We start from the raw sequence: 110942 nt of genomic DNA, 5'->3' as shown, positions 1-110942 counted from the left end.
GAGGTGCGGCTCGGGGACGGTACCCGGGTCCCGTACGACGCTCTGCTGCTGGCGACCGGGGCCGAGCCGCACCGGCTTCAGATCCCGGGGGCGCGCGGCCTGGCCGGGGTGCACCATCTGCGCCGGCTGGCGCACGCCGACCATCTGCGCGCGGTGCTGGCGGACCGGACCCGTGGGCGGGATCCGCTGGTCATCGCGGGCGCGGGCTGGATCGGGCTTGAGGTGGCCGCCGCCGCCCGCGAGCTGGGTACGCCGGTGGTGGTCGTGGAGCCGTCGCCGACCCCGCTGCACGGGGTGCTGGGCCCGGAGCTGGGGGAGGTGTTCACGGCGTTGCACCAGGAGCACGGGGTGGAGTTCCGGTTCGGCTGCCGGCTCGCCTCGATCTCCGGCCGGGACGGGCAGGTCGCCGGGGTGGTGACGGACGACGGTGCGGAGATTCCGGCGCGCGCCGTGCTGGCGGCGATCGGGGTGCGGCCCCGTACGGCGCTGGCGGAGGCGGCCGGGCTCAAGCTGGCCGAGGACACGGGCGGGGTGGCGGTGGACGCGGCGCTGCGGACCAGCGATCCGCACATCTACGCGGCCGGTGACATCGCGGCCTTCCGGTTGGCCGAGGGCGGGCGGCGGCGGGTGGAGCACTGGGCGAACGCCCTGCACTCCGGCCCGGCGGCGGCGCGGTCGATGCTGGGGCGGGAGGTGGCGTACGACCGGGTGCCGTACTTCTTCTCCGATCAGTACGACATGGGGCTTGAGTACTCGGGCTGGGCACCGCCCGGTTCGTATGACCGGGTGGTGTACCGGGGCGAGGTGGGCAAGCGGGCGTTCATCGCGTTCTGGCTGAGTGGGGAGGGCCGGGTGCTGGCGGGGCTGAACATGAATGTGTGGGATGTGACCGAGCCGATCCAGGAGCTGATCCGTTCGGGACGGCCGGTGGATGCGGACGCGCTCGCCGATCCGGCCACGGAGCTGGCCTCGCTCTGATCCCGGTCGCCGGGTCGCAGGGCCGCCGGGTCGCCGGGCGCGGGAGCCGTTGGCCCGCGCCCGGCGCCCGATCCGGCATAAGGTGTCATATGGGTGCAAAAGCATCTGGAGGCGCCGAGACCGGAGCGAGGTGGCGGCAGGTGGTGCGGGACGGGACGCTTGATGAGCAGACCCTGGCCTCGCTGGTGGCGGCGGCCGGGGCCGCCCCGTCCATGTTCAACGCGCAGCCCTGGCGGTTCCGCTTCCGGCGCGACACCGCCACCTTCCAGCTGAGCGCCGCCCTGGACCGTACCCTCCCGCACAGCGACCCGCACGGCCGCGCGCTGCATCTGGGCTGCGGCGCCGCGCTGTTCAATCTGCGGGTGGCCGCCGCCCACGCCGGCTGGGAGCCGGTGGTGACCCTGCTGCCCGACCCGTACGATCCGCGGCTGCTGGCCACGGTCCGGCTGGCCCCCACCGGCACCCCCGACCCCGACCCGGTGCTCGCCCGGCTGCACCCCACCATCGCGCGGCGGCGCAGCAGCCGGCAGCCGTTCCGCGACGAGCTGGTGCCGGAGCCGGTACGGGCCAGGCTGCGCCGCGCCGCCGAGCTGGAGGGCGGGCAGTTGCACTTCCCCTCCGTCTGGCATGTCCGGGCGATCCTGGAGCTGGTCCGGGACGCGGAGGGCCGCGACCGGTCCACTCCGGCCCGTACGGAGGAACAGGAGCGCTGGACCCGCACCCCCGAGCAGGCGCGGACCGCGACCGACGGGGTGGTGAACCAGGTGCTCGGCCCGTACAGCGGCTACAACGGCATTCCGGTGCGGGACTTCGCCGGCCGGCACAGCGCGTTCGGGGAGGGCGACCCCACCCCGTACGAGGAGGAGCCGCAGCTCGCGCTGCTCGGCACCGCCGAGGACCGGCCGGCCGACTGGCTGCGGGCCGGTCAGGCCATGGAGCGGGTGCTGCTGCTGGCCACCGAGTACGGGCTGTCCACCGCGCTCACCACCCAGGTGCTGGAGTGGCCGGAGCTGCGCTGGCCGGTACGGGACCCGGAGTCGGGCATGGGGCAGGTGCAGATGGTGCTGCGGCTGGGGTACGGGCCGCCGGTGCCGCGCTCGCCGCGCCGCCCGGTGGATCAGCTCCTGGAGATCGTCTGATCATCGCCCTCGCCCTCGCCCTCGCCATCACGGGCGCGGGCACCGGCACCAGCACCGGCCTCGGCGGCGTCACTACAGTGGCCCCATGAGCAGCACGATCCGTACCGCCGTCGTTCCCGTCACCGAGATCCTTGGGCTGCGCCACGAAGTGCTGCGCCCGGGGCTGCCGGCCGTGAGCGCGGAATTCGGCGAGGACCCGCTGCCGGGGACCTTCCATCTGGCGGCGTACGCCGCAGACGGAGGTACGGCGGTGCTGGCGTGCGTCACGCTCTTCCCCGATCCACTGGACGGCGAGCCCACCACCGCCTACCGGTTCCGAGGCATGGCGAGCGCCCCGGCCGCCCGGGGCCTGGGTTACGGCGCCGCCCTGCTCGCCGCCGCCGAGACCGAGGCGGCGGCGCGCGGCGCCGGGCTGCTGTGGTGCAACGGCCGCGCCGCGGCGCGCGGCTTCTACGAGCGGCACGGCTACACGGTGCGGGGCGAGGCGTTCACGATCGAGGGGATCGGCGCGCACTACCTCCTCACCCGGCGGATTCCCGCCCGGGCATAACCCCCCATATGCGGTTACGTTGCTCATGGAGGTGCGTGAGCGATGGCCAAACAGACCGTGGCGGAGCAGTTCGTCGACATCCTGGTACGCAGCGGGGTGCGGCGCCTGTACGGCGTCGTCGGGGACAGCCTCAACCCCGTCGTGGACGCCATCCGGCGCCACCGCTCCATCGACTGGATCCAGGTGCGGCACGAGGAGACCGCCGCCTTCGCGGCCGGCGCCGAGGCCCAGATCACCGGCCGGCTCGCCGCCTGCGCCGGCTCCTGCGGCCCCGGCAATCTGCACCTCATCAATGGCCTGTACGACGCCCACCGCTCCATGGCGCCGGTGCTCGCCCTCGCCTCCCACATCCCCTCCAGCGAGATCGGCACCGGCTACTTCCAGGAGACCCACCCGGACCAGCTGTTCCGCGAGTGCAGCCACTACTGCGAGCTGATCTCCAACCGCCGCCAGATGCCGCGCGTGCTCCAGACCGCCATCCAGCACGCGATCGGCCGGGGCGGCGTCAGCGTCCTCGCCCTCCCCGGGGACATCGCCGCCGAGCCGGCCGCCGAGCGCGCCGAGGAACACGCCCTGGTCACCAGCCGCCCCGCCGTACGCCCGGCGGACAGCCAGATCGAGGCGCTGGCGCGGATGGTGGACGAGGCGGACCGGGTCACGCTGTTCTGCGGCAGCGGCACGGCGGGGGCGCACGCCGAGGTGATGCGCTTCGCCGAACGCGTCAACGCGCCGGTCGGCCACGCCCTGCGCGGCAAGGAGTGGATTCAGTACGACAACCCGTACGACGTCGGCATGAGCGGACTGCTCGGCTACGGCGCGGCGTACGAGGCCACCCACGAGTGCGACCTGCTGCTCCTGCTCGGCACGGACTTCCCGTACAACGCCTTCCTGCCCAGCGGCCCGGACGTCCGGATCGCCCAGGTGGACGTCCGCCCCGAACACCTGGGGCGGCGCTCGACCCTCGACCTGGCGGTGTGGGGGGACGTGAAGGAGACGCTGGACTGCCTGACCCCGCGGGTCCGCGCCAAGACCGACCGGCGGTTCCTGGACCGGATGCTGAGGAAGCACGCGGAGGCCCTGGAGGGGGTGGTCGGCGCGTATACGAGGAAGGTGGAGAAGCACACCCCGATCCACCCCGAGTACGTGGCGTCGGTACTGGACGAGGAGGCGGCGGACGACGCGGTCTTCACGGTGGACACCGGGATGTGCAACGTGTGGGCGGCGCGCTACCTCACACCGAACGGCCGGCGCCGGGTGATCGGGTCGTTCAGCCACGGCTCGATGGCCAACGCGCTGCCGCAGGCCATCGGGGCGCAGTTCACCGACCGGCGGCGGCAGGTGATCTCGATGTCGGGCGACGGCGGGTTCACCATGCTGATGGGTGACTTCCTCACCCTCGTCCAGTACGACCTGCCGGTGAAGGTGGTGCTGTTCAACAACTCCTCGCTGGGCATGGTGGAGCTGGAGATGCTGGTGGCCGGCCTGCCGGCGTACGGCACGGCCCACCACAACCCCGACTTCGCCGCCGTCGCGGAGGCGTGCGGGGTGCACGCGGCACGGGTGGAGAAGCCGAAGGACCTGCGCTCCGCGCTGCGGGCCGCCCTCAAGCACAAGGGCCCGGCGCTGGTGGACGTGGTCACCGACCCGCACGCGCTGTCCATCCCGCCGAAGATCAAGGCCGAGATGGTGACGGGCTTCGCCCTGTCGGCCGGCAAGATGGTGCTGGACGGCGGCGTGGGAAAGATGGTGCAGCTGGCCCGCTCCAATCTCCGCCACATTCCCCGGCCGTAAACCCGGGTCCCATCGTTAACTCTTTCGAATGGCCTTATGGTGACAGGAGTGATGGGATGATCAATCGGGCCTAGGGTGAGGGAGGCAGGGCATGCGAGAGCCAGACCGAAGGAGGTTCATGGTGACCACCGTGCTGGAGCGTCCGGTAGCGGCAGATCACTTCGCTCCGGGGGAGTTTGAGGATCTGCTCCAGATCGCGCTTGACCTGGACACGCCTGACGGCTTCAAGGCTGAGATTATCGAGGGGGCAATTGTTGTGTCGCCGTTTCAGAGTCCTTATTATAAGCGGCCCATGAAGCGACTGCGGCAACTCCTGGATCCCCACGCCCCCGATGGGCAAGACGCGGATACGTCACCATTCCTCTTCGCGTTTCCGAAAGCCACCCGTGCCTACGCGCCGGATCTTTATGTCGCTGACGTGGCGGCGTTTGAGCAGATGCGCGGACCGGTGAATGGGGCCGCTCTCTCTTTGGTCGCCGAGCTGACCTCGCCCTCCACGCGGGGCAACGACATCAAGGATAAACTCGCGGTCTACGGCCGACACGTGCCTGTGTACCTGCTTCTGGACATGCAGGAGGAGGAAGCCACGGTGTTCTGGGGAAATTCGCCAAACGGCTATCGGGCGCACGCCAGTGTCTCCTTCGGGCAGCCGCTGGCTATTCCTGAGCCGTTTGGCTTCGAGCTCGATACGTCAGACTTCGGGCGGCCAGAGGATGCGCCCAGCCAGTGAGGCAGTCCCGGCTGTCGGTGGGCGGTCGTAGACTGCCGGTGTGGCGGGCAGGATCAATGACGACGATGTGAAGGCGGTACGGGACGCGGTCCCGATTGACTCCGTCGTGTCCGAGTACCTTCAGCTGCGCAGCGCGGGCGGCGGCAATCTGAAGGGCCTGTGCCCGTTCCACGACGAGAAGTCCCCGTCGTTCCAGGTGTCGCCCAGCAAGGGGCTCTTCCACTGCTTCGGCTGCCAGGAGGGCGGCGACAGCATCAGCTTCCTGATGAAGCTGGAGCACCTCACCTTCGCCGAGTCCGTCGAGCGGCTCGCCGCCCAGGCCGGCATCACCCTCCGCTACGAGCAGGGCGGCTACAACTCCAACCGGCAGCAGGGCGAGCGCACCCGGCTGATCGAGGCCCACAAGGTGGCCGCCGCGTTCTTCACCGAGCGGCTCGGCTCGCCGGAGGCGGAGATCGGCCGCCGCTTCCTTCAGGAGCGCGGCTTCGACGAGCAGGCCGCCGCGCACTTCGGGGTCGGCTACGCGCCGGCCGGCTGGGACCAGCTGGTGCGGTATCTGCGCGGCCGGGGCTTCACCGACCGCGAGCTGATCACCTCCGGCATCGCCCAGGACGGGCAGCGCGGCCCCATCGACCGCTTCCGGGGCCGGCTGATCTGGCCGATCCGCGACATCACGGGCGAGGTGATCGGCTTCGGCGCCCGCAAGCTGCGCGACGACGACACCGGTCCGAAGTACCTCAACACCCCCGAGACCCCGCTCTACCGCAAGTCGCAGGTGCTGTACGGCATCGACCTCGCCAAGCGCGACATCGCCAAGGACAACCGCGCGGTGGTCGTCGAGGGGTACACGGACGTGATGGCCTGCCATCTGGCCGGTGTCACCACCGCCATCGCCACCTGCGGTACGGCCTTCGGCGGCGAGCACATCAAGATCCTGCGCCGGGTGCTGATGGACGACAGCGGCTCGCACCGGGCCGGTGAGGTGGTCTTCACGTTCGACGGCGACGCGGCCGGGCAGAAGGCGGCGCTGCGCGCCTTCGACGACGACCAGCGGTTCGCGGCCAGGACGTCGATCGCGATCTCGCCGGGCGGGATGGACCCGTGCGATCTGCGGCTGGCGCACGGCGATCAGGCCGTGGCGGACATGGTCGAGACCCGGACGCCGCTGTTCGAGTTCGCCCTCAGGTCGATCACCGCGCGGCACAATCTGGAGACGGCGGAGGGCCGTTCGGCGGCCATCGAGCAGGCCACCCCGGTGCTGGCGCAGTTGAAGGACTCCTCGCTCCAGCACCAGTACGCCACCCGGCTGGCCGGGCTGGTCGGCATCCCCGACGACGAGTTCGTCGTCAAGCGGGTCGCCCAGCTCGCCCGCTGGGAGCGCGAGCGCAAGCAGCGCGGCGAGCCGCAGCGGGGCGGGCGCAGGTCCGTACCGGCCCCGGCGCCGGCCCCGGTGCCCGAGCGGCGCGGCCCGGCCGTCGACCCGCGCAACCCCGCCCACCAGGTCGAACGCGAACTCCTCAAGCTCGCCCTCCAGTTCCCGCACCTGGTGGCGCCGGCCTTCGACGCCTACGAGGAGAGCGAGTTCACCGCGCCGCCGTACGCCCAGGTGCGGCGCATCATCGCGGCGGCGGGCGGGGTCACGGACGCCGGCGAGGGACTGGTGACCCGGGTGCTGGACGCGGCCCCCGACGACACCGTACGCATCCTCATCCGGGAGCTGACCGTCGAGGCGCCACTCACCTCGCGCGCCCCCGACGAGCGGTACGCGGGCGAGCATCTGGTACGGGTCCGGCTGGCCGCCGTCGAACAGCGCATGCGCGACCTGGAGATCGTGGCGCGCCGGATCGAGGCGCAGTCCGCGAACAGCCAGGCGGCGGCGGAGCGGCAGCAGCTGTGGACGCTCCAGCAGTACCGCACGGCCTTGCAGGCCCGCGGCCCGGCGGCGCTGTACGGGTGACCGGACGCCGTCCACCCGGCGCGTGAACCCCGTGTAACAGCGGGGTAATTGGGCATAGCACACCAGGAGCCGCCAGCACAAAAAAAGGACGCATGCCTCTCGTAACCGGATAGCCCCTCCCCACCCACCGGTTGCGATCACCGTGGAGGTCGCCCGTGTCGCCCGTGCAGAGCCAGATCCTCGACATCCCGGCCACGGCCCCGGCACCAGCCCCGGTGCGGATGCCGGCCCCGGCCCGGCGCGCGAAGCCATCCCCACCCGGCACGGCCTCGGGCGCGTCGGCCGACCTCTTCCGGCAGTACCTGCGGGAGATCGGCCGCATCCCGCTGCTGACGGCGGCCGAAGAGGTGGAGCTGGCCCGCAGGATCGAGGCCGGACTGTTCGCCGAGGAACGGCTGGCGGCGGCCACGGCCCGGGGCCAGGAGCGCCAGGACCCGCGGCTGGCCCTGGACCTCGACCAGCTGGTGGTGCGCGGCCGGCGGGCCAAGCGGCAGCTGATCGAGGCCAATCTGCGGCTGGTGGTGTCGGTCGCGAAGCGGTACATCGGGCGCGGTCTGACCATGCTGGATCTGGTCCAGGAGGGAAACCTCGGGCTGATCCGGGCGGTGGAGAAGTTCGACTACGCGCGGGGGTTCAAGTTCTCGACGTACGCGACGTGGTGGATCCGCCAGGCCATGTCGCGGGCGATCGCGGACCAGGCCCGTACGATACGGGTCCCGGTGCATGTGGTGGAGCTGATCAACCGGGTGGTGCGGGTGCAGCGCCGGGTCCTCCAGGAGCGCGGGTACGAGCCGTCGCCGGCGGAGGTCGGCGTACTGCTGGGCCTGACGGCGGCGCGGGTGACGGAGATACTGCGGCTCGCGCAGGACCCGATATCCCTCCAGTCCCCGGTGGGGGAGGAGGACGACGTCAACCTCGGCGATCTGATCGAGGACGTGGACATCCCGTCGCCGGCCGAGTCGGCGGCGTTTCTGCTGCTGAGGGAGCAGTTGGAGGCCGTGCTGTCCACCCTGGGGGACCGGGAGCGGCGGGTGGTCGAACTGCGCTACGGCCTGACGGACGGCCGGCCCCGGACACTGGAGGAGATCGGCCGGCTGTTCGGCGTCACGCGGGAACGCATCCGCCAGATCGAGCACAAGACACTGGGCAAACTCCGCGACCACGCGTACGCCAACCAACTGCGCGGCTACCTGGACTGAGCGGCGGAGCAACACCTGACGGTCACGAAGCGTGCCCCGCCTGCGCGGGGATCGGTCCGCGCCGATCTGGAGGCCCGCGCCCGCCGGGGGGAACAGCCCCGCATGCGCGGGTCCGACTCCCGCAGCCGTAGGAACGCCTCCTGACTGGTCGGAACACCCCCGCAGATGCGGGGTTGGCCCCTGCACGTGCGCCCGCCACGGCGCATGGTGTCACTGCTCCCCGCAGCTGCGGGGTCGTTCCCGTTGACCTCGTCGAGGTTGCGGAGATTTCCGCCCGCTCCCCGCGCTTGCGGGGGTGTTCCACCCGGCGTCCCCGGGGCGCTGGTGTGGATCATGTCGGCCCCGCGATCGCGGGGCTCCGCGCCCCGCCCCGCTCCCGCGCGCCCTCACGTCTCCGGGTGGGTAGCCCCCCGCACCGCCGCGTACTGCTGGCGGATCGCCGTGCCCGTTGCCGCCGCCTCGCCCGGGTGGTGGGTCTCGCCCGCCGGTTCCGGCCACTTCGGGGGTGTGTCGGCGGACAGCGTGCCCTGTTCCACGCCCAGGGCCCAGGCCGCCTGCCGGGCCGCGCCCAGCGCCGTGTAGGCCGCCGGGGCCGGGACCACCACCGGGGCGCCGAGCAGGGCCGGCGCCAGCTCGCGTACGGCCGGGAGGTCCGCCGCCGCGCCGAGCAGGAAGACGCGGTCGATCCGTACCCCGCGCCCCCGCAGGACGTCGGCCGCGTCCGCCAGGCCGCACAGCATGCCCTCGAAGGCGGCCCGCGCCAGATGTTCCGGCTTCATGCTCTCCCGGCGCAGACCGGTGAGCGTGCCCGCCGCGTGCGGCAGTGCCGGCACCCGTTCGCCCGCCAGGTACGGCAGGAACACCAGCCCGTGCGCCCCCGGAGTGGACCGCATCGCCAGCTCCGACAGTGCCGGCAGGTCGCAGCCAAGCAGCTCCGCCGTGCCCCGCAGCACCCGTACCGCGTTCAGCGTGCGCACCACCGGAAGGTGGTGGCCGGTGGCGTCCGCGTACGCGGTGACCGCGCCGCTGCTGTCCGGCGGCAGCGCCGCCCCGTGCACCGCGCACACCGATCCGGAGGCCCCGAGCGAGATCACCGCGTCCCCGGGGCCGACCCCCAGTCCGAACGCCGCCGCCATCGTCTCGCCGGTGCCGGCCGAGATCAGCTGTCCTTCCGGGGTGCGCCCGGCCGGCTGCGCCGGGGCCAGCACCTCGGGCAGCGCCACCGGGTGCCCCAGGGCCAGTTCCACCAGTTCGGGCCGCCAGTCCCCGCCGACCGGGGACCAGTATCCGGTGCTGGAGGCCCCGCCCCGGTCGGTGGCCATCCGGGCGGGCCGGCCGAGCAGTTGCCACACCAGCCAGTCCTGGGCGAGTGCCACCCCCGCCACCCGCCGCGCGGCCTCCGGGTTGTCCCGGGCCAGCCGGCGCAGCCGGGCGACCGGCTGCGCGCCCTGGGGTACGGAGCCGACGGCCCGGGTCCACGCGTCGGGTCCGCCGAGGGCGTCGACCAGTTCTCGCGCCGCGGCGTCCAGCGCCGCCGACTGCGTACGGTCCTTGGCGCCGACGCCGGGGGAGGCGGCCCGTACGGGGGTGCTGGTCTCGTCGAGCGCGACGACGGCGTTGGCCTGGGCGGCCACCCCGATCGCGGCGACGTCTTCGAGTACCCCGCCGTCCGCCGCCTCGCCCAGTGACAGCAGCCATGCTTCCGGGGTGGCTTCGGCGGCCGGGTGGTCGGCGTGGCCGTGCCGTACCACGTGGCCCGTATCGGTGTCACAGACCACGATGCGGGTGTAAACGGACGAGCTGTCCAGACCGGCGACAATCCCCATGTGGCAGATGATGCCTTACCGCGCCGGACATCCGCCCCCACCGATCAGTGTTGTGACACTCCGATCATCACTCTGTAGCGGTGGACTCGGCGATGACCGTGTCGATGCCCTGCGCGCGCAGCGTGTCCCGCGCCGCCTGCGACAGATCCCCATCCGTGACGATCGACTCGAACTCGCCCAGCGCGGCCACCCGGTACATGCCGAACGTCCCGTACTTGGCGGACCCGGTCAGCAGCACCGACCGCGACGCGCTCGCCATCGCCGCCTGTTTGACCTCCACCTTCGCCGGCGACGGCGTGGTCACCCCGCGCTGGATATCCCACGAACTGGTGGAGATGAAGGCGATGTCCAGCGCCAGCTGCGTCAGCGTCTGCGCCGCGAGCCGCCCGACCGTCGAGCGGTTGGCGTGCTCTATGCGGCCCCCGGTGTGGATGACCTCCACATCCGGGTTGCCCATCAGGGCGTTGGCCGTGGTGAAGTCGTTGGTCACCACCGTCATGCCCTGGCGCCGCACGAGGTGCGGGACCAGGGCCTGACAGGTGGTGCCGGCGTCCAGATACACGGTGGTGCCGTCCTGGAGGAGTTCCCCGGCGCGGGCGGCGATGGCGAGCTTCGCCGGCTGGTCCATGGTCGACTTGTCGATGAAGCTCGGCTCATGGTGCAGCTGCCCGGCGATGCGGACCCCGCCGGGGACCGATACGGCGCGCCCCTGCCGTTCCAGCGCGGCGATGTCGCGCCGTACCGTCATGTGGGAGACCCCGAGCAACTCGGTCAGCTGGTGCACGCTGAGCACCGAGTGCCCGCGCAGCAGCTTGATCAGCAGCTCCCGGCGCTGATCCGGGATCAGCGGGGTGTCCGGGGACGCCTGCGACGCCGCGGGCCCTTCTGACGACACCGTGGTGCCTCCTTGTGTGTCTGTCTGCCGGATGTCACATGCCGGATGCCGGCCGTCAGATGACGCCGAACCCGTACAGCGCGTACACGATCGCGAAGCCGGTGACCCCGGACAGGGCCGAGGCCACGCCGATGGAACGGATGCCCTGGCCGACGGTCATGTTGGACAGGGTGGTGGTGACCCAGAAGCCCGAGGAGTTGGCGTGCTTCATGATCTGCGCTCCGGTGCCGCACGCCAAGTAGATGGCCAGCGCGGAGATGCCCAGGCCCTCGGCGAGCGGTTCCATGATCGCGGCGGCGGTCATCACGCCGAGGATATTCGAACCGGTGATGGTGCAGATGGCGGCGGCCACCAGGAACGGCACGATGATCGGGGACAGGCCCCAGTCCTGGATCATCTCGGCGACGGAGTCCGCCACTTCGGTGTCCCGGATGATGGTGGCGAGCGCGCCGCCGACGCCGGTGAGGGCGAGCGGCATGGCGGCCAGCTTCAGGCCGGCCTCGAACAGGTCGTTCAGGGTCTCCTTGCTGGACCAGCGGCGGCCGAACAGCGGCAGCGCGACCAGGCAGCCCAGGAACAGGGCTATGACGGGCGAGCCGAGGAACTCCAGGACCTTGCCGAAGGTGTTCTCGGTCTCGACCATGTCGACCACGAGCGAGTTCATCATGATGAGCACGATCGGCAGGAAGACCGGCACGAGCGACATCCACAGCGGGGGGAGCCTGCGCTCCTCCTCCTCGGCGTCCGTGCCGCCGCCACCGGTACCGGTGGCGCCCGTGCCGCCGTTGCCGGCCCCACCGGTCAGGTGCGCCACGAACTCGGCCTTCGGCTCGACATGCGTCTTGATGGTGAGCAGGTACAGCGTGGCCACGATGATGCCGGGGATGGCCACCACGAGCCCCCACAGCGTCGCCTGCCCCAGGTCCACGCCCAGCAGCGCGCTGGCCGCCAGCGGCCCCGGGCCCGGCGGGACCAGCGAGGTCATCACATAGGCGCCGATGTACAGGATCGGGCCGAGCCGCATCATCGACATCTTCGTCTGGTACGCGATCGCCGAGACCACCGGGATCAGCATCAGGACGACGGTGTCGGCGATCAGCGGAATGCCGACGACGGTGGAGGCCAGGGCGATGGCCCACGGCACCTTGCGCCCCGAGAACAGGCTGAGCGCGGCCCGGGTGATGCGCAGCGCCGCCCCGCTCAGCTCCAGCATCTTGCCCAGCACACAGCCGAAGATGACCAGCAGACCCACGTTGGCCATGGTGTTGCCGAAGCCGGTGGTGATCAGCTCTATCGTCTTGGTGCCGCCCATGCCGAGCACCAGGCCCAGCGAGGTGACGATGATGAACAGGGTGGCCACCGGGTGGACCTTGAACTTGGCGATCAGCAGCACCAGCGCCGCGATCGCCGCGCCGAACGCGAAGAGCGTGTAGGCGTCGGACATGGCGAACCTCTTTGTTTCATGGCCGCGTCACTGCGGCCGTCCTGGGGAGGGGGTGTGGGGGAGTCAGGGGGTGGTGGGGGCGGTGGTGCTTCCGGCGGTGGGCGCCCGGTACGCGTCGCGCCCGGCGGTCCAGGCGGTGAGCAGGTCGGGGTCGTACCCGGTCACGTCGTCGAGGGTGAGCAGTGAGCCGGCCGCCACATCCCGTACGAGGGTGGCGTGCGCGGCCAGATACAGCGGCGCGGTGCCGGCGGGGGCGTCGGCGGCGGGCAGCAGCACCGGGGCGACGCCGGTCACCTCGTGGTGGTGGCCGCCCATGGTCAGGACGGTGCCGGCGGTCAGGTCCTGGGTGGCGCGCCCGGCGAGGACGACGTGCTGGGCGGGGGTGGGGGAGCCGGCGGGGATGCCGCGCAGGACGGCGTCGCGAAGGGTGGTCGGGGTCTCGACACCCATCAGGTGGTAGGGGAGGTACAGGCAGGCGTACCGCCCGTCGCGGCTGACGACGTGGCCCTTCTGGCGCAGCGTCTCCCAGGTGACGGGGTCGTGGGTGCGGACGATGACGAACACGCCGCCGGCGAAGCTGGCTTCTTCGGGGAGCCGCAGCACGCTGAAGACGTCCACGATCCCGGGGCGGGTGACGACGCCGCCGTGCTCGCGCAGGGCGTAGATGTCGGCGAGTTCGGCGGTGCGGGCCACGGGGTAGTGCAGCGCCTCGACGTCGGGGGTGAAGCCCGTGCTGGTGGCGACGACGGCCATCTCGCAGTAGTCGGCGGCGGCGCTGCGCTTGAGGGCGGTGACGGCGGCGGCGCGGGCGGCGAGGGTGGTGCGTACGCCGTCCGGGTCGGTGGCCGGCGGCAGCTTCAGCAGGGTGCCGAGGGCGGGGGCGTCGATGGTCTGGTCGAGCTGGGTGACGGTGCCGCGCTCGGGGTCGTAGACGAGGTCGTACTCGCTGGACTTGCCGATGGCGACGATCTCCAGGCCGAGGCCGTGGGCCCAGTCGAAGAGCTGGATGAGGTTGGCGGGCTGGTCGCCGGTGGCGGTGGTGTAGACGAGGCCGCAGTCGGCGGCGAGGGTGGCGAGTTCGACGCCGCTGACGGAGTCGACCTCCTTGCTGACCATCGCCACGTGGTGGCCGCCGGTCAGGGCGGTGCGGGCGGCGCGGTAGCCGACGGCGGGGTTGCCGGTGGCCTCGACGAGGATGTCGTAGGTCGCGGCGGCGAGCAGGGTGATGTCGGCGACGACGGCGGTGCGGCCGGCGGCGTGGGCGGCGGCGAGGCCGGCCCGGTCGGTGGCGACGGTCAGGGAGCCGGGTCCTTCGGTGGGGAAGCCCAGTTCGGCGCCGAGCGCCAGGACCCCTTCGGTGTCGAGGTCGCACAGGACGGCCGGCTTGACGTCGGGGGTGAGCCGGGTCTGGGCGAGCAGCGTACGGGCGAAGCCGCCGCGCGCGCCCGTCAGTGCGTAGGTGACGGTTTCCCGCGTCCCGTGCGGCTCGGCGTTCATGGTGCCCTCCTGGCGCTGGTGCTGTGCTGCTGCATCGACTGCTGCTGGTGCTGCTGGTGCTGCTGGTGCTGCTCGTGCGGGTGAATCGGGTGAACCCGCCTATGGAGCGCGAACGTAACGCCAATTAACATGAGCGTCAACTGTAGTACCATAAATTCACAGATTGGCGCGGTGGGATCACAGCGCCTCTCATCCGGATACGTAAGAACGGCGCAACGGACGGTGACGACGCATGGCGGCAGGACTGGTCAGATGGGGCGGCGTGGCCGATGACTTCACCGGTGCCACCGACCTCGCCACCAACTGGGTCGCCCGGGGGCTGCGCACCAGCGTCACCCTGGGGGTCCCCAGCGACGAGCAGCTGGCGGACCTGCGGCTGGCCGGCATGGACGCGGTGGTGGTCGCGCTGAAGACCCGCACCGCGCCGGTCGAGGAAGCGGTACGGCAGTCGGTGGCGGCGCTGGACGCCCTGCGGCGTCTTGGCTGTGTGCGCTTCTACGACAAGTACTGCTCCACCTTCGACTCCACCCCGGCCGGCAATATCGGACCGGTGGCGGACGCGCTGCTGGCGGAGCTGACGGAGCCGGGCGCGGCGAAGGTGGTCGTGGTGCCGTCCTTCCCGGCCACCGGGCGCACCGTGTACCAGGGGCATCTGTTCGTCGGCGGGCAACTGCTGAGCGAGAGCTCCATGCGGCACCATCCGCTGACCCCGATGACGGAATCGGACGTCGCCGCGCTGCTGCGCCCGCAGACCCGGCACGCGGTGGCGACGGTACCGCTGCCGGTGGTACGGGCCGGGGCCGGCGTGCTGCGGGCCGCGATCGACGCGGCGGACGGCACCTATGTGGTGGTCGACGCCGTCGACGAGGGCGATCTCGCGGTGATCGCCGAGGTCACGGCCGGCGATCCGCTGGTGACCGGCGGCTCCGGGCTCGCGCTGGGGCTGCCGGCGGTGGCCGGCGCGCCGGCCACCACGGCGATGCCGGTGGCGGCGGGGCACCGCGCGGTGCTGGCGGGCAGCGCCTCCTCCGCGACCCGGGGGCAGATCGCCGACGCCCGGGACCGGCTGGCACACCGCAAGCTGGATCTGGCGGCGCTGCGCGCCGACCTGCCGGCGGAGGTGGCGCGGCTGACGGCGTGGGCGCGGGAGCGGTGGGCGGCGGCGCCGGGCGAGCCGGTGCTGGTGTACGCGGTGGACTCGCTGGAGGACCTGGAGGCGGCGCCGCCGGCCGGGAGGCGGCCGGCCGCAGAGCTGGTGGAGGAGGCGCTGGCCGGCTGCGCCACGGCGTTCGCGGCGGCCGGTGCCCGGCAGTTCCTGGTGGCGGGCGGCGAGACCTCGGGGAGCGTCGTGCAGGCGCTGGAGGTACGGCGGCTTGAGCTGGGGCCCGCGCTGGCACCCGGCGTCTCGTGGGCGCACGGTACGGCGGCGGACGGCCGGGCGTACAACCTTGCCCTGAAATCGGGCAACTTCGGCCACCGGGACATCTTCACGGCGGGCTGGCGGGCCCTTGCGTAACTCACCTGGGTCACGCGTGGCACACATGGATACCGACAACGGGAGCTGGAGCGGGATATGAGCGACGCACGCCACGAACTCGTCGCGGCCGGGCGACAGCTCACCGCCGCCGGGCTGAGCCCGGGCGCCTCGGGCAATCTGAGCGTCCGGATCGGCGACCGGATCTACATCACCCCGACCGGCACCCGGCTGGACGCGCTGGACCCGGACGGGCTCGCCGTACTGGACGCGGGTGCCCCGGTGGACACCCCGCTGGAGCGGGCGCTGCTGGAGGGGCCGCGGCCCTCGAAGGAGTTCCCGCTGCATCTGGCGCTCTACCACCGCGATCCGGCCACGGCGGCGGTGGTGCATCTGCACAGCGCGCACGCCGCCGCGTACGCGTGTCTGCCGCCGTGGTCCCGGCGCAGCGCGGTGCCGCCGCTGACCCCCTACTTCGTGATGCGGGTGGGCCAGACCCCACTGGTGCCGTACGCGGAGCCCGGTGATGTGGCGCAGGCGGTGCGGCTGCGGGAGCTGGACTTCCCCTTCCGGGCGGCGCTGCTCCAGAACCACGGTCCGGTCACGGCGGGCGCCACGATGACGGTGGCGGCGGATGCCGCCATAGAGCTGGAGGAGACGGCCCATCTGCTGCTTCTGCTGAACGGCCGCACCCCCCGGCTGCTGACGGACGAGGAGGCGGCGGGGCTGGCGGAGCGCTATGGCACCGCGTGGCACCACGGTGGGGCGGAGTGACGCCACGCGGTGGCGGCGGAGTGTAGCCGCGGAGAGATTCTGGGAGCCCCTGGCCGATCCGGTCAGGGGCTCTCGCGTCGTGGCGTGCCGGCGTCGAGCCCCCACGATTGAGTGAATGGCTCCGAATGGCTCGACGTGGTGCCATGCTGTGTGCCACTATGGCGTCATGGATCTCACGCCCTACGTCGACCAGCTCCGCAACGAACTGTCCACCGCCGCCGAAGCGGGCGGTGAGGAATCCCGGGTGCTCGCCGACCGGCTGTCCGCCACCTTGGAGTCGGCCGGCCGCCTCACCCTGCTGGAGGCGCTGTCCGCCGCCATGAGCGAGGTCACCCGCGAGCTCGCCCCCGGCTCGGTGGACGTCCGGCTGCGCGGCCTCAACCCCGAGTTCGTCGTCCTGCCGCCCCCCACCGTCATCGCCGAGGCGCCCTATCTCGTACCGGGGGGCCGCCCGGCCACCGCCCCGCCGCCGCCCGCCCCCGAAGGCGACGAGAGCGCCACCGCCCGCATCAATCTGCGGCTGCCCGCCCATGTGAAATCCCGCGCCGAGGAGGCCGCGGCCCGCGAAGGGCTCTCCGTCAACGCCTGGCTGGTCCGGGCCGTCTCGGCAGCCCTGGAGCAGGGGCCGGCCCCCGCCCCCACCCGGCACAGAAGCGCGGGTGCGCAGAGCATGACCGGCTGGGTCCGCTGACCCGCCACCACTCCCACCGCCCCACCCCTCCGGAAGGAACGGCCATGCCCGTCTTCGACACCCCCGAACCGCTCACCCTCACCCTCGAATTCGTGGTCGGCACCGCCCGCGTCATCGCCGGCGCTGACCGCACCGACACCCTCGTCGAGGTACGCCCCGCCGACCCCCGTCAGGAGGCCGACGTCCGGGCCGCCGAGCAGACCAGGGTGGATCACACCGACGGCGAACTGCTCATCAAGGGCCCCAAGAAGCGCTCTCCCTTCGCCAAGCACGGCTCGCTCGACATCCGCGTCGAGGTGCCCGCCGGCACCACCGTCCGGGGCAACTCACCCATGGCCGACTTCCTGTGCACCGGGCCGCTGGGCCCCTGCCGCCTCAAGACCTCCCTCGGCGACATCCGGGTCGAGGAGGCCACCACCGCGACCCTGCGCACCGACCACGGCGCACTCCATCTGGAACGGGCCACCGGCGACGCCGAGCTGATCGGCGCCGGCCGCATCGACGCCGGTCACCTCGCCGGCGACGCCACGGTCAAGAACAGCAACGGCGAGACCCGCATCGAGGAGATCACCGGCGCACTGCGCGTCAAATCCTCCAACGGCCGGGTCTCGGTCGGCATGGCCCACTCCGACGTCGAAGCCCGCTCCGCCAACGGCTCCATCCACATCGGCCAGGTGAGACGCGGCAAGATCGCCCTCCAGACCGCCGCCGGAGACATCGAGGCCGGCCTCGCCCCCGGCACCGCCGCCTGGCTCGAACTCCTGGCGCAGGTCGGCCATGTGCACAGCGGTGCCGAGCCCACCGAGGGCCCCGGCGATGCCACCGACACCGTCGAGATCCGCGCCAACACCGGCATCGGCGACATCACCATCCGCCGCGCCCCCATCCCCTCCCACCCGGAAGAGGTCCACTGACATGGCCACCGCCACCACGGTCGGCACCGCCATCACCACGACCGCGCTCACCAAGTCCTACGGCGACAAGACCGTCCTGGACGGCATCGATCTCACCATCCCCGAGGGCAGCGTCTTCGCGCTCCTCGGCCCCAATGGGGCAGGCAAGACCACCACCGTGCAGATCCTCAGCACCCTGATCACCGCCGACTCCGGACAGGTACGGATCGCCGGGCACGACCTCACCCGTGAGCCCGACGCCGTACGGCGCGCCATCGGCGTCACCGGACAGTTCGCCGCCGTCGACCAACTCCTCACCCCCGAGGAGAACATGCGGCTGATGGCGGACCTGCACCACCTCGACCGCCCCGAGGGCCGCCGCCGCAGCGCGGCCCTGCTGGACCGCTTCGACCTCACCGAGGCGGCCCGCACCCCGGTGGCCACCCTCTCCGGCGGCATGCGGCGCAAGCTGGACCTCGCCATGACCCTCCTCGGCCAACCCCGGGTCATCTTCCTCGACGAACCCACCACCGGTCTCGATCCGCGCAGCCGCCGCACCATGTGGGAGATCATCCGCCACCTGGTCGACGAGGACGGCGTCACCGTCTTCCTCACCACCCAATATCTGGAGGAGGCCGACCAGCTCGCCGACCGGATAGCCGTCCTGGACGGCGGCCGGATCGTCGCCGAGGGCACCTCCGACGAGCTCAAACGCCGCATCCCCGGCGGCCACATCCGGCTGCGCTTCACCGACACCGGCCAACTCGACACCGCCGCAGCCCTGTTCACCGAGCTCCAGATCACCCGGGACGGCGAAGCCCTGACCCTCGACATCCCCGGTGACGGCTCCATCCCCACCCTGCGTGCCGTCCTCGACCTCCTGGACGCGGCGGCCGTCAGCGCCGAGACGCTGACCGTGCACACCCCCGATCTCGACGATGTGTTCCTCGCCCTCACCCACAAGGAGCCCGCCCGATGAGCGCGCCCGCTGTCGCCGGCCACGCCCTGCGCGACTCCACCACCATGCTGCGCCGCAACCTCAAACACGCCCAGCGCTACCCGGCGATGACCGTCTCCGTCATTGTCATGCCGCTGATGATCCTGCTGCTGTTCAACTACGTGTACGGCGGCGCGCTGGGGGAGGGGATAGGCGGCGGCACCTACATCGACTATGTCGCCCCCGGCATCATCTTGATGGCCGCCACCTCCGGCGCCGTGACCACCGCCGTCAGCGTGTGCGTCGACATGACCGAAGGGATCGTCAACCGCTTCCGCACCATGGCCATATCCCCCTCGGCCTTTCTGACCGGGCACGTCATCGGGGGCGTCCTCCAGACCCTGCTGAGCGTGGCCGTCGTGACCGTGGTCGCCCTGCTCATCGGCTTCCGCCCGAGCGCCAACCCCCTGGAGTGGCTGGCCGCCGCCGGGCTGCTGACGCTGGTGATCCTCGCCCTCACCTGGATCTCGGCCGCCGTCGGCCTGGTCGCCAGGACTCCGGAGACCGCCAGCAACATCCCGATGCCGCTGCAATTCCTGCCGCTGATCGGCAGCGCCATCGTGCCCACCGCCTCCATGCCCGACGGCTTCCGGCTCTTCGCCGAGCACCAGCCGTTCTCCCCGATCATCGAGACCCTGCGGGGGCTGCTGATGGGTACGGAGACAGGCAGCAGCGGCCCGATAGCCCTCGCCTGGTGCGCGGTCCTCACCCTGGCCGGCTGTCTGTGGGCCCGCCACGCCTACCGGCGCGTCACCCGCCGCTGAGCCGTACCGTCCGGCTCTCCTCGGTGAAGCCGTCGAAGGACACCGGCCAGGGGTCGGCCCCCGGCCAGTGGTAGGTGACGGTTCCTTCGCCCGGCCGGTAGTGCGCGGTGTACACGGTGGCGAGACCCTTCCGGCTGAGGTCACCGTGCAGTGGGGGCCGCAGCATCGCCGCCACATCGGGGCCGGCGGCACGGATCGCGGCGAGCCGTTCCTGGGAACGGGTGACCCGCTCCTGTTCCTCCGGGATCGGCGCGGCCTGATGGTTGGCGGCGCAGGAGTCGGGGGCTTCGGTGAGTGGGATGTCCGGGCCGACATGGACGGTGACGGAGCGGTGCGGGTCCACCAGGGTGAGGTTCTGCGGCGTGGAGATCGGGAGGGTCCGCAGTCGGTCCAGGGCTTGGGCCACGGTCGTACAGGTCTCCAGCAGATAGCGGGTCACCAGCACCGCCGAGATGCCCCGGCCGGTGACGAAACGCCCGCCGAAGGTGAGGGAGACGGCCAGACCGGCGTCGTTCAGGCCGTCCAGCAGGCCCCAGCCGCCCTCCTGGGTGCCGATGACGGGGCGCAGGAAGTGTGAGCGGACGATGGTGCCCTCGACCTCGTCGGGGTCGAAGTCGTAGTTGCGCAGCAGCTCGCCGGCGGTGCCGATCTGGGTGCAGCCGGCCCAGAACGGGCGGAGTGCGGCGTGGGTGAGGAGTGTCGCGGCGTGCGGGACATCCGGCAGCTGGGCCGCCAGCCGGTCCAGGACCGGTACGAGTTCGGGCAGTTGATGCTCGAACAACTGCCGGGCGGTGTGGGCGCCCTCAGGGGTGCGGCCCTCGTCCGTCAGCCAGTTCGCCGCTACGGCGGGAGGGTAGTTCTCCCGTATCAGGGCGGCCCAGCGGCCGTCGTTGCCGGAGCCGATGTCCATGGTGGTGAAGGTCTTCTCGACGGTCGTCATGAGCCGCAACCTAGTGAATTCCGCCGGGAATTCTCCATAGGGGAAACCCCCGGATCCGATCGTGGGCGAACCCGCCCGGCCGGCGGGGGGACTTCACACCACAGGGCCGGGCCGGGCGGGTTCTTCCCCCTACCGTGGTGCGGCGGACCGTGGATGTTCCGCCGGGGCACGGGAGGGGGCGTCGGGGGAGGGACCGGCCGGGGCGCTGCGGGCGGCCCGTCGGGCCCGGTCCATGTCGCGCCATTCGGGGCGCAGTCCGGTGAGGGAGGTGGTGATGGCGTACAGCAGGCCGCCGGTCGCGAGGGCGGGGGCCAGTCCGATGGCGCCGATGGCGGCACCGGCGATCAGTCCGCCGAAGGGGATGCCGGACCAGGCGAGGGAGCCGATCAGGCCCTGGACCCGGCCCAGATGGGTGCGGGGGATCCGTTCGATGACGAGGGCGCTGATGATCGGGTTGAGGAAGCCGCCGCCGAGACCGCCGATGGCGAAGACCGTCACCACGGCCCACAGGGGTGCCCCGGCCGCCAGGATGAGGAAGCGCGGGGCACCCGCGATGAGAAAGCCGACGAAGAACACGATCCGCCGGGGCATGCGGTGTGCGATGGCCGCCGCGACCAGGCTGCCTGCCATGGAGGTGATACCGGCGGCGGTGCCGAGCAGCCCCACGATCTCCGGGCCGTGGCCGGCGTCCTTCACCCACACCGGCAGCAGCACCGACATGAAGGCCGCGTCCAGCAGATTGGTGACGGCCACCATCAGGGCGAGCGAGAGCAGCATCGGGTCGCGGCGCAGCACGGCGTAACCCTGTGCGAACCGGGACCAGTAGCCGTGGTCGCCCTCCTGGTGGGGGGTGGCCGGGGCCGGTTGGCCCATGCCGTTCGGCAGGGAGGCGGCGATGATCAGTGAGCCCAGTGCGAAGCAGCCGGCGATCACGAAGAGCGCGCCCATCGAGCCGAGGAAGGCCACCAGCAGCCCGGCCAGGCCGGGGCCGATGGTGGAGGCGAGCCGTTCGGTGGTGCCGGACAGGCCCGTCGCCCGCTCCAGGGGGACCCGGCAGCGGTCGGCGGCTTCCGGCACGAGCACCATTTTCGCCAGGTCACCGGGGCCGCGGCCGGCGCCGATCAGGGCCACCAGGCCGAGCAGCACGGGGAAGGAGAGCGCCCCGGCGGCGTACAGCAGGGGGATGAGCAGCGCGGGCACGGCGGAGGCCAGGTCCGTGGTCCAGGAGACCCGGCGCGGGCCGATCCGGTCGATGACGGGACCGGACAGGCCCTTGAGCACCACATAGGGCGCCATCTCGCACAGTGCGACCAGTCCGGTCTGCACCGCGCTGCCGGTGGTGGTGAGCACGAACCAGGGCAGCGCGATGGTGGAGATCTTGGTGCCGGTCTGGGAGACGGCGATCGCGGCGAGCACCCCGGCGAGCGGGCGCAGCGTACGTCGCTCGGCATGTTCGACGGTGGGTTCGGCGGGCTCGGCGGCCGTCATCGTTTCCCCTCGTTCTGGTCAAGCTCAGGCCCGTCCGAGTCAAAAGATCCCTCAAGGTCGGGCAAAACATGCAGCACCACTTGGACCCGTTCGGCACTCTCCGGCGCCTCGTCCGGGCCCGTGGCGGACGCCGGGCGGTAGCGGGCGACGACCTCGTCCAGCTCGTTGCGCAGCTGCCGGGCTTCCTGCGGGGTGAGCCTCAGCAGCCGGTCGCCGAGCCCGAGCGTCTCGCGCCATTCGCGCGGCATGGTGACCAGCTCGTTGAGGGTGCGGCGGGTGGCCTGCGCGTGGGCGACGGCCACCGACTGGAGGAAGGCGAGGGTGGCGTCCGGCTCCTGGTCGCGCAGGGCCCGATCGCCGAAGGAGGTCATCCGGTGAACCGAGCGCCACCAGCGTTCCCGGGCGTTTCCGCGCTCCGTGTCCTCCTCGACAAAACCGGCGGCGGCGAGCTGCCGCAGATGGTAGCTGGTGGCTCCGGAGGTGAGCCCGAGCCGGCCGGCCAGCAGCGTCGCGGTGGAGGGCCCGTGCCGCCGCAGCATGCCCAGCAGTTCCACCCGCACGGGGTGGGCGAGGGCGCGCAGCCCCTTGGCGTCGAGGACGACGACATCGCGGTCGTGGCCGGGGGTGTGGGGTGGCTGCGGATCGGTCATGCGGCCCACTCTAGAACCGCAAAGAGACCTTTGCAATGACTTCTTTCCAAAGAGTTCTTTGCATTTTTCGCCGCTATCCTCGGCACCGACCACTGCCGCTGAGTGAGGACCCCACAAACCCATGGGCACCAAACGAACCCCGCTGCCGGGCGTGGGCGTTCAGTACGACATCAGCACCCGGGACGGCCGGCACATCTCCGTCGTCGCCCACGACAGCGGCCGGCGCTTCCTGGGGTTCTACGACCCCGAGGACCCCGACTCCTGCCAGTGCACCGTGCCTCTGGACGCCGAGGAAGCCGCCAAGCTGGCCTCCCTCATCGCACCGGACAGCACCAGCCCCTCCTTCGCCCCCGGCGAGATCGGCCTGGACCTGATCACCGAACGCATCGCGATCGGCTCCGACTCGCCCTACCGTGGCCGTCCGCTGGGCGACACCAAAGCACGCACCCGCACCGGCGCCTCCATAGTCGCCGTGCTGCGCAGGACCGGAGCCCACCCATCTCCCGGTCCCGACTACCGACTTGAGGCAGGTGACACGCTGCTGGTCGTGGGCACCCGCGAGGGTGTCTCCGACCTCGCCGACATCATCGCTGGGGGATAAACGCGTATGCACGAAACCACCACCATGCTGATCGAGCTGGGCGCCGTCGTGTTCGGCCTCGGCATCGTCGGACGCCTGGCCGGCCGCCTCGGCCTCTCCCCCATCCCGCTCTACCTCATCGGCGGGCTCGCCTTCGGCTCGGGCGGACTGCTCCCGCTCACCACCACCGAGGGCTTCATCGAGATCGGCGCCGAGATCGGCGTCATCCTGCTCCTGCTGATGCTCGGCCTGGAGTACAGCCCCTCCGAACTCGTCGACAGCCTCAAAACCCAATACCCCTCGGGCATCGTCGACTTCGTCCTCAACGCCACCCCCGGCGCGGTCGCCGGACTGCTGCTCGGCTGGGGCCCGGTCGGCGCCACCGCCCTGGCCGGCGTCACCTACATCTCCTCCTCCGGCGTCATCGCCAAGGTCCTCACCGACCTCGGCCGGCTCGGCAACCGCGAGACCCCCGTCATCCTGGGCATCCTCGTCATCGAGGACCTCACGATGGCCGCCTACCTCCCGCTGCTCACCGCCATGCTGGCCGGCGTCGGGCTGGCCGGCGGCAGCCTCACCCTGCTGATCGCCCTCGGCACCGCCGCCACCGCGCTGTACGTCGCGCTGCGGCACGGCCGGTTCATCTCCAAGGCGGTCTCCTCCGACAACCCCGAGATGCTGCTGCTCGTGGTCCTCGGACTGACCCTGCTGGTGGCCGGCTTCGCCCAGCAGCTGAAGGTCTCCGCCGCGGTCGGCGCGTTCCTCGTCGGCATCGCGCTCTCCGGCGAGGTCGCCCACAACACCCGCCAGCTGTTCACCCCGCTGCGCGACCTGTTCGCGGCCGTCTTCTTCGTCTTCTTCGGCCTGTCCACCGTGCCCGGCGACATCCCGCCGGTCCTGGTGCCGGCGCTGCTGCTCGCCGTCGTCACCACCGTCACCAAGATCGCGACCGGCTGGTACGCGGCCAAGCGGGCCGGCATCGGACCACGCGGCCGGCTGCGGGCAGGTGGTGCGCTGGTGGCCCGGGGTGAGTTCTCCATCGTCATCGCGGGCCTGGCCAGCGGCGTCGAACCCCGCATCGCGCCGATCGCCACCGCCTACGTGCTCATCCTCGTCATCGTGGGCCCGTTCGCCACCCGCTGGGCCCAGCCCGTCGGCATGAAGGTCCTGGAATGGCGCGACAACCGCCGCGCCACGGCGGGAGCCAAACGCGGCACCGGCCCCGCCCTGGAACCCACCGACCCCCAGGGCGCCACCTCCTGACCCGCGCGGGGTCACCCCCCGCCAGGACGTACGAGCTGCCGGCCGTCCGTCCAGCGCAGCGCCACCGGGCAACGGGTGCGGCGCACGGACGGCCCGGAGCCCGCAGCCGGGACAACCTAGCCTTCGGCTGTGGAGTGTCCCGGCTGCAACGATCCCCAGGGAATTTCCGCCGTCCACAGCAGGGAAGGCACCTACTGCTTCCCGTGTCTGCGCTGCGCACAGGTGGCCATCGTGGCACCGGACGGCGGCTTCGCCCTCACCACGGCCGACCCCTGCCGCACCCCGGGCTGCGACGGCTCGACGGGCCTGGCCTACCGCTATCTGCACAGCGGCCTCTTCGACCGCGCCACCCTGGCCCCCTGCGCCCACTGCTACGGCGGCGGCCACCACCAGCAGTGGCGCACCTGAGTCAGAAGCGAACGCGGCCCCGACGATGAGGAGGCCGGTTCCGTGCGGGGAAGGCGCCCTTCCCCACCCGGAGTACCGGCCCGCCTGACAACCACGCTGCCATGGTGCTCTCCCCGTCGTCCAGCGCTCAGCAGGCCCGGCAGGCCCTTGCCCGGCATCTCGCCGATCTCTGCTGGGACGCCGGTCTCTGTGGAGCCGAAGAACAGACCGAGGGCCAATCACCTGGGTCAGGAGCCGGTCAGCATGTCCCAGGTGTACGAGTGGCCATCGGGTGAGCGATAGGACACGACCACCACGCCGCGCCTCGCGCGGCGGCATGTGGCGTGCTTGCTGGAGCACACCGGGCATCGCGAACTGATCGATACCGCACAGCTGTTGGTCTCCGAGTCGGCCACCAACGTGTTTCAGCACACTCGCGTGTCCCGGCTCGCCGTGCGGACCACCGTGCGGACGGACCGGGTGCTGATCCGGGTGCGGGACTCTTCCACCCGGCCGTTTCCCGCGCTGCGGGCGGTCGGTGCCGAGGATGAACACGGGCGGGGGCTGGCCCTGTTGGACATGCCGGCCGTCGCCTGGGGGGTGACCTGGCACGGGGTTTCCGAACCCGAGGGGAAGAGTGTGTGGTTCGAGCTGCGGAGGGGGGAGGGGCGACCGCACCGGCGTTGTTGCCGCTGGGGGGTGTGGTGGGGGTGCTGGTGGTGCTCGCCTTCCTCGCCGGGCTGCACGTGGCGGCGGACCGGGGGATGACACCCCCGCCGATCCGCTCGCCGGGGGCCACCTACACCTGCACCTGCTGGCTTTACCCGACCCGCGTCACCGTGCTGCCGCTGAACGGGGAGAGCGAAGGGCCGGGGCCCGTCACCCGGGGAGGGGGCGGTCGGTGACCACGTGTTGCATGACGAGGGTGGCGGGGGGACACCGCCGGCGGCTACGCGGCCCTGACCCGGTTCCCCGAGGACACCGAGGTGCTCACCGTCGAGTACAAGACCAACCTCCTTGCGCCCGCCGTGGGCGACTATCTGGAGGCGGTCGGTACGGTGCTGAAACTCGGCCGCACCCTCACCGTCTGCCAGCTGGAGGTGTTCGGCGTCCGGGGCGAGCGCCGGAAGCTGGTCGCGAACGGCCAGCAGACCCTGATCCGGGCCGGCCGAGCCTCACAGCCTGCCGTGCGCCGCCTCCTCGTGGGTGACCACATACACGTCGATGTACTCGCCCGAGCCCTCCACGATCGAGGTGCCCACCCCCTTGCCGGCCAGCAGCGACTTCATCCGGCCGCGCCGGCTGGCGCCGATCACGATCTGGGTGGCGTTCGCCCCGCGCGCGAACTCCAGCACCGCCTCCGCCACATCGTCACTCGTCACCAGCTCGAAGGTGCCGCCCAGCTGCTCCACCAGCGTGCGCTGCCTGGCCACCGTCCCACTCGGCGCCTCCCGCAGTCCGTCGTCGCGCCGCACATGGATCGCCAGCAGTTCGCCGCCCGCGCCGCGCGCCGCGATGCGGTTGCCGCGCCGGATCAGCGTGGTGCCCTCCGGCCCGCCGGACAGCGCCACCACCACCCGTTCCCTGGTCGCCCACGGGGTACGGATGCCCTGCTCTCCCCGGTACCGTTCCAGCGCCTCCTCCACCCGGTCCGCCACCCACAACAGCGCCAGTTCGCGCAGCGCCGTCAGATTGCCTTCCCGGAAGTAGTGGGTCAGCGCGTCGGTCACCTTCTGCCGGGGGTAGATGTCGCCGTACTCCATGCGGCGCCGCAGGGCCTGGGCGGAGAGATCGACCAGCTCGATCTGGTCGGCCTTGCGCACCACCCGGTCCGGGACGGTCTCGCGCTGCGTCACCCCCGTGATCCGCTCCACCACCTCGTTGAGCGATTCCAGATGCTGGATATTGACGGTCGAGGCCACGTGGATCCCGGCCCGCAGCAGTTCCTCGATGTCCTGCCAGCGCTTCTCGTTCCGGCTGCCCGGCACATTGGTGTGGGCGAGTTCGTCGACCAGCGCCACCTCGGGGTGACGCTCCAGCAGCGCGTCCACATCCAGCTCGGTGAACCGCACGCCCCGGTGCGTCATCTCCCGGCGCGGTACGGCCTCCAGACCCTCCGCCATCTTCCGGGTGGCCTCCCGGCCGTGGTCCTCCATGAAGCCGATGACCACATCCCCGCCCAGCGACGCCCGCCGCCGGCCGTCCGCCAGCATGTCGTACGTCTTGCCCACCCCGGGGGCCGCCCCCAGATAGACGCGCAGTTGGCCGCGGGAGGACATCGGCCGCTCACCCGGCCGATCCGGCCAGCCGGGTCAGGGCCAGATTCAGCCGCAGCACGTTGACCCGCTCGGCGCCCAGGAAGCCCAGGGCGCGACCCTGTACGTGCGCGTCCACCAGCTCCCGTACCCGCTGCTCGGACAGCCCGTGCGCCCGCGCCACCCGGACCACCTGCTGGCGCGCGTACTGCGGTGAGATGTGCGGGTCGAGGCCGCTGCCCGAGCCGGTCAGCGGGTCCGCGGGCACCTCCCCCGCCGGTACGCCCTCGGTACGCGCCACCGCCGCCCGCCGCAGCCGCACCTCCGCCAGCAGCGGCGCGCTGTTCGGCCCGAGGTTGCTGCCGCCGGTGGCCAGCGGGTCGTACCCGCCGGGGCGCGGGTGGAACCACAGCGGTCCGGTGAAGTCCTGGCCGATCAGGGACGACCCGACGACCCGGCCCCGGTCGTGCACGAGCGACCCGTTCGCCTCGTCGTGGAAGGCGGTCTGGGCGATCGCCCAGATCACCAGGGGGTACGCCAGGCCGCACAGCACCGTCAGCAGCAGCAGGACGCGCAGCCCCGCCGCCGCTTGGCGCAGCACCGGCAGCAGCATAGGCATGTCGCTCAGCCTCCCAGGCCAGGGATGTGCGAGATCAGCAGGTCGATCAGCTTGATGCCGATGAACGGGGTGATCAGGCCGCCCACCCCGTACAGCCCCAGATTGCGGCGCAGCAGCCTGGAGGCGCCCGCCGGGCGGTAGGCGACGCCGCGCAGGGCCAGCGGGATCAGGGCCACGATGATCAGCGCGTTGAAGATGACGGCCGACAGGATCGCCGACTCGGGGGAGTGCAGTCGCATCACGTTGAGGTGGTGCAGCCCGGGGTAGAGGCCGGTGAACATCGCCGGGATGATCGCGAAGTACTTCGCCACGTCGTTGGCGATGGAGAACGTGGTCAGGGCGCCGCGCGTGATGAGGAGCTGCTTGCCGATCTCCACGATCTCGATGAGTTTGGTGGGGTTGGAGTCGAGGTCCACCATGTTGCCGGCTTCCTTGGCGGCGTTGGTGCCCGCGTTCATGGCCACGCCGACATCCGCCTGGGCGAGCGCCGGTGCGTCGTTCGTCCCGTCGCCGGTCATCGCCACCAGCCGCCCGCCCGACTGTTCCTCGCGGATCAGCGCCATCTTGTCCTCGGGGGTGGCTTCCGCGAGAAAGTGGTCGACGCCCGCCTCGTGGGCGATGGCCTGGGCGGTGGCCGGGTTGTCGCCGGTGATCATCACGGTGCGGATGCCCATCCGGCGCAGTTCGGCGAAGCGTTTCCTGATGCCCGCCTTGATGACGTCCTTGAGCCGGATCACGCCCAGCACCCGGGCGGGGGCGTTCGGCCCGGGCCGTTCGGCGACGACCAGCGGGGTGCCGCCGCCGGCGCTGATGGCGTCGACCAGCGGGCCGACCTCGTTGATGGAGGTGCCGCCGTTCTCCTTCACCCACTTGATGACGGCGGTCGCCGCGCCCTTGCGGACCATGCGGCCGTCGTCGAGGTCCACGCCCGACATCCGGGTGGTGGCGGAGAAGGGTACGAAGTTCGCCCCGGTGACCTGGCCCTCTTCGCGGGCGCGCAGCCCGTGCCGCTCCTTGGCCAGCACCACGATGGAGCGGCCTTCGGGGGTCTCGTCGGCCAGCGAGGCCAGTTGGGCGGCGTCGGCGAGGTCGCCCTCGGAGACGCGGGGCACCGGGACGAACTCGGTGGCCTGCCGGTTTCCCAGGGTGATGGTGCCGGTCTTGTCGAGCAGCAGGGTGTTGACGTCCCCGGCGGCCTCCACCGCCCGCCCGGAGACGGCGAGCACGTTGTGCTGGACCAGCCGGTCCATGCCGGCGATGCCGATGGCGGACAGCAGGGCGCCGATGGTGGTCGGGATGAGGCACACCAGCAGCGCGACCAGCACGATCACGGTCTGCTCGCGCCCGGAGTAGGCGGCGGCCGGCTGGAGGGCGGTGACCGCCAGCAGAAAGATGATGGTCAGTCCGGCGAGCAGGATGGACAGCGCGATCTCATTGGGGGTCTTCTGCCGGGACGCGCCCTCCACCAGGGAGATCATCCGGTCCAGAAAGGTCTCGCCCGGCTTGGCGGTGATCTGGACCACGATCCGGTCGGAGAGTACCTGGGTGCCACCGGTGGCGGCCGAGCGGTCGCCGCCCGATTCGCGGATGACCGGCGCCGATTCGCCGGTGATGGCGGATTCGTCGACGCTCGCGATGCCCTCGACCACCTCCCCGTCGCCCGGGACGGTCTGCCCGGCCTCCACCACCACCCGGTCGCCCACCCGCAGCTGCACGCCGGGGACTTCCTCCTCCCGGCCCTCGCCGTCCGGGATGAGCCGCCGGGCCACCGTCTCCCGTTTCGCCTGTCGCAGCGCCGCCGCCTGTGCCCGGCCCCGGCCCTCGGCCACGGCCTCCGCCAGATTGGCGAACAGCACCGTGACCCACAGCCAAGCCGCCACCGCGATGGCGAAGACACCGGGGGAGGCGATGGCCAGCACCGTGGTGAGGATCGACCCGATCCACACCACGAACATCACCGGGGTACGGATCATGTGGCGCGGACGCAGTTTGCGCAGCGCCGCGGGGAAGGAGGTCAGCAGCTGACGCGGGTTGAACGCCCCGGTGGGTGCCTTGCCGCTGGGGCCTTTCATCGCAGGCCCTCCGCCAGCGGGCCGAGCGCCAGCATCGGAAAGAACGTCAGACCGGCCACCACCACGACCACGCTCACCAGCAGCCCGGTGAACAGCGGGGTGTCGGTGGGCAGCGTGCCCTTGCCGGCCGGGGTGTGCTGCTGCCCGGCCAGCGAGCCCGCCAGCGCCAGCACCAGCACCATCGGAACGAACCGCCCCATCAGCATCGCCAGCCCCAGCGTGGTGTTGTAGAAGGTGGTGTCGGCCCCGAGCCCGGCGAACGCGCTGCCGTTGCTGTTGCCGGTCGAGGCGTACGCGTACACCACCTCGCTCAGCCCGTGCGGCGGCCCGGCCAGGATCGTGGCGCGCGGCTGCGGGAAGCCGAGCGCGAAGGCCGCCCCCATCAGGACGGCGAGCGGCATGGCCAGCACATACAGCGCCAGCAGCGTGATCTCCCGCTGCCGCAGCTTCTTCCCCAGATACTCCGGGGTGCGTCCCACCATCAGCCCGGCCAGGAACACCGCCAGCATCGCCAGCACCAGCATCCCGTACAGTCCGGACCCCACCCCGCCCGGCGTGACCTCGCCGAGCAGGATGTTCAGCAGCAGCATCCCGCCGCCCAGGGCGGTGAAGCTCTCGTACGCGGCGTTGTTCGAGCCGCCCGAGGTGCTGGTCGCGGCGTTGGCGTACAGGGCCGAGTCCCACACCCCGAACCGCCACTCCTTGCCCTCCGTCGCCGCGCCCACCGCCTGCGGCACATCGCCGCGATGCGTGGCCTCGGCCGTGGTGACCGCCGCGAGCCCGATCGCCCACAGCACGGTCATCGCGGCCAGCACCGCCCAGCCGTGCCGGGGCGAGCCGGTCATCCGGCCGAAGGTACGGGGCAGGGCGGAGGGGATCAGCAGCAGCAGAAAGATCTGGAAGAAGTTGCTGAACGGATTGGGGTTCTCGTACGGGTGCGCCGAGTTGGCGCCGTAGTAGCCGCCGCCGTTGCTCCCCAGTACCTTGATGGCCTCCTGGGAGGCGACTGGGCCGCCGGTCAGCGACTGGCCGCCGCCGCCGAGCGTGGTGATCTCCCGCACCCCGTGGAAGTTCTGCACCACCCCGCAGGCCACCATGACGATCGCGGCGAGCGCGGCCAGCGGCAGCAGCACCCGCACCGTGCCGCGCACCAGATCCACCCAGAAGTTGCCGAGCCGGTCGGTACGGGACCGGGTGAAGCCCCGGATCAGCGCCACCGCCACCGCCAGCCCGACGGCCGCCGACAGGAAGTTCTGCACCGCCAGGCCGGCCATCTGGGCCAGCTGCCCGAGCGCCGACTCGCCCGCGTACCACTGCCAGTCGGTGTTGGTGACGAAGGCGACGGCGGTGTTGAAGGCGCCGGCGGGGTGTACGGCGTGGTGGCCCTGCGACATCGGCAGGACGCCCTGAAGCCGCAGGAAGGCGTACAGGAAGAGGACCGAGACGGTGGAGAAGGCGAGCAGCGAGAGCGCGTACGCCGTCCACCGCTGGTCGGCGCGCGCGTCGACGCGGGCGATCCGGTACAGCAGCCGCTCCACACCCAGGTGGCGGTCGCTGGTGTAGACGCGCGCCAGGTAGTTGCCGAGCGGGATGTGGGCGAGGGCGAGCAGGGCCACCAGCGCGGCGATGGTGAGCAGGCCGGCGGCGGCGTCGTTCATCAGAACCGCTCCGGGAAGACCAGCACCCACAGCAGATAGAGCAGCAGACCGCCGGACGCGCCGAGGCCGAGGATGTTCTCCCAGCTCACCGGCGGTCCACCCCCTTCACGATCAGCACCAGCAGCGCGAAGAAGCCGACCACCAGCGCGACAAAGGCCACGTCTGCCATCAGCGAAGTCTGCACAGCGTGCCGGTGGTGCGCGGGGCGCGCGCCGGGTCAGCCGGGGGAACCACCCGATCGGGCCAGCGGGCTGTGATCGGCCAGGAAACCGGCCAGGGCGGTGTTGAACGCCGACTCCTGTTCCAGGTTGGGCAGATGCCCGGCGGCCTCGATGACCGTCAGCCGGGAGCCGGGGATGTGGCGGTGCATCAGCTCGGCCTCGGCGACCGGGGTGAACTCGTCGTGCCGGCCGACCACGATCAGGGTGGGCACGGTGATGCGGGGCAGCAGGGCCACGTAGTCGGGGCGTTCGGCGCGCCCGCGCAGGGCCGCCGCCGCGCCGGCCGGGTCGGTGGTGTCCATCATGGCCAGCACATGGCGGTTGACGTCGGGCCGGGTCTGGAGGGTGTCGCGGCACACCATCTTCGGCAGGGTCTCGTCCGCGTACCCGGTCATGCCCTCGCGCAGCAGCCGGTCGGCGGTGGTACGGCGCAGCTGCCGGGCGGGCTCGGTGTCGGCGCGCGGGCTGCCGGCGGCGATCACCAGGGCGGCGACCCGCTCGGGGAACAGCCGGTAGAACTCCAGGGCGATCTGGCCGCCCATGGACAGGCCGCCGACCGTGCAGCGCTCGATGCCGAGCCGGTCCAGGAGGGCGGCCAGATCGCGGGCGAACACGTCCAGGGTGGTGTGGTCACCGGCCGGCGGGGTGTCGCCGTAGCCGCGCAGGTCCGGGACGATCACCCGGTGGCCGGCGGCGGCGAAGTGCTCGGTCTGCGGGCGCCACATGGTGCGGTTGAAGGGATGGCCGTGCACCAGCAGCAGCGGCGCGCCGGTGCCTTGGTCCTCGTATGCCGTGGTGCGCATGAAGTCCTCCCGTTCCGCCTTGACGGATCGAGGCTATCCGGAGCAATATCCGAGTGCAATAACGGCCATTGAACTCAGTGCAATGTGGGGTGCGTATGGAGGACTACCGGCTGATCGCCGACCGGATCGCCGCCGACATCGCCGAAGGACGGCTGCGGCCCGGCGACCGGCTGCCGCCACAGCGGCAGTTCGCCCGCCGGCACACCATCGCCCCCTCCACCGCCGCCCGCGTCTACACCGAACTGGCCCGGCGCGGGCTGACCGTCGGCGAGGTCGGCCGCGGCACCTTCGTACGCGCCACCCCCGCGCCCTCCGCCGGGCCCTGGCTCTCCGAACCCGCCGACCCCGACACCGGCCGCATCGACCTCGGCATGAACCGGCCGGGCGCCTCCCCCGAACACGCCGTCCTGCTCGCCCGCGGGCTCAGCGGCATGCTGCGCGCGGACGTGCTCACCGCCGCCCTGCGGCAGGTCGGCGCGCGCGGCACCCCCGAGGCGCGGGCCGCCGCCACCACCGGGCTGGCCCGGGCCGGCTGGGCCCCCGACCCGGCGCACCTGCTGTTCACCGCCGGCGCCCGGCAGGCCATCGCCGCCACCATCTCCGCACTGGTGCCGCCCGGCGAGCGCCTGGGCGTCGAGCGCTTCACCTACCCGCCCGCCGCCGGAATCGCCGCCCGGCTCGGCGTCACCCTGGTACCCCTGGACATGGACGACGACGGGGTACGCCCCGACGCCCTGCGCGCCGCCCACCAGCGCACCCCGCTGCGCGCCGTCTACCTCCAGCCCACCCTCCACAACCCGCTCACCGTCACCATGCCGCCGCACCGGCGCGCGGAGATCGCCGAGACCGTACGGGAGCTGGACCTGCCGGTCATCGAGGACGCGGTGTTCTCCTTCCTGCGCGAGGAGGTGCCGCCGCTGGCGATGCTGGCGCCCGAGCGCACGGTGCTGGTGGAGAGCCTGTCCAAACGGATCTCGGCCGGGCTCACGGTCGGCTTCGCCTTCACCCCGCCCGCGCTCACCGAACGGATCGCCACCGCCGTACGGTCCGGGGCCTGGACCGCCGCCCCCTACGCGCTGGCCGCCGCCACCCGCTGGCTGGCCGACGGCACGGCCGCCCGCATCGCCGCCGCGAAACGGGCGGAGGCGACACTGCGGCAGCGCATCGCGCGGGAACGGCTGGCCGGTTTCACCGTCCGGGCCGACGAACGCTCCGACCACATGTGGTGGGAACTGCCCGCCCCCTGGCGCGCCGACACCTTCCTGGCCGCCGCCGCGCGCCGGGGCATCGCCCTCGCCCCGGCCGCCGCGTTCACCACCACCCCCGCCCACGCCCCGCACGCCATCCGCATCGCCCTGGCCACCCCACCCCACGACGTTCTGGCACAAGCCCTGACCACGCTGGCCGAGCTGGCCCGCTCCCGCCCGGAGGAGGCGAGGGAACTGGAATGAGGGGCCGCGCGGGCGGCGGCGGGTCGCACGTGGTCAGTTCTCCAGACGAACCGGCATCAGTATCGAAAAGGTGTCCTCGGTGTCGGTCCGGCGGATCGCCAGCGGCGCCGTAGGGTTGCCGAACTCCAGGACCAGCCGGTCCCGGGCTCCGGCGGCGAGGGCATGCAGCAGGAACTCGCGGTTGACGGCGACGTGGTCCCGGTCGTCATCACCGTCGTCGCAGACGGTCACCATGCCGTCCGCCGTCACCTTGAGCACGCTGACCTCACACGAAACACCCTCCGGCCCACCCGCCTCGCCGGTACGGACCGGGCCGGCTTCCACCGCCTCCCGGAAGGCCGCGACATCGATGACGGCGCGGCGCCCCGCAGGCAAACGGACGAGGCGGCGGTAATCGGGGAAGTCGTGATCGAGGCACCGGCCGGCCGCCTGGCGGTCCCCCGTCTCCAGGGCAACGCGGTCACCGTCCACCGTGAGCCGGACACCCGCGTCGTCGCTCAACAGCGCCCGCATCGCGTCGGCGAGCGGGGACGGCACGATGACCTGCGCCCGGGGTCCGCCGTGCCCGGTGGCAGCCGCTCGCGCGACAGCCATCCGGTACCGGTCGGTGGCCACGACATGGATCGCCTCACCCTCGATGTCGAACAGGACCCCGCCGAGCACCGGCAGCTCCGGGTCGGTACTGGCGGCGAAGCGGACCGCGTCCAACGCGGCGGCCAGTTCGGGTGCGGAGACGGTCAGCCGGATGGTGGCGGTGCGGAGCGTCGTCATGGGATTCTCCCTGCGTTCGAGTAGGGCTCGGAGTGTGGAGAACTCGGCACGGGCATCGGACAGCCCCCGTTCCAGCCGGCGCAGATGTGCCTGAAGCAGCTTCCGCACCAGGCCGGTGTCCGCACTGGACCAGCCGGCCAGCACCAGCCGGATGTCCGCCAGCGGCATCCCCGCCCGGCGCAGCCGGGCCAGCAACCGGGACTCCGCAAGCTGCTCGGTGCCGTACCAGCGGTAGCCGCTCACCGGATCCACCCAGGCCGGGACCAGCAGGCCGGCGCCGTCGTAGAACCGCAGGGCGCTCACACTCAGCCCGCTGTCCCGGGCCATCTCACCGATACTGCGCATCTCGCTCTCCACACCCAGAACTCTGGGCCCTCCACCAGGTCGAGGGTCAACAGCCGGCCGGCCGGCTCGTACACCGGACACCGGACACCGGACACCGGCCGGCACCGCGCCGGGCGATTCGCCCGCTGACACGGTCCTCGCGGCACCCCGACACGCTGGCGGTCCGGCTCCCCGCCGGGCGCTCACCCGTCGCCCAGGATGGCGGCGACGAGTGAGTGGGTGCCGAGTGAGTGGGTGCCGGGCGAGTGGGTCGAAGCGAAAGGCAGGACAGCCGGATGAGACTGGCAGTGATCGGGCGGGGGAGTGTGGGGGGAGGGCTCGCCGACCGGTGGGAGCGGGCCGGGCACGAGGTGGCCCGGCTGGGGCGGGACGGCGGGGACGTGTCCGGCGCCGAGGCCATCGTCATCGCCGTGCCCGGAGACTCGGTGCCGGCCGCCCTCGACACCGTGACCGGCTTCGAGGGCAAGACCGCCATCGACGCCACCAACCTCTTCGACGTCGATCCGCCGTCCGGGTTCGACTCGAACGCCGCTTACATCAAGTCCCGCACCGGCGGCCCCACCGCCAAGTCGTTCAATCTCAACTTCGCCGCCCTCTACGACCGGCTCGACGCCGAATCCGCCCGCCCCGGCAACATCTGGTGCGGCGACGACGAGGCCCGCGCCACCGTCGAGCGGCTCATCCGCGACGCCGGCTACGAGCCGATCCGGATCGGCGGCCTGGACCGGGCGCCGGTCCAGGAGAACGCCCTCCCGCTGATCTTCGCGGTCGCGGAAGGCGGCCTCGGCCCTTACTACTACCGGATGGGCCGCCCCGGCACGCTGTGAACACCGCGGCGCCGCCGGGCCGCAACCCGTACGTCGATCTGCTGCGCATCACGGCCGTCGGCTTCGTCGTCGTCGGCCACTGGCTGCTCACCTCCATCAGCTACCACGGCGGCCACCTGCACGGCGAGGACGTCGTGGACACCCTCCCGTGGACCCAGTGGCTCACCCTCTTCTTCCAGGTGATGCCGCTCATCTTCCTCGCCGGCGGCTACGCCAACGCCGTCTCCTGGTCCGGACACCACGCCCGCGGCGAGGCGTGGGGCGGCTGGCTCGCGGACCGGGCGCGGCGGCTGCTGATCCCCACCACCGTGTACGTGGCGGTCATCGTGCTCGCCGTGGTCGTCTGCGTGGCCGCCGGGGTGGCGGCCTCGGTACGGGACGAGGTGTTCTGGGCGCTCGCCCTGCATCTGTGGTTCCTGCCGATGTATCTGCTGCTGCTCGCGCTCACCCCGCCGCTCATGGCGTTGTGGCGCCGCTGGGGGCTGTGGCTGCCGCTGGCGTTCGCGGTGCTCACCGGGGTGGTGGACATCTTCGTTCTCGGTCCCCACGTCCCGATCGTCGGATGGTCCAACTACCTGTGGGTGTGGGGCGGCCTGTACCTCCTCGGCTTCGCCTGGTGGGACGGCGCCCTCACCCGCCCCCTGCTGCTGTGGGGCGCTGCCGCCGGGGCCGTGCTGTGGGTGGTGCTGGTCATCCCCGGCCCGTTCCCGGTCAGCACCATCGGCGTACCCGGCGCCCGCATCCAGAACGCCTCACCGCCGTCCGCCGCCCTGTTCGCCTACGCCGTCGTCCTCATCGGACTGCTGCTCGCCGCCGAGCCCGCCGTCCGCCGCCGGATGCGCCACCCGCGCCGGGTCACCGCGGCCAACGCCGCCGCCATGCCGCTCTACCTGTGGCACATGGCCCCCGCCATGGCCGTCGCGGCCATCATCTACCCGGCCGGCCTCTTCCCCTACGAACCGGTCGGCTCCGGCGGCTGGTGGCTGCTGCGTCCCGCCTGGGTACTGATCTGCGCCGCCCTGCTCATCCCCCTGGTGCTGGCCATGGCCCGGCTGCCGCACCTGCCCGCCTACCCCGCCCGGCGGGTGTGGACCACCGGGCCGTGGCTGCTGCTCGCGGTGGGCCTGGCCGCCGCCTCCTTCGGCCTGGCCCGGATCGCCATCCACGGCTTCGCCCCGCACGGCCGGCTGCCCGCGCTGCCGCTGCTGTGCTTCGCGGTCGGGGTCGCCCTGCTGCTGGCGGCCTCCGCCGCGCCACGGAAGGGTGGCCCTGCCGGGCATTCGGGTGTCCGCCCGGTGCCCGACGCCGGGCCGCCGCGTTGACTGACGTCATGACCACGGGGACAACGACCATGGGCACAACCGCCACCACTCAGGTACGGGCCGCGCTGGAGCAGCGCTTCGGCCACCGCGCCACCGGCGACGAACTCGACCGGATGAACCAGCACGCCGTGCTCTCCGGCGGCAAACTGCTGCGCCCGCTGGTGCTGCTGGAGTTCGGCGCCGCCACCGGAACCCCCGCCGCCCGGCTGCTGGGCGCCGCCGAGGCGGTGGAGGTGCTGCACGCCGCCTCACTCGTGCACGACGACATCATCGACGGCGACGACACCCGGCGCGGACAGCCCGCCCTGCACCGGGCGTTCGGCACCGACCGGGCGCTGGTGACGGGCGACGCCCTGTTCTTCACGGCGTTCAGCGCGCTCACCGGCTGCGTACGGGCCGGGGTGCCGGCCGAGGCGGTGGTACGGGCGTGCGGCATGGTCGCCGGGGCCGGCGAGGAGATCTCCCGGGGCGTGCTGCGCGAACTCGCGCACAGTGGCAGCTGGGAGCTGCCACCGGGCGACTACCTGCGGATGGCCGGCGAGAAGACCGGCGCCCTGCTGGCGCTGGCCGGGCGGCTCGGCGTGGTACTGGGCGGCGGCGCCGAGCCGCATGTGACGGCGGCGAACGCGTACGGGCACGCGCTGGGCATCGCCTTCCAGTTGCGGGACGATCTGCTGCCGTGGACCACCGGCGAGGCGGCGGCCGGCAAACCGGCCGCCAGCGATCTGCGCAACCGCCGCGCCGCGATGCCGCTGCTGCTCGCCTGGCAGTACGCGGGGGCCGACGACCGGGCCACGCTGAGTGGCCTGCTCGCCGACGCGGACGCCGGGGCCCTCCCGGACGCCGCGCTGCTGGCCCGCGCCGCCCCCGTGCTGCACCGCACCGACGCCGTCGCCCGTACCCGCGAACTGGCCCGCGCCTACACCACCGCCGCCAAGTACGCCCTGACCGGCGGCTTCCAGCCCTCCCCCCACCGCGACCGCCTGATGGCGCTGGCCGACTGGACCCTCACCCGCGACCACTGACGGCCCGCCGGGGTTCTCAGCCCCGGCGGGCCGTTGCCAGCAGCAGGCCCGGGGCGGCGAAGCGGGTGGTCAGGCGGATCGGCTCGGGGCCCGCCGAAGCCGCCAGTTCGCGCAGGGCAGCCGGGGCATACGCCTTGCGGAGGCTGATCAGACCGTCGTGCACATGGGTGAGCCCGCCGGTGAGAAACATCAGGGGCACCGCCGGCACACACAGCCACGGGCTGCGCCACACGTCGATCAGCAGCAGCCTGCCCGCCACCCGGGTGCCCTCCCGCAGTACGGCACGTACCCCCTCCGGCGGCAGATGGTGCAGGCTCGCCGCGAACACCGCCACCTCGAAGGCGCCGTCCGGCAGGTCCAGCGCCGTGGCGTTCAGCCGCCGCACCGTCGCCCTGGGATCGGCGCCCAGCGGCCCGGCCCGCAGCGCGGCCACCGCGCCCGGTTCGACATCGCTCACCGTCACCCGCGCCCCCGGGTGCCGGCGCAGCAGCCGCCGGGACAGGCCGCCGGTGCCGGCGCCCAGCTCCAGCACCCGGGGGTACGGCACGCCGCCGGTCTCGGCCAGTGTCCAGCCCGCGTACCGGTGGTAGCCGCCGGTCAGCCGCTGCGTACGGTGCAGGGCGCGCCGTACCCGGGCCGCCTGGCGCGGGGTGTCGGCGCGGTCGAGGTACTCGGGCTCATCGGTCTCGTACCACCGGTCCAGCCGGGAGGCGCCGGGGCCGCCGCGCGGCATGGCGGGCGTCATTCGGTCCGCGCCGAGGCGAGCAGCAGCACCACGAGCACCAGCACCGGGTACAGGCTGGCCCGGTTGAAGACGGCCAGCGCCGTCGCGGGGCGCGGATCGCGGCGCAGCGCCAGTCCCGGCACGAGCAGCGCCCAGCCGCCGGCCAGCGCCGTGCCGACCACGCCGATGGCCCGGAACGAGGACCAGCCAGCGATCATGAGGGCCACCCCGGCGGCGAAGGTGAACACCAGGAACGCGAAGACCAGCCGGCCGGTGACCCGCGGGCCGTACACGACGGGCACGGTGCGCACCCCCAGGTGGGCGTCCTCCTCGACGTCGGCCCAGTCGTTGACGAGGTTGCGTCCGCCGATCTCCCAGGCGGCCATCCAGCAGAAGAACAGCAGCAGTCGCGGCCAGTCGGTGCCGCCCGGGCCCGGCGTCGCCAGCGCGAACCAGCCCGCGCACGCCGCCAGCCCCACGCCCGCGCCGGTCAGCCAGAACTTGTGCGGGGTGACGGTGGCCAGCGCGCAGTACACCACCTGGAGCAGCGCGGCCGTCACGAACAGCACCGCGCACACCCAGTGCAGCCAGGCGGCCAGTACCAGCGCGAGCCCGCCGAGCGCCACCACCCAGGTGACGCCGGCCGGGAAGCTCAGGTGGCCCTGGGCCAGCGGGTGCCGTACGCCGGCGCTGTCGATGTCGAAGCCCCGGTGGGAGCGCAGATGGGCGAAGCGCCGCCGGTCGAGGCGGTGGTCCAGCAGGTCGTTCGCCGCGAACAGCGCGAAGTACCCGGCGAAGGCGGCGACCAGGGCGACGGCCAGCCGGCCCAGCGGCGGGTCGTGCGTCACGACGAGCGCGCCGATCAGCGGCTGTGCGACGGACAGCGACGCCTGGGTACCGCGCGAGAAGCCGTACAGGGCCCGCGCCCGGTCACGTACCCGGTCACGCAGCCGGGCGGCCGGTACGGGGATCGCCATCATGCCCTCCACTCTCTGTCGGTCAGGGGTCCGGGACCCACGAACTCCCGGGCGAACGCCACCGCCTGGGGGCCCGGCCGGGTCAGCCGCCGCAACTCCTCCAGCGCCTCGCCCGGTGGCCGGTGCAGCAGCCGCAGCAGCCGTTCGGAGAAGTCCTGGGCGCTCCGCGCCGCCGCCAGCCGGCGCTGCCCGTATCCGGCGAGCCCGCCGTGCAGCAGCGCGTGGGCGAGGTCGGCGGCGTCGGCGATGGCGAGGTTCATGCCCTTGGCCCCGGACGGCGTCAGTACGTGCGCGGCGTCCCCGGCCAGGAACAGCGGGCCGTGCTGGAGCGGCCGGGTGATGCGGCTGCGCATGCGCAGCACCCGCCGCTCGTGCAGCGCGCCGAGCGCCGGGAGCGCGTCGCCCAGCCGCCGGGCCAGCTCCTCGCGGACGCGCTGCCCGGGCCAGTCGGCGGCGGTGTCGCCGGCGGCGCACTGGAGGTAGAAGCGGCTGACGGTGGCGGTGCGCGGCATCATCCCGGCGAACCCGCGCTCGTGCAGCGCGTACAGCACGCCGTGGGCGGGCCGGTCGACGTCGGCGAGGACCGCCAGCCAGTCGTACGGGTAGCGCCGGGTCAGATCGCGGCGCAGTACGGGGTGGAGCGCGATCCGGCTGACGCCGTGTCCGCCGTCGCAGCCGATGACGTAGTCGCAGTCGATCTCCAGGCGGTCGCACCGGATGCGGCGCAACTGCTCGACGGCGCGGGCCGGGGTGGCGAACCAGGGCGGCCGGCCCTCCGCCTCCAGGGCGGCGATCAGGTCGCGGACCAGGAACTGCTGGGGATATCCCCAGTGCTGGGCGCCGCCGGCGAGCGCCGCGTAGTCCATGCGCAGCCGCTGGCCCCGGCACTGGAATTCGCACCAGCCGTGCCGGGTGCCCTCGGCCAGCAGCCGGTCGGCGAGGCCGTGGGTACGGAGGTAGCCGACGGTGCGTTCCTCCAGCAGGCCGGCCCGGGAGCGGGCCTCGACGCGGGAGCGGGGGTGGCGTTCGACGACCTGGCAGTCGATGCCGGCCCGGGCCAGCACATTGGCGAGGACCAGGCCGGCCGGGCCGGCGCCGATGATGCCCACCTGGGTACGCAGCCGGCGCATCAGGGGGACACCAGGGCGGGGTGGAAGAGTTCGTGGATCAGCACCAGGGGGTGCTCGCCGTGCCACAGCAGATAGGTCTTGTAGCAGGCGGGTTCGCCGCTGGGCCAGGGGCGGCGGCCGGCGTCCAGGACGGTGCGCCGGTGGCCGGTGCCGGCGGCGTGCAGGGCGGCGCCGAGCGGGCGGTGGGCGTCCCGCAGCGCCGGTGCGATGCCTGGCAGCAGATCATCGCGGGCGATCACCTGGTTGACGGACAGCCAGCGGCCGTCGTGGCCGGTGAGCGCCGAGTGCCGGATCAGTACCGGCTGCCCGCCCGCCACCGCCAGCAGCCCGGGCACCGCCCGCCCGGCACCGGCGGCGGGCAGCGTGTCGGCCCGCAGCAGCCGTACCCGTGGCGCGCGGCCGGTCAGTGCCCACAGCGCCGTGGTGGTCAGGCCCTCGCTGCCGAGCAGCATCCGGGTCAGCGGTGAGGCGAACCCGGCGATCCGCTCCCGTACCGGCGCCGGTCCTTCGCCCGCGCTCTCGAAGACCTCCGTGTCGAAGGCCGCCTCCCCCAACGAGCACACCGGCATCCTCCTCACCCTCGCCCGGCTCATCAGAAGCACAACGCCGCCGGCACCCGGAGGTCACGCCGGATCCCCCGCACGGAGGGAGCGCGGGCTCAGCCGTCGGCGCCGTCCCGGGGCAGCCGGACCCGGAAGGTGGTGCGGCCGGGCCGGCTGGTGACCCCGACGCTGCCGCCGTGCCCGGTGACCACGGCCTCGACGATGGCCAGCCCCAGGCCGCTGCCGCCACCTGCCCGGGGCCGTCCTGGCTCGCCCCGGGCGAACCTGCGGAACACCTCCGGCCGGAACTCGTCCGGGATGCCGGGGCCGTTGTCGGTCACCGTCAGGTCCGCCCGTCCGGGCTCCGCGACGACGCGCAGCACCACCTCGGTACCGGGGGGTGTGTGGGTGGCGGCGTTCGCCAGCAGATTGGTGACGACCTGGTGCAGCCGCAGGCCGTCACCGGTGACCACCACCGGGTCCTCGGGCAGTTCCAGAAACCAGCGGTGCCCGGGCCAGGTCGCCCGGGCGTCGTCGACCGCGTCCAGGGCCAGCCGGCTGAGATCGACGGGTTCCTGGGCCAGCGGCCGGCCGGCGTCCAGCCGGGCGAGCAGCAGCAGATCGTCCACCAGGCCGGACATCCGCAGGGATTCGGCGGTGACGCGCTCCAGGGAGCGCCGTACCTCGCCGGGCAGCGGGCCGGGGTGACGCAGCGCCAGTTCCGCGTGGCCACGGATGTTGGCCACCGGGGTACGCAGTTCGTGGCTGGCGTCCGCCGCGAACCGCCGCAGCCGTTCCTCCACGGCCTGCCGCCGGGACAGCGCCACCCCGACGTGTCCCAGCAGCCGGTTCAGCGCGACGCCCACCCGGCCCACCTCGGTGCCGGGATCGACCTCGGGGACGGGGGCCGGCATGGCGACGTCCCCGCCGGCCAGCGGCAGCCGGGTGACCTCCGTGGCGGTGGCGGCCACCCGGTCCAGCGGGCGCAGGGCGCGCCGGATCCACCAGGTCCCGGCCACCGCCGTGGTGAGCAGCGCGGCCCCGAACACCAGGCCCTCGACGAGCAGCAGATGTTCCACCGTCTCGGTCACCCCGTGCATCGGCAGCCCGGTGATCAGCACATCGCCGTCGTCCCCGGCGACGGCCACCACCCGGTAGGAGCCCAGGGCGGACAGGTCGACGGTGCGGCCGTGGGTGCCGACCGGGACGGCGGCCAGCGCCGCGCGGTCACCGGTGGTGAGCGGGACCCGCCGGTCCGACTCGTCGTGCACCACGGCCGCGTCGGTGACCTGTCCGCCCAGCAGCCGTGCCCCGAAGGTACGGTCCGCCTGGCCCCGGGTGTCGATGTGCTCGTCCCCGTCCGGCCTGGCCTCGTGCTCCAGGCTGGCGGCGAACCGGCCGCCGGCGGCGGTCAGCTGCTGGTCGAGCCGGCCCAGCAGGGAACTCCGTACCGCCGGCACGGTGGTCAGACCGACCGTCGCGCACACGGCCGCCACCACCAGCACCAGGCCCGTGGTCAGCCGGGCCCGGAGCGTACGGGGCGCCGTCGGGCGCCTCATGCCGCTCCCGGCTTCAGGACGTAGCCGCTGCCCCGCACCGTGTGGATCAGCGGGGTCCGGCCGGCGTCGATCTTCTTGCGCAGATAGCTCACATACAGCTCCACGACGTGGGCCTGGCCGCCGAAGTCGTAGGACCACACATGGTCCAGGATCTGTGCCTTCGACAGCACCCGCCGGGGATTGCGCATCAGATAGCGCAACAGTTCGAACTCCGTGCGGGTCAGCTCGATGGGCTGTCCGGCGCGGGCGACCTCCCGCGCATCCTCGTCCATCACCAGCTCGCCGACCACCAGCCGGCCGCCCTGCGGCTCGCGGGCCATCCCCGCCCGGCGCAGCAGACCGCGCAGCCGGGCAAGCACCTCTTCCAGCGAGAACGGCTTGGTCACATAGTCGTCTCCACCCGCCGTGATGCCCGCGATCCGGTCCTCGACGGCGTCCCGCGCGGTCAGGAAGAGCACACAGACCTCGCTCAGCTCGGCCCGCAGCCCGCCCAGCACGCGCGGCCCGTCGGTGTCCGGGAGCATCCAGTCGAGCACCACGGCGTCGGGCCGGAAGGCGCGCGCCACCGTCAGGGCGGTCGCCCCGTCGGCGGCGGCGCGTACCTCCCAGCCCTCGTGGCGCAGGGCGCCGGACAGCACCTCGACCAGATCGGGCTCGTCGTCCACGACGAGGACCCGCGCCGGGGTCCCGTCGGGCCGGTGCGGTGGGCCGGGGCTGCCGGAGATGTGCTTGTCCATGGTGCCTTCCAGCATCCCCCGGGCCCGGGCCGCGGGCCGGGCCGTGAGCCTCTGCGTTTCCTCTGAGAAACGCGCCCGCGCGCCCGGCTCAGAGACTTCTCAGAGGTTGAGCGGTCAGCCTTGCTCCCACCGCCGGAACGCCGGACGGGTGAGGAGAGGAGACCGGGTGACCGGCACGAGCAGCAGTGGAACCCGCGCCGCCACGGGTGGGCGCGGGCGCCGCGGGGCACCGCGCCGCCGGTGGCCGGCGCGCCTCACCCGGTTCACGCCCCTCGCCGCGCAGACCGTGATCTGGGGCGGGGCCGCCGCCGTACTCGCCCTGTGGTGGCGGGACACCCGGGCGGTGGCGGGTGCGGCCGAATGGCTGACGGGCGCGGGCCGGATCACCGGACTGCTGGCCGGGTACGCCTGTGCCGTACTGCTGGCGCTGATGGCCCGGCTGCCGCTGCTGGACCGGGCCATCGGCTCCGACCGGCTGGCCCGCTGGCACGCGATGGGCGGCCGGTACACCGTGTCACTGGTGCTCGCCCACGCGATGCTGATCACCTTCGGCTACGCCATGACCGGGCACACCGACCCCGTACGGCAGACGGCCACCTTCGTCATGAACTACCCGGACATGCTCAGCTGCGCGGCGGGCTGCGCGCTGCTGCTCGCCACCGGCGTCGTCTCCGCCCGGGCGGCCCGGCGCAGAATGCGCTACGAGACCTGGCACTATCTGCACTTCCTCACCTATCTGGCGATCTTCCTGGCCTTCGGGCACCAGCTCGCCAACGGGGCCGACTTCGTGGCCAACCCGGCCGCCCGGTGGTCCTGGTACGCGCTGTACGGCACCGTGGCCGCGCTGCTGCTGTGGTACCGGTTCCTGCTGCCGGTACGCCGGGCGCTGCGGCACCGGCTGGTGGTGACCGGGGTGTCGCGGGAGGCGCCGGGGGTCGTCTCCGTCCATGTGTCCGGCCGACGCCTGGACGAGCTGAACGCCCGGCCGGGGCAGTTCTTCCGCTGGCGCTTCCTGACCCCGGGGCTGTGGTGGTCGGCCAACCCCTACTCCCTGTCGGCGCCCGCCCGGGAGAACCGGCTGCGGATCACCGTCAAGGCGGTCGGCGGCCACAGCGGGCACCTGGCCCGGCTGCGGCCGGGCACCAGGGTGTGGGCGGAGGGACCTTACGGCGGGCTCACCGCCGAGCGGGGCAGCGCCCCGAAGTCGCTGCTGCTGGCCGGGGGCGTCGGGGTCACCCCGCTGCGGGCGCTCTTCGAGACCCTGCCGGGTCAGGTGACGCTGATCTACCGGGCCCGCCGCGCCGAGGATCTGGTGCTGCGCGGCGAGCTGGACGCCATCGCCGCCCACCGCCGCGCCCGGGTGCACTACCTGGTCGGCGCGACGGACGGCGCTCCCGGACCGCTGACCCCGCACGGGCTGCGCCGGCTGGTCCCCGACCTGGCCGGACACGATGTCTATCTGTGCGGCCCGCCCGGCATGACCGACGCGGCCGTCGCGGCCCTGCGCGGGGCGGGGGTGCCCCGCCGCCGCATCCATCACGAGTCGTTCGCGTTCTAGCGCGAACCGTCCCTTCAGGAAGGTGAGACCGACCGTGCGCCGTGCCGCCACCGCGACCCTGACCACCGTTGTGGGGGTGGTCGCGCTGCTGTCCCTGAAACCGCATGCCGTGCCACCGCCCGTGGTGACCGCGCCCGCGCCCAGTGGCGCGCCGCCGGCGTCCGGGGCGCCGGGTCCGGCCGCCACCGGGACCTTCACGGGGCAGGTGACCGACACCCGTTACGGGCCGGTGCAGGTCGCGGTGACGCTCGACCAGGGGCGGATCACCGGGGTCCAGGTGCTCCAGGCGCCGTCCGGGAACGCACGGAACGAGGCGATCGCCGCCGACGCCCTGCCCCGGCTCACCCAGGAGGCGCTGCGGGCCCAGAGCGCGCACATCGACGCCGTGTCCGGGGCCAGTTACACCAGCCAGGGCTACATGGACTCGCTCCAGAGCGCACTGGACCAGGCCGGTGTCTGAGCGGCCCGGCGGAGTGCGGCACACCGAGCGGGTCATGGGCACCGTCTTCTCCTTCGACATCCGGGACCCGGCCACCCCCGCCGTCCGGCGTGCCCTGGCGGAGGCGGTGGCCATGCTGCACCGGGTGGACGAGGTCTTCTCCACCTACCGGCCGGACAGCGCCGTCAGCCGCCTGGCCGCCGGCCGCACGACGCTGGGCGCCTGTCCTCCCGAGGTGGCCGAGGTCCTGGAGCTGTGCGCCGGGGTGACCCGCCGCAGCGGCGGCTGGTTCAGTGTCGCGGCCGGCGGTTCCCTGGACCCCTCGGGCCTGGTCAAGGGCTGGGCGGTGGAGCGGGCAGCCGCCCTGCTGGGCGCGGCCGGGGCCGGCCGGGTGAGCGTCAACGGGGGCGGTGATCTTCAGCTCTCGGGCGGCCCGTCGCCGGGCAGCCCCTGGCGGATCGGGATCGCCGACCCCGCGCGGCCCGGGCGCGTGTTCGCCGTGGTGGAGGGGCGGGAGCTGGCGGTGGCCACCTCCGGCACGGCCGAACGGGGCAGCCACATCCTCGACCCGCACCGGCGGGCGCCCGCCGCCGGCCTGTCCTCCCTCACCCTCATCGGCCGGCGGCTGACCTGGACCGACGCGTTCGCCACCGCCGCGTTCGCGATGGGCCGGGACGCCCGCGCGTGGGTGACGGAGCTGGACGGGTACGAGGCGCTCGCGGTGACCAGCGGCGGCGAGATCTGGCACACCCCGGGATTTCCGTCCCTCGGGTATCTCCTCGGCTGAGCCGGCAGGTCGGGGACGCCTCCCCGCATGTACGACGCGGGGCGCGCGGCTCGCGCTGTTACGGTCCCCTTTCATGGCAAACGGTGATCAGCCCGGCATCGACGACAGCCGGACCCCGCCCCGTACCGGATGGCTGGTGTGGCTGCTCGCCGCCGCCGTGATCATCGCCGCCCTGGTGCTGGCCGCCTCCCGCCGCGACGAGCTGGGCAAGGCGTTCGAGCAGCTGTCCAGGGTCAGCCCACCCAAGGCGGCGCTGGCCCTGCTGTGTCAGGCGGGCGCCATGTGGAGCCTGGCCGCCGTGCAGCGCTGGCTGCTGCTCACCGGCGGGCTGCGGATGGGGATGCGGCCGGTGCTCTCCCTGATGCTCGCCTCGAACGCGGTGGCCGGCGCGCTCCCGGGCGGGGCCGCGTTCTCCGCCGCCTGGCTCTACCAGCAGTTGCACCGGCGGGGCGCGAGCAAGGCGCTGGCCGCCGCCTCGCTCGTGATCGCGGGCGCGCTGTCGGCGATCGGCCTGATCGTGGTGCTGGCGGCCGGGCTGCTGACGGCGGGCGCCCGGGGACCCGGTGCCATTCTCGGCCGGATCGGGATCGGGCTGCTGCTCCTGACGCTGCTGGTGCTGCTCCTGGCGCGTTCGCCCGCCGTACAGGACTGGGCGGCCCGCCGGTGGCAGCGCGCCCAGGAGCGGCACCGCAAAATCCGGGAGGGTGCCGAGTCGCTGAACCGGCTGCTGGTGCAGGCCCGCACCCTCCAGCCCGGGTTCCGGCCGTGGCTGCGCCCGTACGCGTACGCCCAGCTCAACTGGCTGCTGGACGCGGCCTGTCTGATCGCCTCGCTGTGGGCGCTGGGCATCTCGGTGCCCTGGCACGGTGTGCTGATCGCCTATGGGCTGACGCAGATCCCGGGCAGCCTGCGGCTGACCCCGGGCGGGGTGGGGGTGGTGGAGGCCAGCATGGCGGCCCTGCTGGTGGTGTACGGCCTGAGCGCCGCCGACGCCCTGGCCGCCACGCTGCTCTACCGCATCTGGAGCTACTGGCTCCTTCAGCCGATCGGCTGGGGCTGCTGGCTGGCCCTGTCCCTGCACGGCCGGCGGCGGGAGGCGAAGGAGTAGGCGGACCGGGGAATCCGGTGGGCGGAATAGTCTGGTGGGATGAGTGAGCGAGGGATGCAGGAGCTGGCGCTGCTGTTGCTGACGGCGCTGGCGAACGAGCCACGGCACGGTTATGCCATCGCGCAGGAGGTCAAGGCCATCACGGACGGCCGGGTGGTGCCGCGTACCGGGGCGCTGTACGGGGCGCTGGACCGGCTGCTGGGGGAAGGGCTGATCCGGGTGGAGCGCGAGGAGGTGGTGGACGGGCGGGCCCGTCGTACCTTCGCGCTCACCGATGCCGGGCGGGACCGGCTGGCGGCCGAGGCGGAGCGGATGGCGGCGACGGCCTCCGAGGTCAGGCGGCGGCTCGGCATCGGCGGCGCCGTGCGGGCCACATGAGCGACCGGCTGACCCGCCTGTACCCGGCCGGCTACCGGGCCGCGCACGGGTCGGAGATCGCCGGGGCGCACCGGGAGCTGACGGCGGACCTGTCGCGGGCGGCCCGGCTGCGCGCCGACGCCGATCTGGCGGCGCACGCGCTGCGGGTCCGGCTGGGGCTTGACTCGGCGTCGCGCGGCGGGCGGCTGTGCGCGGTGGCGGCGCCGTTCGCGCTGGCGGCCTCGGCGGTGGCCGGCGGTCTTGAGCTGACCCGCTGGTATCGGGCGCTGGTCATCTCGCCGACCCCGGCCCGGGTGGAGTTCGCCACCATGGGGGCCGGGTGGGGGCTGTATCTGCTGGGTTCGCTGCTGGTGTGCGTCGGCGCGGTCGTGGCGCTGACCGGCCGGTGGGCGGCGGGGGTGTCGGTCGCGGTGGCCGGGCTGCTGGGGACGGCGGCGGTGTGGCCGGCGGTGGAGCCGGCCAGGGGCGGGGGAGCGGCGGTGCCGGTGGCGGCGCTGCTGGCGGTGGCGGTGGTGCTGGCCTGTCCGCCGGACCGGCGGGCCGATCCGGGTCTGTCGGCGGCGGCCGGGGTGATGGCGGGGGTCGGCTGGTTTCCGGCGGTGGCGGTGTCCACCGGGGAGTTCTCGGTGACCACGGACTACGGGGTGTGGCCGCTGCTGGTGCTGGCCGGCTCGGGCGTGGTGCTGGCGGTGCGCCGTGGCTCGTGGGGGCTGTGCGAGCTGGGCGCGATGGCGCTGGCCGCGCCGCCGCTGCTCGGCCGGATGTACCGGGATGCCGGGCTCGGCGCGGGGCCGGTGGCGGGGCTGGTGCTGGTGTTGGCGCTGGCTGTCGGGCTCACGGCGGGGGTTCGGGGGGTACGGGGGGTACGGGGTGGCCGGAGCTGAGCGGCGCCGGGCCCCGGTTGCCATAGTCCGTTGAAGTGAATAGTCTCAGCTGCGTTCCATTCTGGAGTGCGAGCAGAGAGATCACCGCGTTGCCGTTCACCCTGTCCCACCCCGCCGCGGTCCTGCCCCTGCTGCGCCGCCCCTTCGTCCCCGCCGCCCTGGTCGCCGGCGCCATGGCACCCGACCTCCCCTACTACCTCGGCGAACTCGGCATCGCCGCCACCGCCCCCGGCCACTGGTACGAGCCACTGCTCAACGCCACCACCACCCACGCCCCGGCCGGCCTCCTGGTCAACCTGCCGATGACACTGGCCCTGGTCCTCGCCTGGAACCTGCTGCGCGGGCCGCTCAGCGCGCTGCTCCCCACCGGCCTGCGCCTCCCCGCGCCCCACCGGCCCCAGGGCGCACCGGACCGGGCCCGGTACGCCGGGTGGCTGCTGCTGTCCGCCGCGCTCGGCATCGCCACCCATCTGGTCTGGGACGCCCTCACCCACGGAGATCTGGTGCCGGTTCCGCGCCTCCTCCAGACCCTGAGCACCGTCATCGGCCTCGCGCTGATCGGCCACCACCTGTGGCGCCACCGCGACCGGCCGCCGGCCCGCCAGGACGCCGCCGCCGGCCGGCTGAGCCGACCCCTGCGCACGGCCGTCGTGGCGCTGCTCGCCCTGGCCACCGTGCTGGGCGTCGCCGCCCAGGCCCGTACCGACGTCGCCGCCCACCGGCACACCACCGTGGTGGACTACGACCACCCCATCACCCGCACCCTCGACGACGGCACCATCGACACCTCGTACCCGGCCACGACCGTCGCCGCCCCCTGGGGCAGCTTCGCCGAAGGCGTGCTGACCGGCGCGGCCAAGCGCGGCGGCGCCGCGTTCGCCGCCGCGCTCACCCTGTACGCCGCCGCCTGGCACTCCCGCCGCCTCCTGCCGGTCAGGGGCCGGACGACGGTGCCGCCCGGCCCCTGACCGGCAGCCGCACCGCCGCCTGACCCCGCACTCAGCGGCTGGTGACCGTGATGTCCCGCCAACTCGCCGGGCCGCTCTGCGCCCGGACGGCGACCGCGCCCGCCGGGAAGGAGCACTGCGGATCCGTGTGGCTGAGGGAGACCGGTGCCGCGCCCGAGCCGGCCGGGGTGCCGGACACCGAGATCGTGCAGCCCACCACGTCCACCGTCAGCCGGTACCAGCTGCCGGTGGCCAGACCACCGGGGATCGGCGCGTACGTGAAGGGCTGCCAGCCGCCGTTCTGCTTCCCCAGGAAGACATTGCTCGCGTTGACCCCGACGAAGTAGCCGTTGAGGGCGTCGGCCCCGGCGCGCGGATCCGACACCCGCACCGCGAACCCCGCCTGACCGCCGCTGTCCCGGCGCACCTCCCCCTGGAGCCGGTAGTCCGTCCACCCCGTGGAGCCGGCCACCGACTTGTTGCCACCGTCGCCGCCGCAGCTCTCCGACAGCACCCCGCCGGCGGTCGCCCAGCAGCCGCCGTAGTGGATCCAGCCCGAGGTGCCGCGCCCGAAGTCGCTCGTGTACGGCAGCACTCCGCTGTTCCCCGCGGCGGTGGCCGCCATGCAGCCGGTCGGACCGGTCGAGGTGGCGGTGGTGAACCGCAGCGAGGTACCGGAGGCGTCCAGCAGCAGATCCGGGCTGTAGCTGGTGGAACAGTTGGTGCCCCCCGCGACCGGCCCGAACGGCGCCGGCAGCCACGACCACGGCCCCGCCGAATCCGGATCCTTGACGAACACCGCCTGCCGGTCCTCGACCGTGAACGCGTTGTCGGCGGCGAAGCGGGTCCGCATGCCGCCCATCAGCAGCCGCCCGCCCGGGCCGCCCGCCGGGCTCCACACCAGATACGGGCTGCTGCCCAGATACCGGCCGTCCGAGGTGACGGCCATCCGCCCCAGATCGGCCGGGCCACCGCCCCAGGTCAGCCCGCCGTCCGTGGACATCTTCGTGTACGCCTCACAGTTGCGGCCCTGCCCGCAGATCTCGTACGCCAGCACCATCCGCCCGTCCGGCAGCGTCGCGGTGGTCGGCATGCCCGGACGGTCGGTGGCGGAAGTGCTCTCCACATCGACCACCAGACCGGGCGCGAAGTTCGTCGAGCCGTCCGGGTTCGCGCTCCAGGTGACCCCGCCGTCCGGCGAGACCATGTGCGCGATGATCTGCGCCCGCTCCGGCTGCCGGCGCTCATCGGCGAAGAACATCGCCAGCCGGCCGGCCCCGTCCACGGTCAGAAACGGCTCCCAGATCCCGGAGCCGCCGTTGGGCGCGCCCCGGCTGCCGCCGCCGGTCTGGAGGATCGACTGGAACGTCCAGCTCGCGCCGTGGTCGGTGCTGCGCCACAGGACGAAGTCGGTGCGGACATTGGAGCTGGGCGCGATATTGCCGGCGAGCAGCAGCGTGCCGGCCGGGAACGCGCCCATCTGGTGCGGCAGTTCGAAGAGGAACGGCTGCCAGAACTGGTCCGAGGGGTGCCCGTCGCCGGTGAGCGGATCGCCCACCGTCGCCAGCGTGCTCCACGTCGCGCCGTCGTCCTTCGAGGTGCGGATCACGAACTCGGAGGCACCGCCGCCGCGCTGGGCGTGCTCGAAGGTGCCGATGAGCGTCCCGTTCGCGGAGCCGCTGTGTTCGAGCCGGATGACCCGGGACGCGGCGATCACCTCGTTCACCGAGGCCCTGGTGTAGAAGCTGTCCCCGGGCGCGTTCGCCGCCGCGCCCGGCGGGGCGAGGACGGCGGCGATCAGCGCCAGCAGCAGCGCGGCGGGTAACAGGCGGTTTCTTCCTCGCTCTTTCACGATCACTTCCCCTTCTTGACCAAGGGTTCAGGGAGACAGCGGGCGCCGCCCCCCATGGGTCGACTCCCGCGCGTCCAGCCAGTGCGGCGCGAGATGAACCTCGAACGGCAACCGCTCCGTCGAACGGATCCGGGTCACCAGACATGTCACGGCCAGTGCGGCGATCGCGGCCTTGTCGGGGATCACCGAGCTGAGCGACGGCGTGCCGTAGCGCCCCTCCTCGGAGCCGTCCACACCCACCACGGCGACGTCCTCGGGAATCCGCAGCCCCGCCTCGTACAGCGCCCGCCGCGCGCCCAGCGCCAGCATGTCGCTGAAACAGAAGACCGCGTCGGGGCGTTCGGCGGCCGGCAGCCGGGTGAGGGCGCGCATCGCCACCAGGCCATTGGGGCGGTCGAACTCCTTGACCAGCGGGGCGAGCCGCGGATCGAAGGTCAACCCGGCCTCGTGCAGGGCCAGCTGGTAGCCCTGGAGGCGCTGCCGGCTGGTCTCCGACGCCTGGTGGTCCACCCCGACGGCGGCGATCCGGGTACGGCCGAGCCCGGCCAGATGCGTGGTGGCCCCCCGGGCCGCCGCCACGTTGTCGATCAGCACGTGATCGGCCACGATCCGCTCGCCCGCGTAGCTGCGCTCACCCAGCAGCACCAGCGGAAACTCGCTCGCCACCGGCGCGAGTTCGGCCGGGGTGACGCGCAGCGGGGACAGGATCATGCCGTCCAGCAGGGAAGCCCCGACCCCGGTCGCCAGCCGCAGCTCCTCGGTGGGATCTCCCAGCGTCTCCTCGATCAGCACCGTCAGGCCCAACGCCGCCGCCTCCGCCCGCACATGGTGGGCCAGCTCCGCGAAGTAGGGCGTGGTCAGCTCCGGTACGGCCAGCCCGATCAGCCCGCTGTGCCCGGTACGCAGCCGGCGCGCCGACGCGTTCGGCCGGTAGCCCAGCTCCCGCACCGCCCGCAGCACCCGCTCCCGGGTGGCGCCCGATACCCCGGGGGCGTCCCGTACAACGTTGGAAACCGTCTTGATCGACACCCCCGCCCGCTCGGCCACATCCTTGAGCCGCACCGCCGCCACCGACCATCTCCTCACGCGCGTTTCGGGGATTATGCCCGCCACCGACTCCGGTGTCAGCCCTCGGGGCGGCCCCGAATTCCCTTCCGCACAAGGGCTTGACCCCCGAACCGGCCACAACTACAACGTTGGACACCAGCGCTGTCGGCCGCACCACCCGCCGCCCCCGGCGCCCCTCCCACCCCCTGCCCTGGAGCGCCCGCATGCCCGAACCCCGAAGCGGCCCACGCCGATCCCCGCCCCGCCGCGCCGTCCTGGCCGCCGCCGGGGCCGGCCTGGGCGCCGCCCTCGCCCCCGCCCTCACCGGCTGCGCCGGCCGCTCCTCCGGCGGCACCGACTCCCGCCGGGTCACCCTGCGCTTCTCCTGGTGGGGCAACGACGACCGGGCCGCCCGCACCCGCGACGCCGTCCGGCTCTTCGAGGCCGCCCACCCCGGCGTCACCGTCCGCACCTCCACCTCGGACTTCGGCTCCTACCTCCAGAAGCTGGCCACCCAGGCCGCCGGCGGCGGCATCCCCGACGTGGCCCAGCTCGACTACCGGCAGATCGTCCAGTACGCGGCCGGCGGCGTCCTGCGCACCCTCGACGAGCCGATGCGGGACGGCACCATCCGCACCGCCGAGATGGACCCGGACTTCCTGCGCACCGGCACCTACCGGCAGGAGACCTTCGCGCTGCCCATGGGCCGCGGCATCACCGGGTACGCCTACGACTCCGACCTCTACCGGCAGGCCGGCGTCCCCGTCCCGCCACCGCCCAGCTGGACCTGGCAGGACTGGGCCACCGCCAACCGGAAGATCGCCGCCCTCGGGCTCACCGCCCCCGACGGCCGCCCGGTGACCGGCGCCGGCGACGGCGCCGGCAACGAGGACGTCTTCGAGACCTGGCTGCGCTCCCGGGGCGGCCAGCTGTACGCCGACCAGGCCAGGCTGGGCTTCACCGAGGACGAACTCACCGCCTTCTGGACCTTCTTCGACGACCTGCGCGCCGAGGGCGCCATCTCCCAGGCCCGGGACAGCGTGCAGATCAACAGCACCGAGACCACCCCCATGGGCCGCGGCCTGGCCGCCGCCGACTTCACCTGGGACGCCACCTTCCCCGGCTACCCGGCACTGCTGGGCGACCAGGTACGCCTCGCCCCCGCCCCGACCACCGGCGGCCGGCCCGGCTCCTACGTCAAGCCCAACATGCTGCTCGGCATCTCCGCCAACACCGCGCACCCCACCGAGTCCGCCCAGCTGATCGACTTCCTCCTCAACGACGATGACGCCGCCGACATCCTCGGCTTCACCCGCGCCACCCCGCCCAACCGGGCCATCGCCACCCGGCTCTCCGCCACCCTCCAGGGCGCCGAGCGGGAAATCTACGTGTACGCCCGGCAGATGGAGGAGTACGGTCTGGCGCCCCCGCCGCCCGCCCCGCCCAAGGGCGACGTCGCCATCAACAAGGCATTCGGCCGCACCTACCAGCGCGTGCTGTTCGGGCTCGCCACCCCACGGCGGGCCGCCCGCGAACTCATCGCCGAGGCCGACCGGGAGCTGAGACCATGACCACCTCTCGGACGACCCCGCCCCGGGCCAGGACGCGCCGCCGCCGGCCGCGCGAACAGCAGTGGCCCGCCTCGGTGTTCCTCACCCCCTGGGTGCTCGGCGCGGTGGTGCTGACCCTGCTCCCGATGGCGGTGTCCCTGTACCTGTCCTTCACCGACTACAACCTCTTCGACCCACCCCAGTGGGTCGGGACCCGCAACTACACCGACCTGCTCGCCGAGGACCCCCGCTTCTGGCGCTCGGTGGGCACCACCGTGCTGTACGTGGCGGTGGCGGTCCCGCTCAAGCTGGCCCTGGCGCTCGGCGTGGCCATGCTGCTGAAGAACCTCACCACCGGCCGCGCCTTCTACCGCTCGGCGTTCTACGCGCCCTCCCTGCTCGGCGCCAGCATGTCCATCGCCCTGGTGTGGCGCGCCCTGTTCAACGACGGCGGCTCCGTCCCCAACGTCCTGGAGTGGATCGGCCTCGACACCGGCGGCTGGGTCGGCAACCCCAGCCTCGCCGTGTACGCCGTCATCCTGCTGTCGGTGTGGCAGTTCGGCGCCCCGATGGTGATCTTCCTGGCCGGACTCCAGCAGGTCCCCACCGATCTGTACGAGGCCGCCGCGCTCGACGGCGCGGGCCGGTGGCGGCGGTTCCTCTCCATCACCCTGCCGATGCTCTCCCCGGTCGTCTTCTTCAACCTGGTGCTGGAGATCATCAACTCCTTCCAGGTCTTCACCCCGGCCTTCGCCATCAGCGGCGGCACCGGCGGCCCCGCCGACTCCACCCTCTTCTACACCCTCTACCTCTACGAACGCGGCTTCACCGCCTCCCACATGGGCTACGCCGCCGCCATGGCCTGGCTGCTGCTGCTCGCGGTCGGGGCGCTCACCCTGATCGTGTTCCGGACCTCCCGGTCCTGGGTCTTCTACGCCGACGAGGGGGGACGCTGACCATGAACACCGCGAACACCGCGAACACCGCCGCGAGACGGTGGCTGCCGCACACGGTCGCCGCGCTCTGCCTGCTGGTCCTGCTCTACCCCCTGGTGTGGCTGCTGGCCACCTCCCTCAAACCGGCCGACGAGGTGGTGACCAGCCTCGACCTGTGGCCCAGCCGTCTGGAGTGGTCCAACTACACCACCGCCCTGGACGGGGTGTCCGGCATCTCCGTCACCCGGCTGCTCGGCAACTCCCTGCTGATCGCCACCGGCGCGGTCCTCGGCAACGTCATCTCCTGCTCGCTGGCGGCCTACGCCTTCGCTCGGCTGCGCTTCCGGATGCGCAAGACGCTGTTCGCCTTCATGGTGGCGACCCTGATGCTGCCGCACCACGTGGTGCTCATCCCGCAGTACATCATCTTCAACCGGCTGGGCATGGTGGACAGTTACTGGCCGCTGATTCTGCCCAAGTTCCTCGCCACCGAGGCGTTCTTCGTGTTCCTCATCGTCCAGTTCATGCGCGGACTGCCCAGGGAACTGGAGGAGTCCGCCCGGATCGACGGCAGTGGCCCGTTCCGCACCTACTGGTCGATCACCCTGCCGCTCAGCAGGCCCGCGCTGATCACCACCGCCATCTTCACCTTCATCTGGACCTGGAACGACTTCTTCACCCAGATGATCTATCTCTTCTCACCGGAGAAATTCACCATCACCCTCGCGCTGCGCAGCTTCGTCGACCAGTCGAGCACCTCCGCCTACGGCCCGATGTTCGCGATGTCGGTGATCTCCGTCCTGCCCATCGTTCTGTTCTTCCTCGTCTTCCAGCGCTATCTGGTGCAGGGCGTGGCCACCAGCGGACTGCGGGGGTGAGCCGGCGTGCCACCGATACCGGGCGCCGACCGCGACCGCCGCGAGGCCGGCGAGATCTTCGGCCCGGGCTTCACCCGCTTCGCCGACATGCTGCTCCTCGGCCTGCTCACCAGCCTCGCCTGCCTGCCCGTGATCACCGCCCCGGCCGCCTTCGCCGCCGCCTGCGCGACCCTGCGGGAGGCCCTGCGCACCGGCACGGACCTCCGGGCCGGTACGTACCTGGGCGAGCTCCGCGCCCAGCTCACCGTGCGCGCGCTGGCCGCCGGACTGCTCGCGCCGCTGCTCGTTCTCGTCCTGCTGACCGACGCCGCACTGGCGCGCGCCGGAGTGCCCGGCGCGACCCTCCTGACCCCCGCCCTGGCGCTGCTCGCCCTGGGCGCCGCCGTCGTCGGGCTGCGCGCCACCGCGCTCCCCGCGCCGCACCGGCTGTCCGCCCGGACGGCTCTGCTGCGCTCGGCCGCCGACCCGTACGGCGCCGCCCTGCTCGGCGGCGCGGTGCTGCTGGCCGCGCTGCTCGCCTGGTCCATCCCGCCCCTGGTGCCGCTGCTGCCCGGACCGCTGGCGTTCGCCGCCACGGCCGTGGAGCTGCGGTCCCGGCCGGAAGGCTGAACCACCCCGTCACGACACCACCGGAGTCATCACATGCCGCACACCCACCTGGACGCCGAGGGCCACCCCAGGCCGCAGCTCGTCCGGGACCCCCGCTGGCGCGAGCTGAGCGGCCCCTGGCGGTTCGCCCACGACGACGCGGACCACGGCCGGTCCGACCGCTGGATGGATCCGGCGACCACCGCCCCGTACACCCGCACCATCACCGTCCCCTACCCGCCCGAGTCCGCCGCCTCCGGCATCGCGGACACCGGCTTCCACCCGGTGCTCTGGTACCGGCGCACCCTCGACCTCACCCGGCCGGCCCCCGGCCGCCGGCTGCTGCTGCACTTCGGTGCGGTCGACCACCGGGCCGACATCTGGCTCGACGGCCACCCCGTGGGCCGGCACGAGGGCGGCCACACCCCCTTCAGCTGCGATCTCACCGAGGCCATCGGCCGGGACGGCCCGCACATCCTGGTGGTACGGGCCGAGGACCAGCCGTCCGACGCCACCCAGCCCCGGGGCAAGCAGGACTGGCGCCGCGAACCGCACACCATCTGGTACCACCGCACCTCCGGCATCTGGCAGCCGGTGTGGCTGGAGGAGGTCCCCGAGCAGCATGTGACGCGACTGCACTGGATTCCCGAGGTCGCCCACGCCCGGGTCCGCTGCCGACTTGGCCTCAGCCGCTGGCCGCGCCGCCCGCTGCGGCTGACGGTCCGCCTGACCCTGGGCGACCGGCTGCTCGCGGAGCAGCGGATGCTGACCGACGGCCAGGAGGCGGCGTTCGACATCTCCGTCCCCGCGCTGCGGCACGCCCAGGACCTCGACGGCCTGCTGTGGAGCCCCGAGCACCCGCAGCTGGTCGACGCGACGGTGGAGCTGACCGACGCGGCCGACGGCACCCCCGTGGACCTGGTGCACTCCTATCTGGGCCTGCGCGACCTCGGCTGGGACGACGGGGTCTTCCTGCTCAACCACAAGCCGTACTTCCTGCGGTTCGCGCTCCAGCAGGGCTACTGGCCCGACAGCCGGCTGGCCGCCCCGGCCGGCGGGCTGCGCCGGGACGCCGAGCTGGCCAAGGAGATCGGCCTCAACGGGCTGCGCCTGCACCAGAAGCTGGAGGACCCCCGGTTCCTCTACTGGGCGGACCGGCTGGGGCTGCTGCTGTGGGAGGAGATGCCGTCCGCGTACGTGTTCGGTACGGAGACCGTGCGGCGGGTGACCGCCGAATGGACCGAGGCGATCCTGCGCGATCTCAGCCACCCCTCGATCGTCGCCTGGGTGCCGGTGAACGAGTCCTGGTCCGTGCCGAACCCCGCTCTGGTCCCCGAGCAGCGGCATTTCATGGACGCCCTCTACCACCTGACGAAGGCTCTCGACCCGTCCCGCCCGGCGGTCTCCAACGACGGCTGGGAGATCTCCGCCGCCGACATCTGGGGCGTCCACGACTACACACAGGACGCGGCGGTGCTGCGCGAGCGGTACGGGGAGCCCGCGCTGCGGCGCGGTGAGCTGGTCGAGCGGTGGCCGGGGGCGCGGCGGCTCACCCTGGACGGCGTACGGCACCGGGGGCAGCCGGTGGTGCTCAGCGAGTTCGGCGGGGCCACCCTCGAACCGGCCCGGGGCGAGGAGTGGTTCGGGTACGGGACGGTGGCCACCGGGCAGGACTTCGCCGACCGGCTGGCGGCCCTGGTGGCGGCGGCGGTGGACTCCGGGCTTGCCGGGTTCTGCGTCACCCAGTTCACCGACACGGAGCAGGAGATCAACGGGCTGCTGACGGCGGACCGCCGGCCGAAGATCGCGCCCGAGGAGCTGCGCGCCATCCTCACCCGGCCACGCGGCGGGGCGCGGTAGCCGTGCCCGCCGGACAAGCCGGAGGCCGGGCGCTGACGCGCGCCCGGCCTGCTGGTGTGGGGCGGGTGGGACTCGAACCCACGGCCGACGGATTATGAGTCCGTTGCTCTAACCGGCTGAGCTACCGCCCCATCAACGGCGTGCCGCGCACACTTGTGCGCGCCGTCTGCCGCAGCATAGCTGCTCATACGATCTCCCGCCCGGACCGGGGGCGGTTGTACGGAGGCTAGGACAACGGTCACGGGGTGATCGGTTCCCGGTCAGCGGGCAGTGATGCATGCGGAACGCCGAAGGGCCCCTGAACGGGGCCCTTCGAGTGATGCTCCCCCGACTGGACTCGAACCAGTAACCTGCCGGTTAACAGCCGGCTGCTCTGCCAATTGAGCTACAGGGGACTGCGCCGCTCGGGTCTGCCTCCCCAACCTTCCGGGGGCGTTCCCTCGCTGCGGGCAATACATTAGCGCATGTGAGGCGGTGCTTCGAAATCGGTTAACGGGGCGCCTGTAAGTACGACAGGCAGTACGTACGAGGAAGGACGCATCCCCATGCGCAAGCTCATCTTCGTCGCAGGTGCGGCGGTCGGTTACGTGCTCGGTGCCCGGGCCGGGCGCGAGCGGTACGAGCAGCTGGTGGAGGCCGCTCAGCGGTTCCTGGAGCGGCCCGCCGTGCGCAACAGTGTGGACACCGCCAACCAGACCGGACGCCAGGCCGCCGCGAAGGCCGCCGGCGCCGTGATGGACCGGGCCGGCGACAAGCTGCCGGACCCGGTGGTGGAGAAGCTGCGCGAGGTGCGCCGGTCCGGGGCGACGGGAAGAGTCGACGAAGAGGCCGCCTGACCCCGTACCCCCGCCCACCCTCGTACCCCGCCCGCCTCTCCCGCCCTGCCGCCGCCTCTTGCCGGGGGAGTGCCCGGCTCGGTAGCGTGCTGTTCGGCATTCCGGCAGCTGCCCGGAATGCCGAACACGAAACGAGCGGAGGCCGCGGTCATGGGGCGTCGCGTACCGGCGGTCAGCCGGGCGTTGGACATATTGGAGCTGTTCCTCGACGGGGACGGCACGCTCTCCGCGCCCGAGATCACCCGCAGACTCCAGCTGCCGCGCACCACCGTCCACGAGCTGGTCACCACCCTGGCCGCCCGCTCCTATCTGGTCCCGGTCCCCGAGCAGCCCGGCCGCTACCGGCTCGGCGTGCGCACGTACCAGCTCGGCAGCCGCTACGCCGAGCAGCTCGACCTGGCCGCCGAGGGGCAGCAGGTCGCCCGCGCCGTCGCCGAGACCTGCGGGGAGACCGTGCATGTCGCCGTCCTGGAGGGCGCCGACGTCATCTACATCGCCAAGGTGGACAGCACCCACGCCGTACGGATGGTCTCCGCCACCGGCCGCCGGCTGCCCGCGCACTGCACCGCCGTCGGCAAGATGCTGCTGGCCGCCCTGCCGGCCGAGGACCTGGCCGCCCGGCTGCCGGCCGAGCTGACCGCCATGACCCCCAACTCCCTCACTTCCCCCGAGGACTTGCGCGCCGAGCTGGCGCGGGTACGGGAGCGGGGCATCGCCTACGAGCAGCGCGAGTCCAACCCGGACGTCAGCTGTGTGGCCGCCCCGGTACGGGACCGGGCCGGCCGGGTGGTCGCCGCGCTCTCCGTCTCGGTGCCGATGATCCGCTGGAGCGAGCGGCGGCAGGAGGAGCTGGCCGGGCTGGCGGCCCGGGGCGCGGCCGATCTGTCGCGGCGGCTGGGGCACCACGGCGGCGGCAGCGGCGGCAGCGGCGGCCGGGACTAACGGCGGACCGGCAGCACCGGCAGACACTCAAGGGAGAGGGTTCGCGTGACACAGCAGCTGGGACAGGGGCTTGAGGTCGCGATAAGGGGCCGGGCGGAGCTGGGCGAGGGTCCGACCTGGGACCCGGCGGCGGGCCGGCTGATCTGGGTGGACATCCTGGGCTCCCGCATCCACTCCTTCGACCCGGCGACCGGCCGGCGCACCGTGCTGCCGGTCGAGCAGCACGTCGGCGCCGCCAAGCCACGGGCCGGCGGCGGCCTGGTCGCCAATCTGCGCGACGGCATCGGCCTGTACGAGCCGGACGGCACCGGCTTCCGCTGGCTGCACCGCGAGGTGGTGCCGGGGCGGCGCGCCAACGACGCGGCGGTGGCCCCGGACGGCTCGCTGTGGGCGGGGAGCATGCGGTACGACCAGGCTCCCGGCGGCGGCGCACTGATCCGGGTGGACGCGGACGGCACCGTCCACACCCTGCTGCCCGAGGTCACCGTCAGCAACGGCCTGGGCTGGAGCCCGGACGGCGGGCGGGCGTACTACGTCGACAGCCCCACCCGGCGGATCGATGTGCTGACCTTCACCGACGAGGGCGAGGTGCGGCGCGATCCGCTGGTGGACACCAGCGGCGTGGCCGGCGACCCGGACGGGCTGACGGTGGACGCCGACGGCTGCCTGTGGGTGGCGTTCTGGGGCGGCGCGGCGGTGCTGCGCTACACGCCGGCCGGCGAGCTGGACCGTACGGTGCCGGTGCCGGTCTCGCAGCCCACCGCCTGCGCGTTCGGCGGGGCCGACCTGACCGATCTGTACATCACCACCGCCGCCACCGGGACCGATCCGGCGGCCGAACCGCTGGCCGGCTCGGTGCTGGTGCTGCCGGGCGCGGGCCTCGGGCTGCCGCAGCCGGCGTTCGCGGGGTAGCGGTACGGAACACCCGCCGGGGGGAAAGGGTTGCACGGGCGGGGCCGCGGCACCGCGGCCCCGCCGAGCGGTCGTCCCCCCCCGGAGGTTCATCCATGACCCTGCCCACCACCACCCAGGCATGGCATCTCGTCGCGCGCCCGCACGGCGTCCCCGTCCCCGGGGACTTCGCGCTGCGTGAGATCCCGCTGCCGGCCCCGGGCGCCGGGCAGTTGCTGGTACGGAACGTCTTTCTGTCCGTGGACCCATATATGCGCGGCCGGATGAACGACGTCCCCTCGTACGTGCCCCCGTTCCGGCTGGACGCCCCGATGGACGGCGCCGCGGTCGGCGAGGTGCTCGCGGTGGGGGAGGGGGTCACCGGGTTCGCCCCGGGGGATCAGGTGCTGCACAGCCTGGGATGGCGTACGCACACGGTGCTCGACTCCGCGCGGGCCACTCGGGTGTCCGCCGACGAGGCCCCGCTCAGCAGCTACCTCGGAGTGCTGGGCGCGACCGGCCTGACCGCGTACGCGGGGCTGACGGAGGTGGCCCCGCTGCGGAAGGGCGAGACGGTCTTCGTCTCGGGCGCGGCCGGGGCGGTGGGCAGCGAGGTGGGGCAGCTGGCGCGGCTGCTGGGCGCGGGCCGGGTGATCGGCAGCGCCGGGTCGGCGGAGAAGGTGCGCCGGCTGACGGAGGAGCTGGGCTTCGACGCGGCGTTCAACTACAAGGACCCGACCCCGGTCACCGAGCAGCTGCGGGCGGCGGCGCCGGACGGCATCGACTACTACTTCGACAATGTGGGCGGGGAGCAGCTGGAGGCGGCGATCGACGCGTTCAACCTCCACGGCCGGGCGGTGATCTGCGGGATGATCTCGCTGTACAACGCCACCGAGCCGCCGGCCGCGCCGCGCAATCTGGCGCAGATCATCGGCAAGCGGCTGCGGATCGAGGGGATGCTGGTGCTCGACCACCTGGAGTTGCAGCCGCGCTTCCTGGAGCGGGTGAGCGGCTGGGTGCGCTCGGGCGAACTGCGCTACGAGGAGACCGTGGTGGACGGCATCGAGCACACGGTGGACGCGTTCCTGGGTCTGCTGCGCGGGGAGAACACCGGGAAGATGCTGGTGCGGTTGTAGGGCACCGAGGTGGGCCGGGGCCCGGGTGGACGCCATGGGCGGTCCGCCCGGGCCCTGTTGTGTGCCGGCGCGGGAAAATTTCGGTTCTTGTGTCCTGACGGTTGACCCTGTGGTGCGGCGGCCTTACGTTTCGAGCGCGTTCGGATATCCGATCGTCGTTCGAAATATCGATCGACTGTGTCTATGGGGATGAGAGCCGCCGATGTCCCAACACTCCCTTCCACCACCCGGGTTCACCCGGCGCCGACTGCTGGCCGGGGCCGCCGGGGCGAGCGGTGCCGCCGCGCTGGGATCGCTCGCCACCGGGTGCGGATCCCCGGTCTCGATCGCCGGCGACGGCGAACGCGTCCGGTTCTGGAACCTCTTCGGCGGCGGCGACGGCGCCAACATGCGCGCCATGCTCGACCGGTTCCGCGCCGAACACCCCGGCATCACCGTCGACGACGTCACCCTGGAGTGGGGCGCCCCGTACTACACCAAGCTCGCCATGGCCGGCGCCGGCGGCCGGGCCCCCGAACTGGGCGTCGTCCACCTCGGCCGGCTGCCCGGCTTCGCCCCCGGCCGGCTCCTGGACCCCATCGACACCGACCTGCTCGCCCAACAGGGCATCCGCCGCGAGGACTTCAACCCACTGCTGTGGGACGCCGCCACCATCGACGGCCGGCTGTACGGGCTGCCGCTGGACGTCTTCGCCTTCGTCCACTTCTACAACCGCCCGGTGTGCGAGCAGGCCGGACTGCTCGGCCCGGACGGCAAGCTGCTCCCCACCCGTGGCGAGGCCGGCTTCCTCGCCGCGCTGGACGCCGTACGCGAGGTCACCGGCGCCTCACCACTGGGCTGGAACGCCCTGCAACCCGTCGAATGCTGGTGGGCGTTCCTCTCCCTCTACACCCAGACGGACGGGGCGCTGCTCAGCCCCGACTCCACCGCCATCGCCCTCGACGACGACAAGGCCGAGACCGTACTGGCCTTCCTCGCCCGCCTGGTGGCCGAGGAATACTGCATACCCGGCCAGGACCTGGTGGGTTATCTCGTCAACGGCGGCGGCTTCGTCTGGTTCGGCAACTGGCTGGTCATCAACTTCCGGGACGCCGCGATGGACTTCGGCGTCACCCCGTTCCCCACCATCCTCGGCGACACCCCCGCCGGCCAGGCCGACGGCCACACCCTCGTCCTGCCGCACCAGGACAACCGGGGCGGCCCGGCGCACGAGAACGCCCACGTGCTGATGGCCTGGCTGCTGCGCAACAGCATCGACTGGGCCGCCGCCAGCCATGTCCCGGCCTATCTCCCGGTACTGGCCGACCCCGCCTACCTCGCCATGGAGCCGCAGGCCGAATACCGCGCCGCCATGGACCAGGCCGCCTTCGACCCGCCCGCCTGGTTCGCCGGCACCCAGTCCGCGCTCCAGACGGATGTCGGCAACACCATCTCCGCCGCCGCCATGGGCTTCACCACCCCGGCCCAGGGCGTCCGGGACATCCGGGCGGCGCTCGGCAAACTGCTCGCCACCCGCAACCCCTTCGGCGGACGGAGCGCGGCATGAGCGCCCCGGCGATCCGCGCCCGCCGCGGCCTCTTCCAGCACGGCGCCTGGTTCGTCGCCCCGTTCCTGCTGCTGTACGCGCTGTTCCTGATCTGGCCGCTGATCTCCGGCTTCTGGTACAGCCTGAACGAGACCAACCTGGCCGGCATCGACACCGAGTTCATCGGCCTCGACAACTACCGCGAGGCGTTCCGCGACGAAGCGGTGTGGGACTCCCTGGGCAACACCCTCAAGTTCACCGTCATGATCACCCCGCTGATCGTGCTCGCCGCCCTCGGCCTCGCCCTCCTCGCCCACCACATCAAACGCGGCAAGTGGTTCTGGCGGCTGGCCTTCTTCGCCCCGTTCCTGCTGCCCTCCGCCGTCATCGCCCAGATGTGGAAGTGGCTGTACGAACCGGACTTCGGGCTGCTCAACAACACCCTCGGCCACCGGGTGCCCTGGCTGATCGACGCCGACTGGGCGATGTTCTCCATCGTGCTCGCCACCGTGTGGTGGACCGTCGGCTTCAGCTTCCTGCTCTACCTCGCCGCCCTCCAGTCCATCCCCGGCCACCTGTACGAGGCCGCCGCGCTGGACGGCGCCGGACCCATCGCCCGCATGTGGCACATCACGGTGCCGATGCTGCGCAACATCACCGGCCTCATCGTCATCCTCCAACTGCTCGCCTCGCTCCAGGTCTTCGACCAGATCTTCCTGATGACCGGCGGCGGCCCCAACAACGAGACCCGGCCCGTCGTCCAGTACGTCATCCAGCAGGGCTTCACCAGCTACCGCATCGGCTACGCGTCGGCGATCTCGTACATCGTCTTCGTCCTCATCGTCACGGTCACGCTGCTGCGGATGTGGCTGCTGCGCACCCGGGGGGAGAAGGTCCAGTGAGCACCATCCGCGTCAAGCTCCGGCGCAACGCCGGGCAGATCACCCTCACCGCCATCGCGAGCCTGCTGGCCGCCCTGTGGCTGGTGCCCTTCGGGTGGGCGCTGTCCACCTCCCTCAAGCCCGAGGGCGACACCCAGAAACTGCCGCTGAAGTGGCTCCAGTCCAACATGAGCCCGGACGCCTACCGCAAGGTACTCGGCGAGGGCGACATCCCCGCCTGGCTGCTCAACTCGGTGATCGTGTCCACCGGCGTCACCGCGCTCACCGTCACCGTGTGCGCGCTGGCCGCCTACGGCTTCGCCCGCACCGAATTCCGGTTCCGCAAGCCGCTGTTCGGGCTGATCCTGGCCGGCATCATGGTGCCGGGGACGGTCATCACCGCCCCGCAGTTCGCCAACGTACGGTCGCTGGGCCTGGTGGACACCTACTGGGGCGTCATCCTGCCGCAGGTCGCCGCGCCCGCCATGCTGTTCATCCTCTACAAGTTCTTCCAGGCGGTGCCGCCCGAGCTTGAGGAGGCCGCCACCATCGACGGGGCCGGCCGCTGGCGGATTTTTTTCCGGATCGTGCTGCCGCTGTCCCGCCCGGTGCTGGCCGCCGTGTCGATCTTCACCTTCATCGGCTCCTGGAACAACTTCCTGTGGCCCTACCTGGCCACCACCGACCCGGACCTCGCCACCCTCCCGGTCGGGCTCGCCACCATCCAGTCCAGCTTCGGGATCCGCTGGGCCCAGCTGATGGCCATGTCCCTGCTGGCCGCGCTGCCGCTGCTGATCGTGTTCGTGTTCTTCCAGCGGCAGATCGTCCGGGGCGTCGCGCACACCGGCATCGCCGGCCAGTGACCCATCACCGTCCGCAAAGGAGCCGCACGGGAATGAGAACGGGAATGAAACGCCTGCTGACCTTACTGACCGCCGCCACCCTGGCGGTCGCCCTCCCGGCCGGCCCGGCCGGGGCGGCCGAGTACCCCGACCCGTACCCCGCGGCCGGGGACACCCAACTGCACGACCCGACCATGATCCGGCTCGCCGACGGCCGGTACGTCGCCTACGGCTCGCACCGCAACGTCGACGCCCACGTCTCCACCGACATGGTCAACTGGACCCGGCAGGGCGGCGCGTTCGCCCCGCAGAACGTGCCCGCCTGGTGGGACCGCTACAGCACCGAGGACCGCCCCTGGGCCCCGGACATCTCCTACGCGAACGGCCAGTACTGGCTCTACTACGCCGTCTCCACCTTCGGCTCGCAGAACTCCGCCATCGGCCTGGCCACCAGCCCCACCGGCGCGCCCGGCACCTTCACCGACCGGGGCATCGTGCTGACCAGTGCCACCGGCGACCGGTACAACGCCATCGACCCGGCCGTACTGTGGGACGGCGGCCGGCTGTGGATGACGTTCGGCTCGTACTGGACCGGCATCCACATCGTGGAGCTGAACCCGGCCACCGGGCTGCGCAGCGGCAACCCGCCCATCACCCACCTCGCCACCCGGCCCGACGCGCCGTACGCGGTGGAGGCCGGCCAGGTCGTCAGGCGCGGCGGCTGGTACTACCTGTTCGCCTCGTACGACCGCTGCTGCGCCGGGCTCGACTCCACGTACAAGATCCGGGTGGGCCGCTCGACCTCGCCGACCGGCCCGTTCACCGACAGCGCCGGGCGCTCGATGCTGAACGGCGGCGGCGATCTGCTGCTGGGCAACAGCGGCCGGTATCTGGGCCCCGGCGGGCAGCATGTGCTGCTCGGCGACGGCGGGCGGGATCTGCTCGTGTACCACTACTACGACACCCAGCGCGGCGGTGAGCCGCATCTGGCGATCAGCCGGCTCGGCTGGACGGCGGCCGGCTGGCCGGTGGTGGTGCCGACCAGCGGCTGACGCGGCCGGGGGAGTGGAGAGGAAGAGGAGCCGGCGGACGTGACGGGGACCCCGTTGACGCCGGCTCCTTCCCACCTTAGATTTTCTTTTTGTTCGAAGCTGCGACCGATGTACGAAATAACGAACACCATCGAACAACACCGTTCAGTCAGTCAGGGACCCGCATGAGTGCTCAGCAGACGACCGCCCGCTTCACCCTCGACCCCGCCTTCGCCGTCTCCGAGGTGGACCCGCGGCTCTTCGGCTCCTTCGTGGAGCACCTGGGACGCTGCGTCTACACCGGTATCTACGAACCGGGCCACCCCACCGCCGACGCCGCCGGGCTGCGCACCGACGTCCTGGACCTGGTCCGCGAACTCGGCGTCACCGCCATCCGCTACCCCGGCGGCAACTTCGTCTCCGGCTACAAGTGGGAGGACAGCGTCGGCCCCAAGGAGGACCGGCCGCGCCGTCTCGACCTGGCCTGGCGCTCCACCGAGTCCAACCAGTTCGGGCTGAGCGAGTTCATCGACTTCGTCCGCAAGGTCGGCGGCACCCCGATGATGGCCGTCAACCTCGGCACCCGCGGCGTCGCCGAAGCCCTGGAACTCCAGGAGTACGCCAACCACCCCGGCGGCACCGCCCTGTCCGACCTGCGCGCCGCGCACGGCGACAAGGACCCGTTCGACATCAAGCTGTGGTGCCTGGGCAACGAGATGGACGGCCCCTGGCAGACCGGCCACAAGACGGCCGAGGAGTACGGGCGGCTGGCCGCCGAGACGGCGCGCGCCATGCGGCAGATCGACCCCGACGTGGAACTCGTCGCCTGTGGCAGCTCCGGCTCCGGCATGGCCACCTTCGCCGAGTGGGAGGCCACCGTCCTCCAGCACTCCTACGACCTGGTCGACCATGTCTCGCTGCACGCCTACTACGAGGAGAAGGACGGCGACCGCGACTCGTTCCTCGCCTCGGCGGTGGACACCGAGTCCTTCATCGAGAAGGTCGTCGCCACCTGCGACCACGTCGGCGCCAAGCTCAAGTCGGAGAAGAGGATCAATCTCTCCTTCGACGAGTGGAACGTCTGGTACATGAACCCGGACGCCCCCGCCCACACCGACCCGCCGCAGGAGGACTGGGAGGAGGTCCCCCGGCTGCTGGAGAACCACTACAGCGTCGTCGACGCCGTGGTCTTCGGCTCGCTGCTGATCGCCCTGCTGCGGCACGCCGACCGGGTCAAGGTGGCCTGCCTGGCCCAGCTGGTCAACGTCATCGCCCCGATCCTCGCCGAGCCGGGCGGCCCGGCGTGGAAGCAGACCACCTACTTCCCCTTCGCCGCCGCCTCCAAGTACGGGCGCGGCACGGTGCTGGACGTACGGGCCGACTCGCCCACCTACGAGACCAAGAAGTTCGGCACGGTGGACCTGCTGCACACCACGGCCGTGCGGAACGAGGAGACCGGCGAGGTCACCATCTTCGCCGTCAACCGCAGCCAGACCGACGCCCTGCCGCTGGAGGCGGTGCTGCACGGCCTGGAGCTGAGCCGGGTGGTGGAGCACAGCGTCCTGTCCGACGCGGACCCCGACGCCCGCAACACGCTGGAGAACACCGAGCGGGTCGCCCCGCACGCCGGCGCCGGTACGGAGCTGGCCGGCGGCACGCTGACCGCCACCCTGGAGCCGCTGTCCTGGAACGTCATCCGGCTCGCGTAACCACCCCGGCCCCGCCGGCCGGGACCGCCGTTCGCGGTCCCGGCCGGTTGCCCGGTTGCCCGGTCACGCGGTTACTTCTGGGTGCATATCGGGCAGTTCTCCTTCTTCCGCTTGCCGTCGTAGTGCACCCAGACCCACCCCTTGCCCGCGCACGATCCACACTCAGCCATCGTCCGTATCCCCTCTCGTGGTGAGGATGTCCGCCGCCGCGAAGGACGGATCATCCAGCCATACGTACTGTCGCTCCCGGGTGAGCCGCAGGCCCATCCGGTCCGGTCCGGGCGAGCCCCGGTCGGTCCATGTGGTGTGAATGCGCTCCGCCTCGTCCCACAGATCGCGCGGCCCGCTCTGCACGACCCGGCCATCCCGTACAGCGGCGCGCGAGCCGGCGGCGGACAGCACCGGATCGCCGTCCCGGTCCGCCCAGGGCAGATCACCGAGCAGCACGTCGAACAGCAACTGGAGCCCGGGCGGCGGATCGAGCAGCGGCGCCGGATCGCGCTCCAGCCGACGCGTCCTGGCCGGACCGGGACCGGCGGTGACGGCCGCCGCCCCGGGCGCCTCGCGCTGCGAGCGGAGCAGCATGAACGCGCAGTCGTCGTGGAACGTCCCCAGCGCCGTACCGTCGTCCGCGACCACCAGCCGCACCAGCCGCATCACCGGCGCGTACGGCAGCACGATGACGCCACCGGGCCGGGTCTGTTCGATCCAGGCGTACGGGATCTCCCGCACCCCGGCGGTGATGTGCAGCCGGTCGAACGGCGCGTGCTCCGGCGCCCCCGCGGCGCCGTCCCCGACCACGATCCGGGGCCGCAGCCCGGCCGCCCGCAGACTGGCGTCGGCGACCGCCGCCAGCGTGGCGTCTATCTCGACCGTCGTCACCCGCTCCACGGAGCCGGTCAGCTCGGACAGCAGCCCGGCGGTCCAGCCGGTGCCGGTCCCCACCTCAAGCACCCGGTCCCCGGGCCCGGGAGCCAGCCGGCGCAGAAACGCGGCGATCAGCAGCGGGCTCGACGCCGAGCAGGTCGGCGCGAAGGTACGGGCGGCGTTCGCCGCCGTCAGCTCGGTCGCCCCGTCGTCCAACTGCGTATAGATCACGGTGTCGGAGCACACCGCCCGCCACCACGGGCCGGGGTCGCGCTCCCGGTCGATCCAGTACCCCTCCCCGGCCGGGGGCTGGGCCCAGGCCGCGGCCGGAATGAACTGGTGCCGGGGCACCCGGATCATCGCGTCGGCCAGCGGCGGCGGCGGTTGCGGTGGCGGCGCATGCGCGCGGGGCAACTCCATCGGCACGGTGGAGCCTCTCCTGTGGGGGCGGCGATTCCGACCATGAGCCCTACCCCACGTAAACCTCGCGCAAGCCGCAGGAGATGAACGAGTACGCGGAAGGGGACAAAGGCATATGCGACCCCGCACGCGGGAACGAACACCACGGATGACGCGCTATGCCGACACCAGCCCCGCCTCGTACGCGGTGATCACCAACTGCACCCGGTCCCGGGCCGCCAGCTTGGTGAACAACCGCGCCACATGCGCCTTCGCCGTGGCCACACTGATCGTCAGCTCGGCGGCGATCTCCGCGTTGGACAGGCCCCGGCCCACCAGGACCAGCACCTCACGCTCCCGCTCGGTGACACTCTCCGGCAGCGGCCGGACGACGGCCGCCGGGGCCGGGCGCACCGCCGGGCGGGCCACGAACTCCTCGATCAACCGCCGGGTGACCCCCGGCGCGATCAGCGCGTCCCCGGCCGCCACCACCCGCACCGCCGTCAGGATGTCGTCCAGCGCCATGTCCTTCACCAGGAAGCCACTGGCCCCCGCGCGCAGCGCCCCGTACACATACGCGTCGTCGTCGAAGGTGGTGAGCACCAGCACCCGGGGCGCCCCCGCGCCGCCCGCCGTGATGATCCCGGTGGCCTCGATGCCGTCCATGCCCGGCATCCGGATGTCCATCATCACCACATCGGGCCGCAGTCCGGCGGCGAGCGCGACCGCCTCGGCCCCGGTGCCGGCCTCGCCCACCACCTCCAGGCCGGCCGTATCGGCCATCAGCACCCGCAGCCCGGTGCGGATGAGCGGCTGATCGTCGGCGAGCAGCACGCGTACGGTCACCGGCCGACCCCGACCGGTACGGGCAGCGGCAGCACCGCCGCCACCCGGTAGCCGCCCGCCGGGCCCGGCCCGGCCGTCAGCGTGCCGCCGAGCAGCGCGGCCCGCTCCCGCATGCCGACGATCCCGTAACCGGTGGCTCCCCGCCCCGCCCCGCCGGCCGCGCCAGGACCCCGCCCCTGATCGGTGACCTCGATCGACAGTCCGCCGTCGGTGACGCCCAGCGTCACCTGGCACTTCCCGGTCCGCGCGTGCCGCACCACATTCGTCACCGCCTCCTGAACGATCCGGAACGCCGCCAGCTCGATGTCGGCCGGCAGCGGGCGCCGCTCGCCGTCCCACCGCACCGCCACCCGTACCCCGGCGCCCTGGGCCGTGGCCACCAGCCCGTCGAGGTCGGCCAGCGAGGGGGTCGGGCCGAGCGGTACGGGGCGGCGCAGCGTGCCCAGCATCCGCCGCAGTCCGGACAGCGTCTCCCGGCTGGTGGCCTCGATGGCGCCCAGCGCCTTGCGGGCCTCGGCCGGCCGGCTGTCGATGACCCGGCCGCCCATCCCGGCCTGGATGGCGATGATGCCGATGCTGTGCGCGACCATGTCGTGCACCTCGCGGGCGATCCGCAGCCGCTCGGCGGTCACCGCCGCCTCGGCCGCCTGGGCGCGCAGTGCCTCCTCGTGGGCGCGGCCCTGATGGATGGAGTGGCCGATCAGCCAGGCGATGACGGCGGTCAGTACGACGGTGGCGGCCGTCGAGACCTCCGCCGGCATCCCGAGCGCCACCCGGATCGCCGCGTAACCGATCAGCACACCCACCGCCATCCTGGCGGCGGTGAGGGAGGTACGACGCGGGCAGGTCGCCGCGATGAAGCACAGCGCCACATCGGCCGGCAGGAACTGCAACAGCGGGATGTCCTTCACGGAGATCCCCATGGTGGTGATCACCGTGCCGGCCAGCAGGAGGGAGAACGCGAGCAGGGTGCGCCGCCGCAGCACCCCTGCGGCGATCATCAGCACGGCGGCCACCGACAGCATCGGCCAGCCGGTCATGGAGCCCGAGGGCCTGCCGAACACGAAGTACCAGGGGCCCATCATGTGGGTCAGGGTGTCCATGACCAGCGTGTACACGGTGCCCGCGCACCACAGCAGCACCAGCCACACGCCGGGCGGGACGCGCCGCAACGGGGACGGCGCGGCGGGCGGGGGCGCGGTGGCGGTGGTGCTCATGGAGCCGATGCTAGGCGCCGGGGCGCGGTCGGACCATTGGCCGGCGGGCGTACGCCCCGGGGCTACCGTGCGCGCCGGGATTGCGGCCGGCGGGCCGATGCCGGGCACGGGACCCGGACGGCACCGTGGGGCAGGTGATCGAAGTACAGCACCTCACCAAGCGATACGGGCCGGCCACCGCCGTCCGCGATCTGACGTTCACCGTCCGGCCCGGCAAGGTCACCGGCTTCCTCGGCCCCAACGGCGCCGGCAAGAGCACCACCTTGCGGATGATCCTCGGGCTGAACGACCCCACCTCCGGCACCGCCACCGTCAGCGGCCAACAGCTCCGGCAGCTCCCGCGTGGCCTGCGCCACGTCGGCGCGCTGCTGGACGCCCACGATGTGCACGGCGGACGCACCGCCTCGGCGCATCTGACGGCGCTGGCGGTGAGCAACGGCATCCCCCGGGCGCGGGTCGCCGAGGTGCTGGGGGAGGTGGGTCTGGCGGACGCGGCGCGACGCCGGATCGGCGGATTCTCGCTCGGCATGAAGCAGCGGCTCGGCATCGCGGGCGCGCTGCTCGGCGACCCACCCGTCCTGGTCTTCGACGAGCCGCTGAACGGCCTCGACCCCGAGGGCGTCCGGTGGATCCGCGACCTCTTCCGAAGACTGGCCGCCGAGGGCCGAACCGTCTTCGTCTCCAGCCATCAGATGCGCGAGGTGGAGCACACCGCCGAGGATCTGGTGGTCATCGGCCGGGGCGAACTGATCGCGGCCGAGAGCGTCACCGAGTTCGCGGCCCGGGGCGCCAGGCAATCCGTCACCGTGCGCACCCCGGATCCGGCCGCGCTGACGGCCGCACTGACCGCCGAGGGCGCGCGGGTCGACCCGGGGGACGACGGCGCCCTGACGGTCACCGGGCCCACCGCGGCGCGCATCGGCGAACTCGCCCTGCGACACGGCCTCGTGCTGCTCGAACTGACCACCACGACCTCCTCCCTGGAGGACGCCTTCATGGAACTGACCGCCGACAGCCTCGACTACCCCGCGGGAGACCCCCGATGACCCCCCGCCCCCGATTCCGGCAGCTGCTCGCCGCCGAATGGATCAAACTGTGGTCGCTGCGCTCCAGTTACTGGGTGCTGGGGGTGGGCACGCTCGCCGTCATCGCGATCAACGTCAACTCGGCCCGCTCCAACGCCGACCGGCTGGCCACCATGTGGCCGCCGCCGGAGGGCCTGGACCCGCGCATGATGTTCGACCCGATGAGCTCCGCCTTCGTCGACCCCGCCTTCCAGATCCTGGCGATCATCGCGGGCAGCGTCGGCGCCCTCGTCCTCTTCGGCGAGTACACCAGCGGCCTGATCCGTACGACCATGGCGGCGGTCCCGGACCGGCGGGGGGTGGTGGCGGCCAAGGTGCTCGTGGTGACGGGCGTCACCCTGGTGATGGGCGCGGTCGTCGCGGTCACCTCGTTCGGCGTCAGCCAGTGGCTGCTGCGGGACTACGGGGGCTTGTCGATCACCGCCCCTGGCGCCCGGGGCGCCGTACTGGCCTCGGTGCTGCTGGCCCCGGTGAGCGCCCTGGTGGGCATGGCCACCGCAGCCCTGATCCGGCACGCGACCGGCACCGTGGTGACCACCATCGGGGTATTGCTCCTGTTGCCCACGCTGTTCGGCGGCGACACCTACCGCTGGGTGACGGAGATCGGCAACGCGATGCCCATCCGCGCCTGGAACGCCCTGACCACCAACCCGGCGATGGACTTCGACCTGGGCAAGTACCCGGCGTCCGCCACCGAATCGTGGATCGTGCTGGCGGCCTGGCCGCTGCTCGCGGCACTGACGGCGATCGTGGTGGTGCACCGCAGGGACCTGTGACCGCCAGGGCCGGCCGGGGCCCACCCCCGGCCGGCCAACCGCCGGCGCCTCAGCCGACGACGCTCGCCTGAACCTCGGTCACCGGAACGGTGACCCCCTGCCACTCCGACTCGATGGTGGCCGGCAGCCCCGGCACCTCCAGCGGGGCCCCGTTGTTCTCGAACCGCACCCCGTACACCAGCCGCGCCCGGGCCGGGTAGCCGTCGGAGGCACGCTCATAGGTGGAGGAGCAGGCGTCGGACTTGGTGGTGCTGAACGGACACGACAGCACCCCGCTGCCGTCACCCGGGTCCACCTCCATCCGCTCCGGCTCGGCGATGGCCACCAGCCCGGCCGCCGAACTCCCGGTGAGCGCACCATCGGTGACACCCGAGGCCCACCACCAGGTGTCGATGAAGATGACCGCCTTGCGCGGCGGATTGAACTCCAGGGTGAAGCTGGGGATGTTCAGCTGGCCGTATGCCTGCCAGGCAAGTTCCTCGATGGAGATCTCATCGGGGGTGTACCACATCCAGTTATAACTGCTCTCGCCATCGGCGCTGACACACCACTTGAAGATGTAGACAGCATCAGCGCTGGGCGGCGGCTGCTCCGGGGCCTCCTCCTGTGTCTTGTAGACAGAGGAGGGAATATGCGCCCAGCACATGGTGGTGCCCTCACACCAACGGGTGTTGCCCTGCCCGGCCATTACGGACAGGTCGCAGGACGGAGTGCTGTTGCCTGAGCCCTCCCCACCGCCGCTGCCCGACTCTTCCTGCGAGCCGCCCCCGCAATTGCTGTAGTCGACCTGATTCCCCTTGTTGGTTTCGACAATTTTGCTACAGGCCGGAAGCTTGGCGGAGGCTGATGAACCGGTGAACGGAATCAGCAGGCATGTCATCGCTATGATGGCCAATGCCTTCGCCAGGGCGGACGAAGATGCTTTCAGCATGTGAGAGTCACTCCCTCATAGCTCTCGGGGTGTTCGGAGACGATCCACCCCGCGTCGCGCCGCTCGGCCAGCAGGATCATGGCGTCCGAGCCGCTTTTCTCGACGGTTACGGGCTCTCCCTCTTCGTCGACAAGCAGCCACTCGTCCGTGTTGACGCACGCTTCAACGCTGGCCTGGTCACCATCGATATGTGAAGTGACCGAGCTGATCTGCGGTTCCCCTTCACTGACGAGTCCCAATTCGGCCAACAGGCCGACTCGTTCAACCTGTTCCTGGATCACGACCGTGTCCGCGAGCCCGTCGAACGATGAACCGTCTTGGACCAGCCCATTCTCCAACTGGACCATCGCATCCATATAGCTGAGGAACAACGCCTCAAGCTCCGCCTCGTCGTCCGCCGTTCCCGACGTGCCGTCGTCGGGGACGTCCGCGCTCGGCGTCGGCACGTCGATGGGGTCGTCGCCCCCGCTGTCCGAAGAGCAGCCGGTGGCCAGCATCGCCACCAGTACCGGAACAGCCACCACACTTGCCCGCAACTTCGACATCCCAGTCATCACGTACTCAGGCTAATGGTGGCGGGTTTCCGCCAGAAGCGGCGGCGGAAGGCTGTGACCGATCCGTGGCATGGCGTCGCAGAACGTCCACCGAACCGGCGCCCGGCGGGGATTGACGGTGCTACAAGCGCTTTCTAGGTTGAGGAGTACAGGCCGGAGTCGGCAGGTGGAGAGGACCCCATGAGCAGCAGGCACCGCAGGCCCACCGGACGCCGCAATCTGGCCGCGTTGGGGGCCGGGGTGCTGGCCGCCGGGCTATTGGCGCTGGCCGGGGGGACCACCGTCAGCGCCGAGGAGACCGCCGGGGAGATCACCGAGCGTACGGAGCCGACGCCCGGCCAGGGCCGCTGACCCGGGCGGGGGCAGTCGTTACGGGTGCTTCCCGAGCATTCTTCTCCTTTGTTCTTCTCCTCGTGGCATCGATACGGGGTGGTGTTCACCTGGCACTCTCAGAGTTCCTGCGGCAGCAGCGAAGCCCGGAACAGGAGCAACCCCATGGGGCACGGACACCACCACCCGCACGGTCATGATCACGGCCACGACCACGGTCACGGTCACCATCACCATCACGACCACGATGCCGAGCCCAGACCGCTGCCGGCGGCCATGGACGCGGAGATCCCGGACAGCGAGCTGAGCCCCGACCAGCTCTCCCGGCGGTCGATGCTGCGCCGCGCCGGGCTGCTGGGGGCCGGGATCGCGGGCGCGAGCGTGCTGGGGTCCTCCGCGTTCGAGGCCGCCGCCGCGGCGCCCGGGACGCGCCCCACCGGCAACAACGGCAACGGGAACGGCAACGGCCGGATGCTGTGGCTGGCCGGCGACCACCACATCCACACCCAGTACAGCTCCGACGGCCAGTACCGCGTCGCCGACCAGGTCCGTAACGGCTCCCGCTTCGGCCTGGACTGGATGGTCATCACCGACCACGGCAGCCTCAACCACTCCCGCATCGGCGTGGAGAAGGTCAACCCCGACATCAAGGCCGCCCGCGAGAAGTACCAGGACACTCTGGTCTTCCAGGGCCTGGAGTGGAACATCCCGGCCGCCGAGCACGCCACCGTCTTCGTCCACCCGGGCAAGAACGAGGTCGACGTCCTCAAGCAGTTCGAGACCGGCTACGACGGCGCCGTCAAGAACGCCACCGCCGACACCCCCGCGAACGAGGCGCTGGCCATCTCCGGCCTCAACTTCCTCGCCGAGCAGGTGCAGCGCAAGAAGGTCTCGGACGCGCTCATGCTCGCCAACCACCCCTCCCGCAAGGGCATCGACTCCCCGCACGAGATCCGCGCCTGGCGCGACGCGCAGCCCCGGATCGCGGTCGGCATGGAGGGCGCCCCCGGCCACCAGGCCGCCGGCATCGCCAAGCCCGGCGGTCCCGGTTCCGGCCGTGGCTACTACGACTCCAGCCCGGGCGCCGGTTCCTTCCCCGCCTACCCGGCCGAGAGCTACCGCACCTGGGGCGGCTTCGACTGGATGACCGCCACCGTCGGCGGCCTGTGGGACAGCCTGCTCGCCGAGGGCAAGCCCTGGTGGATCAGCGCCAACTCCGACTCGCACAGCAACTACGCCGACACCTCCGCCCGCCCCTCCGACACCAACTTCGACGCCAACGGCTACCACGGCGACCCGGTCTACTCCGGCGGCCTCAACCTGGACGCCGGCGACTACTGGCCCGGCCAGTACAGCCGCACCCACGTCGGCGCCACCTCCTTCTCGTACGCCGCCGTCATGGACGGCATCCGCAACGGCCGGGTCTGGGTGGACCACGGCGGGCTGATCTCCGGCCTCAACGCCCAGCTGCGCGGCGGCAACCGCACCGCCACCCTCGGCGGCACCCTCCAGGTCAAGCGCGGTACGAGCGTGGAGCTGCGGCTGGAGATCTCGCTGGCCAACGGCGCCAACTGGGCCCAGTTCGTGCCCAAGCTGGCCCGGGTGGACGTCATCCAGGGCGATGTCACCGGCAAGGCGAGTGACCGCGACAGCTTCCGCGCCCCGGGCACGAAGGTCGCCAAGTCCTTCGAGGTCAACAAGTCGACCGGGTCCGTCACCCTCACCTACCAGCTGGGCAAGATCGACCGCCCGGTGTACGTACGGGTGCGCGGCACCGACGGCAACCGCACGCAGGTGGGTCTGCACGGCGCCGCCACCGACCCCAACGGCCCGGCGCTGGACGTCGTCGGCGACGCCGACCCGTGGCGCGACCTGTGGTTCTACTCCAACCCCATCTGGGTGCTCCCTTCTTGAATCCTCCTCTCCCTTAGAGGGAGGGGATTTCTGGCTCACGTGGGCTGTGGACCGGCGGTCCGGCAGCTCTTACACGATCAGCGCCAGCCGGGTGGAGACCAGCCCGGGCCAGCATCACGTGTGCGGAGTTCTTGTCCCTGGGGGACACGGCTCCGCACGCGGTGCAGGCGTAGGTTCGTTCCGAGAGGGGTAGTGCGTGCTTGGTTCTCGCTCCGCACTGTGCGCAGTCCATGGTGGTGTGCGCGGGGTGTACGAGGTGGAGTTCGCGGCCGTGTTTACGGGCCATGTGGATCAAGGCATGCTTGGTGGCGCCGATCGCGGCGTCGGCGGCCTTGCGGGCCATGGTGGTTTTGGCGAGGAACCTCGGGCGGAAGTCCTCGACCGCGATGCGGTCATGGTCGCGGACGACAGCCTTGGCCCACTTCCGGCCGGTGTCCTCGCGCTGCCGCGCCACCTTCTTGTGGACCTTCGCCACCTGCCGCTTTGCTTCCCGGTAGCCTCTCGAACCGGGCTGTCCGTGCCGGGGTTTCCTGCGGGCGATCATCCGCTGGTAGCGGGCCAGCCGCCGCGCGGCCGTCTTGCCGTGCTGGGCGTGCGGGAGGTCGTGGGTGTCGCTGGTGGTGGTCGCGGTGTCGCGCACACCCCAGTCGATGCCGATGTCCCGCCCGGTGTTGGGCAGAGCCTCGGTGGTGGTCACTACGACGAACGAGGCGTACCAGTGGCCCAGGCTGTCCCGGTGGACGCGGACGGAGGACGGCGGCTTGGGCAGATCCCGGGACCACACCACGCGCAGTACGATCCCGCCCGCCAGATGCAGACGCCGGTCCTTGAGACGGAACCCCCGCCGCGTATAGTTCAGCGTCGGATCGGCGGCCCGCTTCCTCTTGTACTTCGGCATCCCCGCCCGTCGCGACTGCGGCAACCGGGCCTTGATGTCCTTCAACGCCTTGGCGCGGGAGGCGGCGAAGTCGCGAATGGCCTGCTGCTGCGGCACCGAACTGCCCGAGCGCAGCCACGCGTTCGCGGTACGCGCCCCGGTCAGCATCCTGTCCAACCGGGCCGGACCGCACTTCTCGCCCTCGGCGTGCGCTCTCCTCGAACGGGCCACGCACTCGTTCCAAATCCACCGGCACCGCGCCCACTCCGCCTCCAGGGCGGTGCGAGCGGTCGACGACACCCGCAGGCGGTAGGTGTACCGGGCGTGCCCGGCATCCCCCGCCTGTCTCGATACCGCCGTCACGACGCCAAACGTACGGCAACTCAACGCACTCGGACAACTACAGTAGTGACAGGATGAAGAGAAGCACATCACCGTCCGACTCCCCACCGAACACCTCACTGCGACGGTCAAACGGGGCCGCAGACCGGCCAACACCTGGATCATCCACCTTCTGGAGACCGCCTTCGCGGGCCACCCGGCGAACGCCGACTCACCCTGACGGAGACTCGACGTTCCCTGCCCCGCTCCGCAGGGGTCCATTTCCTCCCCACCTCGAAGACCGGGGCATCTCCGGAGGTGCCAGATGACCACGCTCCACGTCATCGGCGTCGACGCCGGACCGGAGACGGCCACCCTGCGCGCCGCCGACCATGTGCTGCACCGGCTGGCCGGCTTGCTCCCGCTGCCGGCCGGTGCGTACGCCTGCGTCCACCGGGTGCGTCCGCCGGGGGAGCGGCCGGGCCTCGCCCTGTCGTTCGCGGTGCCCGGGGCCGGCGCGGCGGAGGCGGTCCGGGACCGCCTCCGCGCGGAGCCGGGGGTGCGGATGGACGGTACGGGGGCCGGGCCGGCCGCCGCCGAGCACACGGCGCGGACGGGCGGCCGGGCGGTGTACTTCCCCGGTTCCGGCGAGCTGCCGGAGCGGCTGACGGTCGCCGAACTCCTCGCCGGGACGGCGATCGAGGCGGCCGAGGTGCTGGGCGGCACCCCCGCCGACCCGGACACGGTGCTCATCACCCGCTCGCACGTGCGCCCCGAATGGGTCGCGGGCCGCCTGCTGCTGCGCCTGATGCCGGCGCTCGGCGGCACGTACGTCCCCTTCGAGACCCCGGATCCGCACCCCTGCTGCGGCGCGGACCACGACTGACGGTGCGTTAACGTCGGTTCTTATGACGGCTTTCGATGTGTCCGAGCGCCGGATCTGGGCCGGGCGGGCGGACGCCTATGCGCGGGGGTTCGCCCGGCTGTGTGCCCACCCCGTGCCCTCGCTGCTCGACGCGGCGGGGGCACGGGCGGGAACCCGAATCCTCGATGTGGGGTCCGGCACCGGCACGGTCGCCGTGGCGGCCGGGGCTCGCGGTGCCCGGGTGACCGCCGTGGACGCCGATCCGGGGATGGCGGCCCGTACGGCGCGGGCCGCACCGGCGGCCCGGGTGTGTACCGCCGCGCTGCCGCGACTGCCGTTCGCGAACGGTGTGTTCGATGCGGTGGCCGGCAACTTCGTGCTGAATCACGTCGGCCGGCCCCGCGCCGCCCTGGCCGAGCTGCGCCGGGTGACCCGCCCCGGCGGCCGGATCGCGGTCACCGTCTGGGCCGCTCCGCCCGCGGCCGGACAGACGCTGCTCGGCCGGGCCGTGCGGGCGGCCGGTGTCTCCCGTCCGGACGGGCTGCCCGCCCTGGCACCCGAGGAGGATTTTCCGCGTACGGCGGAGGGGTTCGCCGCGCTGCTCGCCGCGGCCGGGTGGGCGGGTGCCGGCTGCGACACGGTGCGCTGGGAGCACCGGACCACCGTCGAGGAGTGGTGGAGCGGTCCGGTGGGTGGAGTGGCGACCATCGGGCAGATCATCGTCAGCCAGCCGGCCGCCGTTGTCGCCGAGATCAGACGCCATCTCGACGTGCTCGGCGCCGAGTTCGCCGCACCGGACGGCACGCTGCTCCTTCCGCACGCCGCTCTGCTCGCCCACGGCTCGGCCTGAGAGCCCGACCGCGCGGCCCGCCACCCGGCGGGCCGCGCGGTCGGTCAGCCGGCTGCCTGGGGTTCTCTCGTGGGGGTGGTCAGGCTGAAGGCGGTGGTGTAGCCGGCGGTCAGGGCGCGGGCGTTGACCCGGGTCGGGGACAGCAGGCCGTCGGGTGCGCCGCCGCCGGTGTAGACGATGTCGCGGTTCAGGGTGGTCGGGCCGTCGCCGATGTGCTGGGCGTACGGGTCGAGTTCGTACACCTGGGCCACCAGTTCGTCGGGCAGGAACAGCTGGCCGGTGAAGTGGGTGGCCTCCGCCTCGAAGCCGCCGGTGGCCGGTTCCGCCCCCAGGTGCACCCGGACGTGGATGTGCGGGGCGCGGGGCGCGTACCAGCCGGGCACGATGGTGCGGAAGGTGACCCGGCCCTCCGGGTCGGTCACCTGGTAGCCGCGCAGGAACGACTCCGGGTCGGCGCCGCTGCGGTCCTCGCGTTCCGCCCGCACCTCGCCGCCCGGACTGGCGTTCGTGTAGCCCGAGTAGTAGCCCCAGGCGTCGCAGTGCCAGACCTCGACGGCGGCCCCGGACAGCGCCGCGCCGTTGCCGCCGCGCTCCCGCACCGTCAGTTCGAGGGTGAGCGGTACGCCCTGCTTGCCGTCCGTGATGTTCTGGCGGTTCTGGGCGGCGGGCAGGGCGTACGGGCCGTCGGAGCGGTGGGTGGTGAGTTCGTACCGGTGGCCCGCCCTTTCGCCGCTGGCGGCCGAGGCCGGACCGGCCGGCCCGGTCGGCGCGTCCGGCCCGGCCGGTGCGGCGGTCGCGGGGCAGTGGCCGGCCAGTGCCCATCCGGCGGCGCCGGCTCCGCCGATGGCCAGCACGCGACGGCGGCTGAGTCTGTAATCCGTCATGAGGATCAAGCTAGGTTCATCATGGTGGATTGAGCACGGTCCCGGCTGGCCGAACAGATGTCGCCACCGTAATGGCTCACCGGGGACGGGTCACGAGGTGCTGCCGCCCTGGCCGCCCGGTCCGCCCTCCGGCGGCTGCCCGCCGCCCGGGCCGCCGTCCCCGCCGCCGTTCCCGCCGCCGCCCCCGCTGTCGTCCTCGGCGTCCGGGTCGATGCCCATGGTGAGCGTTCCGGTGTACCCGGCCGACACATCGCCCTCCTTGACCGCCGTCATGGTCAGCAGTCCGCCCTGTGCGCCGTTCCCCGGGTAGATGCCGTCCTCGGCGAGCTTCATCGGCCCGTCGCCGGTGTGCCTGCTGTACGGGTCCAGCGCGTACACGCCGGTCAGCAGGTCGTCCTCGAAGAAGAGCTGGCCGGTGTGGTTGACCTTGCCGCCCGCGTAGCTGCCGTCCGCCTGCTGGCCGCCGGTGTGCACCTTGACGTGGATGTGGCAGGCGCGCCCGCTGTACCAGCCCGGCACGATGGTGGTGAACTCCACCAGGCCGTTGTCGTCGGCGATCTGGTAGCCGCGCAGGAAGCTCTCGGAGTCGGCGCCGCTGCCGTCCGCCGATTCGGCCGGGACGTCGCCGCCGGGGGAGTTCTCGGTGTAGCCGGAGTAGTAGCCCCAGGCGTCGCAGTGCCAGATCTCCACGGCCGCGCCGGGCACCGGGTCGCAGTTGTCCGTGGTGTCCTGCACGGTCAGTCGCAGGGTCAGCGGGACGCCCGCCTTGCCGTCGGTGATGTCTTTGCGGACCAGCTGGCCGTCCAGGTAATAGGGGCCCTCCGTCACATTGGAGGTGAGGACGCACTGGGCCGAGGAGCTGGTGTCGCCGGTGCCGCCGGTGGCGGTGCCCGCGCCGGTGTCCGTACCCGTGTCCGTACCGCTGTCGCCGCCCCCGCTGCCGCCGCTTGAGCAGGCGGCCAGGGCGAGTCCTGCCGCGCCGGCCCCGCCGATGGCGAGGATCTTGCGGCGGCTGAGTTCGAATTCGCGTTCCGTCATCATGGCGGAGACGTTAAGGACCGGTTCTGAGAATCCGCTGAGGCGCGGGTAAGAGATTTCTTCGGACGTACGTTCGCCGTGGCGGCTCGGCTCAGCTCATCGGCGGCGGCATGCCCTCGCCCTCGGCCCGCGCCTGGGCCTCCGCGTCCGCCGCCCGGGTGACCGACACCACCAGATGATCGCCGCGCGCGTCCGCCGTGATGGTGTCGCCGCTGTCCACCCGGTCGCCGAGCAGCAGCGTGGCAATCCGGTTGTCCAGCTCGGTCTGGATGGTGCGGCGCAGCGGCCGGGCCCCGTACTCCGGCTGGTGGCCGCGCTCCGCCAGCAGCGCCTTGGCCGCCGGGGTGACATCCAGCCGCATGCCCTGCGCCCGCACCCGGCGCCTGCTGCGCTCAAGCAGCAGGTCCACCACCCGCTCCAGATCGGTCTCCGACAGCTTGTGGAAGATGATCGTCTCGTCGATCCGGTTCAGGAACTCGGGCGGGAAGCCGCGCCGCAGCTGGTCCAGCAGTTCGGTCCTGATCTCCTCCACCTCGCCGCCGTGCGACAGGATGAGATCGGCGCCGAGGTTGCTGGTCATGATCACGACGGTGTTGCGGAAGTTGACGGTACGGCCCTGGCCGTCCGTCAGCCGCCCGTCGTCCAGCACCTGGAGCAGCAGCTGGAACACATCGGGGTGGGCCTTCTCCACCTCGTCGAACAGCAGCACCCGGTACGGCTGCCGGCGCACCTGCTCGGTGAGCTGCCCGGCCTCCTCGTACCCCACATAGCCGGGTGGGGCGCCCACCAGCCGGGAGACGGTGTGCCGCTCCTGGAACTCGCTCATGTCGAACCGCACCAGCCGGCTCTCGTCGCCGAACAGCAGCTCGGCCAGCGCCTTCGCCAGCTCGGTCTTGCCGACCCCGGTCGGCCCGAGGAAGAGGAACGAGCCGACCGGCCGGTCCGGGTCGCCCATCCCGGCGCGGGAGCGGCGTACCGCCTCCGACACCGCCGTGACGGCCTCCTCCTGGCCGACGATCCGCTCGTGCAGGGCGTGTTCCAGGCGCAGCAGCCGGGCCCGTTCGCTCTCGGTCAGCTGGGCGACGGGGATGCCGGTGGCGCGCGAGAGCACCTGGGCGATGTCGTCGGCGGTGACCGTCCGTACCCCCTCGTGGTGGTCGGCGCCCGCCCCGGCGGGCGGGCCCTCCGCCTCGATGGTGGCGAGCTGCTGCTTGATCTCGGCGGCCCGCTCGTAGTCCTCGACCGCGATGGCCTGGTCCTTCTCCCGGTTGAGGGACTCCGTCCGCTCGCGGCGGCGCTGCGCCTCGGGGCCGCCGTGTCCGTCCCGGCCGCCGCTGAGCCGGACCCGGGCGCCGGCCTGGTCCAGCAGGTCGATGGCCTTGTCGGGCAGGAACCGGTCCGAGAGATAGCGGTCGGAGAGTTCGGCGGCTGCGGCCAGCGCCTCGTCGGTGAAGCGCACCTGGTGGTGTGCCTCGTACGCGTCCCGCAGGCCCTCCAGGATCTGTACGGTCTCGGTGACGGTCGGCTCGGGGATGGTGACCGGCTGGAAGCGGCGTTCCAGGGCGGCGTCCTTCTCGACGTGCCGCCGGTACTCGTCCAGTGTGGTGGCGCCGATGACGTGGAGTTCGCCGCGGGCCAGGGCGGGCTTGAGGATGTTGGCGGCGTCCATGCTGCCCTCGCCGCCGGTGCCGGCGCCCACCACGTTGTGCAGCTCGTCGATGAACAGGATGGTGGAGCGCTCGGTGGCCCGTACCTCGTCGATGACGTTCTTGAGCCGCTCCTCGAACTCGCCCCGGTACTTGGACCCGGCGAGCAGGGCGGTCATGTCGAGGGCGACCACCCGGCGGTCGGCGAGGGTGGCGGGCACGTCGCCGGAGACGACGCGCTGGGCGAGGCCCTCGACGATGGCGGTCTTGCCGACGCCGGGCTCGCCGATCAGCACCGGGTTGTTCTTGGTCCGGCGGGAGAGGATCTCGACGGTCTGCTCGATCTCCTCGGCGCGGCCGACCACCGGGTCGAGCTGCCCGGCGCGGGCCTCCTCGGTCAGATCGCGGCTGTACAGGTCCAGGGTGGGGGTGGTGCTCTCCCGTTCGGCGGCGGTCCCGGTGGCTCCCATCCGGGCCGCGCTCTCGGCGGGCCGGCCGGGGCGGGCGGATTCCCGCAGCCGTGCGCTGTCCACCCGGGCGTCGGTGAGCAGGAGGCGGGCGGCGGCCGAGTCCGGGTCATCCAGCAGGGCGCCCAGGATGTGCTCGGGGCCGATGTAGGAGACGCCGGCCGCCCGGGAGCGGGCGTGCGCGGCGATGAGAGTGCGTTTGGCGGCCGGGGTCAGGCCGAGCGGGGCGCCGGCCCGGGTGCCGGGGTGCGGGAGGGTGTCCTCGATGCGTTCGGCGAGCCGGTCGGGGTCGGCCCCGGCGCCGGTGAGCAGCCCCCGGGAGGGTTCGACCTGGGTGGCGGCCCACAGCAGATGCCCGGTGTCCAGGTCCTCGCTGCCGTCCCGGGTGGCCCGCCCGGAGGCGAGCGAGATCAGTTCGCGCGCGGCGTCGGTGAGCAGCCGCCCGATCGGCACCCGCTGGACGGCGGGGGGCGAGGCGAGCGGCGACATGCCGAAGAAGCGGTTGAGCAGATCGGAGAAGGGGTCCGGCGAGGACGGGGAGGACGATCCGAAGGGCATGCTCATGCTCTCCACTACAGCAAGAGCGACCTTGCCCCGCAAACCGGTACGAATCTACCCGGGGGCTACTCCGCCGTGAAGGTGTGCACCGTGCTGCTGCGGTAGGTCTCGCCGGGCCGCAGCACCGTGGACGGGAAGCCGGGCCGGTTCGGCGAGTCGGGGAAGTGCTGGGTCTCCAGGCACACCGCGTCGCCCTGCCGGTAGGCGCGGCCCGAGGTGCCGGTCAGCGAGCCGTCCAGGAAGTTGCCGCTGTAGAACTGCACCCCCGGCTCGGTGGTGGCCAGCTCCATGATCCGGCCCGAGCCCGGGTCGGTGAGCGTCGCCGCGTACGCGGGCTCGGCCGTCGCCCCGGCGTCCAGGACCAGATTGTGGTCGTAGCCCTGGGCGAAGCGCAGCTGCTCGTGCCCGGAGCGCAGCTCCCGGCCGATCGGTGTGCCGGCCGCGTCCCGGAAGTCGAACGGGGTGCCCTCGACCGGGGCCAGCTCGCCGGTGGGGATCAGGGTGGGGCCCACCGGGGTGTAGCGGGAGGCCGCCACGTGCAGCAGGTGACCGGTGGCGCTGCCGCTGCCCTCGCCGCTCAGGTTGAAGTAGGTGTGGCTGGTGAGGTTGACGATCGTGGGGGCGTCGGTGGTCGCCGCGTAGTCGATGCGGAACGCCCCGCCGTCGGTGAGCGTGTAGTCCACCCGTACGTCCAGGGTCCCCGGGTAGCCCTCCTCGCCGTCCGGGCTGGTCCGGCGCAGCGTGAGCCCGGTGCCCTCGGGGCCGTCGAACGGGGTCACCTCCCACAGCCGCCGGTCGAAGCCGGCCGCCCCGCCGTGCAGGCTGTGCGCGCCGCTGTTGACCGGCAGCCGGTACGGGCGCCCGTCCAGCGTGAACCGCCCGCCGTCGATCCGGTTGCCGTACCGGCCGATGAGCGCGCCGAAGTACGGCGAGGCGCCGGCGGCGGCGTACGGCGCGAGGTGGTCGAAGCCCAGCGACACATTGGCGAGCCGCCCCGTGCGGTCGGGGACTTCGAGGGACTGCACGATCCCGCCGTAGCCGAGCACCGCGAGCCGCAGCCCGCCGCGCGCCAGCGTCCATCGGTCGACGCCGGTCCCGTCCGGCAGGGTGCCGAACGGGGTGCGCGCGGGCGGTGCTGCGGCGACGGCCGCGGCTTCGGCTTCGGTGCTGCTCATGTTGCCCTTTGTTCCTTCACGTGGGAGTGCGCTCCATTATGTGCGAGCGCGACGCTTGTTCCACACATCGAAGCCCACGGCGGCCAGCAGCACCAGCCCCTTGATGATCGACTGCCAGTCGGGACCGATCCCCACCAGCTGCATGCCGTTGTTCAGCACACCCAGCACCAGACCGCCGATCACCGCGCCCAGCACCGTGCCGACCCCGCCGCTCATCGACGCGCCGCCGATGAACGCCGCCGCGATCGCCTCCAGTTCGAAGAGCTGGCCGGCGCCCGGGGTGCCCGCGTTGAGCCGCCCGGCGAACACACAGCCCGCCAGCGCCGCCAGCACCCCCATGTTGATGAACACGGCCATGGTGACCCGCTTGTCCTTCACCCCGGACAGCTGGGCCGCCGCCCGGTTGCCGCCCAGCGCGTACACATGGCGGCCCAGGACGGCGTTGCGCATCACGTACCCGAGCACGATCAGCAGCCCGGACAGGATCAGCAGCACCACCGGAACACCCCGGTAGCTGGCCAGCGTCATGGTGAACGCGGCCGTGGCGGCCACGATCGCCAGGCACTTGAGGAGGAACAGATTGCGCGGCAGCACCTCCAGCTCGTACGCCCGCTGCTGCTGCCGCTTGCGCCACTCCTGGAACAGCACCACCGCCACCACGCCCAACCCCAGCAGCAGGGTCAGATTGTGGTAGTTGGTGTACGGGCCGACCTCCGGCAGATAGCCCTGGCTCATGTTCTGGAAGCCGCGCGGGAACGGGCCCCGGGACTGGCCGTCCAGCAGCAGCTGGGTCGCCCCCCGGAACAGCAGCATCCCGGCGAGCGTCACGATGAACGAGGGGATGCCGATGTACGCCACCCAGAAGCCCTGCCAGGCCCCGGCCGCCGCGCCGATCAGCAGCGAGGCGGTGAGCGCGAGCGGCCACGGCACCCCGTGATTGACGATCAGTACCGCCGAGGCCGCTCCGGAGAACGCCGCCACCGAGCCGACCGACAGATCGATATGGCCATTGATGATCACGATCATCATCCCGATGGCCAGGATCAGGATGTAGCCGTTCTGGAGAATGATGTTGGTGACATTGCCCGGCATCAGCAGATCGCCGCCGGTCCAGATCTGGAAGATGATCACCAGCAGCCCGAGGGCGATCAGCATCCCGTACTGGCGCATGTTGGTGCGCACCGAGCGCAGCAACTCGGCGACCAGCACCGCCAGTCCATCGGCCGGGCCGCCGCCCGCGCCGTTCCCGCCGCCGCCGTCCGGTGCGGGTGTGCCCTTGTCGAGCGTGGCCCCGGTCGTGCTCATCGTGCCGCCTCCCCGTCCTGGTCCCCGTCCTTGTCGCCGCTCACGGCACTGACAGCGCTGTCAGTGCCGCCGGTGCCGCCAGCGCCATCAGTGCCGCCAGCGTCGGTGCGCGTCATCAGCCGCATCAGGGCCTCCTGGGACGCCTGTTCCCGCGCCAGCACGCCGGTCAGCCGGCCGGCCGACATGGTGGCGATCCGGTCGCACAGCCCCAGCAGCTCGGACAGTTCGGAGGAGATCAGCACCACCGCCCTGCCCTCGGCGGCCAGTTGGCTGATCACCGCGTAGATCTCCGCCTTGGCACCCACATCGATGCCCCGGGTCGGCTCATCGAGGATCAGCACCTTGGGCGCGGTGTTGATCCACGCGCTGAGCACCACCTTCTGCTGATTGCCGCCGCTGAGGCGCCCCACCTGCTCGAAGACGGTGGGCGTCTTGATGTTCATCGAGGTGCGGAAGCGCTCCGCCACCCGCGTCTCGGCGTGCTCGTCGACGATGCCGCGCCGCGCCATCCCCGGCAGCCCGGCCAGCGAGATGTTGCGGCTGATGGTGTCGATCAGATTGAGCCCGTACGTCTTGCGGTCCTCGGTGACGTACGCCAGGCCGTGCCCGACGGCCTCCGGCACCGTACGGGTGGACACCTCCCGGCCGTCCACGGCGACCGTGCCGCGCTCGTACCGGCCCCAGGAGCGGCCGAACAGGCTCATCGCCAGCTCGGTGCGCCCGGCGCCCATCAGCCCCGCGATGCCCAGGATCTCGCCGTGCCGCACCTCGAAGGAGACCGAGTCGACCGCCTTGCGCCGCTCGTCGGCGGGGTGGCCCACCGTCCAGTCGCGCACCGACAGCGCCACCTGCCCGGCCCGCTCGCCCTCGTAGGGCACCCGCTCGGGGTAGTAGGTGTCCAGCTCGCGGCCCACCATGCCCCGGATGATGCGGTCCTCGGTGAGGCCGCCGGCCACCGGCAGCGTCTCGATGGTGCGGCCGTCGCGCAGGATGGTGACGGAGTCGGCGACCGACAGCACCTCCTTGAGCTTGTGCGAGATGAGGATCGCCGAGATGCCCTGATCGCGCAGTTCCCGGATCAGGTCGAGGAGTTGCCGGGAGTCCTCGTCGTTGAGCGCGGCGGTCGGCTCGTCCAGGATCAGCAGCCGTACCCGCTTGGCCAGCGCCTTGGCGATCTCCACCAGCTGCTGCTTGCCCACGCCGAGGGTGGCGATCCTCGTCTGCGGGCGCTCGCCGGTCAGCCCCACCCGGCGCAGCAGCCGCTCGGTCTCGCGCAGCGTGGTGGACCAGGAGATGAACCCGGCCCGGCCGGTGGTGCGTTCGTTGCCGAGGAAGATGTTCTCGGCGATGGACAGGTGCGGGATGAGCGCCAGTTCCTGATGGATGATCACGATGCCGCGCCGTTCGCTGGCCCGGATGTCCTTGAAGGCGCAGGGCTCGCCCTCGAATTCGATCTCCCCGTCGTATCCGCCGTGCGGATGCACCCCGCTGAGGACCTTCATCAGGGTGGACTTGCCGGCCCCGTTCTCCCCGCAGATCGCGTGGATCTCGCCGGGCCGCACCGACATGCTGACCCCGTCCAGGGCCCGGACCCCGGGGAAGGTCTTGGTGATGCCGCGCATCCGCAGGACGTACTCGGGCCCGGGCCCGGATTCGGATGCCGCCTGTTGTGCACGTGCCATGACGTACGCTCCCGTGCTTCCGTCTGTCTCTGTCTGTCTCCGTCCGCTCAGCCCAGGTCCGACTCTTGGTAGTAGCCCTCGTCGATGAGGATCTGGTAGTTGGTGGCGTCGACGCTCACCGGGTCCAGCAGATAGGCGGGCACGACCTTGACACCGTTGTCATAGCTCTCGGTGTCGTTGACGGGCGCCTCGCCGCCGGTCAGCAGCGCGTCGCTCATCGCCACCGCCTGCCGGGCGAGTTCGCGGGTGTCCTTGTAGACGGTCTGGGTCTGCTCGCCGTCGATGATCGACTTGATCGACGCCAGCTCGGCGTCCTGCCCGGTGATCACCGGGTACGGCTGGCTGCCGGAGCCGTAGCCGACGCTCTTGAGAGCGGACAGGATCCCGATGGAGATGCCGTCGTACGGGGAGAGCACGGCGTCGATGCGTTCGCCGGAGTAGTGCGCGGTCAGCAGGTCGTCCATCCGGCTCTGCGCGAGGCCGCCGTCCCAGCGCTGGGTGGTGATCTGATTGAGGTTGGTCTGCCCGCTGCGGACCACGAGCTGTCCGCTGTCGAGGTAGGGCTGGAGCACGTCCATGGCGCCCTGGAAGAAGTAGCGGGTGTTGTTGTCGTCGGAGGAGCCGGCGAACAGCTCGATGTTGAACGGGCCTTCGGCGCTGCCGTCCGCCAGGCCCAGGGTGTTCACGATGTACTCGCCCTGGAGCCGGCCGACCCGCTCGTTGTCGAAGGAGGCGTAGTACTCGACGTACTCGCTGCCCATCAGCAGCCGGTCGTAGGAGACGACGGGGATTCCGGCGTCGTGCGCCTGCTGGAGCACATTGGTCATCGCGGTGCCGTCGATGGCGGCGATCACCAGCAGATCGACGCGCTGCGAGATCATGTTCTCGATCTGCGAGACCTGGTTCTCCACCCGGTTCTCGCCGTACTGGAGGACGGTCTCGTAGCCGGCCTCCTCGAACTGCCGGACCATGTTGTTGCCGTCCGCCACCCAGCGTTCGGAGGACTTGGTGGGCATGGCGATCCCGATGGTGCCGCCTTCGGCGTCGGGGGCCCGGTCACTGCCGCCGCCCCCGCCGCCACCCCGGTTGGAGTCCTGGCCGCAGGCGGCCAGGAGCAGGGTGAGGGCGAGGGCGGCGCCGGCTGCGGCGGTCGCGCGGGATGCGGCTCGTGCTGGAGACATGACGAGGTCACGTCCTCTCGACTCGGTGGTGCGCGGTGTGGTGTTCCGTGCGGTGCTGCGTGGTGCGAGTCGTGCCGGTGGCGCTGTTCCTGGCGTTGGTCAGTGAGGAAAGATGTGCGGTTGTGGTGGAGCTGGCTGGCTGATTCTCCGTCAGTTGGCCGGAATGGGGAAGCGGTTGAGCGCACCCGGCAGCCGCGAACCGAGCGGCGACATGGTGTCGCTGCCCGCGTCGCCGCCGGAGTCGCCGCTCAGCCGGGCGAGCAGATCCAGGGCGAGCCGGCCGCGCCGTACCCGCTCCCGCGCCGTCTCCAGCGTCAGATCCCGCATGTGCCCGCCGTACGGATAGATGCCGGGCGCCTTGCTGAGCCCGAACTTCAGATAGATGGGCGCACCGCGCCGGATCAGCTCGGCGATCTCATGCATCCGGACATAGCCGCCCAGATCATCGGGTGCCTCCAGATAGAAGTCGAGCGGGACCCGGCTGACCCGGCGGATCTCGGTGAGGTGCTCCAGGGTCAGATCGGAGGGGATGTTGACGGAGTCGCCGCCCAGGCCCTCGTGGACGGACACGGCGGCCGGGTTCACCGGGCCGATCAGCGCGGACACCTTGAAGGTGGTCTCGGCGGGCAGCTCGCCGCGCTCGCGCAGCTGATGCAGCACCCACAGCACCCCCTCGTCGGCCACCAGCAGGCAGCGCACGCCGAGCGCGGCGGCGCGCAGGGCGTCCTCCACGCAGCCGGCCACCGCCGACTGGCCGCGCGCCCGCAGCCCGCCGCCGCCCGAGGCGGTACGGGTGCCGGCGCCGATGTCCCAGGTGCCGCGCGGCCCGGTGAACAGGCACAGCTCGACCCCGGCCCGGTCGGCGGCGTCCACCATCTCGGTGATCTCGGCGTCCGAGAGCATCCACACGCCGCTGCCCTGGCTGATGCGGTGGATCGGCACGCCCAGCTGGGCGGCCTCCTTGAGCACGGTGTGCAGGGCCTCGGGGCCCTCGACGGAGGGGACCTCGGTACGCCAGCGGCCACCGTCGGGGAAGGTGTGCGGGGAGGAGTCGGCGGGGTCGGCGGCCGGGATGGCGTGGCCGAGTGCGGCCAGGGCGGCCTCGCCCGGGCGGCGGGGAATGGCGGCGGCGGACTCAGACACGATGCTCCTGTAGGGGTTCGTTCGATATGTCGTACATTGTTCGGATGCCATGGCAGGCGATCACACTGGCGGTCACCGGGACCTCCCGGGTCACAGGGGCAGCGAGAGCTGGGCGGGGCTCGGGTGGGCTAGGGCGTCAGCAACACCTTGCCCACTTCCGGGTCGCCGCTACCGACCAGTTCGATGGCTTTGCCAAACGATTCCAGCGGCAGCCGGTGGGTGATCAGCGACGCCGGACGCAGCAGCCCGGTGCTGAACGCCCGCACCGCGTAGCTCCAGGCGGCGGGCGTCGCGCCGAACACCGAGCTGACCGTCAGCTGGGACACCGACAGATGGACGGGATCGATGCCCGCCGCGCCGGCCGCCGGCATCCCGGTGAGCACCACCCGCCCGCCGCGCCGCGCCAGCAGCGTGGCGTCCCGGGCGGTGGACGGCGCCCCGGCCGTCTCGATCACGAGGTCATAGCCGCCGTGCCGGTCCGCGGCCCCGGCGGGGGTGGCCGTGGCGGTGGCGCCGAGCGCGGCGGCCCGCTCCAGTGGCCGCTCCCGGGGGTCGATGGCCAGCAGCTCGGCGGGGGAGGAGGCGGCCAGCAGCTGGACGGCGAGCAGCCCCAGCGTCCCGGCGCCCACCACCGCCACCCGCTCCCCGGGCCGCGGCGCCGCCACCAGCAGCGCGGCGGCCACCACGGCGGCCGGCTCAAGCAGCGCGGCGGCGGCCAGGTCGGCGTCGTCCGGCAGCGGATGCAGCAGCTGGGCCGGTACGACCACGGTGTCCGCGAACGCGCCCGGTTGGGTGAAGCCGGTCTCCTCGTACCCGGCCGTGCACAGGCTGGTCTGCCCGGTGCGGCAGCGCTCGCACACCCCGCACGCCCGGAACCCCTCGGCGACCGTCCTCCGCCCGATCAGCGCCGGATCGACCCCGGCCCCCACCGCCTCGACCGTGCCCGACCACTCATGCCCCGGCACGATCGGGTAGCGCACATAGCCGGCGGCGCGCGTCCCCTCGTACACCTCGCGGTCGCTGGCGCAGATCCCGGCGGCGTGCACCGCCACCCGTACCTCGCCCGGCCCCGGCTCGGCCGGCTCCCCGGTCACCAGCCGATGCCGTCCCGGCTCCTCGACGAGCACGGCGCGCGACGTCGTACGCCGGATCATTTCTTGCTGCCCTCCCGCTTCTCCCAGCCCTCGGCCCACAGGTCGAACCGGGCCTGCTGCTGCGGGAACTCGGCGGCGGCGTCCGTGTCCAGCTCCACGCCGAGCCCCGGCGCCTCGGAGAGCGTGAAGTAGCCGTCCACCACCTCGGGCGCGCCCTTGACGACCTTCTTGATCTCGGCGTCCGCGAAGTCGTTGAAGTGTTCGAGGATCTTGAAGTTGGGGGTGCAGCCGGCCAGCTGGAGGCTGGCGGCGGTGAGCACCGAGCCGCCGACGTTGTGCGGGGCGATCAGCACGTAGTGGGTCTCGGCGGTCGCGGCCAGCTTGCGCATCTCGGAGATGCCGCCCAGATGCCCGAGGTCGGGCTGGATGATGTCGGCGGCCTGCGACTCGAACAGCTCACGGAACTCGATCCGGTCGTGGATGCGCTCACCCGTGGCGATCGGCAGGCTGGTCTTGGCGGCGACCTTGGCCAGCGCCTTGAGGTTCTCCGGCGGCACCGGCTCCTCCAGCCAGGCGGGGGAGAACTCCTCCAGGTCCTTCGCCAGCCGGATGGCGGTGGCGGGGGAGAAGCGGCCGTGCATCTCCAGCAGCAGCTCGCGCTCGGGGCCGATCGCGTCCCGTACCGCCTCCACGAGGGAGAGCGAACGGACCGTCTCGGCGTGGTCCAGCTCGAAGTGGCCGGCCCCGAACGGGTCCAGCTTGAGCGCCTGGTAGCCGCGCGCGACGACCGCCTCGGCGGCCTTGTGGAACGCCTCCGGGGTGCGCTCGACGGTGTACCAGCCGTTCGCGTACGCCTTGACCCGGTTGTCGGCGGCGTTCGCCCGGCCGCCCAGCAGCTGCCACACCGGCACGCCGAGTGCCTTGCCCTTGATGTCCCAGCAGGCGGTCTCCACGCAGGCGATCGCCGACATGACGATCTCGCCGGCCCGCCCGTAGTCGCCGTACTTCATCCGGCGGACCAGGTCCTCCACGGCGAACGGGTCGGAGCCCTTGATGTGGTTGACCTCCGCCTCCCGGAGGTAGCCGATGAGGGCGTCGGTACGGCCCAGCATCCGGGTCTCGCCGACGCCGGTCAGCCCCTCATCGGTGTGCACCTGGACGTATGTGAGGTTCCGCCACGGGGTACCGACGACATGCGTACTGATTCCGGTGATGCGCACGGGGACAGCCAACCTCTCGATTGTTCGATATTTCGACTGCTGTTCGAAATGCTGGCGTGAACGTAATGAGAGCGAACCCCCCATGTCAATGGGTTGGCCTAGTTGGTGGTGATCCGTTCATAGGCCAGCTCGGCGAGCGCCGCCTGCCCCTGGGCGTTCGGGTGGAACCAGTCCCACTTGCTCAGATCGTCCGAGGTGAACGGATAGTCGAAGACCGCCCCGCCGTCGTACCGGCACAGCGCGTCCGCAGCGCACACCGACTCCAGCGCCGCGTTGTACTCCTGCACCCGCTCCCGTACCGCGTCGCGCCGCTCCGTCGCCTGCGGCGTGTCGGCCGACGCGTCCCCCAGCATCGACGGGCAGACATCCGCCACCCGCCACACGGTGCGGGCCAGCGCCGAGGTGCTGCCCTCCGCCCACAGCCGCTGGAGATCCGGCACGCTCGACACATAGATCTGGGTGTCCGGCAGCGACTCCCGGATGATCTCCACCGACCGCTCCACATCCGCCCGGAAGTCCTCCGTCGCGGTCATCGACGCCAGATCGGGCGCGCACGCGTCATTGCCGCCCACCATGATCGTCACCAGCTCCGGATCATGCGCGGTGACCGCCCGCGCCTGGGCCGGCAGATCGGACGCCTGCGCCCCCGACTCGGCCAGGTTCCACGACCGCGTACCCACCAGCTCCGGATCCCCGATCAGCTGCTGGGCGAGCGAGGCCACCTCCGGATCGCTGCCCGTCGCCCACGACACCTCCGGGCAGTCGGACAGCACCCCGCACGCGTCGAACGCCCGGGTGATCGAATCCCCGATCGCCGCCACCGACGCCGGGCCGGTGTTCCACGGCGGGGCGGCCGGGGCGCTGTGCTCCTCGGTGGCGTTCACGGACTGCGGATCGGAGCCGGCGGGGGCGGACGTGCACCCCGCCAGCAGCGCCAGCGAGGCGGCGACGGTGAGCGTCGAAGCGAGTATGGGGCGGCTGACCGGCATTCAGTTCCCTGCCCTTGAGTCATGGTGCGCTGGCACTGGGGCGGAGCCCGGTGCCACCGCCGCGCGGTAGCTTGGGTCCAGGCAGCTGGACGGCGAGTGGGATCGGGCCCGTCATCCAGCGTAAAAGACATGACCTCATGTCACACGCTGTCCATTTTGCCGAGAAATGATCTACATGGTGTTTACTGTTCGTGCGCGGTGCGGGGGGTGCGGGCGCTGGTAGGAAAGACCTGGAGGACCCGATGACCACACGAGGAGTCCTGTACGTACACTCGGCGCCGCGCGCGCTGTGTCCGCACATCGAGTGGGCCGTGGCCGGCGTCCTCGGCAGCCGGGTGTCCCTCGACTGGATCAGACAGCCCGCCTCCCCCGGCACCTGGCGCGCCGAACTCTCCTGGCAGGGCGCCACCGGCACCGCCTCCCAGCTCGCCTCCGCCCTGCGCGGCTGGCATCTGCTGCGCTTCGAGGTCACCAGCGACCCCTCCCAGTCGGCGGAGGGCGAACGCTACAGCTGCACCCCCGAGCTGGGCATCTACCACGCCGTGACCGGCGTCCACGGCGACATCATGATCCCCGAGGACCGGCTGCGCGCCGCCACCGCCCGCGCGGCGCGCGGCGAGAGCGACCTGCACGCCGAGATCACCCGGCTGCTGGGCAAGCCGTGGGACGACGAACTCGAACCCTTCCGGTACGCGGGCGAGGGCGCCCCCGTCCGCTGGCTGCACCAGGTGGTGTGAGATGAGCACGGTCACGACCCGGGTCGCGGTCCTCGGCACCGGCATCATGGGCGCGGCGATGGCCCGCAACCTGTGCCGCGCCGGGCTCGACGTCCGGGTATGGAACCGTACCCGCGCCAAGGCCGAACCGCTGGCGGCGGACGGCGCCCGGGTCGCGGAAAATCCGGCCGATGCGGTAGCGGGCGCGGACATCGTGCTGACCATGCTGTACGACGGACCGGCCGCCCTGGACGCGATCCGGGCGGCGGCGCCCGGGGTGACCGAGGGCGCGATCTGGCTCCAGTCCACGACGGTGGGCACCGAAGCGCTGCCGGAGCTGGCGAACTTCTCCCACGAACACGGCCTGACCTTCGTGGACGCCCCTGTGCTCGGCACCAGGGCCCCGGCCGAGGCGGGCGAGCTGACAGTCCTGGTGTCCGGCCCGGAGACCGTACGGGAGCGGATCGCGCCCGCACTGGAAGCGATCGGCGCCCGTACGCTGTGGGTCGGCGAACAGCCCGGGGAGGCCACCCGGCTCAAGCTGGTCTGCAACACCTGGGTGCTGGCCGTCACCCACGGCGCGGCGGAGACCGTGGCCCTGGCCGACGGCCTGGGCGTCAGCGTCGACCACTTCCTGGACGCCATCGCGGGCGGCGCCCTGGACATGGGCTACCTGCGGGCCAAGACCGCCGCCCTGCGCACCCGCTCCCTGACCCCGCCCAACTTCGCCGTGGACACGGCGGAGAAGGACGCCCGGCTGATCGTGGCCGCCGGCGAGGCGGCGGGCGTCCGCCTGGACGCCACGGCGGCCGGCGCCGACCGCTTCCGCCGGGCGGCGGCCCAGGGCCACGGCGGCGAGGACATGGCCGCCTCCTACTACGCGAGCTTCGAGCCGCCCCCGGCTGCCGACCGGGGCTGAGCGGGCGGGACCCGCTCAGGAGTACTTCCGCAGGATCCCGGCCGCCAGCTTCCCGATGTGCTCACGGGCCGCCACCGGGCCGGTCACGGTGACGCTCTCGCCGAACGCCAGCAGCAGCCGGACATCCTCCACGTTCCGGCCGGTCACCGTGATCCGCACCCGCCGCTCCCCGGCGGGCTCCCCGACGGTCAGCCGGCGGCCGAGTACCCGCCTGGCCAGGCCGACGCGCTCCCGGTCGAGTTCGGCGTGGATGGGGAACCCGGCCGGGTTCTCCCAGCGCGCCGTCAGCTCCGCCGCGACCGACTCCAGATCCGCGCCCGCCCGCAGCCGGCGGGCCGCCCGTACCGGCTCCCAGCCGGCCAGCCGCTCCAGCGCGTACAGCCGGGGACGGCCCGCGCGGTCCGCCACCAGATACCACGTACCGGCCTTAGCCAGCAGGCCGTAGGGATCCACCACCCGCCAGGTGGCCTCACCCTCCCCGGACCTGCGGTAATGGATCCGCAGCCGCACCCCGCGCCGCAGGGTGTCCACCAGCGCCCCCGGCGGCAGCCCCTCGGCGTCCTCCCGGAAGAACCACGGCCGGTTGTCGGTGGTGACGAGCGTGGACAGCGGCAGCACACCGGCGGCCGAGGGGCGCAGCCCCACGCGTACCTTCTGGTGCGCGCGCCGGCCGTCGGCCGTGGCCCCCAGCTGCCCGCGCTGCGTGGCGTCGAGGCCGTGCAGCGCCAACTGGTCGCGCTCCTCCGCCGTGAGCCGCGAGGTGTCCAGCGGCCCACCGGGCAGCAGCGTCACCCCGCCCCAGCGACCGCGCTGGATCAGCAGCGGAAAGCCCGCCTCCTGGAACCAGCGCAGATCCCGCAGGACGGTACGGACGGACACCCCGGCCCGGTCCGCCAGCTCGGCCGTCGTGGTGGCCTCCCGGGACTGGAGCGCGAGCAGGAGGGAGAAGAAGCGATCCGGAGTCACGGTATCGAGAATCCCAGAAAACGTGACGGAATCCGTCAGGTATGACCGGCAGGCTGCGGTCGTCCAGCAAGACCGGCCGACTCAAGGAAAGTGCCATGCCTGCCTCGATCACGTTCATCGTGTACGTCAACGACGCGCCCGCCGCCGCCCGCTTCTACGCGGACCTGCTGGAGCTCAAGCCCGGCTTCGAGAGCCCCCACTACATCGCCTTCCGTCTGGGTGACGGGGCGGAACTGGCCGTGTGGAGCGGGGAGCAGTCCGAAGGACTGGACCCGTCCGTGCGGCGCACCAGCGAGGTCTGCGTGACCCTGCCCGGCGGGTCCGGGGAGATCGACCGCCGCTACCGGCAGTGGGTGGCCAAGGGCGTGCGAGTGGTCAGCGAGCCGCGTGACGCCGTCTTCGGACGTACCTTCGTCGTCGAGGACCCGGACGGCAACCTGATCCGGGTCGCCCCCGTCGACTGATCACCCTCAGGGGGCCGTGGGCCGTACCGATTGGTACAGGCCCATGGCCACCTGCACGCCGCCGATGGCCATCAGCACCACGCCCAGCTTGGTGGGCGTGATCACCGGGATCTCGACCCCACCGGCGAACAGCCACAGCAGCAGCCCGACGGCGAAGGTCGCCCCTCCCTCCACGACATGCCTGGACGCCCGGCTCATATCCTGATCACTCCCTTGACCTGGTCTTTCCTGACACCAGCCAGCGTAGGAACACCTCCGGTCACGATCGTCGGCCCACCGGATGAACCCCGACTGCATCCTTCGACGGACATCCGGGGACCGTCCGACCCGGCGGAGTTCTTCCACCCGCTACGGCGACCGCCCGGCGAACACTAGCCAGAACGCCCCGACGACACCCGCCACAGCCAGCACACTCAGGCCCGCCACGACGATCCGAAGCCCTAACTCCCCGATGGAGGGCGGCTGCACGGGCGGCGGCGCGGGCGGCGCGTCGTGATCGTGCGTACCGACGTACCGCACGAGCCAGCCGGTGCACTTCTCGCAGGAGTAGAACGGCGCGTGCCGCGCCCCGTGGATCACCGGCCCCAGCCAGATGACCGGCACTCCGCTCTTCCGGCACATGAGACACAGCCCGCTCTCCCACCACCCGCTGAGCACCCCGGTCCTGGCGAACAGCAGCGGCTCCTCGGGCACCTTCACCGCACGCGCCGCAGGGGTGAGCAGAGGCGCGTCACCTCGATGGTGAGGAACTTGCCGAGCACGTAGGAGTTGCCGTCCTCGAAGATGAGTTTCTTGCGGGACGGCAGGATCTCCCGCAACTCCCGGATTCGGTGCGGGACACCACCCACCGAGATGACATCCCCGATCCGGACGTCGCCGCCGTTCACGACGATGGTGCGGATCAGCGGTTCGAACATGACCCCTCCTGGAGAGTGAAGATGAGACTCTTGCCGTTCGCGGTCCGCTCGGTCCGCCAGTGCGAGGCGAGCAGCTCCAGCAGTTCGAGACCCCGGCCGCATTCGTCCTGCGCGCCGGCCTGTCGCCGCACGGGCACGGCCCGGCACCGGTCATGCACCTCGACCTGCACGGAGCCGCCGAGCGGCGAGTGACACAGCACGTCGAACGAGTCGCCGGCGGCGTGCAGGACGGCATTCGTCGCCAGCTCCGAAATCAGCAACTCGACCGCGAACCGATCCACTCTGGGGAACGGCGCGTACGCCTCCACCGCTATCCGCCGGGCCTGCGCGACGGACGCGGCGACGCAGGGATAACGCCCTACTGCCAGCACAAACCCGCGTTCGAACATGCCTGGTTCCTTCCGGCCGACCGCGCACGAACTGGGCTACACATTGCGACGGTTGAGCGCCGCAGCGTAGGTGAGAGAGTGTTGCGGCCAACTATGTGTTTACGCAAGTTGCTAGTTCGAGATTCACCCGTTAGTGAACCCCAAGGCGGCTTGGCAGCCGCTACGCTGTCGTGTGGCGGGGTCCAACGCGTGTGAAGGAGAAGCTGTGTCGACGAGCGTCAACACCAATGCTCTGGCGATCCTGCGGGACTTGGGCGAAGAGCTGCGGCGCATCCGGATGGAAGCGGGTTACAAGTCCCAGGCGGACGCCGCGAAGCAGCTGAAGTGCTCACAGAACAAGGTCTCGTACATCGAGCGCGGCAAGCGCTGGCCGGACGAGTCGCTGTTGAAGCGGATGTTCAAGGTGTACGAACTGCCCGAGCCCAGGCAGGCCGGCATCCGCGCGACGATCCGCACGGGAAAGTCGATCGAGCGACCGTGGTGGGAGGAGCCGAAGTACCGGGAGCTGCTGGACGGCGGATTCGGACGAACTTTCCCGCTCGAAGATGCGGCTGAGAAGATCAGCAACCACTCCGGCACGTACATCCCGGGCCTGTTCCAGACCGAGGGCTACATCGAGGCGCTGGCTGCCTTCGGGCAGAAGGACGACAGTTCCCTGCACCGCGAACTCTTCGTCGAGACCAGGCTGCGACGGCAGGAGATCCTGACCCGCAACCACCCGGTGTTGGTTCACGGTCTGTTCCTTGAGTCAGCCTTGCGGCCTGTCGTTGGTGGCCGCGAAGTCATGCGCGGTCAGCTGCGCCACCTGTGCGAGATGGCCGGGAGGCCGAATATCACCCTGCGCGTCATCCCGTTCTCGGCGGGGGTCGCAGCGGCCATGGGCTCACCGTTTACCCTGTTTGAGTTCCCAGGTGTCCACAACAAGACCGTGGTCCTGCACGAGAAGTCGCGAGGCGACGAGGCCACGGACAACGCCACGGAGGTCCGGCGGATGAGGCGAGGGTTTGCCGACCTTGCAGAGATGGCGCTGGACACTGAGGAGACGCTCCAGCTCATCAAAGAAATCGAGAGAACACTATGACGGACCCCAAGGCAGACCTGTACGCGGCGCCGTTGGACGGTGAGTGGTTGAAGTCCAGCCTCAGCAGCAACAATGGTGCCGCGTGCGTCCGCCTGATGAAGATAGCCGGGGGAGTGGCTCTGGACGATTCACAGCGCCCGGACCTGGCCCCCCTCCGCTACACCCGCACCGAACTGGCGGCGTTCCTCCAGGCCGCGAAGGCCGGCGAGTTCGACCATCTGATCAGGGACTGATCGCCGGGTTCCGGCGCGCCGGTCGGGTCGGGCGGTGGGCGGTGACGAGCAGGGTGTCGGGGGTGTTCGGGTGGTGGTGGCCGGGCAGGACGTCGGTGGTGATCCGGGTCAGGCCGGCCTCGTTCAGCAGCTTGGTCCACACGTGGACCTGAAGCACCCAGCGGCGCAGGGTCGCCGGTTCACCGTCCGGGGTTTTCGCCGGGATGTCGGCCGAGCGGGCATCGGCTTCTGCGGGCTCGCCGTTGAGGTAGCCGCCGAGGGTCGAGAACACCAGTCGGCCCCCGGGCCGCAGCGCCGCGGCGGCGGTTGGCAGCAGCTCGTGCGGGTCGGTGAAGTCAACGGCGCCGAAGACGCTGTACAGCACGTCGTAAGTGGTGGCCGCTGCTCGCAGATGGGTCACGGCGTCCGACCGCACGCAGCGCAGACGGGGCACCAGCTCTCCGTACAGGCGGGTGGCCATCTCGTACTGCCCGGGTGAGGCGTCGACCGCGACGACTTGGGCCGGATCACAGCGAGCGGTCAGATAGGCCGCGTGCCGGGCCGATCCCGCGCCCAGATCACCGACGACCCGGCCGGTCAGCTTGCCGAGGACTTCCGGGCCGGGCCCGGCGTCCTGGTCCCACCCCCAGCGGAAAGCGCCCGGCACCGCCAGGTCGATGCCGGCCCGGGTGCGGCCGTAGTGGTGCCAGAGATCTGCGGTACGGGTGCTCACCCGCCCCATCCTGCCGAGCCGGCCCCGACACCGGGGCGGGTTCGGCGGAATCACCGCCACGGCCGCCAGTTGCCCGAGGCGCTGGCCGACACTCCCGGACCCATCGGTGCAGGCTCATGGGACGCACGCCTCGCGGCTTTCCGTCAGCTTGATGACCGAGGTGCGCACGGTCTGATCGCGGACGGGCACGCGACAGCCGTCTCGCGCTGGGAGTTCGATCAGGCCCGGCTGTCCTCCGGGTACAGCGCGGCTCGGCCGCTGTCGTGGGTTTGGGGGAGTTGCTGGAAGCCGGCCGATGTGTAGGCGGCGATGGCGGGGGTGTTGGACGTGGGGGTGCAGACGAGGGCGCTTGATGCGCCCAGGTCGCGGAGAGCTGCCGCCGCCGCGATGCTCACCGCGCGGCCGTAGCCGCGTCGGCGGTGGTCGTGGTGTACGCCCATCGGTTCGAGCAGGCCCGGCCGGCCCGGGCCTGCCGACCAGACCGTGACCGTCGCGACCGCCGCCCCCCGGTCGTCGTACGCGAGCAGGCAGCGGGCGTCACGGTAGGCCGGGCCGGCGGCCATGGTGTGCCAGCGCTGCTCGGTGAACGTGGAGCTGTCGAAGGACGCCCGCTGTACGGCGGTCCGGGCACGTACCTGTGCCGGTCCGGCCACCTCGATGCGTACACCGGGATCGGGCAGTGGCTCGGTGAGGTCGTGGCGCAGCGGGGTCCACGACTCGTCGGCGTGCCAGCCATGTTCGGTCAGCAGATCGTGGACCCGGGTGTCCATCGGGGCCTCGACGGATGCCCGGCCCGCGCCCAGCACGCCGTCCTTCGGCTCGGTGATGTTGTCGACCAGCCGGCGTGCCAGCTCCTCGTCCTGACGGGCGTCCGGTGCGATCGTCACCCGCAACAGCCGGGGGCCGTCCAGCAGTCCGATCGCGAGGATCCGGCCGCCCCGGGTCCAGGTCCGTACCGCCGAGGCCGTCGCCTCCGGACCGAACCGCCAGAACCAGCCCAGGTCTCCCGGGTGCAACTGGATCGGTTGTCCGTCGCTCTGCCACTCCCGCAGCACGTTCATGGCCGCGGGCACCTCATCGACGTCGGGCGTGCGCAAGGTGATGGCCATGTCCCCCATCACACACCACCGCGCCTGCGGTCCGCATCGGATTAGTTCGCGGCCAGCAGCTTGCCGAGGAGGGTGGTGAGCTGCTCGCGTTCGGCCGGGGTGAGGGCCTGGAACGTGCTGTCGAGGAAGGCGGGGACGGCGCTTTCGGCCGTGGCGAGCAGCGCGCGGCCGGAGTCGGTGAGGGTGACGGCGTAGGCGCGGCGGTCGGTGGTGTCGCGCTCGCGGCGTACGTGGCCGGCCTGTTCGAGGCTGTCGCAGATGCCCACCATGACGCTGCGGTCGATGCGCAGTTCGTCACTCAGGACGCGCTGCGAGCAGGGGCCGACCTCGGCGAGCATCTTCAGCACCAGGTGCTGGCCGACGCCGGTGCCCAGGGTGTGCGCCTGGGCGTCGGCGGCGCGGGCGACGGCCGTCGATGCCCGGCACAGGGCGATGTCGGGGCGTTCGGCGGCGAGCCTCGGAAAGTACGCGGCTTCCGTCCTGGCCGGCATGTGGCCTCCCTGCTCTTCTGCTGCGTCTGCTGCTCTGCGTTCTCTCCAGCCACCCTACCGGAATCATCTGCGCGCAGATTATTTGTCCTCCTGCGATCTCCTTTGTATGCTCGCCAATCATCTGCCAACAGATCGTTGGCCCGCAGATGGAGGTCCTGCATGCGAGACACACCCGACGCCCGAAAGCAGCTGGCCCTGGTGCTGCTCTGTACGGCGGTGTTCCTCGACTCGATGGACCTGTCCCTGATGGGGGTCGCCCTGCCCGCCATCGGGCAGGACCTGTCGCTTTCGGAGAGCACCCTCCAGTGGCTCGTATCGGCATACGCCGTCACCTACGGCGGGTTCCTGCTGCTGGGCGGCCGGCTGGCCGACCTCTTCGGGCGGCGCCGGATGTTCCTGCTCTCGCTCGGAATCTTCGCCGCCGCCAGCCTGGTGGGCGGGCTGCTCTCGGCCGGCTGGCCGCTGATCGTCACGCGGGTGATCAAGGGACTCGCCGCCGCGCTGACCGCACCCGCCGCCCTGTCGCTGATCACCACGACCTTCGCCGAGGGCGCCCCGCGCAACCGCGCGCTCGGCGGCTACGCGCTGGCCGGCGCCGCCGGATACAGCGGCGGGCTCATCGCCTCCGGGCTGCTCACCGAGATCAACTGGCGGCTGGTGTTCTTCCTCCCGGTGCCGCTGGCCCTCGCGGTGCTGATCGCCGCGCCCAAGGTGCTGCCCGCGCCCCGTCCGACCGACACCCGCCGGGGGCGGGGCTTCGACATGGGCGGTGCCGTCACCGTTACGGGCGGGGTGCTGCTGCTGGTGTACGCGCTCACCGAGACCAACTGGCCGGCCGGGATCGCCGCCGGCCTGCTGCTGGGCGCGTTCCTCCTGATCGAGCGGCGACAGGGGCACGGGCACGCGCATGGGCGGGAGCAGGGGCAGCCGCTGGTCCCGCTGGCCGTCTTCCGGTCGCGCACCCTCACCACCGCCAACCTCGCCGCCCTGGCCTGGGCCTGCGCCACCATCGGCTGGCAGTTCGCCACCGTGCTGTACCTCCAGGACGTGATCGGCTACGGCGCGCTGGAGACCGGCCTCGGGATGTTGCCCATGGGGCTGGCCATCGTGGTCGCCGCCAAGCTGTCCGGGCGGCTGATCGACCGGTGGGGCCTCGGCCGGGTGGCAGGGCTGGGCATGGCGATCCAGGCCGCCGGGATTCTTCTCTTCCTGCGGGCGGGCGCCGACGCCGGCTACCTCGCCGTACTGCTCCCCGCACTGGTGGTGCACGGCGTCGGCAACGGCCTCTCGTTCCCCGGCCTGAACATCGCGGCCGTCAGCGGCCAGCCCGACGAACGGCAGGGCCTGGCCTCCGGACTGATCACCTCATCCGTTCAGATCGGCGGCGGGATCGGGGTGGCGCTGATCGCCTCGCTCATGGCCACCGGCGGACCGGGACTCGATGGCTACCGGCTCGCGTTCCTCACCGCCGGCTGTGTCTCCCTGGCCGGCGCCGTCCTCGCGTACGCCGGGCTGTCCACGCGGCGCCGCACACGTACCCGTACCGCCCTCGACGCTCAGGAGGCGCGTCTCTCATGACGCTCGAACTGACCCCCGACCAACTGCTGTCCACCACCCGCGCCGTACGCAAGCGGCTCGACCTGGACCGCCCGGTGCCGCGCTCGCTGATCGAGGAGTGCGTCGACCTGGCCACCCAGGCGCCGACCGGGCGCAACCGGCAGCGCTGGCACTTCATCGTGGTCACCGACCCCGAACGGCGCCGCCTGGCCGGGGACATCTTCCGCCGGGCCCTGTCGACCGGCGGTGGCGGGGCACCGCTGGCCGAGCGGGACCTGCGGCGGATGTACGCCCACCCCGGCTCGATGGAGGGCATCTCGGACGGCCTGCGGCACCTGTACGAGAACATCCACCGGGTGCCCGCGTTCGTCATCCCGGCCATCGAGGGGCGTACGGACCGCGCGCCCGTTGTCGAACAGGCGGGGACCTGGGGATCCATCCTCCCCGCCGTGTGGAGCTTCATGCTCGCCGCGCGGGCCCGCGGTCTTGGCACCGTGTGGACCACGGCTCAGGGGCCGCTGGAACGCGAACTCGCCGCCGTCCTCGGGGTGCCGTACGAGGAGGTGATGCTCGCGGCGTTCATCCCGCTGGCCTTCACCATCGGCACCGACTTCAAGCCCGCCCGGCGGATTCCCCGGGAGCAGGTGCTGCACTGGGAGGGGTGGTGATCCGCCTCGTGAACCAATGGTGGGCGAACGGCTCGGAGTCGCAGCGCGGGCGGCGGAATGCAGCCCTGGCGCGGCCACGGTGATGCGGTGTCCGGCCGATGTGGCTGGAGGGGGCGTGGCTCCGGACCATGCGAAGCGGCCGGATCTCGCCCCGTCCCCCGGTCAGCCGGGTGTCGCAGCCGGGCACCACCACCTCGGGCTTGGCCACCGCCTCCGCTCCGACCTCCGCGAGGATCTGGCGCCAGGGGGAGTTGGGCGGGTACCGAGCCGAACGGGCCGGCGGCCATCACGGTGGCGGTGGCGGTGGCGAGCGCGGTGTTCGCGGCCACGGCCGGGATGGCCTGGCACGCGGCCCGGGTGGGCGGCCCGCTGCCGGATGTCCACCGACACTCGGCGGTGGGACTGTTCACCCTGGCCCACCAGCGCGGCGGCGCGCCCGGGCCCGCGCAGGCGACCTCGCTGATCACCTGACACCCCGCGCCGATTGTCAGTGCCGCCTGCCACCATCGGCGGCATGACCATCACCCACCCCCGGGCCGCCGGCCACCCTTTCCTCGATGTCCTCTACGCGGACGACCACTTCCCCGATCGGGTCCTCGACCGGGGCCGGGCGATCCTGACGCGGCTCAGCGAGCGGATCGAGGCCGACCGGCCGGCCGGCCTCGACGCGCTCTACATGCTCACCCACGCCGCCACCGAGGAGTTCAACGCCCTGGAGGCCGCGTTCGAGGCGGCGGGCAGTGAGATCGAGACGGTGGCGCGGGAAGAGATAGGCGGCGAGTTCTGGTTCATCGCCCAGACGTACGGATTCCCTGACGCTGATCCGGAGGAGCTGATCGCTCCCCGCGAGTGGTGAACGGATTCAGCCGCGCGGTTCGGCCAGGCGGTCGTCCATCACCTCGCACCGGATGGAGAGCAGGCATCGGCGACCGCCCCGCTCATCATGGCCTTCCCCTCGGGATCGGCCTCCGGGCAGCGCTCGCGGGTCTCGGTGTCCGGCCGCCGCGCGTACGCCACCCAGGTGCCGTCGTCGGCGCGGTGCAGGCGTGATCCGTAGCTGCCGCACCCCTCGCGCATGGCTTCGGTCACGCGATGCCACCCCGCCGCGAACTGCTCTTCCTTGCCCTGGTGCAACCGCCACCGCTAGAACGCCGCGAACATGACGCTCTCCTTCAGCCCGCCCGTTGGTGTCGGCGTCGCCCCGGCACGGTCCCGGGGCAAGCGCCGGCCGGGTCTGATGGATCACCGGGCGCGGTAGACGGAGACATGGTCGCGGGCGGTGGCGGTGAATTCGGTGCCGGCCCAGTCGGCGTGCCGGGACTCCAGCTCGAAGCCCGCCAGCTGGGCCATGAGGTCGAGTTCGGCGGGCCAGATGTAGCGGTGCGGGCTGCGATTGAGGCGCGCCTCCCGGCCCGCGCCGAACCGGAAGTGGTGGGAGACGACGTGCTGGCGCACCACGTCGTAGGTGTCCAGGCCGATGTAGTCGGAGTCCGACCGCCAGACCATGGCCCGCTGGCCGGGCGGGAGCCTTTGCAACTCGGGCACCCACAGCTCGATGACGAACCGTCCGCCCGGTGCGAGGTGGCGGGCGGCGTTGCGGAAGCAGGCGACCTGTTCGGCCTGGGTGAGCAGATTGGAGATGGTGTTGAAGACGAGATAGACCAGCTGGAACCGGCCGGTGCCCGGGGCGGTGGCCGTGGCCATGTCGCCCACCGTGACCGGGATCGTCGCCTCGTCCGCCTTCGTGCGCAGCTGGTCGATCATGGGCTGGGAGAGCTCGATCCCGGCGACCGGTACGCCGCGCCGGGCGAGGGGTACGGCCACCCGGCCCGTACCGATGGCGAACTCCAGCGCCCGGCCGCCGGCCGCCAGTTCGGCGAGTCGGTCCACCGTGGGGTCCAGCACCTCGGGTGCGAACATTCCGATGCCCGGTGTGTCGTACTCCCGGGCCGTTTCGGCGTCCCAGATCTCGTTCTGTTCCATGGCCGTACCCTGCCGGAGGACGCGGTGCGGCGTCGATCGACTTTCCGCCCGCTGTCAGGGTGTGCTTGGCGGCGGCACGGTGATGACGGGGGTGTAGCCGGTGTCGTGGAGGGGTTCGCCGATGGGTTCGCCGTCGACGGCCACCCAGGCGTGCGCGCCGAACGGCTCCGTGCGTACCCCCGTGCACCAGGTGGGCCACACCCCGCGTACCCGGCACAGCAGCGTGGTGGCCAGCGAACGCAGCAGACAGCTGCGGGCCGCCGCGCAGCGGGCGCTCGCGGTGACGACCGCGTGCCGGGCGGCTGCCGCCTGCTGCGCCGTCGCGGGCCTGGCACCCCGGCGCAGCACCCCCAGCACCTGGCGGATGCGGGCCGGCTTGGCCCGGGCGAGGGGCCGGGCGGCCACCGCGCACAGCAGGGCCAGGGCGCGGTGGCGCAGGGCGGGCTCGGCGGGCTCGGCGGGTTCGGGCATGGGGTCCTCGTGGTGGTTCGGCGCGGTGGTTCGGCGCGGTGGTTCAGTCGGCGAGCAGGTTCTTCTCGCGCAGGGTGGTGAGGAGGTCGGCCACGTCCTGTGCCGCCCGTTCGGCGGCGGGGTGTTCGCGGGCCAGGGCCGCCGCGGCCTGGTCGGGGGTGGCGCCGTCCAGGAGATGACGCAGGACGAGGGCGCCGGTGGGGTTGATCTGCCAGTACTGTCCGGCGTGTTCGTCGAGCAGGACCATGCTGTCGCCGGTGCTCACCGAGGTGACGCCCGGTCGCAGGGTGATGGATGCCGTCATGGGCCCTCTCCGATCAGCGCGGTACGGTGCGAGCGCAGCCAGATCTCGCAGGCCACGGTGGGCAGCAGCATCGACAGGTCGGACGAGGGCGCGTGCGAGTGCAGGGCGGCCCGCAGCCGCGCCGGGTCGATCAGTGCGGCCTCGGCCAGCAGGGAACCCTCGAAGAGGGCCCGGAGTTCGCCGCGCCGGCGGCGCAGCGCGCGGTGCAGGTCGATGTCGTACGACCCCTTGGTGGTACGGCCCAGGATGTCGCCGGGGACGATGCCCGCCATGGCCCGTTTCAGCAGCGGCTTGAACTGCCCCGGTGCGGCGGCCTCCTCGGGGCGTGCCGACAGCGCGGCGGTGACGACGGCGTCGTCGTTGTACGGAACGGCGTACTCGGGGCCCGGCAGGGCCGTGTTCATCACGCGGATCGCGTTGCCGCCCTCCCGTACCTGGGCGAGCACGCCGTGCTGGAACCGTCGCGGGGCCAGCGGCCCGCGGCAGTGGTCAGCGGCTTGCCGCAGCACGGCTTGTGCCGCCCGTACGGCCTCGGGAGCGGCCCAGGCGGGCAGGCGTGGCGGAGCCTGCCAGCCCAGCATGCCCAGCGTGGGGTGGGGCTGTGGCGCCGTCAGCTCCCGGCCGGCCCGGCCCAGCCAGCGCGCGTAGTCGCCCCGATCCGCCAGCGCTCGGACGATCGCCGTCCGGGGCAGCCGCCGGTCGAGCCGGTACCGCCGCAGGCGCCGCGCCACGAGCAGGGGGTGCGACCACGCCAGGTCGGTCAGATAGGAGGGCCCGGGTGTGAACAGTTCGTCGCCGCCGCCGCCCATCAGATGCAACCGGGAGCCGTGGGCCCGGACGCGGCGCAGTACATCCTGCTGTTTGGCGACATCGCGGGCCCAGGGCGTCGGTTCCTCGGTGGGCAGCCGCAGCCGGGCCACCTCGCCGTACCAGTCCGGGGTTTCCCCGGCGGCCACCGCGAGGTGGGTGGCGTCCGGCAGTGAACCGGCGGCACGGTGCGCCCAGACAGCGTCGTCGTTGCGCGGGTCGGCGCTCTCCCAGCGCACCGTGACCAGTTCGGACTCGCCCCGCGCGGCGGCGAGAAAGCACAGGCTGGTCGAATCGAGGCCGCCGGACAGGTCGGAGCTGATGGTGCCGCCCCCGGCCGTACAGGTGGCGATCGAGTCGGCCAGCGCCTCCCGGACCGCGTCGGCCGCCGACTCCAGCGCGACGTCGGGTTGCGGGGGATGCCACCAGCGCACGGTGCGCCACGTGCCGTCCGGCTCGCCCAGTACGGCCTCGTCGGGCCGTACCGCCGCCACGCCCTGCCACAGGGTGCGCCCGCCGGACGAGGCCCAGGTCATGGGCGGGTCCATGAGCCGCGCGGCCAGCATCTCCAGGTCGGGTGCGGCGTTCAGCAGCCGGGCCAGGACGCCCGCGTCGGAGGCGATCACCGGGACGCCGTCGGCCCGGGCGGTGAAGACGCGGCGCGCCGCCGAGGCGGTGCCGCGCACCCACAGCCGGCCGCCGACCGTGGCCAGCACGTGGTAGCTGCCCGCCACCCCGGCGACGGCCGTCTCCACGTTCCGTGCGTGCCGTAGCGCCGTGATCCGGGACGCGAGGGCCTGGGGGGTGAGGGAGCTGCGGCCCAGCACGGTGACCCGGGTCTGCCGGGACCCGGCGGTCACGATCGGGGTGGCGGGCCAGCGGCCCACCAGCCAGGGCCGCCCCGAGGGATGGTGCAGGAGATCGTGATCGCCGGTCGCCAGCCGCCGGGCGACGGGGGTTGCCGCGTCGGTGTCCGGCAGCGCCACCCACCAGGTGTGCACCAATGCGCGCTCCGTTCCGTCGTGGGTGTGGGTGATGGCCGGGGTGATGGGCGAGGGCGGGCGCCGGGCCCGCCCTCGCCGTTCTCACCAGCCCCAGCTGTCCCAGGGGGGCGGGCCTCCGTCCCGGGACCCGAAGCGTTCGCCGCCGAGCGTGACCTCGGCGAAGTCACCGGCCTCCGTGACCGCCGGAGCCTCGTACGTCTCGGCCGTGACCTCAACACCTTCCGTCATGTGTGTCACCTCCCACCTCGGCCGGAAGTACGACGACCCCGGGCTGCCCGGCCGGCGGCGGCCCGTCGCAGTGGATGCTGTCCGTGGTTGCCGGGGGCGTAACCGGCAAAGGGGCTAAACCGCGCTCAAGGCGGAATCCGCCGCATCGCGGGCGGCGGGCGCCGCCGGTGCGCAACTGCCGCCCGCGCGCGGATGGGTGGCGGCTTCAGACCGGGCCGGCGAGGGCGACGGTGATCCGCTTCTCGAACCAGTGGTGCGCGTACGGCTCGGAGTTGAAGGCCGGGACCTCCGTGAAGCCGTAGGAACGGTAGAGGCGGATGGCGGCGGACAGGGCCTTGTTGGTGTCCAGGCGCAGGAGTTCGTAACCGTGCTGCCCTGCCCTGGTCTCCAGTTCGGTCAGCAGGCGGCGGGCCAGGCCCAGCCCGCGCGTGGTGGGGGAGACCCACATCCGCTTGATCTCGGCGGGGGCGCCGGCCGGGAGTTTGAGGCCGGCGCAGCCGACCGGTTCGCCGTGCAGCCGGGCGACCAGGAACACCCCGCGCGGCGGGCGGAGTTCACCCGCGTCCGGGAGCAGACTGCGGGCCGGGTCGAAGCCGGTGTCGAAGCGCTCCCGCAACTCGGTGAAATAGCCGCGCAGGCAGTGCTGGGCGTCCGGGTGGTCGGGGTCCACCGGGTCGAGGGAGACCGTTCCGGCGGTGAGGAGCCGCCCGGCCTCGGCGAGGGCGGCGACCAGCCGGGCGCGCTGGGCGGGGTTGAGCGGTGCCAGCAGTCCGGCGGCCAGTTCGTCGCTGCGCCGGTCGAGGACGGCGCGCTCGGCGCGGCCGGCCTCGGTGAGGCGTACGGTGCGGACCCGCTTGTCGGCGGGGAGGGGTTCCACCGTCACCAGGGCGGCGGCCTCCAGGGCGCGCAGCAGCCGGCTCACGTACCCCGAGTCGAGGCCGAGGCGCTCGCGCAGGCGTCGTACGTCCTCGCCGTGCTCGCCGATCTCCCACAGCAGCCGGGCCTCGCCGACGGGGCGGTCGCGGCCGAGGTAGTGGTCGTGGAGCACGCCGACGCGCTCGGTGATGGTGCGGTTGAACCGCCGGACCTGTTCGATCTGGGCGGGCTGTGCCGGCTCTGCTGCGTCCATATCTCTGACTTTAGTCAGAGAATGCGGGGAG

Annotated in this window: 110 protein-coding genes, 2 tRNA genes and 3 pseudogenes (1 of these 115 cut by a window edge); 59 read left to right on the top strand and 56 right to left on the bottom strand. The window is 72.3% G+C overall.

Features of this window, described 5'->3' with window-relative positions:
- The 7 genes from AC5WRL_RS07205 to AC5WRL_RS07175 all read left to right on the top strand — a co-directional run.
- On the top strand, positions 1–978 hold the 3' portion of the coding sequence (locus AC5WRL_RS07205; RefSeq protein WP_496087543.1) for an NAD(P)/FAD-dependent oxidoreductase. 276 nt of this gene lie to the left of the window's left edge; the window shows 978 of its 1254 coding nt (coding positions 277–1254); its start codon lies off the left edge, out of view; the stop codon is at positions 976–978.
- Between the two features lie 143 nt (positions 979–1121).
- Entirely contained in the window at positions 1122–2117 is a 996-nt protein-coding gene (locus AC5WRL_RS07200) for an Acg family FMN-binding oxidoreductase (protein ID WP_496087542.1), read from the top strand.
- Positions 2118–2202: 85 nt separating this feature from the next.
- On the top strand, positions 2203–2667 hold the full coding sequence (locus AC5WRL_RS07195; RefSeq protein ID WP_496087458.1) for a GNAT family N-acetyltransferase: 465 nt from the start codon (positions 2203–2205) through the stop codon (positions 2665–2667).
- Between the two features lie 42 nt (positions 2668–2709).
- Positions 2710–4458 (top strand): pyruvate dehydrogenase, encoded by a 1749-nt coding sequence (locus AC5WRL_RS07190; protein WP_496087457.1) that lies wholly within the window; start codon positions 2710–2712, stop codon positions 4456–4458.
- A gap of 118 nt (positions 4459–4576) precedes the next feature.
- The gene (locus AC5WRL_RS07185) at positions 4577–5188 is read left to right on the top strand and encodes a Uma2 family endonuclease (protein ID WP_496087456.1); all 612 of its coding nucleotides are present in this window, start codon (positions 4577–4579) and stop codon (positions 5186–5188) included.
- Positions 5189–5228: 40 nt separating this feature from the next.
- Positions 5229–7145 carry a DNA primase gene (gene dnaG / locus AC5WRL_RS07180; protein ID WP_496087455.1) on the top strand — a complete coding sequence of 639 codons (1917 nt, stop codon included), beginning with the start codon at positions 5229–5231 and terminating at the stop codon, positions 7143–7145.
- A gap of 155 nt (positions 7146–7300) precedes the next feature.
- Entirely contained in the window at positions 7301–8344 is a 1044-nt protein-coding gene (locus tag AC5WRL_RS07175; protein WP_496087454.1) for an RNA polymerase sigma factor, read from the top strand.
- A 386-nt stretch (positions 8345–8730) separates the two neighbouring features.
- Here the strand turns inward: AC5WRL_RS07175 and AC5WRL_RS07170 are convergent, their stop codons facing one another.
- The 4 genes from AC5WRL_RS07170 to AC5WRL_RS07155 all read right to left on the bottom strand — a co-directional run bounded on the left by AC5WRL_RS07170 (position 8731) and on the right by AC5WRL_RS07155 (position 14006).
- Positions 8731–10170 carry an FGGY-family carbohydrate kinase gene (locus AC5WRL_RS07170; RefSeq protein WP_496087453.1) on the bottom strand — a complete coding sequence of 480 codons (1440 nt, stop codon included), beginning with the start codon at positions 10168–10170 and terminating at the stop codon, positions 8731–8733.
- Between the two features lie 67 nt (positions 10171–10237).
- Positions 10238–11065, bottom strand: a complete 828-nt coding sequence (locus AC5WRL_RS07165; RefSeq protein WP_496087452.1) for a DeoR/GlpR family DNA-binding transcription regulator — start codon at positions 11063–11065, stop codon at positions 10238–10240.
- Between the two features lie 55 nt (positions 11066–11120).
- Positions 11121–12509, bottom strand: coding sequence for a GntP family permease (locus AC5WRL_RS07160; RefSeq protein WP_496087451.1), 1389 nt, complete (start codon positions 12507–12509; stop codon positions 11121–11123).
- Positions 12510–12572: 63 nt separating this feature from the next.
- Positions 12573–14006 (bottom strand): homoserine dehydrogenase, encoded by a 1434-nt coding sequence (locus AC5WRL_RS07155; protein ID WP_496087450.1) that lies wholly within the window; start codon positions 14004–14006, stop codon positions 12573–12575.
- A 244-nt stretch (positions 14007–14250) separates the two neighbouring features.
- Here AC5WRL_RS07155 and otnK point away from each other — a divergent pair, with 244 nt between their 5' ends.
- From otnK to AC5WRL_RS07125, 6 genes are all read left to right on the top strand, one after another.
- Positions 14251–15522 (top strand): 3-oxo-tetronate kinase, encoded by a 1272-nt coding sequence (otnK, locus tag AC5WRL_RS07150; RefSeq protein WP_496087541.1) that lies wholly within the window; start codon positions 14251–14253, stop codon positions 15520–15522.
- A 57-nt stretch (positions 15523–15579) separates the two neighbouring features.
- Entirely contained in the window at positions 15580–16254 is a 675-nt protein-coding gene (locus AC5WRL_RS07145) for a class II aldolase/adducin family protein (RefSeq protein ID WP_496087449.1), read from the top strand.
- Positions 16255–16420: 166 nt separating this feature from the next.
- Complete coding sequence (locus AC5WRL_RS07140) at positions 16421–16945, top strand: toxin-antitoxin system HicB family antitoxin (RefSeq protein ID WP_496087448.1); 525 nt, start codon at positions 16421–16423, stop codon at positions 16943–16945.
- Between the two features lie 44 nt (positions 16946–16989).
- On the top strand, positions 16990–17859 hold the full coding sequence (locus AC5WRL_RS07135; protein ID WP_496087447.1) for a DUF4097 family beta strand repeat-containing protein: 870 nt from the start codon (positions 16990–16992) through the stop codon (positions 17857–17859).
- Position 17860: 1 nt separating this feature from the next.
- Positions 17861–18817, top strand: a complete 957-nt coding sequence (locus AC5WRL_RS07130; protein WP_496087446.1) for an ATP-binding cassette domain-containing protein — start codon at positions 17861–17863, stop codon at positions 18815–18817.
- The gene (locus AC5WRL_RS07125; protein ID WP_496087445.1) at positions 18814–19599 is read left to right on the top strand and encodes an ABC transporter permease; all 786 of its coding nucleotides are present in this window, start codon (positions 18814–18816) and stop codon (positions 19597–19599) included. The genes AC5WRL_RS07130 and AC5WRL_RS07125 overlap by 4 nt, the downstream gene beginning before the upstream one ends.
- On the opposite strand, the gene AC5WRL_RS07120 is transcribed toward AC5WRL_RS07125, so the two are convergent.
- The 3 genes from AC5WRL_RS07120 to AC5WRL_RS07110 form a co-directional block, all read right to left on the bottom strand.
- On the bottom strand, positions 19586–20539 hold the full coding sequence (locus tag AC5WRL_RS07120) for a C45 family autoproteolytic acyltransferase/hydrolase (RefSeq protein WP_496087444.1): 954 nt from the start codon (positions 20537–20539) through the stop codon (positions 19586–19588). The genes AC5WRL_RS07125 and AC5WRL_RS07120 overlap by 14 nt on opposite strands.
- A gap of 129 nt (positions 20540–20668) precedes the next feature.
- Positions 20669–22027: an MFS transporter gene (locus tag AC5WRL_RS07115; RefSeq protein WP_496087443.1), complete on the bottom strand. Its 1359-nt coding sequence runs from the start codon at positions 22025–22027 to the stop codon at positions 20669–20671.
- Positions 22024–22677 (bottom strand): helix-turn-helix domain-containing protein, encoded by a 654-nt coding sequence (locus AC5WRL_RS07110; protein WP_496087442.1) that lies wholly within the window; start codon positions 22675–22677, stop codon positions 22024–22026. Before AC5WRL_RS07110 ends, AC5WRL_RS07115 begins: the two co-directional genes overlap by 4 nt.
- A gap of 121 nt (positions 22678–22798) precedes the next feature.
- Between AC5WRL_RS07110 and AC5WRL_RS07105 the strand changes: the two genes are divergently transcribed.
- The 6 genes and pseudogenes from AC5WRL_RS07105 to AC5WRL_RS07080 form a co-directional block, all read left to right on the top strand.
- Positions 22799–23278, top strand: coding sequence for a cation:proton antiporter regulatory subunit (locus AC5WRL_RS07105; protein WP_496087441.1), 480 nt, complete (start codon positions 22799–22801; stop codon positions 23276–23278).
- A gap of 6 nt (positions 23279–23284) precedes the next feature.
- Entirely contained in the window at positions 23285–24520 is a 1236-nt protein-coding gene (locus AC5WRL_RS07100) for a cation:proton antiporter (protein WP_496087440.1), read from the top strand.
- 231 nt (positions 24521–24751) lie between these two features.
- Positions 24752–24928: a hypothetical protein gene (locus tag AC5WRL_RS07095; protein WP_496087439.1), complete on the top strand. Its 177-nt coding sequence runs from the start codon at positions 24752–24754 to the stop codon at positions 24926–24928.
- A 318-nt stretch (positions 24929–25246) separates the two neighbouring features.
- Positions 25247–25492 (top strand): annotated as a pseudogene (locus AC5WRL_RS07090) (ATP-binding protein); the annotation flags it as partial.
- A gap of 56 nt (positions 25493–25548) precedes the next feature.
- Entirely contained in the window at positions 25549–25812 is a 264-nt protein-coding gene (locus tag AC5WRL_RS07085; RefSeq protein WP_496087548.1) for a hypothetical protein, read from the top strand.
- A 30-nt stretch (positions 25813–25842) separates the two neighbouring features.
- Positions 25843–26079 (top strand): annotated as a pseudogene (locus tag AC5WRL_RS07080) (PaaI family thioesterase); the annotation flags it as partial.
- 9 nt (positions 26080–26088) lie between these two features.
- On the opposite strand, the pseudogene AC5WRL_RS07075 reads toward AC5WRL_RS07080, so the two are convergent.
- The 6 genes and pseudogenes from AC5WRL_RS07075 to AC5WRL_RS07050 form a co-directional block, all read right to left on the bottom strand.
- Positions 26089–27186: pseudogene (locus AC5WRL_RS07075) on the bottom strand (universal stress protein); the annotation flags it as partial.
- A gap of 7 nt (positions 27187–27193) precedes the next feature.
- Entirely contained in the window at positions 27194–27775 is a 582-nt protein-coding gene (gene kdpC / locus AC5WRL_RS07070; RefSeq protein WP_496087540.1) for a potassium-transporting ATPase subunit KdpC, read from the bottom strand.
- Positions 27776–27786: 11 nt separating this feature from the next.
- A complete protein-coding gene (gene kdpB, locus AC5WRL_RS07065; RefSeq protein WP_496087438.1) occupies positions 27787–29853 on the bottom strand; it encodes a potassium-transporting ATPase subunit KdpB in 2067 nt (688 codons plus the stop codon).
- Entirely contained in the window at positions 29850–31511 is a 1662-nt protein-coding gene (gene kdpA, locus AC5WRL_RS07060; RefSeq protein WP_496087437.1) for a potassium-transporting ATPase subunit KdpA, read from the bottom strand. Before kdpA ends, kdpB begins: the two co-directional genes overlap by 4 nt.
- Positions 31511–31600 carry a potassium-transporting ATPase subunit F gene (locus AC5WRL_RS07055; RefSeq protein WP_496087436.1) on the bottom strand — a complete coding sequence of 30 codons (90 nt, stop codon included), beginning with the start codon at positions 31598–31600 and terminating at the stop codon, positions 31511–31513. The genes kdpA and AC5WRL_RS07055 overlap by 1 nt, the downstream gene beginning before the upstream one ends.
- 128 nt (positions 31601–31728) lie before the next feature.
- A complete protein-coding gene (locus AC5WRL_RS07050; protein WP_496087435.1) occupies positions 31729–32535 on the bottom strand; it encodes an alpha/beta fold hydrolase in 807 nt (268 codons plus the stop codon).
- Between the two features lie 95 nt (positions 32536–32630).
- On the opposite strand from AC5WRL_RS07050, the gene AC5WRL_RS07045 reads away from it, so the two are divergent.
- On the top strand, positions 32631–33986 hold the full coding sequence (locus tag AC5WRL_RS07045; RefSeq protein ID WP_496087434.1) for an aminotransferase-like domain-containing protein: 1356 nt from the start codon (positions 32631–32633) through the stop codon (positions 33984–33986).
- A gap of 33 nt (positions 33987–34019) precedes the next feature.
- Here the strand turns inward: AC5WRL_RS07045 and AC5WRL_RS07040 are convergent, their stop codons facing one another.
- Positions 34020–35102 (bottom strand): DNA polymerase III subunit beta family protein, encoded by a 1083-nt coding sequence (locus AC5WRL_RS07040; RefSeq protein WP_496087433.1) that lies wholly within the window; start codon positions 35100–35102, stop codon positions 34020–34022.
- 275 nt (positions 35103–35377) lie between these two features.
- Between AC5WRL_RS07040 and AC5WRL_RS07035 the strand changes: the two genes are divergently transcribed.
- From AC5WRL_RS07035 to AC5WRL_RS07025, 3 genes are read left to right on the top strand one after another with little or no spacing between them, the layout of a single operon-like run.
- On the top strand, positions 35378–35929 hold the full coding sequence (locus AC5WRL_RS07035) for an NADPH-dependent F420 reductase (RefSeq protein WP_496087432.1): 552 nt from the start codon (positions 35378–35380) through the stop codon (positions 35927–35929).
- Entirely contained in the window at positions 35926–37251 is a 1326-nt protein-coding gene (locus AC5WRL_RS07030; RefSeq protein WP_496087431.1) for an acyltransferase family protein, read from the top strand. The genes AC5WRL_RS07035 and AC5WRL_RS07030 overlap by 4 nt, the downstream gene beginning before the upstream one ends.
- An 8-nt stretch (positions 37252–37259) precedes the next feature.
- The gene (locus AC5WRL_RS07025; RefSeq protein WP_496087430.1) at positions 37260–38276 is read left to right on the top strand and encodes a polyprenyl synthetase family protein; all 1017 of its coding nucleotides are present in this window, start codon (positions 37260–37262) and stop codon (positions 38274–38276) included.
- Between the two features lie 16 nt (positions 38277–38292).
- Here the strand turns inward: AC5WRL_RS07025 and AC5WRL_RS07020 are convergent, their stop codons facing one another.
- The 6 genes from AC5WRL_RS07020 to AC5WRL_RS06995 all read right to left on the bottom strand — a co-directional run bounded on the left by AC5WRL_RS07020 (position 38293) and on the right by AC5WRL_RS06995 (position 43945).
- Positions 38293–39021 carry a class I SAM-dependent methyltransferase gene (locus AC5WRL_RS07020; RefSeq protein ID WP_496087429.1) on the bottom strand — a complete coding sequence of 243 codons (729 nt, stop codon included), beginning with the start codon at positions 39019–39021 and terminating at the stop codon, positions 38293–38295.
- Positions 39018–39980 (bottom strand): UbiA family prenyltransferase, encoded by a 963-nt coding sequence (locus tag AC5WRL_RS07015; protein ID WP_496087428.1) that lies wholly within the window; start codon positions 39978–39980, stop codon positions 39018–39020. The genes AC5WRL_RS07020 and AC5WRL_RS07015 overlap by 4 nt, the downstream gene beginning before the upstream one ends.
- Positions 39977–41107 carry an FAD-dependent monooxygenase gene (locus AC5WRL_RS07010; protein WP_496087427.1) on the bottom strand — a complete coding sequence of 377 codons (1131 nt, stop codon included), beginning with the start codon at positions 41105–41107 and terminating at the stop codon, positions 39977–39979. Before AC5WRL_RS07010 ends, AC5WRL_RS07015 begins: the two co-directional genes overlap by 4 nt.
- Positions 41107–41670: a chorismate--pyruvate lyase family protein gene (locus AC5WRL_RS07005; RefSeq protein WP_496087426.1), complete on the bottom strand. Its 564-nt coding sequence runs from the start codon at positions 41668–41670 to the stop codon at positions 41107–41109. The genes AC5WRL_RS07010 and AC5WRL_RS07005 overlap by 1 nt, the downstream gene beginning before the upstream one ends.
- A 95-nt stretch (positions 41671–41765) precedes the next feature.
- Positions 41766–43208 carry a sensor histidine kinase gene (locus AC5WRL_RS07000; protein WP_496087425.1) on the bottom strand — a complete coding sequence of 481 codons (1443 nt, stop codon included), beginning with the start codon at positions 43206–43208 and terminating at the stop codon, positions 41766–41768.
- A complete protein-coding gene (locus AC5WRL_RS06995) occupies positions 43205–43945 on the bottom strand; it encodes a response regulator transcription factor (RefSeq protein WP_496087424.1) in 741 nt (246 codons plus the stop codon). Before AC5WRL_RS06995 ends, AC5WRL_RS07000 begins: the two co-directional genes overlap by 4 nt.
- 166 nt (positions 43946–44111) lie before the next feature.
- On the opposite strand from AC5WRL_RS06995, the gene AC5WRL_RS06990 reads away from it, so the two are divergent.
- The 7 genes from AC5WRL_RS06990 to AC5WRL_RS06960 all read left to right on the top strand — a co-directional run bounded on the left by AC5WRL_RS06990 (position 44112) and on the right by AC5WRL_RS06960 (position 50067).
- Positions 44112–45503, top strand: a complete 1392-nt coding sequence (locus AC5WRL_RS06990) for a ferredoxin reductase family protein (protein WP_496087423.1) — start codon at positions 44112–44114, stop codon at positions 45501–45503.
- A gap of 34 nt (positions 45504–45537) precedes the next feature.
- On the top strand, positions 45538–45963 hold the full coding sequence (locus AC5WRL_RS06985) for an FMN-binding protein (protein WP_496087422.1): 426 nt from the start codon (positions 45538–45540) through the stop codon (positions 45961–45963).
- Complete coding sequence (locus AC5WRL_RS06980) at positions 45956–46729, top strand: FAD:protein FMN transferase (RefSeq protein ID WP_496087421.1); 774 nt, start codon at positions 45956–45958, stop codon at positions 46727–46729. The genes AC5WRL_RS06985 and AC5WRL_RS06980 overlap by 8 nt, the downstream gene beginning before the upstream one ends.
- A gap of 73 nt (positions 46730–46802) precedes the next feature.
- Positions 46803–47837 (top strand): lysylphosphatidylglycerol synthase transmembrane domain-containing protein, encoded by a 1035-nt coding sequence (locus tag AC5WRL_RS06975; protein WP_496087420.1) that lies wholly within the window; start codon positions 46803–46805, stop codon positions 47835–47837.
- A 39-nt stretch (positions 47838–47876) separates the two neighbouring features.
- The gene (locus tag AC5WRL_RS06970; protein WP_496087419.1) at positions 47877–48215 is read left to right on the top strand and encodes a PadR family transcriptional regulator; all 339 of its coding nucleotides are present in this window, start codon (positions 47877–47879) and stop codon (positions 48213–48215) included.
- Positions 48212–49099, top strand: coding sequence for a hypothetical protein (locus tag AC5WRL_RS06965; RefSeq protein ID WP_496087418.1), 888 nt, complete (start codon positions 48212–48214; stop codon positions 49097–49099). The genes AC5WRL_RS06970 and AC5WRL_RS06965 overlap by 4 nt, the downstream gene beginning before the upstream one ends.
- An 89-nt stretch (positions 49100–49188) precedes the next feature.
- Entirely contained in the window at positions 49189–50067 is an 879-nt protein-coding gene (locus tag AC5WRL_RS06960) for a DUF4184 family protein (RefSeq protein WP_496087417.1), read from the top strand.
- A gap of 31 nt (positions 50068–50098) precedes the next feature.
- Here AC5WRL_RS06960 and AC5WRL_RS06955 read toward each other — a convergent pair whose 3' ends face one another.
- Together AC5WRL_RS06955 and AC5WRL_RS06950 are read right to left on the bottom strand one after the other, a co-directional pair.
- A complete protein-coding gene (locus tag AC5WRL_RS06955) occupies positions 50099–51904 on the bottom strand; it encodes a hypothetical protein (protein ID WP_496087416.1) in 1806 nt (601 codons plus the stop codon).
- Between the two features lie 21 nt (positions 51905–51925).
- Positions 51926–52969, bottom strand: coding sequence for a LacI family DNA-binding transcriptional regulator (locus AC5WRL_RS06950; RefSeq protein WP_496087415.1), 1044 nt, complete (start codon positions 52967–52969; stop codon positions 51926–51928).
- A 200-nt stretch (positions 52970–53169) separates the two neighbouring features.
- Here AC5WRL_RS06950 and AC5WRL_RS06945 point away from each other — a divergent pair, with 200 nt between their 5' ends.
- Genes AC5WRL_RS06945 through AC5WRL_RS06925 form a run of 5 tightly spaced genes read left to right on the top strand, consistent with a single transcriptional unit; the run spans position 53170 to position 58756 of the window.
- The gene (locus AC5WRL_RS06945; protein ID WP_496087414.1) at positions 53170–54516 is read left to right on the top strand and encodes an ABC transporter substrate-binding protein; all 1347 of its coding nucleotides are present in this window, start codon (positions 53170–53172) and stop codon (positions 54514–54516) included.
- The gene (locus AC5WRL_RS06940) at positions 54513–55451 is read left to right on the top strand and encodes a carbohydrate ABC transporter permease (protein ID WP_496087413.1); all 939 of its coding nucleotides are present in this window, start codon (positions 54513–54515) and stop codon (positions 55449–55451) included. The genes AC5WRL_RS06945 and AC5WRL_RS06940 overlap by 4 nt, the downstream gene beginning before the upstream one ends.
- 2 nt (positions 55452–55453) lie before the next feature.
- Entirely contained in the window at positions 55454–56308 is an 855-nt protein-coding gene (locus AC5WRL_RS06935) for a carbohydrate ABC transporter permease (RefSeq protein ID WP_496087412.1), read from the top strand.
- A gap of 6 nt (positions 56309–56314) precedes the next feature.
- Entirely contained in the window at positions 56315–56917 is a 603-nt protein-coding gene (locus tag AC5WRL_RS06930; protein ID WP_496087411.1) for a hypothetical protein, read from the top strand.
- Positions 56918–56950: 33 nt separating this feature from the next.
- Positions 56951–58756 (top strand): glycoside hydrolase family 2 protein, encoded by a 1806-nt coding sequence (locus AC5WRL_RS06925; protein ID WP_496087410.1) that lies wholly within the window; start codon positions 56951–56953, stop codon positions 58754–58756.
- A gap of 57 nt (positions 58757–58813) precedes the next feature.
- On the opposite strand, the gene AC5WRL_RS06920 is transcribed toward AC5WRL_RS06925, so the two are convergent.
- Together AC5WRL_RS06920 and AC5WRL_RS06915 are read right to left on the bottom strand one after the other, a co-directional pair.
- Positions 58814–58887: transfer RNA gene (locus tag AC5WRL_RS06920), tRNA-Ile, on the bottom strand.
- A gap of 191 nt (positions 58888–59078) precedes the next feature.
- Positions 59079–59151: transfer RNA gene (locus AC5WRL_RS06915), tRNA-Asn, on the bottom strand.
- Positions 59152–59301: 150 nt separating this feature from the next.
- On the opposite strand from AC5WRL_RS06915, the gene AC5WRL_RS06910 reads away from it, so the two are divergent.
- From AC5WRL_RS06910 to arfA, 9 genes are all read left to right on the top strand, one after another.
- Positions 59302–59592, top strand: coding sequence for a hypothetical protein (locus AC5WRL_RS06910; RefSeq protein WP_496087409.1), 291 nt, complete (start codon positions 59302–59304; stop codon positions 59590–59592).
- 150 nt (positions 59593–59742) lie between these two features.
- Positions 59743–60534, top strand: coding sequence for an IclR family transcriptional regulator (locus tag AC5WRL_RS06905; protein ID WP_496087408.1), 792 nt, complete (start codon positions 59743–59745; stop codon positions 60532–60534).
- Between the two features lie 45 nt (positions 60535–60579).
- A complete protein-coding gene (locus AC5WRL_RS06900) occupies positions 60580–61446 on the top strand; it encodes an SMP-30/gluconolactonase/LRE family protein (protein WP_496087407.1) in 867 nt (288 codons plus the stop codon).
- A 95-nt stretch (positions 61447–61541) separates the two neighbouring features.
- A complete protein-coding gene (locus tag AC5WRL_RS06895) occupies positions 61542–62561 on the top strand; it encodes an NADP-dependent oxidoreductase (protein ID WP_496087406.1) in 1020 nt (339 codons plus the stop codon).
- Between the two features lie 202 nt (positions 62562–62763).
- Positions 62764–64107: an extracellular solute-binding protein gene (locus tag AC5WRL_RS06890; protein ID WP_496087405.1), complete on the top strand. Its 1344-nt coding sequence runs from the start codon at positions 62764–62766 to the stop codon at positions 64105–64107.
- On the top strand, positions 64104–64988 hold the full coding sequence (locus tag AC5WRL_RS06885) for a carbohydrate ABC transporter permease (RefSeq protein ID WP_496087404.1): 885 nt from the start codon (positions 64104–64106) through the stop codon (positions 64986–64988). The genes AC5WRL_RS06890 and AC5WRL_RS06885 overlap by 4 nt, the downstream gene beginning before the upstream one ends.
- The gene (locus AC5WRL_RS06880) at positions 64985–65830 is read left to right on the top strand and encodes a carbohydrate ABC transporter permease (RefSeq protein WP_496087403.1); all 846 of its coding nucleotides are present in this window, start codon (positions 64985–64987) and stop codon (positions 65828–65830) included. Before AC5WRL_RS06885 ends, AC5WRL_RS06880 begins: the two co-directional genes overlap by 4 nt.
- Positions 65831–65874: 44 nt before the next feature.
- The gene (locus tag AC5WRL_RS06875; protein WP_496087402.1) at positions 65875–66861 is read left to right on the top strand and encodes an arabinan endo-1,5-alpha-L-arabinosidase; all 987 of its coding nucleotides are present in this window, start codon (positions 65875–65877) and stop codon (positions 66859–66861) included.
- 164 nt (positions 66862–67025) lie between these two features.
- Positions 67026–68549, top strand: coding sequence for an arabinosylfuranosidase ArfA (gene arfA, locus AC5WRL_RS06870; protein WP_496087401.1), 1524 nt, complete (start codon positions 67026–67028; stop codon positions 68547–68549).
- Between the two features lie 162 nt (positions 68550–68711).
- On the opposite strand, the gene AC5WRL_RS06865 is transcribed toward arfA, so the two are convergent.
- The 3 genes from AC5WRL_RS06865 to AC5WRL_RS06855 all read right to left on the bottom strand — a co-directional run bounded on the left by AC5WRL_RS06865 (position 68712) and on the right by AC5WRL_RS06855 (position 71878).
- Positions 68712–69836, bottom strand: a complete 1125-nt coding sequence (locus tag AC5WRL_RS06865) for a protein-L-isoaspartate O-methyltransferase family protein (protein ID WP_496087539.1) — start codon at positions 69834–69836, stop codon at positions 68712–68714.
- 156 nt (positions 69837–69992) lie between these two features.
- A complete protein-coding gene (locus AC5WRL_RS06860) occupies positions 69993–70661 on the bottom strand; it encodes a response regulator (RefSeq protein ID WP_496087400.1) in 669 nt (222 codons plus the stop codon).
- Positions 70658–71878, bottom strand: coding sequence for a sensor histidine kinase (locus AC5WRL_RS06855; RefSeq protein WP_496087399.1), 1221 nt, complete (start codon positions 71876–71878; stop codon positions 70658–70660). The genes AC5WRL_RS06860 and AC5WRL_RS06855 overlap by 4 nt, the downstream gene beginning before the upstream one ends.
- Before the next feature lie 134 nt (positions 71879–72012).
- On the opposite strand from AC5WRL_RS06855, the gene AC5WRL_RS06850 reads away from it, so the two are divergent.
- Both AC5WRL_RS06850 and AC5WRL_RS06845 read left to right on the top strand, forming a co-directional pair.
- Positions 72013–72924, top strand: coding sequence for an ABC transporter ATP-binding protein (locus AC5WRL_RS06850; RefSeq protein ID WP_496087398.1), 912 nt, complete (start codon positions 72013–72015; stop codon positions 72922–72924).
- Positions 72921–73739, top strand: a complete 819-nt coding sequence (locus AC5WRL_RS06845; RefSeq protein ID WP_496087397.1) for an ABC transporter permease — start codon at positions 72921–72923, stop codon at positions 73737–73739. The genes AC5WRL_RS06850 and AC5WRL_RS06845 overlap by 4 nt, the downstream gene beginning before the upstream one ends.
- Before the next feature lie 49 nt (positions 73740–73788).
- On the opposite strand, the gene AC5WRL_RS06840 is transcribed toward AC5WRL_RS06845, so the two are convergent.
- On the bottom strand, positions 73789–74670 hold the full coding sequence (locus AC5WRL_RS06840) for a hypothetical protein (RefSeq protein ID WP_496087396.1): 882 nt from the start codon (positions 74668–74670) through the stop codon (positions 73789–73791).
- A complete protein-coding gene (locus tag AC5WRL_RS06835) occupies positions 74664–75227 on the bottom strand; it encodes a hypothetical protein (protein WP_496087395.1) in 564 nt (187 codons plus the stop codon). Before AC5WRL_RS06835 ends, AC5WRL_RS06840 begins: the two co-directional genes overlap by 7 nt.
- 177 nt (positions 75228–75404) lie before the next feature.
- Between AC5WRL_RS06835 and AC5WRL_RS06830 the strand changes: the two genes are divergently transcribed.
- Together AC5WRL_RS06830 and AC5WRL_RS06825 are read left to right on the top strand one after the other, a co-directional pair.
- Entirely contained in the window at positions 75405–75575 is a 171-nt protein-coding gene (locus tag AC5WRL_RS06830; RefSeq protein WP_496087394.1) for a hypothetical protein, read from the top strand.
- 144 nt (positions 75576–75719) lie between these two features.
- A complete protein-coding gene (locus tag AC5WRL_RS06825) occupies positions 75720–77468 on the top strand; it encodes a PHP domain-containing protein (protein ID WP_496087393.1) in 1749 nt (582 codons plus the stop codon).
- A 13-nt stretch (positions 77469–77481) separates the two neighbouring features.
- On the opposite strand, the gene AC5WRL_RS06820 is transcribed toward AC5WRL_RS06825, so the two are convergent.
- Entirely contained in the window at positions 77482–78708 is a 1227-nt protein-coding gene (locus AC5WRL_RS06820; RefSeq protein ID WP_496087392.1) for an RNA-guided endonuclease InsQ/TnpB family protein, read from the bottom strand.
- A gap of 283 nt (positions 78709–78991) precedes the next feature.
- Between AC5WRL_RS06820 and AC5WRL_RS06815 the strand changes: the two genes are divergently transcribed.
- Together AC5WRL_RS06815 and AC5WRL_RS06810 are read left to right on the top strand one after the other, a co-directional pair.
- On the top strand, positions 78992–79552 hold the full coding sequence (locus AC5WRL_RS06815) for a hypothetical protein (protein ID WP_496087391.1): 561 nt from the start codon (positions 78992–78994) through the stop codon (positions 79550–79552).
- Positions 79553–79574: 22 nt separating this feature from the next.
- Positions 79575–80381 carry a class I SAM-dependent methyltransferase gene (locus AC5WRL_RS06810; RefSeq protein ID WP_496087390.1) on the top strand — a complete coding sequence of 269 codons (807 nt, stop codon included), beginning with the start codon at positions 79575–79577 and terminating at the stop codon, positions 80379–80381.
- Positions 80382–80425: 44 nt separating this feature from the next.
- On the opposite strand, the gene AC5WRL_RS06805 is transcribed toward AC5WRL_RS06810, so the two are convergent.
- From AC5WRL_RS06805 to AC5WRL_RS06755, 11 genes are all read right to left on the bottom strand, one after another.
- The gene (locus tag AC5WRL_RS06805) at positions 80426–81265 is read right to left on the bottom strand and encodes a dioxygenase family protein (RefSeq protein ID WP_496087389.1); all 840 of its coding nucleotides are present in this window, start codon (positions 81263–81265) and stop codon (positions 80426–80428) included.
- Between the two features lie 90 nt (positions 81266–81355).
- Positions 81356–82306: an intradiol ring-cleavage dioxygenase gene (locus AC5WRL_RS06800; RefSeq protein WP_496087388.1), complete on the bottom strand. Its 951-nt coding sequence runs from the start codon at positions 82304–82306 to the stop codon at positions 81356–81358.
- Positions 82307–82394: 88 nt separating this feature from the next.
- Positions 82395–84980, bottom strand: coding sequence for an ATP-dependent Clp protease ATP-binding subunit (locus AC5WRL_RS06795; RefSeq protein ID WP_496087387.1), 2586 nt, complete (start codon positions 84978–84980; stop codon positions 82395–82397).
- A gap of 59 nt (positions 84981–85039) precedes the next feature.
- Positions 85040–86149, bottom strand: a complete 1110-nt coding sequence (locus AC5WRL_RS06790) for an aldose epimerase family protein (protein ID WP_496087386.1) — start codon at positions 86147–86149, stop codon at positions 85040–85042.
- A gap of 36 nt (positions 86150–86185) precedes the next feature.
- Positions 86186–87454 carry a multiple monosaccharide ABC transporter permease gene (gene mmsB, locus AC5WRL_RS06785; protein WP_496087385.1) on the bottom strand — a complete coding sequence of 423 codons (1269 nt, stop codon included), beginning with the start codon at positions 87452–87454 and terminating at the stop codon, positions 86186–86188.
- Entirely contained in the window at positions 87451–89136 is a 1686-nt protein-coding gene (locus AC5WRL_RS06780; RefSeq protein WP_496087384.1) for an ATP-binding cassette domain-containing protein, read from the bottom strand. The genes mmsB and AC5WRL_RS06780 overlap by 4 nt, the downstream gene beginning before the upstream one ends.
- 47 nt (positions 89137–89183) lie before the next feature.
- Positions 89184–90317: a multiple monosaccharide ABC transporter substrate-binding protein gene (gene chvE, locus AC5WRL_RS06775; RefSeq protein WP_496087383.1), complete on the bottom strand. Its 1134-nt coding sequence runs from the start codon at positions 90315–90317 to the stop codon at positions 89184–89186.
- A gap of 150 nt (positions 90318–90467) precedes the next feature.
- Positions 90468–91460, bottom strand: coding sequence for a hypothetical protein (locus tag AC5WRL_RS06770; protein WP_496087382.1), 993 nt, complete (start codon positions 91458–91460; stop codon positions 90468–90470).
- A 128-nt stretch (positions 91461–91588) separates the two neighbouring features.
- A complete protein-coding gene (locus AC5WRL_RS06765; RefSeq protein WP_496087381.1) occupies positions 91589–92614 on the bottom strand; it encodes a zinc-dependent alcohol dehydrogenase in 1026 nt (341 codons plus the stop codon).
- A complete protein-coding gene (locus tag AC5WRL_RS06760; protein WP_496087380.1) occupies positions 92611–93774 on the bottom strand; it encodes a mandelate racemase/muconate lactonizing enzyme family protein in 1164 nt (387 codons plus the stop codon). Before AC5WRL_RS06760 ends, AC5WRL_RS06765 begins: the two co-directional genes overlap by 4 nt.
- Positions 93775–93872: 98 nt before the next feature.
- Entirely contained in the window at positions 93873–94763 is an 891-nt protein-coding gene (locus tag AC5WRL_RS06755; protein WP_496087379.1) for an SGNH/GDSL hydrolase family protein, read from the bottom strand.
- A 242-nt stretch (positions 94764–95005) separates the two neighbouring features.
- Between AC5WRL_RS06755 and AC5WRL_RS06750 the strand changes: the two genes are divergently transcribed.
- Together AC5WRL_RS06750 and AC5WRL_RS06745 are read left to right on the top strand one after the other, a co-directional pair.
- On the top strand, positions 95006–95500 hold the full coding sequence (locus AC5WRL_RS06750) for a DUF3145 domain-containing protein (RefSeq protein WP_496087378.1): 495 nt from the start codon (positions 95006–95008) through the stop codon (positions 95498–95500).
- Between the two features lies 1 nt (position 95501).
- Positions 95502–96398 (top strand): NAD(P)-dependent oxidoreductase, encoded by an 897-nt coding sequence (locus AC5WRL_RS06745; protein ID WP_496087377.1) that lies wholly within the window; start codon positions 95502–95504, stop codon positions 96396–96398.
- A 15-nt stretch (positions 96399–96413) separates the two neighbouring features.
- Here the strand turns inward: AC5WRL_RS06745 and AC5WRL_RS06740 are convergent, their stop codons facing one another.
- Positions 96414–97364 carry a helix-turn-helix transcriptional regulator gene (locus tag AC5WRL_RS06740; RefSeq protein ID WP_496087376.1) on the bottom strand — a complete coding sequence of 317 codons (951 nt, stop codon included), beginning with the start codon at positions 97362–97364 and terminating at the stop codon, positions 96414–96416.
- A 95-nt stretch (positions 97365–97459) separates the two neighbouring features.
- Between AC5WRL_RS06740 and AC5WRL_RS06735 the strand changes: the two genes are divergently transcribed.
- A complete protein-coding gene (locus AC5WRL_RS06735) occupies positions 97460–97828 on the top strand; it encodes a VOC family protein (RefSeq protein ID WP_496087375.1) in 369 nt (122 codons plus the stop codon).
- A gap of 6 nt (positions 97829–97834) precedes the next feature.
- Here the strand turns inward: AC5WRL_RS06735 and AC5WRL_RS06730 are convergent, their stop codons facing one another.
- The 4 genes from AC5WRL_RS06730 to AC5WRL_RS06715 form a co-directional block, all read right to left on the bottom strand.
- On the bottom strand, positions 97835–98026 hold the full coding sequence (locus AC5WRL_RS06730) for a DUF5708 family protein (RefSeq protein WP_496087374.1): 192 nt from the start codon (positions 98024–98026) through the stop codon (positions 97835–97837).
- Positions 98027–98176: 150 nt separating this feature from the next.
- Positions 98177–98527, bottom strand: a complete 351-nt coding sequence (locus AC5WRL_RS06725) for a hypothetical protein (protein ID WP_496087373.1) — start codon at positions 98525–98527, stop codon at positions 98177–98179.
- Entirely contained in the window at positions 98524–98745 is a 222-nt protein-coding gene (locus AC5WRL_RS06720) for a hypothetical protein (RefSeq protein WP_496087372.1), read from the bottom strand. Before AC5WRL_RS06720 ends, AC5WRL_RS06725 begins: the two co-directional genes overlap by 4 nt.
- Entirely contained in the window at positions 98730–99134 is a 405-nt protein-coding gene (locus AC5WRL_RS06715) for an ATP-binding protein (RefSeq protein ID WP_496087371.1), read from the bottom strand. The genes AC5WRL_RS06720 and AC5WRL_RS06715 overlap by 16 nt, the downstream gene beginning before the upstream one ends.
- A 205-nt stretch (positions 99135–99339) precedes the next feature.
- Here AC5WRL_RS06715 and AC5WRL_RS06710 point away from each other — a divergent pair, with 205 nt between their 5' ends.
- Together AC5WRL_RS06710 and AC5WRL_RS06705 are read left to right on the top strand one after the other, a co-directional pair.
- Positions 99340–100215, top strand: a complete 876-nt coding sequence (locus AC5WRL_RS06710; RefSeq protein ID WP_496087370.1) for a helix-turn-helix domain-containing protein — start codon at positions 99340–99342, stop codon at positions 100213–100215.
- Complete coding sequence (locus AC5WRL_RS06705; protein ID WP_496087369.1) at positions 100212–100448, top strand: DUF397 domain-containing protein; 237 nt, start codon at positions 100212–100214, stop codon at positions 100446–100448. Before AC5WRL_RS06710 ends, AC5WRL_RS06705 begins: the two co-directional genes overlap by 4 nt.
- Here AC5WRL_RS06705 and AC5WRL_RS06700 read toward each other — a convergent pair.
- The 3 genes from AC5WRL_RS06700 to AC5WRL_RS06690 form a co-directional block, all read right to left on the bottom strand.
- Positions 100438–101160: a class I SAM-dependent methyltransferase gene (locus tag AC5WRL_RS06700; protein ID WP_496087368.1), complete on the bottom strand. Its 723-nt coding sequence runs from the start codon at positions 101158–101160 to the stop codon at positions 100438–100440. The genes AC5WRL_RS06705 and AC5WRL_RS06700 overlap by 11 nt on opposite strands.
- Positions 101161–101378: 218 nt before the next feature.
- Positions 101379–102269 (bottom strand): GNAT family N-acetyltransferase, encoded by an 891-nt coding sequence (locus AC5WRL_RS06695; RefSeq protein WP_496087367.1) that lies wholly within the window; start codon positions 102267–102269, stop codon positions 101379–101381.
- Positions 102270–102310: 41 nt separating this feature from the next.
- Positions 102311–102760, bottom strand: coding sequence for a MarR family winged helix-turn-helix transcriptional regulator (locus tag AC5WRL_RS06690; protein ID WP_496087366.1), 450 nt, complete (start codon positions 102758–102760; stop codon positions 102311–102313).
- Between the two features lie 159 nt (positions 102761–102919).
- Here AC5WRL_RS06690 and AC5WRL_RS06685 point away from each other — a divergent pair, with 159 nt between their 5' ends.
- The 4 genes from AC5WRL_RS06685 (at position 102920) to AC5WRL_RS06670 (ending at position 105841) form a co-directional block, all read left to right on the top strand.
- A complete protein-coding gene (locus AC5WRL_RS06685) occupies positions 102920–104338 on the top strand; it encodes an MFS transporter (protein ID WP_496087365.1) in 1419 nt (472 codons plus the stop codon).
- Positions 104335–104985, top strand: coding sequence for a nitroreductase family protein (locus tag AC5WRL_RS06680; RefSeq protein WP_496087364.1), 651 nt, complete (start codon positions 104335–104337; stop codon positions 104983–104985). Before AC5WRL_RS06685 ends, AC5WRL_RS06680 begins: the two co-directional genes overlap by 4 nt.
- Before the next feature lie 303 nt (positions 104986–105288).
- A complete protein-coding gene (locus AC5WRL_RS06675) occupies positions 105289–105456 on the top strand; it encodes a hypothetical protein (protein WP_496087363.1) in 168 nt (55 codons plus the stop codon).
- Between the two features lie 43 nt (positions 105457–105499).
- Complete coding sequence (locus tag AC5WRL_RS06670; protein WP_496087362.1) at positions 105500–105841, top strand: DUF5713 family protein; 342 nt, start codon at positions 105500–105502, stop codon at positions 105839–105841.
- A gap of 38 nt (positions 105842–105879) precedes the next feature.
- Here AC5WRL_RS06670 and AC5WRL_RS06665 read toward each other — a convergent pair whose 3' ends face one another.
- The 7 genes from AC5WRL_RS06665 to AC5WRL_RS06635 form a co-directional block, all read right to left on the bottom strand.
- Positions 105880–106074, bottom strand: coding sequence for a hypothetical protein (locus AC5WRL_RS06665; protein WP_496087361.1), 195 nt, complete (start codon positions 106072–106074; stop codon positions 105880–105882).
- 153 nt (positions 106075–106227) lie between these two features.
- Positions 106228–106968, bottom strand: coding sequence for a class I SAM-dependent methyltransferase (locus AC5WRL_RS06660; RefSeq protein ID WP_496087360.1), 741 nt, complete (start codon positions 106966–106968; stop codon positions 106228–106230).
- A 54-nt stretch (positions 106969–107022) separates the two neighbouring features.
- Positions 107023–107439, bottom strand: coding sequence for a lasso peptide biosynthesis B2 protein (locus AC5WRL_RS06655; protein WP_496087359.1), 417 nt, complete (start codon positions 107437–107439; stop codon positions 107023–107025).
- A gap of 43 nt (positions 107440–107482) precedes the next feature.
- The gene (locus AC5WRL_RS06650; protein ID WP_496087358.1) at positions 107483–107743 is read right to left on the bottom strand and encodes a lasso peptide biosynthesis PqqD family chaperone; all 261 of its coding nucleotides are present in this window, start codon (positions 107741–107743) and stop codon (positions 107483–107485) included.
- Positions 107740–109551: an asparagine synthase-related protein gene (locus AC5WRL_RS06645; RefSeq protein ID WP_496087357.1), complete on the bottom strand. Its 1812-nt coding sequence runs from the start codon at positions 109549–109551 to the stop codon at positions 107740–107742. Before AC5WRL_RS06645 ends, AC5WRL_RS06650 begins: the two co-directional genes overlap by 4 nt.
- A gap of 84 nt (positions 109552–109635) precedes the next feature.
- Positions 109636–109782 (bottom strand): keywimysin-related RiPP, encoded by a 147-nt coding sequence (locus AC5WRL_RS06640; protein ID WP_496087356.1) that lies wholly within the window; start codon positions 109780–109782, stop codon positions 109636–109638.
- A gap of 205 nt (positions 109783–109987) precedes the next feature.
- Positions 109988–110911: a bifunctional helix-turn-helix transcriptional regulator/GNAT family N-acetyltransferase gene (locus AC5WRL_RS06635; RefSeq protein WP_496087355.1), complete on the bottom strand. Its 924-nt coding sequence runs from the start codon at positions 110909–110911 to the stop codon at positions 109988–109990.
- Positions 110912–110942: the final 31 nt, after the last annotated feature.

Source organism: Streptomyces sp. NTD107 (assembly GCF_059510435.1).
The sequence above is the reverse complement of the archived record's forward strand: the minus strand, read 5'-3'. Positions and strand labels throughout refer to the sequence as shown.

What these genes read in the sequence shown, in the direction of transcription:
- AC5WRL_RS07195 (WP_496087458.1), top strand. Translation starts at nt 2,203, where the DNA reads ATGAGCAGCACGATCCGTACCGCCGTCGTTCCCGTCACCGAGATCCTT.
- AC5WRL_RS07190 (WP_496087457.1), top strand. Translation starts at nt 2,710, where the DNA reads ATGGCCAAACAGACCGTGGCGGAGCAGTTCGTCGACATCCTGGTACGC.
- AC5WRL_RS07185 (WP_496087456.1), top strand. Translation starts at nt 4,577, where the DNA reads ATGGTGACCACCGTGCTGGAGCGTCCGGTAGCGGCAGATCACTTCGCT.
- AC5WRL_RS07170 (WP_496087453.1), bottom strand. Translation starts at nt 10,170, where the DNA reads ATGGGGATTGTCGCCGGTCTGGACAGCTCGTCCGTTTACACCCGCATC.
- AC5WRL_RS07160 (WP_496087451.1), bottom strand. Translation starts at nt 12,509, where the DNA reads ATGTCCGACGCCTACACGCTCTTCGCGTTCGGCGCGGCGATCGCGGCG.
- AC5WRL_RS07155 (WP_496087450.1), bottom strand. Translation starts at nt 14,006, where the DNA reads ATGAACGCCGAGCCGCACGGGACGCGGGAAACCGTCACCTACGCACTG.
- AC5WRL_RS07145 (WP_496087449.1), top strand. Translation starts at nt 15,580, where the DNA reads ATGAGCGACGCACGCCACGAACTCGTCGCGGCCGGGCGACAGCTCACC.
- AC5WRL_RS07140 (WP_496087448.1), top strand. Translation starts at nt 16,421, where the DNA reads ATGGATCTCACGCCCTACGTCGACCAGCTCCGCAACGAACTGTCCACC.
- AC5WRL_RS07135 (WP_496087447.1), top strand. Translation starts at nt 16,990, where the DNA reads ATGCCCGTCTTCGACACCCCCGAACCGCTCACCCTCACCCTCGAATTC.
- AC5WRL_RS07130 (WP_496087446.1), top strand. Translation starts at nt 17,861, where the DNA reads ATGGCCACCGCCACCACGGTCGGCACCGCCATCACCACGACCGCGCTC.
- AC5WRL_RS07125 (WP_496087445.1), top strand. Translation starts at nt 18,814, where the DNA reads ATGAGCGCGCCCGCTGTCGCCGGCCACGCCCTGCGCGACTCCACCACC.
- AC5WRL_RS07120 (WP_496087444.1), bottom strand. Translation starts at nt 20,539, where the DNA reads ATGACGACCGTCGAGAAGACCTTCACCACCATGGACATCGGCTCCGGC.
- AC5WRL_RS07115 (WP_496087443.1), bottom strand. Translation starts at nt 22,027, where the DNA reads ATGACGGCCGCCGAGCCCGCCGAACCCACCGTCGAACATGCCGAGCGA.
- AC5WRL_RS07110 (WP_496087442.1), bottom strand. Translation starts at nt 22,677, where the DNA reads ATGACCGATCCGCAGCCACCCCACACCCCCGGCCACGACCGCGATGTC.
- AC5WRL_RS07105 (WP_496087441.1), top strand. Translation starts at nt 22,799, where the DNA reads ATGGGCACCAAACGAACCCCGCTGCCGGGCGTGGGCGTTCAGTACGAC.
- AC5WRL_RS07100 (WP_496087440.1), top strand. Translation starts at nt 23,285, where the DNA reads ATGCACGAAACCACCACCATGCTGATCGAGCTGGGCGCCGTCGTGTTC.
- kdpC (WP_496087540.1), bottom strand. Translation starts at nt 27,775, where the DNA reads ATGCTGCTGCCGGTGCTGCGCCAAGCGGCGGCGGGGCTGCGCGTCCTG.
- kdpB (WP_496087438.1), bottom strand. Translation starts at nt 29,853, where the DNA reads ATGAAAGGCCCCAGCGGCAAGGCACCCACCGGGGCGTTCAACCCGCGT.
- kdpA (WP_496087437.1), bottom strand. Translation starts at nt 31,511, where the DNA reads ATGAACGACGCCGCCGCCGGCCTGCTCACCATCGCCGCGCTGGTGGCC.
- AC5WRL_RS07050 (WP_496087435.1), bottom strand. Translation starts at nt 32,535, where the DNA reads ATGCGCACCACGGCATACGAGGACCAAGGCACCGGCGCGCCGCTGCTG.
- AC5WRL_RS07045 (WP_496087434.1), top strand. Translation starts at nt 32,631, where the DNA reads ATGGAGGACTACCGGCTGATCGCCGACCGGATCGCCGCCGACATCGCC.
- AC5WRL_RS07040 (WP_496087433.1), bottom strand. Translation starts at nt 35,102, where the DNA reads ATGCGCAGTATCGGTGAGATGGCCCGGGACAGCGGGCTGAGTGTGAGC.
- AC5WRL_RS07035 (WP_496087432.1), top strand. Translation starts at nt 35,378, where the DNA reads ATGAGACTGGCAGTGATCGGGCGGGGGAGTGTGGGGGGAGGGCTCGCC.
- AC5WRL_RS07025 (WP_496087430.1), top strand. Translation starts at nt 37,260, where the DNA reads ATGACCACGGGGACAACGACCATGGGCACAACCGCCACCACTCAGGTA.
- AC5WRL_RS07020 (WP_496087429.1), bottom strand. Translation starts at nt 39,021, where the DNA reads ATGACGCCCGCCATGCCGCGCGGCGGCCCCGGCGCCTCCCGGCTGGAC.
- AC5WRL_RS07015 (WP_496087428.1), bottom strand. Translation starts at nt 39,980, where the DNA reads ATGATGGCGATCCCCGTACCGGCCGCCCGGCTGCGTGACCGGGTACGT.
- AC5WRL_RS07010 (WP_496087427.1), bottom strand. Translation starts at nt 41,107, where the DNA reads ATGCGCCGGCTGCGTACCCAGGTGGGCATCATCGGCGCCGGCCCGGCC.
- AC5WRL_RS07000 (WP_496087425.1), bottom strand. Translation starts at nt 43,208, where the DNA reads ATGAGGCGCCCGACGGCGCCCCGTACGCTCCGGGCCCGGCTGACCACG.
- AC5WRL_RS06995 (WP_496087424.1), bottom strand. Translation starts at nt 43,945, where the DNA reads ATGGACAAGCACATCTCCGGCAGCCCCGGCCCACCGCACCGGCCCGAC.
- AC5WRL_RS06975 (WP_496087420.1), top strand. Translation starts at nt 46,803, where the DNA reads ATGGCAAACGGTGATCAGCCCGGCATCGACGACAGCCGGACCCCGCCC.
- AC5WRL_RS06970 (WP_496087419.1), top strand. Translation starts at nt 47,877, where the DNA reads ATGAGTGAGCGAGGGATGCAGGAGCTGGCGCTGCTGTTGCTGACGGCG.
- AC5WRL_RS06965 (WP_496087418.1), top strand. Translation starts at nt 48,212, where the DNA reads ATGAGCGACCGGCTGACCCGCCTGTACCCGGCCGGCTACCGGGCCGCG.
- AC5WRL_RS06945 (WP_496087414.1), top strand. Translation starts at nt 53,170, where the DNA reads ATGCCCGAACCCCGAAGCGGCCCACGCCGATCCCCGCCCCGCCGCGCC.
- AC5WRL_RS06940 (WP_496087413.1), top strand. Translation starts at nt 54,513, where the DNA reads ATGACCACCTCTCGGACGACCCCGCCCCGGGCCAGGACGCGCCGCCGC.
- AC5WRL_RS06935 (WP_496087412.1), top strand. Translation starts at nt 55,454, where the DNA reads ATGAACACCGCGAACACCGCGAACACCGCCGCGAGACGGTGGCTGCCG.
- AC5WRL_RS06925 (WP_496087410.1), top strand. Translation starts at nt 56,951, where the DNA reads ATGCCGCACACCCACCTGGACGCCGAGGGCCACCCCAGGCCGCAGCTC.
- AC5WRL_RS06910 (WP_496087409.1), top strand. Translation starts at nt 59,302, where the DNA reads ATGCGCAAGCTCATCTTCGTCGCAGGTGCGGCGGTCGGTTACGTGCTC.
- AC5WRL_RS06905 (WP_496087408.1), top strand. Translation starts at nt 59,743, where the DNA reads ATGGGGCGTCGCGTACCGGCGGTCAGCCGGGCGTTGGACATATTGGAG.
- AC5WRL_RS06895 (WP_496087406.1), top strand. Translation starts at nt 61,542, where the DNA reads ATGACCCTGCCCACCACCACCCAGGCATGGCATCTCGTCGCGCGCCCG.
- AC5WRL_RS06890 (WP_496087405.1), top strand. Translation starts at nt 62,764, where the DNA reads ATGTCCCAACACTCCCTTCCACCACCCGGGTTCACCCGGCGCCGACTG.
- AC5WRL_RS06885 (WP_496087404.1), top strand. Translation starts at nt 64,104, where the DNA reads ATGAGCGCCCCGGCGATCCGCGCCCGCCGCGGCCTCTTCCAGCACGGC.
- AC5WRL_RS06875 (WP_496087402.1), top strand. Translation starts at nt 65,875, where the DNA reads ATGAAACGCCTGCTGACCTTACTGACCGCCGCCACCCTGGCGGTCGCC.
- arfA (WP_496087401.1), top strand. Translation starts at nt 67,026, where the DNA reads ATGAGTGCTCAGCAGACGACCGCCCGCTTCACCCTCGACCCCGCCTTC.
- AC5WRL_RS06865 (WP_496087539.1), bottom strand. Translation starts at nt 69,836, where the DNA reads ATGGAGTTGCCCCGCGCGCATGCGCCGCCACCGCAACCGCCGCCGCCG.
- AC5WRL_RS06855 (WP_496087399.1), bottom strand. Translation starts at nt 71,878, where the DNA reads ATGAGCACCACCGCCACCGCGCCCCCGCCCGCCGCGCCGTCCCCGTTG.
- AC5WRL_RS06845 (WP_496087397.1), top strand. Translation starts at nt 72,921, where the DNA reads ATGACCCCCCGCCCCCGATTCCGGCAGCTGCTCGCCGCCGAATGGATC.
- AC5WRL_RS06840 (WP_496087396.1), bottom strand. Translation starts at nt 74,670, where the DNA reads ATGCTGAAAGCATCTTCGTCCGCCCTGGCGAAGGCATTGGCCATCATA.
- AC5WRL_RS06830 (WP_496087394.1), top strand. Translation starts at nt 75,405, where the DNA reads ATGAGCAGCAGGCACCGCAGGCCCACCGGACGCCGCAATCTGGCCGCG.
- AC5WRL_RS06825 (WP_496087393.1), top strand. Translation starts at nt 75,720, where the DNA reads ATGGGGCACGGACACCACCACCCGCACGGTCATGATCACGGCCACGAC.
- AC5WRL_RS06815 (WP_496087391.1), top strand. Translation starts at nt 78,992, where the DNA reads ATGACCACGCTCCACGTCATCGGCGTCGACGCCGGACCGGAGACGGCC.
- AC5WRL_RS06810 (WP_496087390.1), top strand. Translation starts at nt 79,575, where the DNA reads ATGACGGCTTTCGATGTGTCCGAGCGCCGGATCTGGGCCGGGCGGGCG.
- AC5WRL_RS06805 (WP_496087389.1), bottom strand. Translation starts at nt 81,265, where the DNA reads ATGACGGATTACAGACTCAGCCGCCGTCGCGTGCTGGCCATCGGCGGA.
- AC5WRL_RS06800 (WP_496087388.1), bottom strand. Translation starts at nt 82,306, where the DNA reads ATGATGACGGAACGCGAATTCGAACTCAGCCGCCGCAAGATCCTCGCC.
- AC5WRL_RS06795 (WP_496087387.1), bottom strand. Translation starts at nt 84,980, where the DNA reads ATGAGCATGCCCTTCGGATCGTCCTCCCCGTCCTCGCCGGACCCCTTC.
- AC5WRL_RS06790 (WP_496087386.1), bottom strand. Translation starts at nt 86,149, where the DNA reads ATGAGCAGCACCGAAGCCGAAGCCGCGGCCGTCGCCGCAGCACCGCCC.
- mmsB (WP_496087385.1), bottom strand. Translation starts at nt 87,454, where the DNA reads ATGAGCACGACCGGGGCCACGCTCGACAAGGGCACACCCGCACCGGAC.
- AC5WRL_RS06780 (WP_496087384.1), bottom strand. Translation starts at nt 89,136, where the DNA reads ATGGCACGTGCACAACAGGCGGCATCCGAATCCGGGCCCGGGCCCGAG.
- chvE (WP_496087383.1), bottom strand. Translation starts at nt 90,317, where the DNA reads ATGTCTCCAGCACGAGCCGCATCCCGCGCGACCGCCGCAGCCGGCGCC.
- AC5WRL_RS06765 (WP_496087381.1), bottom strand. Translation starts at nt 92,614, where the DNA reads ATGATCCGGCGTACGACGTCGCGCGCCGTGCTCGTCGAGGAGCCGGGA.
- AC5WRL_RS06755 (WP_496087379.1), bottom strand. Translation starts at nt 94,763, where the DNA reads ATGCCGGTCAGCCGCCCCATACTCGCTTCGACGCTCACCGTCGCCGCC.
- AC5WRL_RS06750 (WP_496087378.1), top strand. Translation starts at nt 95,006, where the DNA reads ATGACCACACGAGGAGTCCTGTACGTACACTCGGCGCCGCGCGCGCTG.
- AC5WRL_RS06745 (WP_496087377.1), top strand. Translation starts at nt 95,502, where the DNA reads ATGAGCACGGTCACGACCCGGGTCGCGGTCCTCGGCACCGGCATCATG.
- AC5WRL_RS06735 (WP_496087375.1), top strand. Translation starts at nt 97,460, where the DNA reads ATGCCTGCCTCGATCACGTTCATCGTGTACGTCAACGACGCGCCCGCC.
- AC5WRL_RS06730 (WP_496087374.1), bottom strand. Translation starts at nt 98,026, where the DNA reads ATGAGCCGGGCGTCCAGGCATGTCGTGGAGGGAGGGGCGACCTTCGCC.
- AC5WRL_RS06720 (WP_496087372.1), bottom strand. Translation starts at nt 98,745, where the DNA reads ATGTTCGAACCGCTGATCCGCACCATCGTCGTGAACGGCGGCGACGTC.
- AC5WRL_RS06715 (WP_496087371.1), bottom strand. Translation starts at nt 99,134, where the DNA reads ATGTTCGAACGCGGGTTTGTGCTGGCAGTAGGGCGTTATCCCTGCGTC.
- AC5WRL_RS06705 (WP_496087369.1), top strand. Translation starts at nt 100,212, where the DNA reads ATGACGGACCCCAAGGCAGACCTGTACGCGGCGCCGTTGGACGGTGAG.
- AC5WRL_RS06695 (WP_496087367.1), bottom strand. Translation starts at nt 102,269, where the DNA reads ATGGCCATCACCTTGCGCACGCCCGACGTCGATGAGGTGCCCGCGGCC.
- AC5WRL_RS06690 (WP_496087366.1), bottom strand. Translation starts at nt 102,760, where the DNA reads ATGCCGGCCAGGACGGAAGCCGCGTACTTTCCGAGGCTCGCCGCCGAA.
- AC5WRL_RS06685 (WP_496087365.1), top strand. Translation starts at nt 102,920, where the DNA reads ATGCGAGACACACCCGACGCCCGAAAGCAGCTGGCCCTGGTGCTGCTC.
- AC5WRL_RS06680 (WP_496087364.1), top strand. Translation starts at nt 104,335, where the DNA reads ATGACGCTCGAACTGACCCCCGACCAACTGCTGTCCACCACCCGCGCC.
- AC5WRL_RS06670 (WP_496087362.1), top strand. Translation starts at nt 105,500, where the DNA reads ATGACCATCACCCACCCCCGGGCCGCCGGCCACCCTTTCCTCGATGTC.
- AC5WRL_RS06660 (WP_496087360.1), bottom strand. Translation starts at nt 106,968, where the DNA reads ATGGAACAGAACGAGATCTGGGACGCCGAAACGGCCCGGGAGTACGAC.
- AC5WRL_RS06655 (WP_496087359.1), bottom strand. Translation starts at nt 107,439, where the DNA reads ATGCCCGAACCCGCCGAGCCCGCCGAGCCCGCCCTGCGCCACCGCGCC.
- AC5WRL_RS06650 (WP_496087358.1), bottom strand. Translation starts at nt 107,743, where the DNA reads ATGACGGCATCCATCACCCTGCGACCGGGCGTCACCTCGGTGAGCACC.
- AC5WRL_RS06640 (WP_496087356.1), bottom strand. Translation starts at nt 109,782, where the DNA reads ATGACGGAAGGTGTTGAGGTCACGGCCGAGACGTACGAGGCTCCGGCG.
- AC5WRL_RS06635 (WP_496087355.1), bottom strand. Translation starts at nt 110,911, where the DNA reads ATGGACGCAGCAGAGCCGGCACAGCCCGCCCAGATCGAACAGGTCCGG.